108 protein-coding genes and 2 tRNA genes (2 of these 110 cut by a window edge) are annotated in these 113,009 nt (G+C 69.3%); 71 read left to right on the forward strand and 39 right to left on the reverse strand.

Annotated features, from left to right (window positions below; translation table 11 throughout):
- Both FHR84_RS12445 and FHR84_RS12450 read left to right on the forward strand, forming a co-directional pair.
- Window positions 1–917, forward strand: the 3' end of a protein-coding gene (locus FHR84_RS12445) for an IucA/IucC family protein (protein WP_179535650.1). It extends 1,051 nt beyond the left edge of the window; 917 of the gene's 1,968 nt are visible here — the last part of the coding sequence; its start codon lies off the left edge, out of view; it ends in the stop codon at window positions 915–917.
- Window positions 914–2,944 carry an IucA/IucC family protein gene (locus FHR84_RS12450; RefSeq protein WP_218862777.1) on the forward strand — a complete coding sequence of 677 codons (2,031 nt, stop codon included), beginning with the start codon at window positions 914–916 and terminating at the stop codon, window positions 2,942–2,944. Before FHR84_RS12445 ends, FHR84_RS12450 begins: the two co-directional genes overlap by 4 nt.
- Window positions 2,945–3,022: 78 nt before the next feature.
- Here the strand turns inward: FHR84_RS12450 and FHR84_RS12455 are convergent, their stop codons facing one another.
- Entirely contained in the window at window positions 3,023–4,567 is a 1,545-nt protein-coding gene (locus FHR84_RS12455) for a hypothetical protein (protein ID WP_179535651.1), read from the reverse strand.
- A 521-nt stretch (window positions 4,568–5,088) separates the two neighbouring features.
- The gene (locus FHR84_RS12460) at window positions 5,089–5,748 is read right to left on the reverse strand and encodes a TetR/AcrR family transcriptional regulator (RefSeq protein WP_246300505.1); all 660 of its coding nucleotides are present in this window, start codon (window positions 5,746–5,748) and stop codon (window positions 5,089–5,091) included.
- Window positions 5,749–6,006: 258 nt separating this feature from the next.
- Between FHR84_RS12460 and FHR84_RS12465 the strand changes: the two genes are divergently transcribed.
- The 5 genes from FHR84_RS12465 (at window position 6,007) to FHR84_RS12485 (ending at window position 11,190) form a co-directional block, all read left to right on the forward strand.
- Window positions 6,007–7,380, forward strand: a complete 1,374-nt coding sequence (locus FHR84_RS12465; protein WP_343075252.1) for a carboxypeptidase regulatory-like domain-containing protein — start codon at window positions 6,007–6,009, stop codon at window positions 7,378–7,380.
- 124 nt (window positions 7,381–7,504) lie between these two features.
- Complete coding sequence (locus FHR84_RS12470; RefSeq protein WP_343075253.1) at window positions 7,505–8,140, forward strand: TetR/AcrR family transcriptional regulator; 636 nt, start codon at window positions 7,505–7,507, stop codon at window positions 8,138–8,140.
- Between the two features lie 11 nt (window positions 8,141–8,151).
- Window positions 8,152–9,096, forward strand: a complete 945-nt coding sequence (locus FHR84_RS12475; RefSeq protein ID WP_179535653.1) for an ATP-binding cassette domain-containing protein — start codon at window positions 8,152–8,154, stop codon at window positions 9,094–9,096.
- 19 nt (window positions 9,097–9,115) lie between these two features.
- Complete coding sequence (locus FHR84_RS12480; RefSeq protein ID WP_179535654.1) at window positions 9,116–9,958, forward strand: ABC transporter permease; 843 nt, start codon at window positions 9,116–9,118, stop codon at window positions 9,956–9,958.
- Between the two features lie 53 nt (window positions 9,959–10,011).
- A complete protein-coding gene (locus tag FHR84_RS12485) occupies window positions 10,012–11,190 on the forward strand; it encodes a macrolide family glycosyltransferase (RefSeq protein WP_246300546.1) in 1,179 nt (392 codons plus the stop codon).
- Between the two features lie 378 nt (window positions 11,191–11,568).
- On the opposite strand, the gene FHR84_RS12490 is transcribed toward FHR84_RS12485, so the two are convergent.
- Window positions 11,569–11,901, reverse strand: coding sequence for a putative quinol monooxygenase (locus FHR84_RS12490; protein WP_179535656.1), 333 nt, complete (start codon window positions 11,899–11,901; stop codon window positions 11,569–11,571).
- 541 nt (window positions 11,902–12,442) lie between these two features.
- Here FHR84_RS12490 and FHR84_RS12495 point away from each other — a divergent pair.
- Complete coding sequence (locus FHR84_RS12495) at window positions 12,443–13,960, forward strand: SDR family oxidoreductase (protein ID WP_179535657.1); 1,518 nt, start codon at window positions 12,443–12,445, stop codon at window positions 13,958–13,960.
- 423 nt (window positions 13,961–14,383) lie between these two features.
- Here the strand turns inward: FHR84_RS12495 and FHR84_RS12500 are convergent, their stop codons facing one another.
- The 6 genes from FHR84_RS12500 to FHR84_RS12525 form a co-directional block, all read right to left on the reverse strand.
- Window positions 14,384–15,418 (reverse strand): C40 family peptidase, encoded by a 1,035-nt coding sequence (locus tag FHR84_RS12500; RefSeq protein WP_179535658.1) that lies wholly within the window; start codon window positions 15,416–15,418, stop codon window positions 14,384–14,386.
- 157 nt (window positions 15,419–15,575) lie between these two features.
- Window positions 15,576–16,358, reverse strand: a complete 783-nt coding sequence (locus FHR84_RS12505) for a sulfite exporter TauE/SafE family protein (RefSeq protein ID WP_179535659.1) — start codon at window positions 16,356–16,358, stop codon at window positions 15,576–15,578.
- A gap of 187 nt (window positions 16,359–16,545) precedes the next feature.
- Complete coding sequence (locus tag FHR84_RS12510; protein WP_179535660.1) at window positions 16,546–17,121, reverse strand: rhodanese-like domain-containing protein; 576 nt, start codon at window positions 17,119–17,121, stop codon at window positions 16,546–16,548.
- 138 nt (window positions 17,122–17,259) lie between these two features.
- Entirely contained in the window at window positions 17,260–18,684 is a 1,425-nt protein-coding gene (locus tag FHR84_RS12515; RefSeq protein WP_179535661.1) for an MBL fold metallo-hydrolase, read from the reverse strand.
- A gap of 105 nt (window positions 18,685–18,789) precedes the next feature.
- Complete coding sequence (locus FHR84_RS12520) at window positions 18,790–19,059, reverse strand: metal-sensitive transcriptional regulator (protein ID WP_165632941.1); 270 nt, start codon at window positions 19,057–19,059, stop codon at window positions 18,790–18,792.
- A gap of 125 nt (window positions 19,060–19,184) precedes the next feature.
- Window positions 19,185–19,643: a hypothetical protein gene (locus FHR84_RS12525; RefSeq protein ID WP_179535662.1), complete on the reverse strand. Its 459-nt coding sequence runs from the start codon at window positions 19,641–19,643 to the stop codon at window positions 19,185–19,187.
- 54 nt (window positions 19,644–19,697) lie between these two features.
- Between FHR84_RS12525 and FHR84_RS12530 the strand changes: the two genes are divergently transcribed.
- The 5 genes from FHR84_RS12530 (at window position 19,698) to FHR84_RS12545 (ending at window position 25,214) form a co-directional block, all read left to right on the forward strand.
- Window positions 19,698–20,396 carry a response regulator gene (locus FHR84_RS12530; RefSeq protein WP_179535663.1) on the forward strand — a complete coding sequence of 233 codons (699 nt, stop codon included), beginning with the start codon at window positions 19,698–19,700 and terminating at the stop codon, window positions 20,394–20,396.
- Window positions 20,396–21,688 (forward strand): sensor histidine kinase, encoded by a 1,293-nt coding sequence (locus FHR84_RS12535; protein WP_179535664.1) that lies wholly within the window; start codon window positions 20,396–20,398, stop codon window positions 21,686–21,688. The genes FHR84_RS12530 and FHR84_RS12535 overlap by 1 nt, the downstream gene beginning before the upstream one ends.
- 159 nt (window positions 21,689–21,847) lie before the next feature.
- On the forward strand, window positions 21,848–24,277 hold the full coding sequence (locus tag FHR84_RS12540) for a translocation/assembly module TamB domain-containing protein (RefSeq protein ID WP_179535665.1): 2,430 nt from the start codon (window positions 21,848–21,850) through the stop codon (window positions 24,275–24,277).
- Between the two features lie 134 nt (window positions 24,278–24,411).
- Window positions 24,412–24,543 (forward strand): hypothetical protein, encoded by a 132-nt coding sequence (locus FHR84_RS22915; RefSeq protein WP_281361325.1) that lies wholly within the window; start codon window positions 24,412–24,414, stop codon window positions 24,541–24,543.
- Window positions 24,544–24,752: 209 nt separating this feature from the next.
- Window positions 24,753–25,214 carry a PepSY domain-containing protein gene (locus FHR84_RS12545; protein ID WP_179535666.1) on the forward strand — a complete coding sequence of 154 codons (462 nt, stop codon included), beginning with the start codon at window positions 24,753–24,755 and terminating at the stop codon, window positions 25,212–25,214.
- Between the two features lie 340 nt (window positions 25,215–25,554).
- Here FHR84_RS12545 and FHR84_RS12550 read toward each other — a convergent pair whose 3' ends face one another.
- From FHR84_RS12550 to FHR84_RS12560, 3 genes are read right to left on the reverse strand one after another with little or no spacing between them, the layout of a single operon-like run.
- A complete protein-coding gene (locus FHR84_RS12550) occupies window positions 25,555–25,773 on the reverse strand; it encodes a hypothetical protein (protein ID WP_179535667.1) in 219 nt (72 codons plus the stop codon).
- Window positions 25,774–25,798: 25 nt separating this feature from the next.
- Window positions 25,799–25,987, reverse strand: coding sequence for a DUF397 domain-containing protein (locus FHR84_RS12555; RefSeq protein ID WP_179535668.1), 189 nt, complete (start codon window positions 25,985–25,987; stop codon window positions 25,799–25,801).
- Between the two features lie 5 nt (window positions 25,988–25,992).
- Complete coding sequence (locus FHR84_RS12560; RefSeq protein ID WP_179535669.1) at window positions 25,993–26,844, reverse strand: helix-turn-helix domain-containing protein; 852 nt, start codon at window positions 26,842–26,844, stop codon at window positions 25,993–25,995.
- Window positions 26,845–26,990: 146 nt separating this feature from the next.
- Here FHR84_RS12560 and FHR84_RS12565 point away from each other — a divergent pair, with 146 nt between their 5' ends.
- From FHR84_RS12565 to FHR84_RS12585, 5 genes are all read left to right on the forward strand, one after another.
- Window positions 26,991–27,242, forward strand: a complete 252-nt coding sequence (locus FHR84_RS12565) for an HC3 family zinc finger protein (RefSeq protein WP_179535670.1) — start codon at window positions 26,991–26,993, stop codon at window positions 27,240–27,242.
- On the forward strand, window positions 27,239–27,475 hold the full coding sequence (locus tag FHR84_RS12570; RefSeq protein ID WP_179535671.1) for a hypothetical protein: 237 nt from the start codon (window positions 27,239–27,241) through the stop codon (window positions 27,473–27,475). Before FHR84_RS12565 ends, FHR84_RS12570 begins: the two co-directional genes overlap by 4 nt.
- Window positions 27,468–27,782 carry a hypothetical protein gene (locus FHR84_RS12575; RefSeq protein ID WP_179535672.1) on the forward strand — a complete coding sequence of 105 codons (315 nt, stop codon included), beginning with the start codon at window positions 27,468–27,470 and terminating at the stop codon, window positions 27,780–27,782. Before FHR84_RS12570 ends, FHR84_RS12575 begins: the two co-directional genes overlap by 8 nt.
- Before the next feature lie 82 nt (window positions 27,783–27,864).
- Window positions 27,865–28,272: a MerR family transcriptional regulator gene (locus FHR84_RS12580; RefSeq protein ID WP_179535673.1), complete on the forward strand. Its 408-nt coding sequence runs from the start codon at window positions 27,865–27,867 to the stop codon at window positions 28,270–28,272.
- 59 nt (window positions 28,273–28,331) lie between these two features.
- Window positions 28,332–29,624, forward strand: coding sequence for an MFS transporter (locus FHR84_RS12585; RefSeq protein WP_179535674.1), 1,293 nt, complete (start codon window positions 28,332–28,334; stop codon window positions 29,622–29,624).
- 324 nt (window positions 29,625–29,948) lie between these two features.
- Here FHR84_RS12585 and FHR84_RS12590 read toward each other — a convergent pair whose 3' ends face one another.
- The 7 genes from FHR84_RS12590 to FHR84_RS12620 all read right to left on the reverse strand — a co-directional run bounded on the left by FHR84_RS12590 (window position 29,949) and on the right by FHR84_RS12620 (window position 38,215).
- Window positions 29,949–30,230, reverse strand: a complete 282-nt coding sequence (locus FHR84_RS12590; protein ID WP_179535675.1) for a TM2 domain-containing protein — start codon at window positions 30,228–30,230, stop codon at window positions 29,949–29,951.
- Between the two features lie 453 nt (window positions 30,231–30,683).
- Window positions 30,684–31,916, reverse strand: coding sequence for a sensor domain-containing diguanylate cyclase (locus tag FHR84_RS12595; RefSeq protein ID WP_179535676.1), 1,233 nt, complete (start codon window positions 31,914–31,916; stop codon window positions 30,684–30,686).
- 994 nt (window positions 31,917–32,910) lie between these two features.
- Entirely contained in the window at window positions 32,911–34,053 is a 1,143-nt protein-coding gene (locus FHR84_RS12600; protein ID WP_179535677.1) for a hypothetical protein, read from the reverse strand.
- A gap of 219 nt (window positions 34,054–34,272) precedes the next feature.
- Window positions 34,273–35,169: a hypothetical protein gene (locus tag FHR84_RS12605; RefSeq protein ID WP_179535678.1), complete on the reverse strand. Its 897-nt coding sequence runs from the start codon at window positions 35,167–35,169 to the stop codon at window positions 34,273–34,275.
- Window positions 35,170–35,923: 754 nt separating this feature from the next.
- Window positions 35,924–36,853, reverse strand: coding sequence for an SUMF1/EgtB/PvdO family nonheme iron enzyme (locus FHR84_RS12610; RefSeq protein ID WP_246300506.1), 930 nt, complete (start codon window positions 36,851–36,853; stop codon window positions 35,924–35,926).
- A 60-nt stretch (window positions 36,854–36,913) separates the two neighbouring features.
- A complete protein-coding gene (locus FHR84_RS12615) occupies window positions 36,914–37,690 on the reverse strand; it encodes an aminotransferase class IV family protein (RefSeq protein ID WP_179535680.1) in 777 nt (258 codons plus the stop codon).
- 186 nt (window positions 37,691–37,876) lie between these two features.
- Complete coding sequence (locus FHR84_RS12620; protein ID WP_092527902.1) at window positions 37,877–38,215, reverse strand: GntR family transcriptional regulator; 339 nt, start codon at window positions 38,213–38,215, stop codon at window positions 37,877–37,879.
- Between the two features lie 123 nt (window positions 38,216–38,338).
- Between FHR84_RS12620 and FHR84_RS12625 the strand changes: the two genes are divergently transcribed.
- From FHR84_RS12625 to FHR84_RS12690, 14 genes are all read left to right on the forward strand, one after another.
- Window positions 38,339–38,689: a hypothetical protein gene (locus tag FHR84_RS12625; protein ID WP_142074791.1), complete on the forward strand. Its 351-nt coding sequence runs from the start codon at window positions 38,339–38,341 to the stop codon at window positions 38,687–38,689.
- Between the two features lie 301 nt (window positions 38,690–38,990).
- A complete protein-coding gene (locus FHR84_RS12630) occupies window positions 38,991–39,308 on the forward strand; it encodes a hypothetical protein (RefSeq protein ID WP_179535681.1) in 318 nt (105 codons plus the stop codon).
- Between the two features lie 96 nt (window positions 39,309–39,404).
- The gene (locus tag FHR84_RS12635; RefSeq protein WP_179535682.1) at window positions 39,405–39,569 is read left to right on the forward strand and encodes a hypothetical protein; all 165 of its coding nucleotides are present in this window, start codon (window positions 39,405–39,407) and stop codon (window positions 39,567–39,569) included.
- A 29-nt stretch (window positions 39,570–39,598) separates the two neighbouring features.
- On the forward strand, window positions 39,599–39,823 hold the full coding sequence (locus FHR84_RS12640) for a hypothetical protein (protein ID WP_179535683.1): 225 nt from the start codon (window positions 39,599–39,601) through the stop codon (window positions 39,821–39,823).
- 97 nt (window positions 39,824–39,920) lie between these two features.
- Entirely contained in the window at window positions 39,921–40,088 is a 168-nt protein-coding gene (locus tag FHR84_RS12645) for a hypothetical protein (RefSeq protein ID WP_179535684.1), read from the forward strand.
- A 24-nt stretch (window positions 40,089–40,112) separates the two neighbouring features.
- Entirely contained in the window at window positions 40,113–40,376 is a 264-nt protein-coding gene (locus tag FHR84_RS12650; RefSeq protein ID WP_179535685.1) for a hypothetical protein, read from the forward strand.
- Window positions 40,376–40,558, forward strand: coding sequence for a hypothetical protein (locus FHR84_RS12655; protein ID WP_179535686.1), 183 nt, complete (start codon window positions 40,376–40,378; stop codon window positions 40,556–40,558). Before FHR84_RS12650 ends, FHR84_RS12655 begins: the two co-directional genes overlap by 1 nt.
- 83 nt (window positions 40,559–40,641) lie before the next feature.
- Complete coding sequence (locus FHR84_RS23265) at window positions 40,642–42,135, forward strand: FtsK/SpoIIIE domain-containing protein (protein ID WP_179535687.1); 1,494 nt, start codon at window positions 40,642–40,644, stop codon at window positions 42,133–42,135.
- 87 nt (window positions 42,136–42,222) lie between these two features.
- Window positions 42,223–42,783 carry a GGDEF domain-containing protein gene (locus FHR84_RS12665; protein ID WP_179535688.1) on the forward strand — a complete coding sequence of 187 codons (561 nt, stop codon included), beginning with the start codon at window positions 42,223–42,225 and terminating at the stop codon, window positions 42,781–42,783.
- Window positions 42,780–42,962 carry a hypothetical protein gene (locus FHR84_RS12670; RefSeq protein ID WP_218862779.1) on the forward strand — a complete coding sequence of 61 codons (183 nt, stop codon included), beginning with the start codon at window positions 42,780–42,782 and terminating at the stop codon, window positions 42,960–42,962. Before FHR84_RS12665 ends, FHR84_RS12670 begins: the two co-directional genes overlap by 4 nt.
- Window positions 42,963–42,979: 17 nt before the next feature.
- Window positions 42,980–43,942 (forward strand): DUF2637 domain-containing protein, encoded by a 963-nt coding sequence (locus FHR84_RS12675; RefSeq protein ID WP_179535689.1) that lies wholly within the window; start codon window positions 42,980–42,982, stop codon window positions 43,940–43,942.
- A 91-nt stretch (window positions 43,943–44,033) separates the two neighbouring features.
- Window positions 44,034–45,548 carry a replication initiator gene (locus FHR84_RS12680; RefSeq protein ID WP_218862780.1) on the forward strand — a complete coding sequence of 505 codons (1,515 nt, stop codon included), beginning with the start codon at window positions 44,034–44,036 and terminating at the stop codon, window positions 45,546–45,548.
- Between the two features lie 2 nt (window positions 45,549–45,550).
- Window positions 45,551–45,730 carry a helix-turn-helix domain-containing protein gene (locus FHR84_RS12685; RefSeq protein WP_179535691.1) on the forward strand — a complete coding sequence of 60 codons (180 nt, stop codon included), beginning with the start codon at window positions 45,551–45,553 and terminating at the stop codon, window positions 45,728–45,730.
- Window positions 45,730–46,878, forward strand: coding sequence for a tyrosine-type recombinase/integrase (locus tag FHR84_RS12690; RefSeq protein WP_179535692.1), 1,149 nt, complete (start codon window positions 45,730–45,732; stop codon window positions 46,876–46,878). The genes FHR84_RS12685 and FHR84_RS12690 overlap by 1 nt, the downstream gene beginning before the upstream one ends.
- A gap of 71 nt (window positions 46,879–46,949) precedes the next feature.
- Here FHR84_RS12690 and FHR84_RS12695 read toward each other — a convergent pair.
- A tRNA-Arg gene (locus FHR84_RS12695) sits at window positions 46,950–47,022 on the reverse strand.
- A 207-nt stretch (window positions 47,023–47,229) separates the two neighbouring features.
- Between FHR84_RS12695 and FHR84_RS12700 the strand changes: the two genes are divergently transcribed.
- Window positions 47,230–49,338, forward strand: coding sequence for an NB-ARC domain-containing protein (locus FHR84_RS12700; RefSeq protein WP_179535693.1), 2,109 nt, complete (start codon window positions 47,230–47,232; stop codon window positions 49,336–49,338).
- A 139-nt stretch (window positions 49,339–49,477) separates the two neighbouring features.
- Here the strand turns inward: FHR84_RS12700 and FHR84_RS12705 are convergent, their stop codons facing one another.
- The 3 genes from FHR84_RS12705 to bluB form a co-directional block, all read right to left on the reverse strand.
- A complete protein-coding gene (locus tag FHR84_RS12705) occupies window positions 49,478–50,605 on the reverse strand; it encodes a hypothetical protein (protein WP_179535694.1) in 1,128 nt (375 codons plus the stop codon).
- Between the two features lie 229 nt (window positions 50,606–50,834).
- Window positions 50,835–52,328, reverse strand: coding sequence for a diguanylate cyclase (locus FHR84_RS12710; protein WP_179535695.1), 1,494 nt, complete (start codon window positions 52,326–52,328; stop codon window positions 50,835–50,837).
- Between the two features lie 104 nt (window positions 52,329–52,432).
- Window positions 52,433–53,113 carry a 5,6-dimethylbenzimidazole synthase gene (gene bluB / locus FHR84_RS12715; RefSeq protein WP_179535696.1) on the reverse strand — a complete coding sequence of 227 codons (681 nt, stop codon included), beginning with the start codon at window positions 53,111–53,113 and terminating at the stop codon, window positions 52,433–52,435.
- 195 nt (window positions 53,114–53,308) lie between these two features.
- Here bluB and FHR84_RS12720 point away from each other — a divergent pair, with 195 nt between their 5' ends.
- The 7 genes from FHR84_RS12720 to FHR84_RS12750 all read left to right on the forward strand — a co-directional run bounded on the left by FHR84_RS12720 (window position 53,309) and on the right by FHR84_RS12750 (window position 60,723).
- Window positions 53,309–54,001: a response regulator transcription factor gene (locus tag FHR84_RS12720; RefSeq protein ID WP_179535697.1), complete on the forward strand. Its 693-nt coding sequence runs from the start codon at window positions 53,309–53,311 to the stop codon at window positions 53,999–54,001.
- Complete coding sequence (locus tag FHR84_RS12725; RefSeq protein ID WP_179535698.1) at window positions 53,998–55,440, forward strand: ATP-binding protein; 1,443 nt, start codon at window positions 53,998–54,000, stop codon at window positions 55,438–55,440. Before FHR84_RS12720 ends, FHR84_RS12725 begins: the two co-directional genes overlap by 4 nt.
- 248 nt (window positions 55,441–55,688) lie before the next feature.
- The gene (locus FHR84_RS12730; RefSeq protein WP_179535699.1) at window positions 55,689–56,528 is read left to right on the forward strand and encodes a DeoR/GlpR family DNA-binding transcription regulator; all 840 of its coding nucleotides are present in this window, start codon (window positions 55,689–55,691) and stop codon (window positions 56,526–56,528) included.
- Window positions 56,525–57,619 carry a galactose-1-phosphate uridylyltransferase gene (gene galT / locus FHR84_RS12735; RefSeq protein ID WP_179535700.1) on the forward strand — a complete coding sequence of 365 codons (1,095 nt, stop codon included), beginning with the start codon at window positions 56,525–56,527 and terminating at the stop codon, window positions 57,617–57,619. Before FHR84_RS12730 ends, galT begins: the two co-directional genes overlap by 4 nt.
- 205 nt (window positions 57,620–57,824) lie before the next feature.
- Complete coding sequence (locus tag FHR84_RS22455; RefSeq protein WP_246300507.1) at window positions 57,825–59,597, forward strand: trypsin-like peptidase domain-containing protein; 1,773 nt, start codon at window positions 57,825–57,827, stop codon at window positions 59,595–59,597.
- A 305-nt stretch (window positions 59,598–59,902) separates the two neighbouring features.
- On the forward strand, window positions 59,903–60,403 hold the full coding sequence (locus FHR84_RS12745; RefSeq protein ID WP_142078354.1) for a molybdenum cofactor synthesis domain-containing protein: 501 nt from the start codon (window positions 59,903–59,905) through the stop codon (window positions 60,401–60,403).
- Window positions 60,404–60,531: 128 nt separating this feature from the next.
- Window positions 60,532–60,723, forward strand: coding sequence for a hypothetical protein (locus tag FHR84_RS12750; protein ID WP_343075273.1), 192 nt, complete (start codon window positions 60,532–60,534; stop codon window positions 60,721–60,723).
- A 49-nt stretch (window positions 60,724–60,772) separates the two neighbouring features.
- On the opposite strand, the gene FHR84_RS12755 is transcribed toward FHR84_RS12750, so the two are convergent.
- The 3 genes from FHR84_RS12755 to FHR84_RS12765 all read right to left on the reverse strand — a co-directional run bounded on the left by FHR84_RS12755 (window position 60,773) and on the right by FHR84_RS12765 (window position 62,762).
- Window positions 60,773–61,438 carry an SAF domain-containing protein gene (locus tag FHR84_RS12755; protein ID WP_179535701.1) on the reverse strand — a complete coding sequence of 222 codons (666 nt, stop codon included), beginning with the start codon at window positions 61,436–61,438 and terminating at the stop codon, window positions 60,773–60,775.
- A 173-nt stretch (window positions 61,439–61,611) separates the two neighbouring features.
- Window positions 61,612–61,959, reverse strand: coding sequence for an FmdB family zinc ribbon protein (locus tag FHR84_RS12760; protein WP_179535702.1), 348 nt, complete (start codon window positions 61,957–61,959; stop codon window positions 61,612–61,614).
- A gap of 227 nt (window positions 61,960–62,186) precedes the next feature.
- On the reverse strand, window positions 62,187–62,762 hold the full coding sequence (locus tag FHR84_RS12765) for a 5-formyltetrahydrofolate cyclo-ligase (RefSeq protein ID WP_218862783.1): 576 nt from the start codon (window positions 62,760–62,762) through the stop codon (window positions 62,187–62,189).
- A gap of 60 nt (window positions 62,763–62,822) precedes the next feature.
- Between FHR84_RS12765 and FHR84_RS12770 the strand changes: the two genes are divergently transcribed.
- The 8 genes from FHR84_RS12770 (at window position 62,823) to FHR84_RS12800 (ending at window position 69,451) form a co-directional block, all read left to right on the forward strand.
- The gene (locus FHR84_RS12770; RefSeq protein ID WP_179535704.1) at window positions 62,823–63,746 is read left to right on the forward strand and encodes a UTP--glucose-1-phosphate uridylyltransferase; all 924 of its coding nucleotides are present in this window, start codon (window positions 62,823–62,825) and stop codon (window positions 63,744–63,746) included.
- Window positions 63,747–63,813: 67 nt separating this feature from the next.
- Window positions 63,814–65,037, forward strand: coding sequence for a molybdotransferase-like divisome protein Glp (gene glp, locus FHR84_RS12775; RefSeq protein WP_179535705.1), 1,224 nt, complete (start codon window positions 63,814–63,816; stop codon window positions 65,035–65,037).
- A gap of 88 nt (window positions 65,038–65,125) precedes the next feature.
- Window positions 65,126–65,791 (forward strand): GNAT family N-acetyltransferase, encoded by a 666-nt coding sequence (locus FHR84_RS12780; RefSeq protein WP_179535706.1) that lies wholly within the window; start codon window positions 65,126–65,128, stop codon window positions 65,789–65,791.
- A gap of 197 nt (window positions 65,792–65,988) precedes the next feature.
- Window positions 65,989–66,837: a divisome protein SepX/GlpR gene (gene sepX / locus FHR84_RS12785; RefSeq protein WP_179535707.1), complete on the forward strand. Its 849-nt coding sequence runs from the start codon at window positions 65,989–65,991 to the stop codon at window positions 66,835–66,837.
- Window positions 66,838–66,925: 88 nt separating this feature from the next.
- Window positions 66,926–66,998, forward strand: a tRNA-Ala gene (locus FHR84_RS12790).
- Between the two features lie 172 nt (window positions 66,999–67,170).
- A complete protein-coding gene (locus FHR84_RS22460) occupies window positions 67,171–68,088 on the forward strand; it encodes a UvrD-helicase domain-containing protein (RefSeq protein WP_246300508.1) in 918 nt (305 codons plus the stop codon).
- 89 nt (window positions 68,089–68,177) lie between these two features.
- The gene (locus FHR84_RS22465) at window positions 68,178–68,510 is read left to right on the forward strand and encodes an ATP-binding domain-containing protein (protein ID WP_246300509.1); all 333 of its coding nucleotides are present in this window, start codon (window positions 68,178–68,180) and stop codon (window positions 68,508–68,510) included.
- A 137-nt stretch (window positions 68,511–68,647) separates the two neighbouring features.
- On the forward strand, window positions 68,648–69,451 hold the full coding sequence (locus tag FHR84_RS12800; RefSeq protein ID WP_179535708.1) for a maleylpyruvate isomerase family mycothiol-dependent enzyme: 804 nt from the start codon (window positions 68,648–68,650) through the stop codon (window positions 69,449–69,451).
- A gap of 81 nt (window positions 69,452–69,532) precedes the next feature.
- Here FHR84_RS12800 and FHR84_RS12805 read toward each other — a convergent pair whose 3' ends face one another.
- The 4 genes from FHR84_RS12805 to FHR84_RS12820 all read right to left on the reverse strand — a co-directional run bounded on the left by FHR84_RS12805 (window position 69,533) and on the right by FHR84_RS12820 (window position 73,007).
- Entirely contained in the window at window positions 69,533–70,156 is a 624-nt protein-coding gene (locus FHR84_RS12805) for a bifunctional 4-hydroxy-2-oxoglutarate aldolase/2-dehydro-3-deoxy-phosphogluconate aldolase (RefSeq protein ID WP_179535709.1), read from the reverse strand.
- A 164-nt stretch (window positions 70,157–70,320) separates the two neighbouring features.
- The gene (locus tag FHR84_RS12810) at window positions 70,321–71,271 is read right to left on the reverse strand and encodes a PfkB family carbohydrate kinase (protein ID WP_179535710.1); all 951 of its coding nucleotides are present in this window, start codon (window positions 71,269–71,271) and stop codon (window positions 70,321–70,323) included.
- Window positions 71,268–72,161, reverse strand: a complete 894-nt coding sequence (locus tag FHR84_RS12815) for an SMP-30/gluconolactonase/LRE family protein (protein ID WP_179535711.1) — start codon at window positions 72,159–72,161, stop codon at window positions 71,268–71,270. The genes FHR84_RS12810 and FHR84_RS12815 overlap by 4 nt, the downstream gene beginning before the upstream one ends.
- Window positions 72,162–72,284: 123 nt before the next feature.
- Window positions 72,285–73,007: a FadR/GntR family transcriptional regulator gene (locus tag FHR84_RS12820; protein WP_179535712.1), complete on the reverse strand. Its 723-nt coding sequence runs from the start codon at window positions 73,005–73,007 to the stop codon at window positions 72,285–72,287.
- 374 nt (window positions 73,008–73,381) lie between these two features.
- Between FHR84_RS12820 and dgoD the strand changes: the two genes are divergently transcribed.
- The gene (dgoD, locus tag FHR84_RS12825) at window positions 73,382–74,527 is read left to right on the forward strand and encodes a galactonate dehydratase (RefSeq protein WP_179535713.1); all 1,146 of its coding nucleotides are present in this window, start codon (window positions 73,382–73,384) and stop codon (window positions 74,525–74,527) included.
- Between the two features lie 76 nt (window positions 74,528–74,603).
- Here the strand turns inward: dgoD and FHR84_RS12830 are convergent, their stop codons facing one another.
- Both FHR84_RS12830 and FHR84_RS12835 read right to left on the reverse strand, forming a co-directional pair.
- A complete protein-coding gene (locus tag FHR84_RS12830) occupies window positions 74,604–76,337 on the reverse strand; it encodes an SDR family oxidoreductase (protein ID WP_179535714.1) in 1,734 nt (577 codons plus the stop codon).
- A gap of 184 nt (window positions 76,338–76,521) precedes the next feature.
- Window positions 76,522–78,552, reverse strand: coding sequence for a neutral/alkaline ceramidase (locus tag FHR84_RS12835; RefSeq protein ID WP_179535715.1), 2,031 nt, complete (start codon window positions 78,550–78,552; stop codon window positions 76,522–76,524).
- A gap of 228 nt (window positions 78,553–78,780) precedes the next feature.
- Here FHR84_RS12835 and lat point away from each other — a divergent pair, with 228 nt between their 5' ends.
- The gene (lat, locus tag FHR84_RS12840; protein WP_218862784.1) at window positions 78,781–80,130 is read left to right on the forward strand and encodes an L-lysine 6-transaminase; all 1,350 of its coding nucleotides are present in this window, start codon (window positions 78,781–78,783) and stop codon (window positions 80,128–80,130) included.
- 103 nt (window positions 80,131–80,233) lie between these two features.
- Here lat and FHR84_RS12845 read toward each other — a convergent pair whose 3' ends face one another.
- The gene (locus FHR84_RS12845) at window positions 80,234–81,811 is read right to left on the reverse strand and encodes a phospholipid carrier-dependent glycosyltransferase (protein ID WP_179535717.1); all 1,578 of its coding nucleotides are present in this window, start codon (window positions 81,809–81,811) and stop codon (window positions 80,234–80,236) included.
- Window positions 81,812–81,822: 11 nt separating this feature from the next.
- Here FHR84_RS12845 and rsmI point away from each other — a divergent pair, with 11 nt between their 5' ends.
- The 4 genes from rsmI to FHR84_RS12865 all read left to right on the forward strand — a co-directional run bounded on the left by rsmI (window position 81,823) and on the right by FHR84_RS12865 (window position 86,303).
- Complete coding sequence (gene rsmI / locus FHR84_RS12850) at window positions 81,823–82,680, forward strand: 16S rRNA (cytidine(1402)-2'-O)-methyltransferase (protein WP_179535718.1); 858 nt, start codon at window positions 81,823–81,825, stop codon at window positions 82,678–82,680.
- Window positions 82,681–82,703: 23 nt separating this feature from the next.
- Window positions 82,704–83,327, forward strand: a complete 624-nt coding sequence (gene upp, locus FHR84_RS12855) for a uracil phosphoribosyltransferase (protein WP_179535719.1) — start codon at window positions 82,704–82,706, stop codon at window positions 83,325–83,327.
- Between the two features lie 224 nt (window positions 83,328–83,551).
- Window positions 83,552–84,940, forward strand: coding sequence for a glycoside hydrolase family 18 protein (locus FHR84_RS12860; RefSeq protein ID WP_179535720.1), 1,389 nt, complete (start codon window positions 83,552–83,554; stop codon window positions 84,938–84,940).
- A gap of 181 nt (window positions 84,941–85,121) precedes the next feature.
- Window positions 85,122–86,303 carry a glycosyltransferase family 2 protein gene (locus tag FHR84_RS12865; RefSeq protein WP_343075254.1) on the forward strand — a complete coding sequence of 394 codons (1,182 nt, stop codon included), beginning with the start codon at window positions 85,122–85,124 and terminating at the stop codon, window positions 86,301–86,303.
- A gap of 406 nt (window positions 86,304–86,709) precedes the next feature.
- On the opposite strand, the gene FHR84_RS12870 is transcribed toward FHR84_RS12865, so the two are convergent.
- Together FHR84_RS12870 and FHR84_RS12875 are read right to left on the reverse strand one after the other, a co-directional pair.
- Complete coding sequence (locus FHR84_RS12870) at window positions 86,710–87,147, reverse strand: UbiD family decarboxylase domain-containing protein (RefSeq protein ID WP_343075255.1); 438 nt, start codon at window positions 87,145–87,147, stop codon at window positions 86,710–86,712.
- Between the two features lie 263 nt (window positions 87,148–87,410).
- Window positions 87,411–87,863, reverse strand: a complete 453-nt coding sequence (locus FHR84_RS12875) for an NAD(P)H-dependent oxidoreductase (RefSeq protein WP_179535721.1) — start codon at window positions 87,861–87,863, stop codon at window positions 87,411–87,413.
- 187 nt (window positions 87,864–88,050) lie between these two features.
- Here FHR84_RS12875 and FHR84_RS12880 point away from each other — a divergent pair, with 187 nt between their 5' ends.
- Complete coding sequence (locus FHR84_RS12880; protein ID WP_179535722.1) at window positions 88,051–89,016, forward strand: pentapeptide repeat-containing protein; 966 nt, start codon at window positions 88,051–88,053, stop codon at window positions 89,014–89,016.
- Between the two features lie 571 nt (window positions 89,017–89,587).
- On the opposite strand, the gene FHR84_RS12885 is transcribed toward FHR84_RS12880, so the two are convergent.
- The 3 genes from FHR84_RS12885 to FHR84_RS12895 form a co-directional block, all read right to left on the reverse strand.
- The gene (locus FHR84_RS12885; RefSeq protein ID WP_179535723.1) at window positions 89,588–91,282 is read right to left on the reverse strand and encodes a phospho-sugar mutase; all 1,695 of its coding nucleotides are present in this window, start codon (window positions 91,280–91,282) and stop codon (window positions 89,588–89,590) included.
- A 281-nt stretch (window positions 91,283–91,563) separates the two neighbouring features.
- On the reverse strand, window positions 91,564–92,382 hold the full coding sequence (locus tag FHR84_RS12890) for a purine-nucleoside phosphorylase (protein WP_179535724.1): 819 nt from the start codon (window positions 92,380–92,382) through the stop codon (window positions 91,564–91,566).
- A gap of 62 nt (window positions 92,383–92,444) precedes the next feature.
- Window positions 92,445–94,220 carry a serine/threonine-protein kinase gene (locus FHR84_RS12895; protein ID WP_343075256.1) on the reverse strand — a complete coding sequence of 592 codons (1,776 nt, stop codon included), beginning with the start codon at window positions 94,218–94,220 and terminating at the stop codon, window positions 92,445–92,447.
- Between the two features lie 596 nt (window positions 94,221–94,816).
- Between FHR84_RS12895 and mbhE the strand changes: the two genes are divergently transcribed.
- The 12 genes from mbhE to FHR84_RS12955 all read left to right on the forward strand — a co-directional run bounded on the left by mbhE (window position 94,817) and on the right by FHR84_RS12955 (window position 107,725).
- Window positions 94,817–97,183 carry a hydrogen gas-evolving membrane-bound hydrogenase subunit E gene (mbhE, locus tag FHR84_RS12900; protein ID WP_343075257.1) on the forward strand — a complete coding sequence of 789 codons (2,367 nt, stop codon included), beginning with the start codon at window positions 94,817–94,819 and terminating at the stop codon, window positions 97,181–97,183.
- The gene (locus FHR84_RS12905) at window positions 97,183–97,752 is read left to right on the forward strand and encodes an MnhB domain-containing protein (RefSeq protein WP_179535726.1); all 570 of its coding nucleotides are present in this window, start codon (window positions 97,183–97,185) and stop codon (window positions 97,750–97,752) included. The genes mbhE and FHR84_RS12905 overlap by 1 nt, the downstream gene beginning before the upstream one ends.
- Window positions 97,749–98,174 (forward strand): Na(+)/H(+) antiporter subunit C, encoded by a 426-nt coding sequence (locus FHR84_RS12910; RefSeq protein ID WP_179535727.1) that lies wholly within the window; start codon window positions 97,749–97,751, stop codon window positions 98,172–98,174. The genes FHR84_RS12905 and FHR84_RS12910 overlap by 4 nt, the downstream gene beginning before the upstream one ends.
- Window positions 98,171–99,709 carry a Na+/H+ antiporter subunit D gene (locus FHR84_RS12915; protein WP_179535728.1) on the forward strand — a complete coding sequence of 513 codons (1,539 nt, stop codon included), beginning with the start codon at window positions 98,171–98,173 and terminating at the stop codon, window positions 99,707–99,709. Before FHR84_RS12910 ends, FHR84_RS12915 begins: the two co-directional genes overlap by 4 nt.
- The gene (locus FHR84_RS12920; protein ID WP_343075258.1) at window positions 99,702–100,313 is read left to right on the forward strand and encodes a Na+/H+ antiporter subunit E; all 612 of its coding nucleotides are present in this window, start codon (window positions 99,702–99,704) and stop codon (window positions 100,311–100,313) included. The genes FHR84_RS12915 and FHR84_RS12920 overlap by 8 nt, the downstream gene beginning before the upstream one ends.
- Window positions 100,313–100,579 carry an MrpF/PhaF family protein gene (locus FHR84_RS12925; protein WP_179535730.1) on the forward strand — a complete coding sequence of 89 codons (267 nt, stop codon included), beginning with the start codon at window positions 100,313–100,315 and terminating at the stop codon, window positions 100,577–100,579. The genes FHR84_RS12920 and FHR84_RS12925 overlap by 1 nt, the downstream gene beginning before the upstream one ends.
- A complete protein-coding gene (gene mnhG, locus FHR84_RS12930; protein WP_179535731.1) occupies window positions 100,576–100,926 on the forward strand; it encodes a monovalent cation/H(+) antiporter subunit G in 351 nt (116 codons plus the stop codon). The genes FHR84_RS12925 and mnhG overlap by 4 nt, the downstream gene beginning before the upstream one ends.
- Before the next feature lie 209 nt (window positions 100,927–101,135).
- The gene (locus FHR84_RS12935; RefSeq protein ID WP_179535732.1) at window positions 101,136–102,794 is read left to right on the forward strand and encodes a BCCT family transporter; all 1,659 of its coding nucleotides are present in this window, start codon (window positions 101,136–101,138) and stop codon (window positions 102,792–102,794) included.
- A gap of 271 nt (window positions 102,795–103,065) precedes the next feature.
- Window positions 103,066–103,446: a hypothetical protein gene (locus FHR84_RS12940; RefSeq protein WP_179535733.1), complete on the forward strand. Its 381-nt coding sequence runs from the start codon at window positions 103,066–103,068 to the stop codon at window positions 103,444–103,446.
- Between the two features lie 730 nt (window positions 103,447–104,176).
- A complete protein-coding gene (locus FHR84_RS12945) occupies window positions 104,177–105,493 on the forward strand; it encodes a M20 family metallopeptidase (protein WP_246300510.1) in 1,317 nt (438 codons plus the stop codon).
- 200 nt (window positions 105,494–105,693) lie between these two features.
- Complete coding sequence (locus FHR84_RS12950) at window positions 105,694–106,911, forward strand: amidohydrolase (RefSeq protein ID WP_343075274.1); 1,218 nt, start codon at window positions 105,694–105,696, stop codon at window positions 106,909–106,911.
- A 169-nt stretch (window positions 106,912–107,080) separates the two neighbouring features.
- Window positions 107,081–107,725, forward strand: a complete 645-nt coding sequence (locus FHR84_RS12955; protein ID WP_179535735.1) for a hypothetical protein — start codon at window positions 107,081–107,083, stop codon at window positions 107,723–107,725.
- A 258-nt stretch (window positions 107,726–107,983) separates the two neighbouring features.
- On the opposite strand, the gene FHR84_RS12960 is transcribed toward FHR84_RS12955, so the two are convergent.
- A complete protein-coding gene (locus FHR84_RS12960) occupies window positions 107,984–108,436 on the reverse strand; it encodes a gamma-glutamylcyclotransferase (protein ID WP_179535736.1) in 453 nt (150 codons plus the stop codon).
- 376 nt (window positions 108,437–108,812) lie between these two features.
- Here FHR84_RS12960 and FHR84_RS12965 point away from each other — a divergent pair, with 376 nt between their 5' ends.
- The 4 genes from FHR84_RS12965 to FHR84_RS12980 all read left to right on the forward strand — a co-directional run.
- Window positions 108,813–110,216 (forward strand): NAD(P)H-quinone dehydrogenase, encoded by a 1,404-nt coding sequence (locus FHR84_RS12965; protein WP_179535737.1) that lies wholly within the window; start codon window positions 108,813–108,815, stop codon window positions 110,214–110,216.
- A gap of 152 nt (window positions 110,217–110,368) precedes the next feature.
- The gene (locus FHR84_RS12970) at window positions 110,369–110,767 is read left to right on the forward strand and encodes a thiol-disulfide oxidoreductase DCC family protein (RefSeq protein ID WP_179535738.1); all 399 of its coding nucleotides are present in this window, start codon (window positions 110,369–110,371) and stop codon (window positions 110,765–110,767) included.
- Between the two features lie 206 nt (window positions 110,768–110,973).
- A complete protein-coding gene (locus tag FHR84_RS12975; protein WP_343075259.1) occupies window positions 110,974–111,885 on the forward strand; it encodes a neutral zinc metallopeptidase in 912 nt (303 codons plus the stop codon).
- A 319-nt stretch (window positions 111,886–112,204) separates the two neighbouring features.
- Window positions 112,205–113,009, forward strand: the 5' portion of a protein-coding gene (locus FHR84_RS12980) for an MIP/aquaporin family protein (protein WP_179535740.1). It continues 83 nt past the right edge of the window; the window shows 805 of its 888 coding nt (coding positions 1–805); its start codon is at window positions 112,205–112,207; the stop codon falls past the right edge of the window.

The following is a 113,009-nucleotide window of genomic DNA, read 5'->3' on the forward strand; positions in this document are numbered from 1 at the left end:
GACTTTCGGGGCTGCTGGACGAACTGGCCGCCGCGGATCCCGCTCTCGCACCGCCCGACCGGCGGGGCGGTTCGGGTTTCGCCGTCTGCCGGGAGCTGGTCGGGATACGCCACGATCCGACGCTGCTCGGGGAGCGGGCCGCGGAGTCCCCGGAGCTGTCCAGGGCCAGGAACCGTTCCCTGGGGGCGATCCTGCGCGAGGACCCCGCGGAGTCGACGAGCGCGGGGGAGGTCGCCTTGCCGGTGGCCGCCCTGCTGGCCCGTTCCCCGCTGACCGGACACACCCTGATCCACGATGTGCTGACCGAACGGCACTCCGCGGGCGGAGCGGGGAGCGGCAGCGCCCCCTCCCGCGTCGAAGCGGCCCGCCGCTGGCTGGGAGCGCATCTGGATCTGGGGATCTCCCCGCTGCTCACCCTGCTGGTGCGGTACGGGATCGCGCTGGAGCCGCATCCGCAGAACACCGTGCTGGTCCTGCGCGCCGGAGTGCCGAGGTCGCTGCTCGTGCGCGATCTGGGCGGGGCCCGCGTGCTGCGGGAGCGGCTGGGACGTTCGGGCCGCCGTCCGCGGCTGCTGGAGGGGTCGGCGCTGTGGTGCGACGGTCCGGAAGCGCTGCGGAACAAGCTGTTCTTTCCGCTTTTCGTCAACCACCTGGGTGAACTCGTGACCGCGCTGGCCGCGGCGGCGGGGTGCCCGGAGCGGGTGTTGTGGCGGGTGGTCTCCGACCGGGTGCGGAGCTGTTTCGCGGGGCTGATCGAGGAGGCCGGGTCCCCCGCGGAGGCCGCCGACGCTCGCGAGGACGCCGGGGCGCTGCTGAACGAACCGTGGCCGTTGAAGACCATGCTGACGATGCGGTTGTCCGGGCTGGTGACCGAACAGCGCTACGTTCCGGCTCCCAACCCGCTGGCCCTGCCTTGAGCGGCTCCTTCGCGGTGTGCGCGGGCAGCGGCACGCTGAACTCCCGCGAGGCCGCCGTGCTGGCGGAGTTGCGCCGGCGGGACGCGGAGCTGTCGCGGCGCTGGTCGCAGGCCCTGCCGGAGGCCCGCGCGGAGACCGCGCGCGGTTTCCTCGGGGCGCTGCTGCGGGAGGACGCCCCGGGGGTGCGGGGACACGCCACCGCTTTCCGGTGGCCTCCGCGACCGGACGGCGCGCACGGCTTCCCGGCCGCGCTGCTGGAGAGGTTCGCGGATGGCGCCGGAACCCTGGTGGTCGTGCGGGCCCCCGGTTGCCGCGCCGTGGCGGCACTGCGGGAGGAGGAAGCGGGATTCGGGCTCGGCCGGGTGTCCACTCCGGTGCTGGTGGAGCGGGACGGCGGCGTTCTCGCGCTGGAACGCGCCGAACGGTTGATCGACGTGTTGCGGGACAACGATCCGAGCGCGCACTGGGAGCGGATGCGGGAGGAGCTCGTGGATTCCGCGTGCAACCTGGCGCTGTCCGGGGTGCTGGTGGAACGGGCGCGGAAGCGCTTGCTCCCCTCCGGGGCGCGACCGGACGGGATGAACCCGTTGAGCGCGCTGGCCGCGGGGCGCCCGGGCCGCGACGTCGCCCTGGAGCTGGACACGCTGACCGGAGAGGGGCACAGCACCCACCCCTGCGGCAAGGTGCGCCTCGGCTTCTCCGCCGCGGATTCCCTCGCCTACGCACCGGAAAGCGGTGCGTACGTCGAGATCGGACTGGTCGCCGTCAGCCGGAGCCTCGTGCGCTCGACCGAGGACGCGGGGCGACGTTCGGTCGGCGACCTGCTCGGGGCCCACTTCCCCCGGTTGCTCGCGTGCGCGGTGCGGGAACTGCGTGAGCTGGGCAGGGACCCGGACGACTACGCCCTCGTGCCGGTCCATCCGTGGCAGCGGCGCAACGTGCTCGCGCGCGAGTACGCCGGGGAGCTGCGTTCGGGGGAACTGGTCCCGCTCCGAGGTGCTCGGCTGCCCTGCAGGCCCACCCTGTCGATACGCACCCTGGTCACGGCCTTCCCCGGTAGGCGCGGACGACGGCTGACGATCAAGACCTCGCTGGACGTGCTGCTGACCTCCACCCGGCGCACGATCTCGCCCGAGACCACGCGGGACGCTCCGGGCACGAGCGCGCTGCTGCGGGAGCTGCTGGACCGCGATCCGGTGTCGGCGGGCAAGGTGGGGACGGTGTCCGACCTGGCGGGCATCGCGTTCGCCCCTCCGGAGGGAGGTGCGAGTGGTTCGGCCCGTCTGCGCGGGCTCTCCGCCCTGCTGCGGGAGGACCCGGCCGACCAGTTGAACGACGCGGGCGAGCATCTGGTTCCCGCTTCGGCGCTGCGGGCGCCGTCACCGGTTTCCGACGGGACCCTGCTGGCCGATCTGGTGGACGAGCTGGCCGCGCGCACGGCCACGAGCGGGGTCGCGGCCGGTGAGCGCTTCCTGCGGAGCTACAGCGAACTGCTGTTCTCGGCGACCCTGCCGCTGCTCTCGCGTCACGGCATGGCGCTGGAGGCGCACATGCAGAACACCCTCCTGGTCGTCCGCGGCGGCGAACCCGTCCGGTTGCTGCTGCGGGACTTCGCCGGGATGCGGGTGCACCGCGGTCGGATGCGCGCGGCCGGGTGGAACAGCGCGGCACGCCACGCGCGGGCGACGGTGGTGGAGCACGTGGAGCAGCTGCACGCCAAGCTGGCCCACTCCGTGCTGCAGGTCAACCTGGCTGAGGTGGTCCGCTCGCTGGGCGAGTTCCCCGGGGCCGCCCAGCGGGGGGCGTGGGATGTCGTGCGTTCGGTGCTCGTCGAAACGGCCGAGCGGGTCGCCGCAACCGGCGGCGGCGAGGAAGCGCGTTCCGACCTCGCCGCCTTGCTCGCGCCGACGCTCCCGCAGAAGGCCCTGGCCACCATGCGGCTGCGTTCCGCGACGGAGGACGTCCACCGCCCGCAGCCCAACCCGCTGCACCGGTCCGGGGCCGTGTCCGGCCGGACCGGGACGTGACGGTTCGTCGTCGCGTCCCCGGCCGCGGGGAGCACCGCGTTTCGCCGGGGGACCACGGCGCGGAGGGGCTGCGTTCGTTCAGTCCACGGGTTCGATCGTGAGGTGTGCGGGTTCCGTCCACGGGGAGTCGATGTTCCACGCCGGATCGGGCCCGGGGCCCATCACCCTGTGCAGGACGTAGTCCACCTCGCGCGGCTCGGTGGGGGTGAAGTTCCGGTAGTTGGCCCGCAGCACGGAGGAGGTAACCGGGCCTGCTTCGTCGATCCGCTTCCGGATCTCGGGCGCGAGATAGCCCCGGTCGGCCAGTCCGTCCACCACGGCGCACTCGCAGAAGTAGGCGAGGGTGCCGATTTCGCCGGGACTGCGCACCGTGCCTTCCCCGACGATGTCACCGACCATCTCGCCTATCCGCGCGTAGTCGGAGGGCTTGGCCCAGTTCGTCGTGATGGAGGCGTGCTTCCAGGGGGTCCCGGTGTCGAGCACGACGCGCGCCTGGTTGACGACGACACCCGCACCGAGGGCGACCACCATCGTCGTGGCCAGCAGCGGAAGCGCGCTCCGCTTCACAGCGACCGTGGTGGCCACCGCTCCGACGGCCGCGGCCCCGAACACGGACAGTCCGATCATGCTCGGCACGTAGTACCAGTGGTAGGGCGGTACGCCGAGCAGGGTGTAGACGTAGAAGTGCGCGGCTCCGCCGAGCCCCAGCAGTGCCCACGGGTGGATGTCGCGCGCTCCCGCGCGGCGCAGCGAACGGGTGATCAGCCACACGGGAAGCGCCACGGCACCGAGGACGGCCGCGCTGAGGGCTGCCGCCGTCGCCGCCGGGTATGCCGTGTAGTACAGCTGCAGGCCGTTGCCGAAGTCCCAGTCCCCCCAGTGCTCCTGGAGCTGCTTGATCACGAGCGTGTCCGGTACGGCCGATCCGAAGGCCCACCAGCTGAAGGCGAACCACGGCAGCGCGGCAGCGCAGCCGGGAATCAGCCACCGCCACCACTTGCGCCACAGGCTCGGTCGGCCGATGAGCAGCGCGAGGACGAATACCCCCAGGTCCAGTCTCGTGAGAGCCAGCAGCCCCGCGGCCGTCCCGAAGAGCACGCGGTTGTGGCTCGTGGCGCCGAGCAGCAGCAGGCCGAGCAACGCGGAGGCCAGCGTCATCTCCAGGCCCGCCGAGGAGAGCAGGAACGGGTTGAGCAGCACGAGCAGGGTGCCCAATAAGCCCGTGAACCACGGTAATCCGCTGTGCCGGGCGGTCCGGTGCAGGGAGTGGGCCAGGGTCGCGTTCGCCAGCACGAACACGACGCCGAGCGCGAGGACCGGCTGGCGCAGCAGGAAGGTGAAGGCCGCCAGTACCAGCACGTTCAGCGGGGAGGTGGCGGTGTTGGCGAACTCCTGCTCGATCATCCCCCAGTGCCCGTGGAAAGCGAGGTTCCGGGCGTAGTCGATGGTGATGTAGGCGTCGTCGGTCAGTCCTCCACGGATCAGGAGGAACAGCGCGGCGGCCAGTGCGCCCACACCTCCCGTGGTGAACAGTGCTCTTCGATCACGTGCTCTGTTCTCGTACGGGTTTCCCTCCCCGGAGTGTTCTTGCTGCGTTTCGTGCGCTGTTTCGGCGATCGCCACCGCTACTCCTCTCGTCGACGAAACAGAGTGAGGCGCTCGGGATGGATGCCGTCATAGGTTCGCAGCTGTTCACTCGAGTGTGGTCGGCGGTGTGTGTTTTGGAGTCTTTCGTGTCAAGGACCATAGCGTGTGGCGCACGAATCCGCTCGATCGTTCGACAGTTCAGTATGTCGTGTATCACTCTCGGTGATCACCACTGCGGAACGTCCCCACTCGGGCCCAGGGAGCGCGGACAGGGCTGTCATCCGCTCGTCCGGTCCGGTCACCGGTCAAGCGGCGCGGCCGTCTTCCACCACCCGAGCAGGCCGATCCGCGGACTCTTCTGGAACTTCCGGCGAAAGGCTGCTTCCGACGCGAGCGCTTCAGCCCGCGCAGGACGAGAAGCTCCGGTGCGTGAGTCGGATGCATCGCAAGGCGGCAGGGCACCGTGGCGTAGGCCGCTACTCGAGGTGCCCTCCGACGCAGCAAGGCGCCGACTCACGTGACGGCTACCCGACCGGCGCGCGAAGTTCGGTCATGAGCTATTGCTCGTTCGGGCGCAGTCCTCGGTGCAGCCGCTCGAAGGCCTCGTCCATGTACTCGTGCAGGCTCGAGTCCGATTCGGACTCCTGCCACGCCTGCACCGAGACGCGCAGCGCGGTGATCGCGGTGGCGCCGACCAGGCGGACGTAGGGGTCCTCGCAGGAGGTGCCCGTTTTCCTGGCCAGGCCTTCCACCAGGGAGGACTCCATGGCTCGGAACGCGGTGACCACGCGTTCGATCAGTTCGGGGTTCTCGCGCAGGATCACCGCCTGGTCGCGCCAGGTGGAGCCGCTCATGGCCGTGTTCATGGCTTCTCCGAGCACGGCCTGTGCCGTCCGCAGGGGCTCTTCGGCGTCGGGGCGGGCCAGTACGCGTTCCGGTGTGTTCGTGATCGTTTCCTGGTCCCAGGGGACGAGCACTTCCTCCTTCGAGGTGAAGTAGTTGAAGAACGTCCTGGGGGAGACTTCGGCGTGGGCGCAGATGTCCTCGACCGTGACCGCGTTCGGACCGCGTTCGCGGAAGAGGCTGACCGCCGCTCGTTGCAGTGCCTGGTGCGTCGCGCGTTTCTTGCGTTCGCGCAGTCCGCCGGTGCCCACATCCGCGCCGGTGGATGCCGTGCTTCCGGTTGTTCGCGGCGCTGTGTGCGCTGGTCTGGCCATCGTGTGGCTCTCCCTCGCTGCGGCTGTGGCCACTGGGCGGCTGAGCTGGGGGTTCATCGTAGTCGCGGCGTCCGATGACGGACAAACCGGTCACTCGCCGATGTGTGCATTGTTGCATTTTTGCAGTGCCTGCACGAAAAGTGCTACGATCGTTCCCGTCATTCGACGCGCTGTCGCGCAGGCGGTCGCCGGGGGTCCGCGGCCCGCTGTCCGTGGTTGATCGCGAATCGGTTCCCGAACTCGTGGTGAGGAGTGTTGGTGTCCGAAGAGCAGCCGAAGCAGTTGGCTCGAAAGCTCGTCTCGACGCTGTGGTTCCCGATGTTCTTCATCGTCGGGTTCATGGTGTGCTACCTGTTGCCGTTCCACGCTCCTCAGCCGCGCGACATGTCCGTGGCTGTGGTCGGTGAGCAGAGCGCCGAACGGCTCGAGACCGCGCTGAACAGGTCCGTGCCCGACGGCTTCGACGTGACGGCGGTTCCGGACGAGCAGGCCGCGAGGCAGTCGGTCAACGACAGGGAGGCGACCGCCGCGTACGACCCGGCCAACGGCGAGCTGTTCTACGGCTCGGCCAACGGCAAGGCGAGCATGCAGATGCTGCGGCAGGTCTTCACCCCGGTCGCGCAGCAGTCCGGTCAGCAGCTGACCACCACCGATCTCGTGCCCACCGCTCCCGGCGACGTCATGGGCACCGGCCTGTTCTACTGCCTGATGGCGATAAACATCCCGCCCTACATAGCGGTGATGATGTTGCTGCGGGCGGAGCTGACCACCAGGCAGAAGCTGGGCTCGCTGGTCGGTGTCGGCGTCCTGGGGACGTTGATCGTCTACGGGACCGCCCTGTCGCTGGACGTCATCCACAACGATCCGCTCCTCCTGCTGGTCGGTTTCCTGCTCACCCAGGCCATAGCCTGGACCACGTTCGGCCTGGTCCCGTTCGTCAAGCAGTTCATACCCGGTGTGGCCATGGGGCTGTTCGTCCTGCTGAGCCTCCCTTCCAGTGGCGGGGCGATCCCGAAGGAACTGGTCCCCGGCTTCTTCCAGTCGTTGCACCTGGTCATGCCGCTCGGGCAGGCCGTGCACGCGATGCGCGGGATCCTCTACTTCGACGGAACCGGGGCGCTCGGAGCCACGCTCGGGCTGTCCGCCTGGGTGCTGCTGGGCGTGGCGTTGGTGGTGCTCAACCAGGTGCTCGTGCGGCGCCGGTCCCGAACCGGCTCGGCCGGGGAGTCCGCCGCGGACACCGGAGGCGGGTACGAGCACGTGGACGACAGCGACGTCACCGTCGACCCGGCGCTGGAGGCCCCGGAGCCGGTGCACCGCCGGACGCTGGCCGGTTCGGTCACCGACGGGTCCGGGGCCGCCGTGCCGGGGGCGAGCGTGACCGTCACGGACGGGCGTGGAGTGCAGCTGGCGAGGATGCTGACCTCCCCCGACGGCGGTTACAAGGTGCAGGAGTTGCCGGAGGAGCCGGTCACGGTGGTTGCCTCGGCTTCGGGGATGCAGCCCGCCGTCGATCGACTGGCGGCCCGCGTCGGCCGGGTGGAGCGCTGTGACTTCCTGCTCGACCCCGAGGCGGGGAGCCGCAGCGTGCGCCCGAGCCGCGTGGACGCGGCGATGGCCGGTCGGGGCTGAGTCCCGCACCGGGATCCGGGGCGGATCGGCCCGCCGGTCGCCCGTCCCGGATCCGCCGTGGAGGTGTCCGCGCGCACACCCGGATCGCATTGATGAGTGAGTGCTCACTCAGTATGCTGTCCGTGTGAGCACGAACCGGCCTCGGCGCAGGGCGCCCGCGATGAGCTCGGAACAGCGGCGGGACGAGATCGTCCGGGCCACGCTGCCGCTGCTGGTCGAACAGGGGCCCAACATCACGACCCGCTCGATCGCACAGGCGGCCGGAGTGGCGGAAGGAACGATCTTCCGGGTCTTCGCGGACAAGAACGAGCTGCTGCAAGCCTGCGTGTCCGAGGCTTTCCGCACCGACGAGGCGTGTGGGCGGATCAGGGGAATCCCGCCGGAGCAGGACTTGGCCGATCGGCTGAGCCGGGCTTCCTCGATCGTGTTGGACTACTTCCACCGCCTGGGCGGGCTCGTCCACAATCTCTCCGATTCGGAGTACGACGTGCATCGGCACCGGAAAGCCGAACAGCACCACTCCGAGGGCGGGCCGCAGTTCGTCCGGGACCTGATCGACGCCTGCGCGGAACTGGTGGCCCGGGACGAGCACAGGTTCCGCATGCCGCCCGGCGATGTCGCCCGGATGTTGCTCGGGCTGTTGATGAGCACGCGATTCGAAACGACCACCCCGGAAGGCGAGCAGTCCGCGATCGAGTCACGCATCGACGTGCTGCTCAACGGGGTACTGGCCGAACCGGGCCAGCACGAACACCGCTGAAGAAGGACGTTATGACAAGACCACCCATCGAGGTCGAGCACGTCAGCAAGGAGTTCGGCAAGTTCAGGGCACTGGACGACGTGAGTCTGCAGGTGCCGCGGGGATCGGTGCTGGGGCTGCTGGGGCACAACGGCGCGGGCAAGACCACGCTGGTCAACATCCTGAGCACCCTGTCACCGCCGACGAGGGGGACGGCGCGCGTGGCGGGCCACGACGTGGTCCGGGAGAGCAGGAGCGTCTGTTCCCGCATCGGCCTGACCGGACAGTTCGCCGCGGTCGACGAACAACTGTCCGGAATGGACAACCTGGTGCTCGTGGCCAGGCTGCTGGGGGCGGGCAAACGCGCGGCCAAGAACCGCGCCGAGGAACTGCTCGAACTGTTCGAACTGACCGAGGCGGCCAAGCGGCCCGCGCGCAACTACTCCGGCGGTATGCGGCGCAGGCTGGACCTGGCCGCCAGTCTCGTCGGGCACCCGGACGTGATCTTCCTGGACGAGCCGACCACGGGGCTGGACCCGTCCAGCCGCATGGGGTTGTGGCGGATCGTGGAGAACCTGGTCGGCGACGGGACCACGGTGCTGCTGACCACGCAGTACCTCGACGAGGCCGACAGGCTCGCCGATTCCATCACCGTGCTGTCCAGCGGGCAGGTCGTCGCCTCGGGAACGGCCGAGGAGCTCAAGGCCGAGGTGGGGCAGCGGACCGCCACCGCGACGCTGGCCGACCCCGCCGACGCGGAGCGGGCCGTGAACGCGCTGAGCGCGAGCGGGATGAGCCCGGTGCACGACGCGGAACGGCACGTGATCACCACGCCCGTGGCCGCCTCGCACGAGCTCGCCGTGGTCGTACGCGCGCTGGACGAGGCCGGCATCGAGGTGAGCGGGCTCGGACTGGGCGAACCGACTCTGGACGACGTCTACCTGACCCTGGCCAACTCCGCGCACCAGGCGGCGTGACACGACGATCGGAAGGCACATGACCACTACACTGACCGCCCCTCGGGACAGAGCCGGGGGAACGGAGCACGAGCGCCGCCACTGGCACGGCGCGAACGTCTGGACCCAGATCACGGTCCTCACCGGCAGGTCCCTGCGTGCGGTGCTCCGCGATCCGCGGATAGTCGTATTCAGCCTGTTACAGCCGTTGATCATGCTGACGTTGTTCAGCCAGGTCTTCGGCAAGGCGCTGATGGGCAGCATCGCCTCCCAGACGGACAGCTACATCAACTACCTGATGCCCGCGATCCTGGTGACCACGGGGATCGGGGCCTCCCTGCAGTCCGGCGTCGGGCTGATCACCGATATGAAGAACGGTGTGCTGGGCAGGTTCCGGGCGCTGCCCATCCGGCTCGGCACGGTGCTGGTGGCGCGCAGCCTGGCCGACCTGTTCCGCACCGCCGTGCAGCTCGTGGTCCTGCTGCTGGCGGCGACCGTGCTGTTCGGTTTCGCGCCGGAGGGCGGGCTCGCGGGCACGGTCAGCGCGTGGCTGCTCGCGCTGCTCGTCAGCTGGTCGTTGACCTGGGTCTTCCTCGCCATCGCCTCCTGGGTGCGCAAGGAGGAGGTGATGCAGAGCGTGGGCTTCCTGGCGATGTTCCCGCTGATGTTCGCCTCCAGCGCGTTCGTCCCGCTGGACGCGTTGCCCGGCTGGCTGCGGATCGTGGCCCGGGTCAACCCGCTCACCTACGCCGTCGACGCCTCCCGCGACCTCTGCCTGGCACTGCCCGTGGGAAGCGGGGTCTGGTCCGCCCTGGGAACCAGTGTGCTGCTGCTCGTGATCGGCGCCGTGTTCGCGGTCAGAGGATTTCGCCGTCCCCTGTGAACGCAGGGAAATCGATCGGGAAGATGATGCGCAAACATTTCGTTTTCGTGAGCATGCCCGCGTACGGGCACGTCAATCCGTCGCTCGCGCTCGTCGAGGAACTCGTTCGACGGGGCCACCGGGTCAGCTACGCCACCGGCTCGGACATGGTTCCCGCCGTGCGAGCCGCCGGTGCCGAACCCGTTCCGGTGCCGATGGAGCAACCCTCCGCGCCCCCGGGGGACGGGGCGCTGACCCCGGAGGCGATGGCCCCGATGATGGAGAAGTTCCTGGAGGGGACGCGGGAGACGTTGCCGAGGTTGTCGGAGCACTTCGCCGACGAGCACGTCGACGCGGTCTGCGCGGACTCCGCCACCCCGGCGGGACGTGTGTTCGCGAAGAAGCTCGGAGTCCCGAACGTGGCCCTGGTGCCGACCCACGCCGGCAACGAGGAGTTCTCGATGCGGGCGGAGTTCATGAAGCGGGCGCCGCAGGACTTCGACCAGAACCATCCGGTGCTGCGGGACTTCGCCGAACGGATGAGCGAACTCGCCGCGCAGCACGGTGTCGAGCTCGGGGTCGAGTCGATGATGGCCGAGCCAGGGGGCGCGTTGAACCTCGTGTTCATTCCGCGGGAGTTCCAGTTCCACGCGGACAGCTTCGACGACCGGTTCGCCTTCCTCGGGCCGTTGCTGGGCGGCCGGGCCGAACGTGAGCAGTGGAAGCCCCGGCGGACGGACCGGCCGCTGCTGTTCGTCTCGCTGGGGACCATCTTCCACGGTCATCTGGAGTTCTACCGGACCTGCATCGAGGCGTTCGCCGACACCGGTTGGCAGGTGGCGATGTCCATCGGCGACCGGGTGAGCCCGGAAGAGCTGGGGGAGGTCCCCGAGAACTTCGAGGTGCGCCCTCGCTTCCCCCAGACGGCCGTGCTGCGGCACGCCGCCGTGTTCCTCTCGCACGCGGGGATGAACTCCACGATGGAGGCCCTCTCCTACGGGGTTCCGCTCGTCACGGCTCCCCGGATGGTGGAGCAGGAGATGAACGCCGAGCGGGTTCGCGACCTGAACTTCGGCGGGAAACTCGAGGAGGCCGAGCTGACCGACTCGGCGCGACTGCGTGAGCGGGTCGAAGAGGTGGCCGCGAACGAGGAGATCACCAAGGCCGTGGGCGAGATGTGCGAGACCATCCGCGGGTACGGCGGGGCCGTCGCGGGTGCGGACGCGATCGAGGCGTACCTCGAGAACTCGTGACGGAGCTTTGCGTGCGTGGTCGGCTAGCCGTCACGTGAGTCGGCGCCCTGCTGCGTCGGGCCGCTCTTGAGTAGCGGCCTACGCGGCGAGCGGCCCGGCCTGGCAATGCATCCGACTCACGCGCCGGAGCTCCTCGTCCTGCTCGGGCTGAAGCACCCGCGTCGGGCGGAGCCTTCTGCCGGGAGTTCCCGGCGGGAGTTCGACGGCTCGGTTCGCTCGGGTGGTTGCGTAGGCTCGGAGCCCTGGGTTGAACGGAAGCCTTGCGCCGGAAGTTCCTGACCTCGCGGCAGTTCCGACTGCTCGGGTGGGGGAAAGCGGCCGCGCCGCCTGACCGGACGGGAGGGCGCCGGGCCCGGAGCGGCCCGGCGCCGAGCGGTCTCAGCTCTCCGAGTCCACGGCCATCTCACCGAGCCGGGACCAGTCGTCCTGCTGCACCGGAGTGTTGATCACCCGCGGCGTTTCCGCCAGGTGGGGCGGGAGGGTCCGCTGGGCGGTCTTGAAGTGCTCGGACTGCACGTGTGCGGCTCCGGCGTCCTCGTCGCGGAAGGCCTCGAGCAGAACGTACTCGTTCGGGTCCTCGAGGCTGCGCGACCAGTCGAACCACAAGCAGCCCTCTTCCGCACGCGTCGCCTCGGTGAAATCGCGTGCGATCTCGGGCCACCGGTCCGCGTGTTCGGGAAGAACGCGGAACTTGACGGCGATGAAGATCATCGAAACTCCCCTGTGGTTGTTCGGTCCGGACTCTTCGGCCGGATTCCTGTTCGGAGACCGGTGGTGGGCGGTGAACCGGTGCCGGAGCCGTGCTCCGGGGCGCGTCGTGGCGTCGCCGGGGCGGTCTTCCCGCCTGGTGGGTGGTCCCGCCGCGCGGCTGCCCGGGGCGACTCGTCCGGGGCGGGTTCGACGACCGGCCGGGAAACGGTCTCCGCAACAGGCTAGGAGATCGATCCACGGCCACGTTTCGACGGGGAGGCAACATGTGATCCGTGCCGATCCGACTTACCGCCGCCCCGCACCGGTGGCCCGCACCGCCCGCGTCCGCCTCCCGGAGCCGGCGCGACCGCGCACACGCGCGCCGGGGGAGTGAGCACATTCGTCCGCCGGCTCGGATTCGCGTGCGGCCGCCGTTGCCGCGACCATAGGGACAGCGCACGACCTGTGCGACTCGCCGTGCGCCCCGGGAGGCCGGTGGTGGCCGAGCGGCCTCGAACGGGGGGGGGACGGCCGGAAACCGGCGCGATGGGCGGATGGTGACATGCTGTGTCTGGTGGCGGGTGCCAGCGGTTACATCGGGGGCAGGTTGGTGCCACGACTGCTGCGAGCCGGGCACCGGGTGCGCTGCGTCGCACGCGATCCCGGAAAGCTGCGTGACGTCCCCTGGCGCGACGCGGTCGAAGTCGTCGAGGGCGACGTGCTCGACCGGGACTCCATGGCCGCCGCGTGCCGCGATGTGGACGTGCTGTACTACCTGGTGCACTCGATGTCGGAAACCGGCTTCGCGGCCAAGGACCGCCGCGCGGCGCTGTGCACCTCGCAGGCCGCTCGCGAGTCCGGCGTCGGCCGGATCGTCTACCTCGGCGGCATACACCCGGACGACGGTGACCTGTCCGAGCACCTGGGCTCCCGGGCCGAGGTCGCGGAGATCTTCCTGCGCAGCGGGGTGCCGACGGTGACACTGCAGGCCGCGGTGATCATCGGTTCGGGCTCGGCGAGCTTCGAGATGCTGCGGTACCTGACCGAGCGCCTGCCGATCATGATCACTCCCAGGTGGGTGCGCAACCGGGTACAGCCCATCGCCGTGCGCGACGTGCTGCACTACCTCGTCGCCGTGGCGCGGCTCCCGGCCGGGATCAACCGCGCCTTCGACATCGGTGGGCCGGGTGTGCTCACGTACGCGGAGATGATGCGGCGCTACGCCGCCGTCGCGGGGCTGCCCCGCCGCGTCATGTTCCCGGTCGGGGTGTTGTCCCCGAGGCTGAGCTCGTACTGGATCAACATCGTCACCCCGGTGCCGAAGAGCATCGGCGGTCCCCTCATCGAGTCGCTGGTTCACGAGGCGGTCCGCGGCGAGCACGACATCGACGATCACGTCGCGAAACCGGAAGGCGGGCTCATCGGCTACGACCGCGCGGTCGAGCTGGCCCTCCACAGGATTCGACACGCCCAGGTCGAGACCCGCTGGTCGGACGCCTCACCCGCCGAGGCGCCCGCCGAGCCGCTGCCCTCGGACCCGGACTGGGCGGGCGGTAGCGCCTATGCGGACACGCGGGTGTGGCACAGCGATGTTCCGGCCTCCAGCGTGTGGCGCGTGGTCGAGAGCATCGGTGGCGGGAACGGCTGGTACTCGCTCCCGCTCGCGTGGGCCACGCGCGGTTGGGCCGACCGGCTGATCGGTGGGGTCGGACTGCGCCGCGGCCGGCGCGACCCGGTTCGCCTGCGAACCGGTGAGGCCCTGGACTGGTGGCGCGTCGAGGAGATCGACGAGGGGAGGCTGCTGCGCCTGCGCGCGGAGATGAAGCTCCCCGGTCAGGCGTGGCTGGAGCTCGGGGTCACCCCGACGGAGTCCGGCGGGGCGCTCTACCGGCAACGGGCCGTCTTCGTGCCGCGCGGTTTGGCCGGGCACGTCTACTGGTGGTCGATCGCCCCGTTCCACTCCTTGGTCTTCGGCGGGATGGGGCGCAACGTTGTGCGCACCGCCGCCGGAGTGCGCCCTACCGCTGGAGGAGTTCCCGGCGGGAGCTCCACGGCACCGCGGCGTCCGCCGACACGCTGATCGCGCGTGAAGGCGGGGAGAGGGCGCGTCCGGAGGATCAGCGGGGTCCCGCCCGGGCGGGAGTCCTGCTCGACGGCGACGCGCGGGAACGGTGTCGCCGGTGCTGCCGCCCATCGGCCGCGGAAGGCGGCCGCTCCGTCGGGCCGCGCTACCCGGACCCCGTCGTCGATCACGCGCACGAGTGCCAGGAGGACTCGACCCGCTACGGGGAGATCAGAGAATCGTGATCGACGCCGAGAGCGGGCGGTGAGGTTTCCGCCGAGGCGGCAGCTGGTGACCGTGGCCCCCGGGGACGATCACCGCCCGGCAAACCGTCGACGCCGGCGTGGAGCGGAGCTCCCACCACGCGGGCGAGCCGCTCGGCGACCCGGCCGGGTCGCCGAGCGGTCCGGCACGAGACGTTTCGGTGCCTGGCGCGGAGCGTCAGCCGACCATGCGGCGAACCGAGTGGACGTCACCGATGTCCCGGTAGTTCTCCACTTTGACGTCCTGCCCCTCGGTCGGAGCGTGTACGACCTTGCCGTTGCCGATGTACAGCCCGTTGTGGCTGGCCGAGGAGTAGTAGAAGACCACGTCACCCGGACGGAGCTGGGAGGTGGAAACGGACCTCCCCTCGTCGATCTGGGTCCTGGTGGAAGCGGGCAGGGAGATACCGGCCTGTTCGTAGGACCACTGCACCAGACCGGAGCAGTCGAACCGGTTCGGCCCCTTGGCGCCCCACACGTAGGGAGATCCCTGCTTGCCCAGCGCGGCGTTCACGGCCGTGGTGGCCGCGCCCGTGCCCCCGATGGAGCCGACGTCCTCGGAGCCACCGCCCGCGAAGTCCTCCTTCTCCTGCTGGGAGAGGTTCTCGTACTGTCTTTTGACCTCGGCGATCCGCTCGTCCATGGCCGCTTTGCGCTCGGCGATCTCGTTCTCGAGACGGGCGGCCTCGGTTTCGGCCTTCGCGGCGGCGTCACGTGCCTCCCGTGCGCGTCGCTCGGCTTTCTCGGCCTTCTCGGTGGCCCGGGCCACCGTGTCGACCGTCGTGTCGTAATCCCCGGCAAGCTTCCGCAGAACCGAGACCCTGTCGAGGTACTCGTCGGGATTCTCACTGGTCAACAGCGCGGACAACTCGCTCCGGTCCGCTCCGCGGTAGGAGGCCGCCGTCAGCGCGTCGACCTCCTCGCGCAATGCGCCTTCCTCGGAGCGTGCCTCGGAGGCACGTCCGGAGGCCTTCTTCGCCGCGGCTTCCGCTCGGGCGAGCTCGGCCTCGCGGGCCTTGTGCCGGTCCTCGGCCGATTTGTAGTCCTCGGTGAGCACTTCGGCCTCGCGGGTGAGCTCGCGGAGCTGTTGAGCCGCTTCGGAGGAGGTGTCCGGATCGGGGGCCGCGCTCGCGGGAGCTCCACCGGCTCCGAGCAGGACGGCGACCACCGTCGCCGTGACGGCGTGCGAACGCCTGGACCGGAAGGGGGGCATTCGGGGCTCCTGATGCTTCGCTCGTCGTCGGGGGACTCACACGGCACCGTATAAGGAAGCGTATGAGATTCACGTACCACCGGCCGCGGTGCGGTGGTCGCCGACCTTCGCTCACCGTGCGGACCGACGACCGGTGATCGCGTCCGGGAGGCGGTGTTCACCCACCGAGCGCTGTGGGGGCGAACACGGCCGCGAGCGCCACCCCGGCGGCCACGGTCAGCACTACGCGGGCGAACCACTCGCGCACGAGCCGCGCGGGTAGTCGCGCGGTGAGAGTACCCGCCAGCACCGAAACCACCAGTGCCGTTCCGGCGAAGGCGCCGAGCAGTCCGTAGTCGAGCTGCACCGCCCCCGCGTGCGCGATCAGCCCCACCGTCGAGTTGGCGGCGACCACCACGAGCGAGGTCGCCACGGCGGCTTGGGGACCGACCCCGAGCAGTGTCGTCAGCGCGGGGACCACGACGAATCCGCCTCCGACCCCGAAGAGTCCGGTCAGCACCCCGACCAGGGCCCCGGCGCCGATCGACTTCGGCAGGCAGCTGCGCCAGTCGATCCCGCCCTCGACGGTTCGACACGCCCCGCCCCGCTCTTCGCCGCTGCGCAGCATCCGCAGGGCCACGACGGCCATGAGCGCCGCGAACGCGAGCAGCAGCCATCGCTGGGGGATCAGCTGTCCCAGGGCGGTGCCGCCGAAAGCCGCCGGTGCGCCCGCCACGGCGAACACCGCTGCGATCGGCCACCGCACTCGGACGCGTCGGGCGCGGGGCAGCAGGCCACCCAGCGACGAGACCGCCACCACGGCGAGCGAGGTGGGGATCGCGATCCGCAGCGGCAGTCCTGCGCCGTAGACGAGCGCCGGGACGGCCAGCACGGCCCCTCCGGCTCCGAGCGAACCGAGCGCCAAGCCGATGACCACCCCGAAGACGGCTGCCAGGATCATCACTTCTCCTTCGGGGAGCGCACCGGTCGGACACCGCGGGCGCGCTCGGGTGGCGGAATCCTCCGGGCCTTCCCCGCCCGAGGAGGAAGTCCGCTCCCGGGGCACGCGGCGGGTTCCGCTCGAGCGACTTCGCGAACCGTTCCGAACCGGGCGGTGCGGGGACGAGCGACCGTCCGGAGTGCTCCGTTCAGCTGCCGGAACTCCTCGGGGGATGCCGGTCGGTCAGGGTGCCGAGCAGTTCGGGGGCCTCGTTCCGGGGTGTGCGGTTGTGCGGCAGCAGTTCGAGCAGTCGGGCCATGGCGCAGGTGTTGCTGACGGCGGCGAAGGTCAGCCCGGCGCCGACGAAGCCGGCGAGCCACTTCAGCGGGCGGAAGACGGCGCTGCCCACCACGCCGAGCAGCACCAGTGAGCCCGCCACCAGCCGGACCTGCCTTTCCATGGACCAGGTGCCGGAACCGTGCTCGACGGGAGCGCCGTGTCCCTGCCAACCGCCCAGACCGCCGCGCAGCACTCGGGCCTGGGTGAGTCCGGCCGACTCCAGCAGTTCGCGCGCTTGTTCGGCTCGGTTGCCGGAGGCGCACACGAGCACCACCGGGTCCTCGTGGGCGGCGGCCAGTTCGGAGCTGTGCTCGCGCAACAGGTCCAGCGGCACGTTGTGTGATCCGGGGATGTGTTCGGTGGTGAACTCGCCCGGGGTGCGCACGTCGATGAGGCGAGTGCGCGGGTTCGTCCCGGTCAGCTCACGAACCGCTGGTGTGTCCATCGTGGTCTTCTCTTCTCCGGGCACCGGTACCGCCTTTCGTCTCCGTCGCCGGGTGGGGTGTGCCATCCGGTCCTTCTGCCACGTCGTGACGGTTCTGGGCACGACGCCTCGTTCCCAGTCTCCGGCGGAACCGGGGCCTCACGAGGAGGTCAGCGTGATTCCCGCCGCTTCCGCGTTGTCGAACACGTCGTCGATCAGCACCGGGGTGCGCCCGGACCGCTCCAGCAGCGCTGCGGCGGCCGCGGCGCGGTAACCGCTCCCGCAGTGCACCCACACGACCCCCTCCGGTAGCTGTTCGGTGCGCTCACCGAGCTCGTACAGCGGGATGTGGGTGGCTCCCTCGACGTGGGAGGCGTGCCACTCGTTGTTCGTGCGCACGTCGAGCACGGTCTCCGCGCGGGGAAGTCGTTCGTGCTCTCCGGCGCGTGCCACGGCCAAGTCCACGAAGGTGGCCGTCCTGGTGCTGCGCAGCCTGTCCGCGTCCTCGGCCAGCTCCTCGGGTCGACCGGTGGCGGAGGCGGCGAAGCGGTCGATCCCGATGCGGGCCAGTTCCCGCTGGGCTTCGGTGATTCGCTCGGGCTCCTCGGCGAGCAGGGTGATCGGCGCTCCCCAGTCGATCATCCAGCCGAGCCAGGTGGCCATCGGACCGTCCAGTCCCAGGCTGACCGTGCCTGCCAGGTGGGAGTCCACGTAGGCCTTGCGGGTACGCAGGTCGACGACCCACTCGCCCGCGTCCAGGCGCCGGGCGAGCTCCGCGGGAGTGGCGCGCGCGGGGGTGCGCAGGTCGATCGGTTCGGGACCCTGGGCGTTGCGCACTCCCATGTGGGCGTAGTAGGCCGGGTAGGCGCCGAGCCCGGACAGCGTCTTCTCGACGAACTCGTCCCGCGCGAGGGTCAGGGCCGGGTTGGTCTCCTGCTGCTCGCCGATGGTGGCGGAGTCGCCGGAAGCCTGCGTGGCCGAGCAGAAGCTCCCGAAGCCGTGGGTGGGCCAGATGCGCGCTCCGTCCGGCAGCGACTCGGCGAGCCTGCGCGCCGACGCGTGCTGGTGCTCGGCCAGCCGGTGGGTGTGCTCCTCTCCGACCAGGTCGGTGCGCCCGGTGGTGCCGAACAGCAGCGAGCCCCCGGTGAACGCTCCCACGGCGCCGCGTTCGCCCTCCAGCACGTAGGAGAGGTGGTGGTAGGTGTGTCCGGGCGTGAACACCGCGCGCACCCGCATTCCGGGGGAGAGCTCGACGGTTTCGCCGTCGTGCAGCGGACGGCGTTCGAAGGCGACCTCGTCAGCGGCGGCGATGCCGTACTCCGCTCCGGTCAGCCGGGCCAGCTCGAGTCCGCCCGAGACGTAGTCGTTGTGCACGTGCGTTTCCAGTACGAGAGTGATTCGTACGTTCAGTCGCCCTGCCGCGGCCAGGAAGCGGTCCACGTCCCGCTGGGGGTCGACCACCACGGCGACCGTTCCGTCGGTGGCGAGGTAGCTGCGATCTCCCAGCGAGGAAGTGGCGATGACTTGCGTGGTCAGGCCGCCGGGAAGTTCCGTCGTGTCGTTCTCCTGCGTGATCCCGCTCATGCCCGCTCCTGGAGTCGGAGAGTGTTCGTCCCGAAAGGAACGATTATTACCCCGGGGGGTATAAGAGTGCTTTGAGAGTGCGGAGCGCCGCTGTGGGGTCGGCGCTCAGGCCAGTGCGAGGAACAGCCGTTCCAGCTCCTGCTCGGTCATCTCGGGTTCCTCGCCGTCCTCCCGGCTCTGCTGGCAGTGCCGCATCCCGCTGGAAACGATCTTGAACCCGGCGCGGTCCAGGGCGCGGGAAACGGCTGCGAGCTGGGTGAGTACTTCGGAGCAGTCCCCGCCTTCCTCGATCGATTCGACTACTCCCGCCAGCTGTCCCTGGGCGCGACGCAGCCGGGTCAGGGCGTCGCCGACAAGTTCCGGTCTCATCTGCATGACAATCACCTCCACGGTCTCGTGGTCGAGACTACCCCCGGGGGTATTTATGTCAAACAGCGGACGGCGGCTCAGCTGGGGTCGCACTCGTCACCGGGGTGGGCCGCTCGTCGAGCGGAGATCGTTCACCGGTCGATCTCGGTGGACACGAGCGGTTCGCCGTCGCCGCACTCGACGGTGATCTCCACTTCCGTGTCCTCGGACTCGAAGGTGAGCTCGGCCTCCTCGGCGGGACCGTCCTGCACGTCCTGGGCCTGGAACCCCTGCGCCGGGCTCCAGGACAGCAGCGCGGCACGCCCGCCCGAGCAGCTGACGACCACCGTTCCTCCTGGGGTGTGTCGCAGGTCGCGCTGCCCGGAAGCGGGGGGACTGCTCTCCTCGGTGCCCTCGTCGTTCACGTTCGGCGCGGGGCGGGCCAGCTCGCGTCGCACCTCGTCCTGCCCGGTCATCGGAGGTCCCCCGTCGAGGATGCCGCGCCCGAGCGCGGACACGGCCGCGAGCCCCACCGCGACCGCCACCGCGGCGGCGGCCAGCCATCCCAGCACCGCGAGTGCCGTTCGGGTCCTTCCGGTGGGGGCTGCCATGCCCTCCACTATGCCAATCCGCGCGGCTCGCCGGGCGCCGGTTACCGTGCGACTGTGGCGCAGGTGCTGCTTGTCGAGGACGACTCGGCTCTTCGCACGTCGTTGAGCAGGGGTTTGAGTGAGCGCGGACACGCGGTCACCTCCGCGGGGACCGCGATGGACGGGTTGAACCTGATCGTCTCGCGCAAGCCCGATCTCGTGGTGCTGGACATCGGGCTTCCCGACCTGGACGGGCGGGAGATGCTGCGGATGCTGCGCGCGGCGAGCCGGGTCCCCGTGATCGTGGGCACCGCGCGCGGCGGAGAGGACGAGATCGTGACCGTGCTGGACGCGGGCGCGGACGACTACGTGGTCAAACCGTTCAGCGCGGGCCAGCTGGACGCCCGGATCAGGGCGGTGCTGCGCCGGGGCGTTGGGGAGCAGCCGCGTCCGGAGGTTCTCGTGGTGGGAGGCCTGCGCCTCGACCCGGCGGCCCGTTCGGCCGCTTTGGATGGTTCGCGGCTGGACCTCAATCCGAAGGAGTTCGACATGCTGCACTACCTCGCCGTGCGCGCGGGGCAGGTGGTGAGCAAGCGCGAGCTGCTCACCGAGGTGTGGCAGCTGCCCTACGGAGGGGCGGACAAGACCGTCGACGTGCACGTCTCCTGGCTGCGGCGCAAGCTCGGCGAGACGGCGCGCGAGGCGCGCTACCTGCACACGGTGCGCGGCGTGGGGGTGCGCCTGGCCGCACCGGACGAATCCGGTGCGGACTGATGCGGCGGCGTATCGCGCTGCTGGTGGCGGCCACCACGACCCTGGTGCTGGTGGCGTTCCTCATCCCGCTGGCCGTGCTGGTCCGAACAGTGGCCTTCGATCGGGCCGTGAACACCGCGACGACAGAGGCGCAGGCGTTGACCTCGGTGGTCAGCACGGCGGACAGGTCCACTCTGGAGTTGAGCGTCCAGCGGGCCAACGCGGAGGGGAGGTTCCCCGTGACCGTGTTCCTCGCCGACGGCGACCGGCTCGGCGCGCAGGCCGAACGCACGCGGGCCGTGCGACTGGCCGCCAGGGGGCGCAGCCTCACCGTGGACACCGACGGCGGGGTGGCCGTGCTGATCTCGGTGGGTGACTCCTCGGGAGGGCAGGCGGTCATCCGGAGCGTGGTCGGGGAGCAGGAGCTCATGCGCGGGGTGCACCGCGCGTGGCTGTTGCTCGCCGGGCTCGGTCTGGTGCTGCTCGTGTTGAGCGTGCTGGTCGCCGACCGGATGGCCCGTTCGCTGGTGCGGCCGACCAAGGAGCTCTCCGCGGTGTCCCACCGGCTGGCGGGCGGGGAGCTGGACGCCAGGGCGCGGGTGGACGCTCCCGCCGAGATGCGCGACGTGGCGACCGCGCTGAACCACCTGGCCGGCCGGATCCGGGAGCTGCTGGCGGAGGAGCGCGAGTACGTGGCCGACCTCTCGCACCGGCTGCGGACCCCGCTGATGTCGCTGCGGCTGGACGCGGAGTCGTTGCGGGACGAGGCGGAGTCCCAGCGCATCACCGAGCACGTGGACGCGTTGCAGCGTGCTGTGACGCGGATAATCGAGCAGGCGGGCAGGCGCAGTTCGCAGACCCCGGTCTCGGACAGCTGCGACGCGGCGGCCGTGGTCTCCGAGCGGCTCGACTTCTGGTCGGTGCTGGCCGAGGACACCGAGCGCGAGATGCGCTCCGACATGGCGCCGGGGCCGCTGCGCGTGGCCGTGGGGGCTTCGGAGCTCTCCGACTGCGTGGACGCGCTGCTGGGCAACGTCTTCGCGCACACCGAGGAGGGCGTCGGGTTCGAGGTGCTGCTGTTCGCCGGTGACGGTTTCGTGCGGCTGGTGGTCACCGACGACGGGCCCGGGTTCGGCGGGGTGGAGTCCGGGAGCGGTCCCATGAGCCGAGGGGCCAGCGGCAGCGGGTCCAGCGGGCTCGGCCTGGACATCGCACGTCGCGCCGCCGGGGAGTCCGGCGGTTCGGTGACGCTGGACGCGGGCGAGGGCGGCGGTGCGCGCGTGGTCGTGGACTTCGGCGTGCCCGCGGAGTGACCGCTCACGCGGGGGTGGTTTCGGCCCGTCCGGTTTTAACCTCGTCCTATGGGTTGAGGCTTCGCGTCGTCTGTCGTCGTTCTGTGTGGGAAAAGTGTGGCTGTGACTGGTTGAAGCGAATAGACCCCACCGTGCGGGTGGAATTCCTATGCTCTCGGCATGGTCTCCGATGCGGTGCGGTTGCGGGATCGGTTGGTCGAAGCCGCGCGGGTGGGTGAACTGCTCGACGTCAGCGAGGAGTCGGACCGGAAGGTCCCGGCAGCCGCGATCCGGGCGCTGCTGTTCGGGCTGGACGCCGATGAGCTCGACCCGCGCGGTGTGCGACTGCGGGGTGCGCACGTCACTGGTCAGCTGGAGCTGACCGACGTGCGTGCCGCGGTGCCGCTGGTGCTGAGTCGGTGCGAGTTCGACGAGGGCGTCGCGGCCGTGCGGGCCCAGCTGCCGCACCTGGACCTGTCCGGAAGCAGGTTCCCGCACCTGGACGCCGACGATTCCGGCTGCGAGCACGATGTGCGCCTGCACGGGGTCCGCTGCGAATGGGTGAGCCTGGTCGATGCCAATCTCGCCGGCGATCTCACGCTGCACGGAGCGTGGCTGGCCGCCTCCGACACGCCCGCCCTGGACCTGTCGGGAGCCACCATCGGCGGCGATCTGTGCCTCGACGACGAATTCACCGCCAGCTCCGAGAGCCACGGCGGCGCACTACGACTGCTCAGAGCCACCATCGGCGACACGCTCAGCCTGTCCCGAGCCCGGCTGACCGCCACCAACGGACCCGCCCTGCACGCCGACAACCTCACCGTCGGCAACAACCTGTTCCTCGGCGACGGGTTCACCGCCAACTCCGGCAGCAGCGACGGCACGCTGCGGCTGCCGGGCGGCAGCATCGCCGGAGAATTCTCCATGTCCGAAGCGCGATTGACCGCCACCAACGGCTCTGCCCTGTTCGCCGATGGTCTCAGGGTCAGCAACGGCCTGTTTTTGAGGAAAGGTTTCCTCACCAGCTCCGACAGCCAGATCGGCACGCTGCGACTGTCCGGGGCCAGCATCGCCGGGCAGCTCAGCCTGAACGGGGCGCAACTGACCGCCACCAACGGGCCCGCCTTGCACGCCGATGGCCTTGCTCTTGAGGGTGATCTGTTCCTCAGCGATGAGTTCACCGCCAGTTCTGACAGCCGGCTCGGCACGATAAGACTGCCCGGTGCTCACATCGCCGGGCAGCTCAGCCTGTCCGGGGCACAGCTGACCGCCACCAACGGCCCCGCTTTGAACGTTGAGTACTTCAAGGTGGACAACAGCGCGTTTCTCGACGAGGGGTTTACCGCCAGTTCCGACGGTGAAGACACGGTTCGGCTGATCGGGGCCAGCATCACCGGACAGCTTGCTCTGCGTGGGGCGGAATTGACCGCCACCAACGGGGCTGCTTTGAACGCGGATGGCCTTACCGTTGGCAGCAGTCTGTCCCTCAACGAGGGGTTTACCGCCAGCTCCGACAGCCAGATCGGCACGCTGCGACTGAATGGGGCCAGCATCACCTGGCAGCTCAGCCTGTCCGGGGCCCAGTTGACCGCTACCAACGGGGCAGCCCTGCACGCCGAGCGGATCACCGTCGGCAACAACGTATTTCTCAATGAGGGCTTCACCGCCAGCAGTGACAGCAGCGACGGCGTTCTTCGGCTGTTCGGAGGTCAGATCGCGGGGCAGCTCAGCATGCGCGGGACCCAGTTGACCGCTACCAACGGACCCGCCCTGCACGCCGACAACCTCACCGTCGGCAACAACGTATTTCTCAATGAGGGCTTCACCGCCAGCTCCGACAGCAATGGCAGCACGCTGTACCTGGACGGGGCCAACGTCTCGGGGGATCTGTTCGTGGAGCTGGTGAGTGTCAGCAATACCGGGCAGGAGGGGTTGGTGCTGGATCTGCAGAGTGCTCAGATTTCCGGTGATGTGGTCCTGCCGCTCGCGGAAGCTCTGGCGGAGTCCGGACAGGAGTGGGGGGTGGACGTGGACGGGTTGCGCTACCCCTTCATCCCGAGGGCGGGGACCTATCGCCAGTGGCTGCGGCTGTTGAGCACCCACACCACTGCCTACGCGCCCCAGCCGTATCAGCAGTTGGCCGGTGTCTACCGGGCGGCCGGGCACGACCGGGAGGCCCGCGAGATCCTCATCGCCCAGCAGCGCGACCTGCGCCGCCGCGGCGAGCTCGACGGGTGGTTCCGCAGGCTGCTGCACCGGCTCAGCGGGGCCTTCATCGGCCACGGGCACCGCCCCTTCCGCGCCCTGGGCTATCTGGCCGGGCTCTGCGCGACCACCGTCGGGCTGGTGCTGCTGGCCGGAGCGCTCGGACTGGCCGTGCGGGCCCATCCCAACACCGGGCCGTGCTCGATGGCCGAAAGCATCGGACTCGGCATCGACACCGCCGTGCCCCTGTTGAAAACCGGCGGCGGGAAACGCTGCGAGATCGCCACCACCACCGGCTGGGGCCAGACCCTCTACCTCGGCAAGTACCTGCTCACCACCCTCGGCTGGGCCTTCGCCACCCTGTTCGTGGCCGGATACACCGGACTCGTCCGCCGAAACACCTGACCAACTACTGCACAGCAAAACGAGCCCAGCCAGGTGCGGGGCTACGTCGCGGCCACGGTGCTCGGCCCTCCGGTGGCCGCGCGGGCGAGTTCTCCTCGGCGGCCCCGGCAGGGACCACCATTGATGAGGCCGGGTTGTCGGCTCGTGAGATCGCCGACTACCTCGGACACGACCGGGGGCGCATGACTCAAGACGTGTACATGAACCGCAAGACGGTCGGCGACACAGCGGCCCGGGCCTTGGATGACCTGCACGATCAGGGCTGAGCAAAAGTGGGGGTAAAGTGGGGGTCGATCTTGGTTGTGATCAGCTCCCACGTCTGTGCCCTGCCGGAAGGGTTCCCGGCAGGATTCGAAATTTTTAACCTCGTCTTAGCGTTCGAGTAGCGCCGGTTTAGTTCCCGCGCTGCCACCTTGGTTCCCGTCAACGACAGCAAGCCGGGAGGTCCTCCCGCGCGAAGTCAGGAGGCAGCAGGTTGCCGGGAAACAAGAAACTGGTCGGAGCGCTCGCGATCGCCGGTGGGGTGCTCGCCCTGGGCAGCACCGCCGTGGCTTTCGGAAGCGGCGGAGATCCCGCCGCGGAGACTTCCGGGGACGCACCCGCCGCGGTGCGGTCGGCTTCCGAGGGGCACTACACGGGCCCGGACGAGGTCTACACCGGACCGGATCCCGACGAGGTCTACACCGGGCCGGGCGAGGGGTATCGCGGTCCGTGGCCGGAGCACTGCACGAAGGAGGAACCGGCGGTCAACGGTGACCGGGCGCGCGACATCGCGCTGGAGCGGGTGCCGCGGGCGAAGGTGATCGAGGTCGAACTCGACCGCTGCTACGGGCTCGAGTGGGAGCTCGAGCTGCGCAAGGGTCAGACGGAGTACGACGTCACCGTCGACGCGCGCAGCGGCGACGTCGTCGGTTACGAGGAGGACCGGGACGACTGAGCGAGCTGGTAAGGAAGGGGCATCCGCGTGGGGGGCGCGGGTGTCCCGGCCGGTGCGCGGGACCTAGCGGGCGGGTTCCCGCGCTAGGTGGTTCCTCCCTCGCTCGTGAACGCGCAGAGTTGACCGACTACCACCCAGTGGAGTGTTAACGTTCCCTCTCCGGAAGATCGGGTGCGCGGAGTCAGCGTTGTCCTTGCCGACGGAGCTGCCGGACGACCCGGCCTACGAGGAGATGCTGGACGACTTCGCAGGCAAGGCCGCCACACACGCGGGTTGCCCGATGCCGTGAGCAGTGGGCCCCGGCGAGGCCGTCTCCGGCACGGCCCGCCGGGGCGGGACGCTAGTGCTCCTGCCGGTTGGGCCCACGGCGTGCTCCGCGTCTGAGCAGTTCGCCGACGCTGACGAGCAGCAGTGCGGTGGCCAGCACGAGCAGGATCCACCTGACGGGGTCCGGGAGCATCGAGTCGTGCTCCGAGACGATGCCGTTGACGAACGTCAGAACGACGAGGCAGAGCAACGCCGAGTTCGCCACGAGGAGCTTGGACGGTACCCGGGTCATGTCGGCACCTCGGTGGGTGGTCGGTTCACGCGAAGCGGTCGGTCTTGACCGCCTGGATGAACGCCCGCCACTGCGCGCGGCCGGTGGTGAAGTAGCCGCCCGTACGATCCTTGGTGTCCCGAACGGCGGCGCCGTTGCCTAATCGTCCGATCTCGACACAGGCGGTCTCCTGCTGGGTGTAAGTGGACTTGCGCCATGCGCTCGGCTCGGTCATGGGTATCAGCTCTCGCGTTCGATCGATTCCAGTCGACGTGCGATGGTCGCCTTCGACTCGTCGGGCGACATCGCACGCTGCCGCAGAGTATCCGCCGCCGTGCGGTAGTCGGCCACGTCTTTGATCTTCCGCAGGAAAGCCGACGTGCGGTAGTGCTCCAAATGCACGATCGGTTGTTGGTCCGCGAACTCGAAGAGGATGAACGGCCCCGCGTGAGCCGGGTGCCACGTTGTCGCTCCGGCAGCCAGCATCTGGATGGTCACGTTGTCGCGGTCCGCCATCTTCAGCAGGTGGCGCAGCTGCTCGGCCATCACCTCGTCACCGCCGATCCGCTCCTGGAGCGCTGCTTCGGCGATGATCGCGACGAAGTTCGGGCAGTCCTTCCGGTCGAGGACGTCGCGCCTGCTGAGTCGGAAGGCCAACCTGGCCTCGGCGTGTTCGGAGGGGACCGTGGCCATCACCGCGCGGGCGTAGTCGCTGGTCTGCAACAGCCCGGAGATCACCAGGGTGCACATCTCGGTGATGTGGCTGGCAGAACGTTCGAAGTCGATCAGGGTCGCGAGTTCCTCGCGCATCCCAGGAACTCCGGAGGAGAGCCAGTTCGGCTCGCGCACGTTGCGCGCCATGTCGATGATGCGATCGCGTTCCGCTCCGGTGGTGCCGAGCGCTGTGAGCAGACTGGCCGTGTCCTCGGGGGACGGTGACTTCGTTCCCGATTCGTAGCGCCAGACCGTGGTGTGCCCGATTCCCAGCCTCCGTCCCAACTCGCGAACACCGAGATTGGCTTCCTCGCGTAGTTGGCGCAGTTCAGCGCCGAGCGCACGAGCGCGTGGATTCACCTGAGTGGTTCGGGCCATGAACCGGATCGTATCCAGCGCCCGCTGCGCTGGGCATTCCCTCGAAAGTGGAATTGCCTCCGGGTGTGCGTCGAGCCATAGTGGTTCTAGAACCAGTTATTGGTTCATTGAACCAGTCGTATTCGTCGGATCCGAGGGGAAGCGACATGTCTCATCCGTTCACCTGGGTTCCCGCGGCGTGGCAGCGGCACGCGAGCAGGGATCCGGTCCCACCTCCGGCGGCGGAGTTCCCGCGGGGAGTGGTCGTCTCGACGTTGTGCGGGCAGGAGGTGACCTCGGCCAGCGGCGAGTTGGCCTGGCTGTGGGGCACCTGCCCGGACTGCGACGACGTGACGCGGGAGATCGTGGGGGTGCCGTCGCGGGCGGAGACCGCTGCCGAGGGGAGGGGGCGGTCGTGAGCACGCGGCACGGAGAGCTGGCCACGTTCCTGGTGCACGAGCAGTGGCGGTTGGAGCAGTTGGCCTACGACATCGCGGGGCACCGGTGCACGGCGCGGCAGTGCGCCGAGACGGCCGCGGCCGTGGAGCGGGTCTCGGCGGTGCTGCGGGACTACGCGGCGTCGCTGCCGTTCGAGCGGTTCGCGGAGGAGCCCGGTTCGTCCACCGTGGTGGAAGGCGGCTCCGATGGCTGAGCCGTTCGCCGTGGTGTCCACGGCGCTGGTGCTGGCCGTGACGGCGGTCGTGCTGGGGGTTTCCGGTCAGCGGGCCGAGCGCCGTCCCCGGCACGCGGGCGGTTCCGGGCCCGCGGCCCGCCGGGCGGCGGTGCTGCGGACGGAACGGCTCGCCGGGGCGGACCCGCCCACGGTCGAGCTGATCGCCTGGCCCGCCGTGGACCCGGACAGGTACTGGCGCTCCCGCTGCGCGGCTTCCCCGCCGGCCGGGGAGGACCCGACCCTGGCGCTGCTGCGCCGGGTGCGCGACGGGCTCCGCGAGTTGTGACGTCCGCCGAACACCGGCTTTCCCGATCGCGGCCGTGGCTCCACGTTGAGCGGTAGGGTCGCGAGCCGTGGAAGGAGGAGCGATGCGCATAGGCGAGCTGGCCGAACGAACCGGCGCGAGCCGCCGGTCCATCCGCTACTACGAGCAGCAGGGGCTGCTGAGCGCCACCCGCACCAGCAACGGGTGGCGCGAGTACGACGAGAAGGCCGTCAACCGGGTCTCGAACGTGCGGGAGCTGATCAGGGCCGGGCTGACCGTCGAGGACATCCAACACGTGGTGGCCTGCCTGGACAAGAAGACGGAGGACTTCATGTCCTGCGACGACCCGGGCGACGCGCTGTCGATGTACGAGGCCCGGCTGGCCGATGTGGACGAGAAGGCCGCTGAACTGCAACGGCAGCGCAGCGAGCTGAGCGCCAAGATCGCCCGGCTTCGCTCCGGTGCGCGCAGCACGGAGGAGTTCGTCGAGTCGCTGAGCTCGAGCGCGTGAAGGAACGCCGCACGCACGCTTGACCCTCACACGGGTGTCAGTACCTAGCGTGCGCGCACATGAGCCGAAAAACGAGTTCCGGGCGGGCCACGGCGCTGCCCGGCTGGCTGTACGTGCTGTTCCTGGCCCTGCTGGCGACCGGCACCGACGAGTTCATCATCGCCGGGATACTCCCGGAGGTCGCCTCCGACCTCGACGTCGGCACCTCGGCCGCGGGGCAGCTGGTCACCGCTTTCGCCGTGGTGTACGCGCTGAGCGCCCCCGTGCTCGCCGTGGTCTTCGGCCGCTTCGCGAAACGCTCCCTCATGGTGGGCGGCCTCGTGGTCTTCGTGCTGGCCAACGCGGGGGCGGCGCTCGCTCCGGGATATCCCGAACTCATGGCGTGCCGCGTCGTGGCGGCGCTCGCCGCGGCCGTCGTCACCTCAGCCGCCTTCACCACGGCAGCGGAGGGAGCTCCGGACGGGATGAGCGGGCGGTACCTGAGCGTCGCCACGGCGGGAATGACCGCGGCCCTGTTCACGGGAGTTCCGCTGGGGTCCTGGCTGGGCGGAGTCCTCGGCTGGCGGGCCACGTTCTGGCTGATCGCGGTGGTGGCCGCCGTCGCCGCGGCCGGACTGCTCGGCACCGCTCCCCGGATCGGAGGCAGCGCACCGGCACCACTGCGGGAACGGCTGGCCCCGCTGCGCAGCACGGCCGTGCTGCGCCTCGTGGCGGTGACCTTCCTCGCCGGCAGCGGCGGCCTCATGTTCTACACCTACCTGAGCGCCTACGTCGCCAGGACCGCCTCCGAGTCCCACACCCTGCTGTCGCTGATGCTGCTCGTCGTGGGGGTGGCGGGCTTGGCCGGTGCGCTGCTGTCCGGACGGGCCAGTGACGCCCTCGGGCCTCGGCGGGGGCTGCACCTCGTGATCGGTGGGCACGTGATCGCGCTGGCGCTCGCCGCCGGAATCGGGTTCGGCGGCGTCGGCGGTCCGCTGGTCGTCGGGGCGGTAGTCGCGTTCTGGTCCGTCTTCGCGTGGGGACTCAATCCCCCCATCCAGGGCAGCATCATGCGAGCCGCCGGGCCCGAGGCGGGCATGCCCGCCCTCGCGCTCAACATATCGGGTCTCTACCTCGGGACCGGCGTGGCCGGAGCGCTGGGCGGAATCCTGGTCGCGGCCACCGACGTCCGCTTCGTTCCCCTGCTCGCCTCCGGGCTGCTGCTGGTCTCCTTCCTGCTCACGCTTCCGCGGTCGCCCGGCGCGGCGGGAGGCCGAGCTTCGAGGAGGGCGGAGCGGCCGGACGGATCGCCGTCCCGGTCTTCGGCTCCTCCCGACTCCACGGGCCGGGAACCGGCCGCGGTGGAGCAGTGATCGGACCGAACTCGGCGGCCGGTTCCGGCGCTGTGCCGGGGCGGTGGGGTGGTGTCGCGGACGGGTGGGCTTGACCGGTGGGGAGTGCCCGTCCCGGCACTGCCGCACCGCGTCCGCGACGGGCTCCGCGAGTTGTGAGCTGTGGGGTCGCCTCGGCCGCCCTGCCCGTGAGATGGGGGCATCCGTTCGGCTCCGAGCTCCCGGACATCGGAGATCCGGCCGCGTCCACGGAAGGAGAGATTCGAGAAGTCCCGCCGGGAGCGAGCAGCCTGCGGACGCGGGTGTGGTGACCGGCGGCGTCACGAGCACTTCCGCCCGGGAGGTTCAGCTTCGAGCGGCTCCGCGCTCGCGCAGCTCGTCGGCGAGCCGGAGGTTGTGGTCCCGGATCCAACCGGGGATGAGGAAGGCGTCGACGATTATCCAGACGGCGGTGACGACGCTTCCGATGACGGTCACCGTGCACACCAGCTGCGCCACCGCGGTCCCCACGCGCTTTCCGTAGAACCGGTGAGCACCGAACATGCCCAGGAAGATCCACAGCACGTAACTGACCACCAGGGACTTCTGCCTGGCCTGGTACTCCATCAAGTCGTAGTCCGAGTTCATCGGGGAAGGTCCTTTCGGAGCAGCTTGTGTTGAGCCGATTCATCGTAAGTGCTGCTCCGGACGGCGCCTTATCTAGGAGGGACCGCCCGGCTCCCCGGATGTGGTGGGCCGCTGCCGCAGGTGCCATGAGGAGTGATCACGAAGTAGTGTGGTGTTCGTCCGTTGTGGCCGTGATCATCGTTCGGTGCGGTGATCGCCGGTTTTTCCCGAGCGAGACCGGTGGTTCTTTCCGCGTGATCGCCCCGTGAACCGTCTCGGTTTGGCGCTGGTGGAGGACACCGTGCCCGAGGGGCGGCAAGCGGTGGGGCGTGGTTCGGCCGTGTCGGTGAGTCGAGCGCCGCGGACCTCCGTCGCCGCGTCGAGGCTGTTGAGGCGACCGCGCCGGTGACCGTACCGCGTGGTGCCGGTCGGTTGGCCGTTTTCGTCCGCCGGAGTGCCCGGAGGTCCGGGCCGTTACCCGAAGCGGGCGGGTTTGCGCGCGTACATGTCGCGGTCGGCGCTGGCAAGCAGGGCATGAGAGGTTGTCGACGGGTCGCACGTGGTGGTCAGCCCCACGCTGGCGCCCAACTTGACCCGTCGGCAGGAGGCCGGGGCCGCGGCGTTCAGCTGTTGGGCGATCCGGGTGCGCAGCTCCTCGGCTTGGGCGTGGTCGGCCAGGGCGGCGAGCACGACGAACTCGTCACCACCGATGCGGGCCACGGTGTCGCTGGAACGTACGGCGCTCGACACTTCGTGCGCGGCGGCTTGCAGGACACGGTCGCCGGTGTCGTGCCCGTAGCGGTCGTTGATCGGTTTGAACCCGTCGAGGTCGATCATGAGGACGGCGAGTACGCCGCCCTGCTCCGGGAGCTTCGTGAGTTCCTGCTGGAACCGGTCGAGAAGCAGGGAGCGGTTGGCCAGACCGGTCAGCGGGTCGTGCAGCGCCATGCGGGTCAGCTCGGCCAGCCGCCCCTCGTCCACCTGAGCATCGTCCCCGAGCGCCTCGTACTGGCTGACCACGTAGGCGGGCCGGTCGTCCAGTCCCTGGACCACGCCGATGCGGGTCAGGGTCCAGAACGGGTGTCCGTCCCGGTGCCGGAGGCAGAGCTCCAGGCTGGCCGACTCGGTGCGGCCCTCCCTGAACTGGGCGTACAGCGAGTCCATCTGCGCCTTGTCGCCGTTGTAGACCAGATCGCTGCCACGTTGCCCCAGCAGCTCGTCCCGGGGGTACCCGACCAGCTCGCACAACCTGGCGTTGACCTCGGTGCAGCGCCCCTCCAAGTCCATCAGGGCCATGCCGATCGGGGCATCGCCCAGTGTCCGGCGCCAGAGCAGCTCGGCCCCGTACCGGTCGGTGATGTCGTGGAACTGGGAGACGATCAGGTGCGGGGTGTCGTCCGACGTTCTGAGCAGCGAGCTGGTGACGAGTACCAGGACGACGTTGCCGTCCGAGCGCAGGAGCCGCTTCTCCGCCGAGAAGCTGTCGATCCTTCCCGCCTCCAAGTTCTGGATCGTCTCCTTGGCCAGAGCGTAGTCATCCGGATGGGTGACTTCCGCGGGCAGCAGTTCGAGCAGCCGCTCCCGTTCGTAACCGAGCAGGCGGCACATGGCCGGGTTGACGTCCACGTGCCGGCCGTGCAGGTCGATCAGCGCGATGGGACCGGCGAGCTGTTTCCACAGCGTCTCCCACGGCACCGTGTCGCTCATGTTCCGCCCCCGGTTTCCACGACTCCCACGCTAGCTGCCCCGGGAACACATCACGACCGGTGAGCTTCCCGGATCGGGCCCTGCCGAGTTCAAGATCCCAGCCTCCGGTGTGCGGAGCGCGGAGAGGTTCCGCGGGACCACTCGTCCGTGGTCGCTTGCCAGCGGGCGGACTTCGGCGGTCGGTTGCTCGTGCTCGGAGTATTCGCACCGGCGGTCCGAACGGACGCATCTGATGAGGCCGGGCGTTCTACTAGCGGGATCGCGGCCTATAGCCGTGCGCTGGGGTGATGTGCCCTCGGCAGGATTCGAACCTGCGACACCCGCTTTATGGGACGAGGCTTCGCATCGTCTGTCGTCGTCGGTCAGTCCTTGGTGTGCGCTGGGGCGGAGCGCGTAGGTGAGGACTTGTTACATGGCGGTAGCAGTGGACGTTTGCCGTTGTTTTGTGGGGGTAAAGTGGGGACGCTTTGAGGGGATCACATCCTGAACTCGTGGAGTAATGATTCCTCTTCTGGGAGATCAAGAAGAGCTGGCCTCATAGCCTTCTTGGTGACGCTGGCCAGTGAAAACGCCACTTCTTTGGTCAGCGCCATTTTGTCGCTCGGCGGTGTCATACGGCCTGTAGGAGACCTGGCGACCACAGGCGACCACATTGACGGATGCGGGAGTTTGGGGCCAATGGGGGGTCTGAGTAGTAGCGGTACAGGATTTGGCGCTAGGCATGGCTTCGGCTGGTGATCGAGGTGTCGACACACAGCTGTGGAGCGGCTGGGACGGTCCCGGCCCCCTGTTCCCGCTGCTGTAACCAGGAAGGAAGGTCGTTACCGGAGGATCCTGCACTCCTACTACTCAGACCCCGGAAGGATTGAACGATGCTGCTGGTCAGCAGGCTGATTTAGCTTGCTCTGGATGCCGGTCGAGTGCTGATCTCTGACGCTGTGAGCAGCATCGATACTCGCTGGCGTTTAATCTGTCATGACTGTTCCCCAGATCCTTACTCCGGGCGGAGGGCCATGCCATGCAACTGATGCGGCCCTTCGAGAAGATCAGACATACCCGGCAGGCTCGTGTGCATGAGGCTCTCTCCGGTGCTCTGGTCGTAGATCCGTAGCTCCGGTTCGTCCTCGTCCGAGGTCTGTGTAATCAGGGCCAAGCGGTCGTCGTGGATGGTCGCGCTGACCTCGCTGCTGCGCGGCACGATCTCGTCTTCGAGAGGGAACTCTTCGACCGTCTTTCCCGTGTCGATGTCGGTCCGCATGAATGCCTGGCGATCGAGCGAAGCCCACAAAAAGCTCTGGCCGTCGTCCGAGAGAACTGTACTGTCGAGGATGGCGAGGCCGTAAGAACTGTTCGGCCGAACGCTTTTTCCGTTCGCATCAGTGAGTGGCGTCTCGACCACCTCACCAGTGGAGACGTCCCAGGCTCGAAGGGCAACCGGCCGCTCAGGATTCCCGCTGTCATCGGCAACCGCAGCCAAGTGGTACATCGTCCCCTCTCGACAGGGCGCATCATGGTTCTGCTGTGCGGAACCCGAGACCGGCGCCATCCCGACGAGTCGCTCGTTCTGGCCGGCAGCATCCGCTTCGGGCAAGTCTGATGAGTTGGAATCGTCACCGGAGAGACGAGTCAGCATGAACGACGCCGGCCCATGGGTGCCCCGGATTTCGAGTCCTTGTTTGGAGGCCACCTGCTCATAGTCTCCGGAGGGCTGAGCCAGACCGTAGATCTCACCGTCGCAGGAGCTGGCTACTTGGTAGTAGCCCTCGACATTCTTCCGGCTCGATGCGCCGTCAGCATGGGTCACCAGCTGCTCGGTATAGCCGACTCCTGTGGTTCCTTCATTGAACAGGCCGATGAAGCCGCCGTCGCCCGTCGGGAACAGCGCGTGCTGTGATGGGGCCTTGGGGCTGTCGGTGGTACGCAGTCCTTCATCGGTGAGCTGATAGTCCTGCTCAGTGTCGGAGAAGAACAGCCCGTCCTCCGACCACCCGATCGCCGCGGTATCCATGCCGGAGGTTTCGACGACGCTGATCTCTCCCACCTCGTCGACCAGGACGAGGTGCCCCGCGGACGAATCCCCGACGTCCTGCGCCGGAGGACTAACGTAGGCGGCAGCCCGAACGCCGTCCAAGGTCACATCCTGCGGCTCCTCGACATCCGCCGAAGGACCAAAGCATGCCGACGTGGTCAGCAGGACTATGGCGAGCCCAACCGTTGCGCGTGTAGAAGAGAACGAAGATCGAGTCATGTGGCTCCCGAAATATACGAAGCTGCGGTAGAGCATCATCCGCAATTTCGCGGATGATACCCCACCGCATGGAATACCTATTGCCCATTACCGGGCGAGCTGTGTCGATCAGAGTGTCTGATAAGTGACGGTGAAGACGTCATCCCGGATGTTTCCTGGGTATACACCGGGTCCGCCATTGCTGTCGATATCGATGCCGGAAGTCGACTTATAGGCAGCCCAGACAAGCTGAGAACAATTCATATTGGCCGAGTCGGTGTATTTGTTGAACGCGAAGTTTGAGCGATAATCCTTGTGTCTGTAACTATTGTATGCCCGATCGGCCGCGCTATTCCTGTTCGACTGGGTTGTTGCTACTTTCTGCTTCTTGGTTCCTGGATCCGTGCTGTAGTTCCACGCGCTGTTGGCGCGACTTAAATCATCGCCGCCTGGAGCTTCGACAATGGTGGCTGTCGTGTAGTAGATGCCGTTGTGACCGTGATTGAAGCCCCATGTGGTAGCTGGCGCGTAGAATACATCCCCCTTGTTCCGCCCATACCCCAATGTCCTGCTTCCACTCTCGCCGGGGCTGGACATCAATTCTGGAGAGTTTGCGTCCTCCACAGAAGCTTCGGCTTCGTCGAGAGCGTCTTTCGCAGCTTCCTTTGCGCTGATCCCGTTACTCTCGGCGTAGTTGCGCGCTGCAGATCTCATCTCCTCGGCAGATGTTCCCGGGTTGAGCTCAACGAGGCGCTCGATCGTGTCCTTCTCGGCTGACTCTCCATTGGTTGCGGATGAAGCCTCCTCACCCGAGTTCTGGTGATTTGTCGGAGCAGCCCCTGCAACGTTGGCACCACCAAGGAGAAGAGCTCCTGCCGCCAAGACGCTGAGCGTCGATTTGAACGCCATCCGTTCCGTCATACCGATAATCCAATACAGGTTGTCTTCTTTTATATATCGAACAGCAATCCGCAACATTACATACGCAACAAGCTTTTTTGTTACTTTTGTAGGAGTGGAATGCATGTTCAATTTTTCTGTTAACTGCCTGCAATAAAAAATTAGCAAACTCGAGCAAGGAGATCAAATATTCAACGAAAAGTATGATCCTGGTCACATATTTTTAAATTGGTTGCATGTGTGTCATATCTCTAATAAAGGGAAGTGTTTCCACTTGAAGCGGAATAAACAAAAATTTACTTGTGATATTAAATGCATCCAAATCGATTAATTGATGCAAAAGCACTAGTACCTGTTGCTCATCGATGCCGTATCGAAACAAGAAAAATGCAGGATATAAAGGTATATCGGGTTCAATAGTATGAATGGCTTACCTTCGTTTGCTCTAAGGAGCCCAGCTGGGTGAGTGGCTACGCAGCGGGCGCGGTGGGCTGTCCGTAGGAAGTGGCTGAGTGAGGGCGTCCACGGCGGAACCCCACCTGCTTCGTCACTGTTGCCCGACCAACCACGGTGCCCGGACCTCCGATGGACGTGCGGGCGAGTTCTCCTCGGCGGCCCCTGCCGTGGTCTCGGGCCGCCTGCCTTCCGCTCCGCGTCCGGGAAGCCGCCCGCCCACCGCTCCGCGGTCGGCCGCCGGCGCCGGGACCGGGCTTGCCCGCACGCCCGGCCTCGGCCTGGCCGACCGCACCAGACAAGCGGGCGGGCGGCTCTCCCCGGACGCACCGGGCAAGTAGGCAGGCGGCCCCGGCAGGGGCCGCCCTTGATGAAGAAAAGAAACTCTAAACACACGCACGCTGAGACTGCGCGCGGCTCAACTCGTTCACTTGTTCAGTAGACGCTCCATCGCGTCGGCTGACACAGCGCACCGGAATCCTGTGTCGTCGTCGCACATCGTCTCTGCCGCGTCGTTGAACGAAGACGGCGTGGCGCGATCGAACGGACTCGTCCAGGCTCCACCGCGTAGTTCTCGGCGACCTGGTCGGGATGCTGTGGAGAACCACTCCCACACGTTGCCGCACATGTCGTAGGCGCCGTACGGGCTCACACCGCTCTGGTATCGGTCGACGGGTGTGGTGGCGCCTATGCCGCTTTCCCGCACGTTGCACTTGGCCGGGGTCGGTTGATCGCCCCACGGGTAGACCATGCCGCGGGTGCCACGGGCTGCTTTCTCCCACTGCTGCGCTGTCGGAAGTTCCTTGTCCGCCCAATGTGCGTAGGCGATGGCATCCTTCCAAGTCACGAACACCACGGGATGGTTGGCGAGTTCGGCCGGATACTGCTCGTCCGGCCAGTGTTCCGGTGGCTTGTGTCCTGTCGCTGCGGTGAACCGCGCGTATTCGGCATTGCTGACCGGGTGCACGTCGATGTAGTAGGCCGGAACCCAGACCGGCTCGTTGCTCGGTCCGGCGAGGAACACGCTCGCGTCGACCTTGACCATCAGGCTGCCGTCGCTCGGGTGGCGTACCTGGGTGCTGCCGATCAGCTCGGTCGTTTCGGAGGAGCCACCGACCACGCGTCCGTCGGTGAGGTACTTGAACCGGGCTTGCGTGTCGGAGTCGCTGCGCTGCATGCACGTATCCAGCGCTGCTTGATTCACTGGCCGCGGGGTGACGTTGCCCCCGGCTGCTTCCCACTTCGAGATCATGCGCTCGCTGACGCCGAGATGAGCGGCGAACTCCCGAAGGCTCATCCGCATGGCGTTACGTAGCGCGCGGACCTCGATTCCCGTCCACTGCTGAACTGTCGCCAATTGCCGCATCTCCCCTGTGCCGCTGTTCCACAGGGGAGAGTAACGGCTCCATCGCTCGCTTCACACCTGTTCAGGTGGGATATCGGCGTAAAGTTCGCGGAGCTCGTGAATCGCCTTGTGGTCGGTGTTCCACTCGACGCCTTCGATCGACGCTATCGGCCGAACACCGGTGGCCGCGTTGGTCGCGAAGGCGGCTTCCATGCTCTCGAGGTCGGCGAGGGTCACGGGCTCGGTGGTGATGGGTTGGTCGAGGGCCTGGTTGATCAGGCGCATGGTGGTTCCGGGGAGCATCTCGGAGCGTGGCCAGATGGTCTGTCCATCGCGGATGAACCCGATGTTCGACGTCGCGATTTCGGAGATCGTCCCGTTCGGGTTGAGGAACAGCACATCGTCGAAACCTTCGCGCTGCGCGGTCCGCCGGTGCCGCATCGCGCCGTAGAGCCCGACGTGCTTCACCTTCGGCTCCTCGCGGGAGTACGAAGCTGCTTGCAACCGCCAAGGGCTCGGTTCTCCGCGGCTGGCTTCGCGGACGGTCACGAGCACCTGGGGGTCGGCATCGGAGCCGATCGTTCCCAGATTGAGGGCGGGGTCGAAGACGGTCACTCGCGCCACGGTTCGCTCGTCTCCGGTAAGCACGTTTCGGACATAGGCGCGTACCCGGTCGGTGTCGAGTTCGGTGTTGAACAAATGGCGGCAGTCATGTGCCAGGCGTTGCAGGTGGAGCGACAGACCGCGCACCTTGCCGCTTTCGACCAGCATCGATGTGAAGTGCCCGTAGTTCGTCAACGCAAGGGTCTTGATCTGGTCAAGCGTGGCGGGGGTGCCGTTCAGTTCCATACCGGCCACCTTCCCACTCCACATGGGCTGACTGAAGCTGTGCTGCACCGAAGTTCAGGGAAAGTTCAGCAGGTCGGATTCGGCAGAAGTTCAGCGGAGGGGTGGGTGCAGGCCAGTACCCAACGGGCGGTTCATATCGCAATCTTGAACCATGACAGCGCGATGGAACGACCTTCGGGAGCGGGCTTACCGCTGTTGCTCGAGAGCGTCCAGGCGGGCGGACAGGTCCGCGACGGTGGCGCGTAGTTCGGCGACGGCCGAAGCGAGGTCCTCACTCTTCTGTGCGGGTTCGGCAGGGACCGAGTTCACGAACGTTCCCACGGAGGGGGTTGTCGTGATCCAACCATCTTCCTCCAGGGCGCTCAACGCCTTCTGCGCGGTCCCGAGTGCCACCTCGTACTTCTCGGCGACTCCGCGGTTGCTGGGAAGGCGGTCGCCGGGACTCAACGCACCTGAGCGGATCTCGCGCTTGATGGTCTCGGCGACACGCTGATACGCGGCAAGCCCTGGGGTTTCCTGCTCCATGGCAAACAGTCTAACCAAGGCGACCCACACCGACATAGCTCATCGGGGCACACCCCCTTGCAGACCAATATAGTCCGATGTATATTGATTTATATCGGCAACGAACAACGGAGGTATTGAGCCATGCTGCGAAACATCCCGGTGCTTCTGGAGGGCTACAAGTTGCAGGTTTCCGAGGAGCCGACGATGAAGACTCGGTTGGATGAGCACGGCAACGAGGTGGTCGCTACCGATTACCACGGGGCCACGCAGTATGTGGTCAGTCTGTTCGCCAAGCCGCTGGACGAGAACGGCAAGGCTCGCGGCAAGGGCGAAGAGATCAAGGTGACTCTGGAGGCCGAGCCCGAGGAGATCGACGACGGCACGCGGGTGGAGTTGATCAACCCGCGGGTGTCGCACTGGCAGAACGATTTCGGCAACGGCACCACGTCGGGCCTGTCGTGGAAGGCCACCGGGATCAAGCCGGTCCGCTGATACGCCGATCCGGTTCACATTTCCCTGATTAGTCTTTCCGCCCGTTCGGGCATGGTTGTTTGAGAATTCCATAGTGGGGCCGAGCTGTGTCTTTTTCCTGGCGCTTTGGGTGTCGGGGAATGGTGTTGACCCCTGGCCGCGTGGTGTGGCCGGGGGTTTTCAGGGTTTCCCGACGGAAAGGAGCTTCTGTGTCGTTGCGGTATTGCCCGGCGTGTCATTGCGACCGGTGGTTGTATGCGCACTCCGGTGATGGTTTCTGTGAATGGAGCACGGTGTGAGTGGCGCTCGGAAAGGGGCTTTGATGACGTTGCGGCCGGGGCAGACGCAGAGTGTGCGTTTTGATGGCTTGTTGATGTGGGTGTCGGATTCTCCGCGTGAGGGATCCAGCGGGAAATTTCGAGTGAGGTTGATCGTCAAGCCGTTTGACGCGCAGGGGGTGGTTTCCCCGGGTGGGGATGAGGTTCGGGTGACGTTGGACAGTCCTCCGGAGTCGAGCATCGCTGCCGGGGATCGTGTGGAGCTGGTCGAGCCGTATGTGCAGGCTTACGAATTCACCACGCACGGAGGGACAGCGACCGGGTTGATTTTCAAGGCGGCTGCGCTGCATCCGGCCTTGTGAGCCGCGTATCGAGCAACGAACGTCCGTGAGAATTGTGCCCGGCCAGGTCGCCTACCAAGTTCCCTGGCCGGACTCTCCCAACAGTAGGAGGGCTTCATGTTTATCACAGGTGACGACGAGATTGAAGATCTGGCCAAGCAGGTCGGGGTGCTGCGTCGTGCTCGGGGCGGTCTGTCGTTTGCGGCCACGTGGGCGGGTGGTTGTGGCACACCGCTTTCCGACTCGACACAGATCATGTGCACCCGGTGTGCGCGGCAGTGATGGTGGCGGAAAGGACGTGGTGGTTCGTGGTGATCTCGGCGGAGAATCCGGCGGTGCGATACCGGAAGCAGGTCTCGGACGCTCTCAGGCGGGCGCGGGAGTTGCGCACGGAGTTGGACCGGCTGGAGCGTCGGTTGCAGGCGGTGGCGCCAGAGGTGGCGACGTGGTTGCCATTCGCGGTCACCGATCAGGAGGCGGTGGTGCATCGCTTGTGGGGTGTGCTCGACGATATCGATAATCAGGAGTCGTACTAATGCCGATGGGTTGTCACGGTCTGGGCTGTCTGTGCCTGAGTCGTTTCGGGAAGGAAGTGTAGGCATGTCGAGCGCGGAAAGTGCCGAAGAGGAATTCATGGCGAGTGTGACGGCGGCCTGGCACAGCTATGTGCGTCGGGTTCATGCGGAAGACAACGAGCAGCGTGACTGTGTTCGGGCGGATGTGCGGTTGAGTCAGCGTGTGGCGGACGTGGTGGCGAGTTTCGCCGAGTACGACTGGCGCATCAAGTACGGGTGCAACTAAGAAGGACACGAAGGAGGGTGACTGATGGCGACGGTTCCGGTGGGCCGTGGGGTGCCGAAAATCAAGATGAACACTCCGGCGGTGAACAGGCTGCATTTGATCGGCAAGCTCATGGATGATCTGCACGGGCAGCTCAACCAGGTGTATTCACTGGAAGAGGAGTTCTCCGAAAAGCGCCAGTTCAACGAAGCTGTGGACATGGTGAGCAAGGCTCAGGACTCGATCAAACGCGTGCGGGACGCGATCGGAAAAAAGGGCGGACAGTCGGTAGCGAAGGGATACAAGTGATGGGCCGCAACAGCGACGATATCCACAAGATGGCGAAACGGGTGGATGCCTCGATGGCCACACTCAATCAGGCGTTGCGTAAGTTCGGCGTTCCGAAGGGTCTCGGGAATTCGCTGAAGGGTTTGAAAACCCGGACCGGTGATGTGATCTCGCAGTTGGAAATGAGTCGACGGCGGCAGTAACCGCCGATACGGAACGGGGCGCTCGGTCTTCTTAGAAGGCTGGGTGCCCCTTTTTTCATGCGTGAGAAAGGATGTGGGTGACGGTGCGGGAGACGCGCGTCAACGCTGGGGATACGGAGCGGACTCCGGCTCGGGTGGTGCTGCGGTTTCTGGCCCGTCACCCCCGGTCGGTGGGTTCGCTGGCCGCGGTCGGCATCACCGGCTGCTACATCGGGTTTCACACGATGCTGATCGGCGCCGGACTCGCCGCGGTGGCCGGGGCTTCGTGGGCGGTGCTGGACCGGCCCACCTTCGACCGGTTCGCCGGACGGTTGCTGCGGGCCTGGTGGCGCCGATGGCTGACCTATCACCGCAAGTGGCAACGGGTGATCTTCAGTTGTGGGCTGGTGCAGTCCTCCCCGAAAGGCGAGTCCCGAGCGCCTCGACTGCTGGCGGTGCGCTCGAGTTGGTGTTGGGACTCGGTGCGGGTGCGGCTGCTGGATGGGCAAACCCCGGCCGATTTTGAGGGCGTGCTGGACCGGCTGGCCAGTGCCTACCGCGCCCGGCGGGCCACGCTGCGCACGCTGAAACCACACGTGATCAGTCTCGATTTCCAGAAGAAGGAGCCGTTCGAAGTGTTGCTGACACCCCTACCCGAGATGCCGCGCGAGGAGTCCGCGGTGGATCTCTCGCGGCTGCCGATCGGCCAAGACGAATACGGCCGTGAGTTCGCCCTGAACTTCGTCGACGGGTTGCACCACCTGTTGGCCGGTGCTCCGGGCGCCGGAAAAGGCTCGTGGATGTGGGGCCTGTTGCGGGCGTTGGCTCCGTGGATCCGCTCCGGGCGGGTGCGGCTGTGGGTGATCGATCCCAAGGGCGGTATGGAGTTCGGCCAGGGCGAAGGGATGTTCCACCGACTGGCCACCGACGACACCAGCGGGCTGGACCTGGCCCGCGAATACGTCGACACCCTGGACGAGCGCAAAGAAACCATGGGACGCCAGGGGCGGCGCAACTGGACCCCGGGCGACTCCGCCGAATACCCGCTAGACCTGCTGGTCATCGATGAGTTGGCCTCGATGACCGAATACGCCGACCGTGACATCACCCGCGAGTTCGAACGGCTGCTGTCCAAGGCACTGGCCCAGTTCCGCGCGGTCGGCGGCCGGGTGGTCGGTGCCACCCAGGAACCGACCAAAGACGTGATCCCCATGCGGGGACTGTTCCCGACCAAGGTGGCCCTGCGGCTGGAAGAGGCCTCGTACGTGGACATGGCCCTCGGGGAAGGCGTGCGCGACCGGGGCGCCTTCGCCGATCAGATCCCCGACTACATGCCCGGCGTGGCCTACCTGACCCGCGAAGGACACCGCGAACCCCTGCGCGTGCGGGCGGCCTACACCACCGACGACGACATCACCGAATTGGTCCGCTTCGCCACCAGCCACGACGCCACCGTCCTCGACTTCCCCACCGGCACCGACTCCGCGGACTCCGCGGAGGCCGCCGACACGGAACAGACAGAGACCGAGACCGACTCGCTCGATGTCGAATACATCGAGGATGACGGCGACGAGGACGAGGACTTCGACGCCGCGTAACCCGCTCGAACACGGAAACGGCCCCGCTCCTACCTCCGGCAAGAGAACTCAGGAGCGGGGCCTACCTCACTCATGGAGGCAGGTTTCATGTTGGCAGAACTCGCCCTGGGCGCAACCACCCTCTCCAGTTCCGGGCTCGGACTCTGGGCACACCGGCTGTGGCACCGGCTGCACACCGACCCGCTGACCGGGCTGGCCAACCGTGCCCGGATGCACCGGGCCTTCCACCGGGCCCGGCGGCTGCGCCGCTCGAATAGCCCACTCGGGGTGCTGTTGATCGACGTGGACCGGTTCAAACACGTCAACGACACCCACGGACACCGCACCGGCGACCAGGTGCTGACCACCATAGCGACCGAATTACAGGCGGCCACCGGGCCGGGAGAGCTCCCCGTCCGGCTGCACGGCGACGAACTGGCCGTACTCCTCACTCGCCCGGATGCGGGCGACGTGGCCGAGAAGAGAGCGGCCGAGATCCGCCGCACCGTCCGCGGTACTCGGGTGATCGACGGGCACCCGATCGAGCTGTCCCTGTCGGTCGGGGCGGCCACCACCACCCCGGGCGACGGCGCCTTATCCGACCTGCTCGCGCTGGCCGATCAGCGCATGTACCACACCAAACCGTCCCGAAAGGCGGTCACACGATGATCCTGTTTCACCTCTCCGGCCGTGGCTTCGCCGGGCTGCTGCTGTCCACTCTGGCCGTGCTCGGCGTGCTGGCGCTGCTGTGGGCCCTGGCCGGGCCCGCCTGGTCCATCGGGATCGGGCTGGTCCTGGTCCTGCTTATCCGGGGCGTGCTCGCCCTGCTCACCCCGAACAGCGAATAGGGAAGGGAGTCGCTGGCATGTCGGCACAGACCGAATCGGACGGGCCGTCGACCTCGGGCGCGCACCGCTGGTTGGCTCCGGTCTCGCTGGTGATCGTGGCCCTGGCGGCGGTGATGGGCTGGGCGGCCTCCTTCGTGGGGCTACACGACTACGGGCATACCGACATGGTCGGGTTCACCGTGCTGACCGCGTGGTTGCTGCCCTCCACCTTCGACGGGGCCGCCTTCGCGTGCAGCCTGATGACCTACCGGGCCTCGATCCACGGGCGCTCGGCCCTGCGCGGCCGGATCCTGATGTGGGCCTTCACCGGCGTGAGCGCCTGGATCAACTGGATCCACCAACCCACCGTGGAAACACGCCTGGTCGCGGCCGGGCTGCCCGTAGCGGCGGTGGCCGTGTTCGACGTGGTGCTTAGCGAGCTGCGGGCCGACTACGAAACCCGCCACGGGCGCACCAACTTCCGCCTCCGCCCCGGACTGCTGCTGTTGCGGTGGCTGGTCGACCGGGCCGGCACCTCGGCAGCGTTCCGCGACCGCATCACCAGCATCCCCGTGCACCAACTCGCCGGACTCGCCCAAACCCCCACACAGCCCGAACCACCGGCGGACACGGCCGCGCCCTCGCCGGTGCCGGACTCGGACACTCCCGAACCCTCCGAGGCTGCTTCGGAAGACTCCGAGGCTGCTTCGGAAGACTCCGCGGAACCGGAAACAGACGAACCGGCCGGTGAGGCTCCGGGGCCCGCGCTGCAGGAAACGGCCTCGGAACCGGCCCCGTTGGGTCCGGTGCGGCCTTCGTCGGTGCGGCTGCCCGAGTCCGTGTTGAACACGCTCACCACAGCACGCGATGAGGCCTACTCCTCGGGACGTTCGCTGAGTGCGACCGATATTCAGCGGCTGACCAAACTGCCCGAGAGAACCTCCGCTCAGCTGGCCGAGGAACTCGCGATGCCCGACACCAACGGGCACGCGATGTCCTGATCCCGTACTCGTCTCTGATCACTGCTCGGCGGAAACCCCGTGGTCTTCGTGCCCTGGGGTTTCCGCCTTTTTCATGCTGGGAGGTGGCTGCATGGTTCTTCCCGTCTCCCCGGAAGTGGACCGGCTGACCCGCCGGATGCGCTCGCCGGACTTCGAGGACTGGAAACGCAAAGTCAAGTCGGTGGCCGGCTGCACTCGCCCGGTGCACCTGTCCGGCCGGTGGGCCATCCAGGACACCCACAGCGGGGCGGAGCTGGCCGCGCGCTCGGGCCAGATCATGACCCCCTGCGGCAACCGCCGTGAATCGGTCTGCCCGGCCTGCTCGGACCGCTACGCCGCCGACGCGTTCCACCTGCTGCGCGCGGGCCTGTCGGGGGGCTCCAAAGGTGTTCCCGACACCGTGGCCGAGGCTCCGCGGGTGTTCGTCACCCTGACCGCGCCCTCCTTCGGTGCCGTGCACAACCGACGGGTGAGCCCGACAACGGGCAAGACCATGCCGTGTGCCTGCGGCTCGTTTCACCACGAGCACGACCCGGCCCGCGGGCAACCGATCGAGCCCGACTCCTACGACTACCTCGGGCACGTGCTCTGGCAAGCCCACGTCGGCCCGCTCTGGAACCGGTTCACCACCTATCTCAAGCGGCATCTGGCCCGGGCCGCCGGGATCGGCTCCCGCGAGTTCGGCCACCACGCTCGCGTGTCGTATGCCAAAGTCGCCGAGTACCAGCGCCGCGGCGTGATCCACCTGCACGCGGTGCTCCGCCTCGACGGGCCAGCCGGTCCCACCGACACGCCCCCGGCCTGGGCCACCACCGAACTCCTCACCGAGACGATACAGACTGCGGCGCGGGCAGTGTCGGTCACCGCCCCCGAAGTCGAGGGGCAGCGGCGCGTACTCACCTGGGGCGAGCAACTCGACGTGCGCCCCATCCGCGCGGCCAACGCCTCCCAGCTCGAAAACGAGCGGGGTGAGATCACCGAGGATCGGCTGTCGTCCTACGTGGCCAAATACGCCACCAAAGGCACCTCAACGAGCGAGGCAATCGACAAGCCGATCCGCTCACAAGGACACCTCGACCTGCTCGCCATCAACCCGCACCACCGGCGCATCATCCAAACCGCCTGGAACCTCGGCGCCCCAGTGGCCTGCCCGGACTGCCACCCGAACCACCCGCACGCCGGGGACGGCTGCCCCTGCCACTCCAGGACCGGTAGCTGCCCGACCTGCCACGGCGGCGGCCAGGTGGCCCGCACCACCCGCGAGCACTACCTACGTCCCGACACGGCCCTCGAGGTGGACCCGCTCGACGCGCTCAAAACCCGCCGGTGGGCCCACATGCTCGGCTTCCGCGGGCACTTCCTGTCCAAGTCCAAGCACTACAGCACGACCTTCACCCAGATCCGGGCCGACCGGCGCCAATACCGGCACGACTCGGTGCTCGACGAACTCGGCGTGACCGACGACCAGATCACCGTGATCAACCACTGGGACATGGTCTCCGTCGGCCACGACTCACCGGAGGAAACCGAACTCGCCGAAGCCATCGCCCACCGGATCCGGCTGGACCGCCAGCAACGCTACGAACACGAGAAACGGAGGAACTAACCATGCGCAACCTCTGGGGCCCCTCCGACGTGGCCGACTACCTCGGCATCCCCGTGCAAACCCTCTACCAATGGCGCAGCCGCGGGGCCGGGCCACCCGGCCGCCGCGTCGGCAAACACCTGCGCTTCAAACCCGACGACGTCGAAACCTGGTTCGACCAACAACCCGCGGAGGTGAGCTGATGCCACGCCCACCGCTGCCGTTGGGTACGCATGGTGAGATTCGGTGCTACAAGGTCGCCGAGAAGAAGTTCCGAGCGCGGACCAAGTATCGCGACTATGACGGTACCGTGCGACACGTCGAGCGCATGGGGACGAGTAAGACCGGTGCCAAGGAGAACCTGAAGCAAGCGTTGCGGGACCGTGCGCGGGCTGTGGCCGGTGATGAGGTCACCGCGCGAAGCAAGCTCGTCGACTTGGCGCAGATGTGGCTTCGGGAGTTGGACGAGTCAGACAAGGCGATGCGGACCAAGCGCACCTACCGCGATGCGTGGGAGCGGGATCTGGCTCAACCGGTGGGAGCGCTTCGGGTGTCCGAGGTGACGGTCTCGGTAGCCACTCGGGTGCTCCGGGCGATTCACGACAATGCCGGATCGGGCAGCGCCAAGCACGCCAAGGTGGTGCTGTCGGGAGTGCTGGCGATCGCGGTCCGTCACGACGCGCTCCCGAGCAATCCGGTCAACGAAGTGACCTTGCCGAAGGCGAGCGGCTCGCGGTCGAGTAATCAGAAGACCGTGATCACGCGGGCGGAATACCTCGGCCTGCGCAAGCATCTCGCTGCCTCGACGAAGGCGAACCGACGTGACCTGCCGGACGTGGTGGACGCGTTGGCCGCGCTCGGCTGTCGCATCGGCGAATTGCTCGCGCTGGACTGGTCCAAGATCGACCTACAAGCGGGCACGATCAGGATCGAAGGGACCGTGATCCGGGAGAAGGGCGTGGGCCTGTTCGTGCAGGAGCACACGAAGTCCTCGGCGGGCATGCGCACGGTCACCGTTCCCGCGTGGTTCGTGGATCTGCTGCGGCGGCGTCGTGATGCCGCGGAAACCGAGTGGGTGTTTCCGACCGCCTCGGGCACGCTGCGCGATCCCGACAACACCCGGGCGGATCTCCGCGCAGTGCTGACGGATACCGAGTGGCTTGGGCTGCACCCGCACGCCTTTCGGCACCTGGTCGCCACTCGTCTCGATGAGGCCGGGCTGTCGGCTCGCGAGATCGCGGATTACCTCGGGCATGATCGTGTCAGCATGACTCAAGACGTGTACATGAACCGCAAGACGGTCGGGGACTCGGCGGCCCGAGCCCTGGACGACCTGCACGATCAGGGCTGAGCAAAAGTGGGGATAAAGTGGGGATCGATCTTGCTCGAGATCCCTGCTCGCCCACGTGCGCTGGGGTGATGTGCCCTCGGCAGGATTCGAACCTGCGACACCCGCTTTAGGAGAGCGGTGCTCTATCCCCTGAGCTACGAGGGCTTCGGTTGTTCGTCCCGGCTCGTCGAAGCCGATCCGTCAACGAGGATACCGCTCCGGTGCGTGCCGCCGAACACCGGGCCGGTGCTGGGAGCGGGGAGCGGCACTCGGCGCGCTGGCCGGGCCTTCTCGCCGGGCCGAGCGGAAAGCCCCTTCCCCGCACGGTCAACTGATCGTTACCGTGTGCTCCGAGACGGCACTGGGGTGGCGATGACGAACGAGTTCCACGGCGACGCGCACAACGCGGTGCAGGCGGCGCACATCGAACAAGTGACACTGCACTACCACCAGGCGCGGGAGGAGTCTCCCGCACGTCGCCGGAACAGCCTTCCACCCGGCCCGAGACTGCTGGTCGACCGCCGGAGCGACAACCGCAGGCTGCACGAGGCGCTCGACCGGGCGGCCGACGACGGCGAGACCACCGGCACGGTCCTCATCGCGCTCTGCGGCATCAGCGGAGTCGGCAAGAGCACGCTGGCCAGGAGCTTCTCCTGGGAAGTCCAGGACCGCTTCGAGGACGGCTTCCACTACGTCGACTGCCACGGGCTGGCCCCGTCCGGCCCCGGCGAGCTGGCCCTGCTGTGCCTGCGCCGGCTGGGCACGGCCGAGCGCGACCTGCCCGCCTCCGGTGGGGAAGCGCTGGTCCTGCTGCACGAGCTGACCCGCGACCGCCGGATGGGCTTCGTCTTCGACGGGCTGGTGCACCCGCGCCACCTGCTGCAGCTCCGGATCGCCGCCCCGGAGAGCCTGATCCTGTTCACCAGCCAGTACAGCGCGGACGAATTCTCCTCCGACGGGGTGAGCTCGATCGACCTCGAACCGCTCTCCGACGAACACGCGATCGAGCTGCTCGCCCGGATCACCGAAACGCGGCTCGACGCGGAGGACCCCGACGCGAAGCGGCTCGTCGAGCTGTGCGGGAACATGCCGCTGGCGCTGGAGTCCGTGGGCAAGAAGATCAAGCGGCTCAAGCACTGGACACCGCGCCGCGCCGCCGACTGGCTCGCCGACCCGTCCCACAAGCCCGAGTTCCTGCGCGACAACCCCCGCGTGCGCGACACCCTGGAGCTCGTGGTCACCGACCTGCCCGCCGACCAGACCGAGCTCTACCGCCTGCTCGGTACCGTCCCCTGCCGCACCTTCGACGTCGCGACCACGGCCGCGCTGCTGGACACCGCACCGACCGAGGCCGAGGACCTGCTCTACGAGCTGCACGCCGCGAACCTGCTGCGCGAGTCCGAACCGGGACGCTTCCACCTCCACGACCTGGTGCGCGCCCACGCAGGCGAACACGCCAAGGCGCTGGACCGGGAGCACTCCGAACGGGCCCACCGGCGCCTGGTCACCCGCTACCGCAGGCTGGGCGCCCACGCCGACCGCGCCGTGATGGAGGCGAACAGGCTGCGCGTGGCCGGTGACGAGGACCTGGTGGCGCCCGAGCGGAACCCGTTCACCAAGCGGACCGCGCTGCGCTGGCTGGAAACCGAACTCCCCAACATCCTCGCGCTGCTGCACGACGCGGAGCTGCGCGGCGACGACGAAACGGTCCTCGCGCTCTGCGACGGTGCACTGTGGACGCTGCACAACTACCACAAGCACTACGACGAGACGCTGCGCGCCTTCGGAACCGCGGTCGAGGCGGCCGAGCGCCGGGCCGACACGCTCGCCCTGGCCAGGATGCGCATCCTGCGCACCCGCGTGCTGATGGAACTCCACCACTTCACCGCGGCCCACGAGCAGGCGCGCGAAGCCGTCGAAACCGCCGTGAACTCCGGACACCGCCAGGTGCTGGCCTCGGCCCACGAGTTCCACGGGCGGGTCTACCTGGAGGAGGAGAGCTACGAGTCGGCGATCGAGCCGCTCGTCCGCTCCTGGGAGATCAACAGCGCCCTGGGCAAACAGCGCGGCATGGCCCTGGTGGAGCACTTCGCCGCCCAGGCCCACAGTGGACTCGGCGACCAGGGAACGGCACTGGAACGCCTGGAAACCGCGACCGCGCGCCTGAAGGACTTCCCGAACGACTGGCGCACCCCGGCCCGGATCAGGCTCACCAGGGGGATCGTGTACCAGCGGCTGGGCCGTCACGAGGAAGCCGTCGAGCAGCTGGGCGCGGCGGTGCGCGAGATGAGCGCGCACCAGTCCGATTCGGACGACGAGCGGCTGCTCTTCGACCTGGCCCAGCCCTTCGAACGGCTCGCGCCGTCACTGCGCGAGCTGGGTGAGGACGACCGAGCCGCGCAGTGCCTGCGGGAGGCCGCCGCGATCTACGAGCATGCGGGCAGCCCCCGAGCCGCGAGGTTGCGCGCCGAACTCGGGTAATCGACTGCTCCGTGCTTCCTCGTCGTAGGTGGTTGCTTGGCGGAACCTCTCGCGGGCTCTCGCTGCGGTGCCCCGACCTCCGGCGCCGAAGGAAACCCTGAATCGCCTACGCAAAAAGAGCCGCGGAAACTCCGAGCGCTCACTCGGGGACGAAGGGGTCCACGGGCCGCGCCACCGCCCGCCACGAGGGCTCGGTGATTCCGAGCTGCTCGTAGATAACCCGGCGCAGGGCATCGGCGGCTCCTCCGGGCCGCGCGAAGGCCGCGCTCACGAGCTCGGCGTACCCCTCCACCGGAGCGGCCCGCTCGAGCTGCTCGCGCAGCGGGAGACCACGATCCAGGTAGGCGGCGCGCCTGCCCAGCTCCTCCCGCGGGGTGCCCGCCACCACCTCCCGGCGGCCGAACTCCGCCAGCAGCAGTCGTTTTCCCAGCGCAGCCGCGTACATCCCCAGTGATCCGTGGTCGGAGACCACGGTGTCGGCGGCGACGAGGGCGGCCTTCCACCCGTGCTCGGGCGGAACCAGCACCAGCCCGGAGTCCCGGGCCCGGTCGGTCCACTGCCGGATCTGCCAGGGACCGTGCCGGTCCCAGACGTTGGGGTGCAGCACCAGGGCGACCTGGTGATTCCGCCCCGGCAGCGCGTCCACCAGCTCCCCGGCCAGTTCCGGCGCGCGGCCGAACAGCGCACGCGGCCCCCAGGTGGACGCCAGCAGCACGAGCTCGCGGTCCCCGGTCCCGAGGGAGTCCCGGTAGCTCTCCCGGGACGGCGTGCTGATCCGCAACCGGTCGAAGCACGGGTCCCCGACCACCTCGGCCCGGTCCTTGGCGAGCGGGCACTCGCGGGCCAGCAGCTCGAACTGGTCCCGATGGGACAGGCACACGACCGAGGGCACGACCCTTCCGTTCCGCACGAGCTGCTCGTGCGCCAGACCGGCCACCTCCGAGCCGAACCCCTGCCCGGAGGGGAGGTGCTTGTGGTGGCCCGCGCCGTGGGAGAGGGTCAGCACCGGCACGTCCAGCTCGTGCAGCGCGCCGTTGCCGCTGGGGGAGATGGCCAGGTCGAAGTTCCGCCCGCTCGCCTCCGCCCACGGGACCACGTGCATCCCCGCGCGGCGGAAGTGCCCGGACAGGTCGGCGTCGAACTCCGAACCGGCGGCGTGGGTGAACCGGGTCTCCACCCGGAAGTCATCGGCGAGCACCGTGAGCACGTCGGCGAGCCGGTCCAGGGCGGTCAGGTTGCGAACGACCCCGAGAACCCGCCTGCGCACGGGCGCGGTCCCCCAGGGATCACCCCGGCTCCCGGCTCCCGGCTCCCGGCTCCCGGCTCCCGGCTCCCGGCTCCCGGCTCCCGGCTCCCGGCTCCCGGCTCCCGGCTCCCGGCTCCCGGCTCCATCCACATTGTACCCATCGACGTTTCCTCGGCCGGACGGTCCGCCGCGGGACTGCTGAGCCGTCGACACGGGCCCGATCCTATCGCCACGAACCGGTTGGCGGGACTCACTCGACGGTCTGGGGCTCGCGCCGCTCGGAATCGTTGATCTCCACCCGGTTCCGCCCGCCGTGCTTGGCCCGGTACAGCGCGACGTCGGCCGCGGTGAACAGGTCCTCCAACCGCGCCGGTCCCGCGGCGGCCCCGATGCTGACGGTGGGGAGGCGCTCCAACTCGCCCAGAACCTGGGACCAGTCGTGGCCGTCGACGGCTGCTCGGATGCGCTCGGCGACCACGGGGCCCGCGGACCGGCCGTCACCGGTCGAGTCGACGAGCAGTATCACGAACTCGTCCCCGGCCCACCGGCAGAGCAGGTCGTCACCGCGGCACTCGTTGCGCAGCAGCCCGGCCACCTCGCGCAGCGCCGTGTCGCCCATCGAGTGCCCGGCCCTGTCGTTGACGTCCTTGAACCAGTCGACGTCCAGCAGCAGCAGCCAGGGAATGCACCCCCTGGAGGCGCTCCGCTCGATCAGCCCCGGCCCGTAGCGCTCCAGGCCGAGCCTGTTGGCCAGCCCGGTCAGCGGGTCCCGCAGCGCCGCGGCCTCGGCCGCGTTGGCCTTGCGCTGGGCGTGCACCGCGATGCGCCGCTGCTCCAGCGCCTGGGCGAGCCCTTCCCGCAGCACGCTCACGGTGCTTCCGGAGGCACGCAGCGCCCTGCGCAACGCGGTGGCCTCACCCACGTGGTCGCCGAGCTGCTGGCAGATGGACCCCAGATCGGTGGAGATCCGCGTGATCAGCAGCGTGTCCTTGCTGAGCTCGGCCCCGTGCAGCGCTCGACTGGCCGCGGTCCTGGACTTGTCCAGCTCGCCCCGCCTGCGGTGCACCTCGGCGAGGGTCCAGTAGGAGAGCGACTCGCCGAACAGGTCGTCGGTGCGCCGGGAGTCCTCGAGAGCCTCGAGGACCCGTGCATGGGCGGTTCGGAGGCTTCCCAGCTCCACCAGCGTGCGTGCGCTGCTGGCCATCGCCCGCCTCCGCAGCGCCCCGTACGAGCTCAGGCTGATCGTCTCGTTGAACTTCTCCAGCCCGTCGGAGAGGTAGCGTTCGGAGGCCATTTCGTGCACCAGCACACGCGCCACCAGCGTGGTCCCCTCGCGCAGCAGGCAGTGCGCGAGCGTCTCCGGGTCGTCGGACTCCCGTGCGATCCGCACGGCGCGGCTGAGCAGCTCGAGCGCCGGTGTGCTGTGCCCCTCGAGCAGATAGCCGAGCATGCTCAGGGCGTGCGCGGTGGAGGCGTCGTTGCGCCACTCCGCGTCCAGCTCGCTCCACGCGTCGGCCGCGAGTTCCAGCGCGAGCGACACCCGCCCCAGCCTCCAGGCGAGCAGTGCCCGGTGCACGATCACGACCGGGCGGCTCCACTCGTTGCCGACGAGGTTGGGAGCGCTGGCTATGGAGTCGTCGAAGGCGGCCTCGCACTCCTCGATCCGCCCGGAGTCGAGTAACAGACGCACATGACGGTCCTGCTCGGGTATCCGGCCCACCAGCATCGGATCGTCTTGTTCCACGGCGTCCTCGCACTCCGAGATCGCGAAGTCACCGGGTCGGGCCGAACCGGCGTGGTTCGGTCCCCGGGGAGTCCGCGTCGATTACGCGACCTTCGCGCATCAGGCTACCGGGTGAAATCGTGCCGGTACTTGCCGTCATGCACAACATCGTCCAGTTGCAGCCTGCTGCGCCAGCCGTGCCGTTCCAGGTCGGGCTCCTGCGCGAGCTCCTTCACCGTGCCGAGGCACAGCCAGGCGACCGGCCGCACTCCCGACGGGATGTCCAGCAGCCTGCGCAGGAAGTCCTCCCGGTAGAAGCTGACCCAGCCCACGCCGAGCCCTTCGGCGGTGGCGGACAGCCACAGGTTCTGGATGGCCAGGCAGACGGAGTACAGGCCCGCGTCGGCGATGGCGTGGCGCCCGAGCACGTCGGGGGAACCGCGTTCGGGGTCGTAGGTGACCGTGATCCCGATGGAGGACTCCACGATTCCCTCGACCTTGATCTTGGAGAACGTCTCGGCGCGCTCCCCGCTCAGCTCGGCGGCGAAGACGCTGCGCTCCGCGAGCACGTGCTCGCGGAAGGACCTGCGAGTGGCCTCGTCGCGGACGAGGACGAAGTCCCACGGCTGGGACAGCCCCACGCTGGGCGCACTGTGCGCCGCGCCGAGTACCCGCCGGAGCACCTCGGGGGGGATCTCCTCCCCGGTGAACTCGGAACGCACGTCGCGACGTCGGTTGATCACGTCGTAGAGATCGGATGTCGGTTGCGAGGAGTGAGCCCCTCGTGGTTGTCCGGCCGTTGTCATCCTCGCCATCCTGCCGTGCGTGCGGCGGGTCTTCCCAGAGGGCCGAGATGTGAATGATCCCGCGCACTTTTCCGATAGCTCGTGCGGTGGGGAACCTCCGGGCGGGTGTGACCCCGGTCATAGATTTTTCGACACGCCGGTGATCCCGGCCCGCTTCTCAGTCTGTTCTCAGGGCTTCGGGTAAGACTGGGGGACATGCGCATTCTCGTCGTCGACGACGACCGTGCCGTGCGGGAGTCCCTGCGGAGGTCCTTGGAGTTCAACGGTTATCAGGTCGAGCTGGCCTCGGACGGTCAGCAGGCCCTGGAGTCGCTCACCGCGGCACGTCCGGATGCGATGGTTCTCGACGTCATGATGCCCAAGGTCGACGGGCTGGAGGTCGCCCGCAGGCTCCGCGGCACCGGGGACGACCTGCCGATCCTGGTGCTCACCGCGCGGGAGGCCGTTTCCGACCGGGTCGCCGGGCTGGACGCGGGAGCCGATGACTACCTGCCCAAGCCCTTCGCGCTCGAGGAGCTGCTCGCCCGGATGCGGGCCCTGCTGCGCAGGGCCTCGGCTCCCGAGCCGGGAGCCGAGGAGCCGGAGCCGCTGCGCTTCTCCGACCTGGAGCTGGACCCGGGAACCAGGGAGGTGCGCCGGGGGGAGCGCGGGATCAGCCTGACGCGGACCGAGTTCGCGCTGCTCGAGCTGCTGATGGCGCACCCGAAGCAGGTCCTGACGCGCAGCAGGCTGCTCGAGGACGTGTGGGGCTACGATTTCCCGACCACGGGCAACGCGCTCGAGGTCTACGTCGGCTATCTGCGACGCAAGACCGAGGCCTCGGGGGAACCGCGTTTGATTCACACCGTCCGTGGAGTCGGATACGTGCTTCGGGAGACTCCGCCGTGACAGCACCGGCACCACCACCGCCCGATCTGATCGAGGCGCAGCCCACCGACGAGAGGACCGGCAGATGGCAGCGCGTCTCGCTGCGCAGCAGGGTGACGTTGTTGGCGGCCATCTGCGTGGCGGGAACGGTCGCGCTGGTCTCCATCGGGGCCTTCGTGACCGTCCGGGAGAGCCTCTACGAGCAGGTGGACCAGAACCTGCAGGAACGCGCGAGTCAGGCCGTGTCGGGGCCGCAGGTGCTGGAGCCGAACCTGCGGTCGGTCCCGGCCGCTTTCTACGCCGCTGCCAACCTGCGGATCTGCCTGGTCTCGGCCGACGGGAAGTCGGTGACCGGCCCGGGGGAGGCACCGCCGTGGGGCGGGGACGAACTCTCCGTCGCCAGAGGCGAGTCCCCCTCGTCGCTGCGCACCGACGAGTCCACCAACAACAGGGTGATCGCGTTGCCCGCGGGCGACGACATGGCACTGGTGATGTCGCAGTCCTTGGCCCCGACGAAGGCGACCCTGGCGCAGCTGAGCGTGGTCCTGGTCGTGATAGGCGGCGCGGGGATCCTGCTGGCCGCCGCGGCGGGGACCGCCGTGGCGCGTCCGGCGCTGCGTCCGGTGCAGCGGCTGACCGCGGCGACCGAACGTGTCGCGCGGACGGGTGACCTGCGTCCGATCCCGGTCAGCGGTGACGACGAGCTGGCCCGCTTGACCACCAGTTTCAACAAGATGCTCGGCGCGCTGGCCGAGTCGCAGGAACAGCAGCGCAGGCTGGTGGCCGACGCGGGGCACGAGCTGCGCACCCCGCTCACCTCGCTGCGGACGAACCTGGAGTTGTTGATCGCCTCCGACAAGCCCGACACCCCCCGGTTGTCCGATGAGGACCGCGCCGAGATGCTGGACGACGTGCAGGCCCAGCTCACGGAGCTCTCCGCCCTGGTGGGGGACCTGGTGGAGCTCGCGAGGGAGGACGCCCCGAACGCCGTGCACGAGTCCGTGGAGCTCGTCGACATCGTCGAGCGGGCCTCGAGCAGGGCCAGGAGGCGCACTTCCGAGGTCGAGTTCGACGTGCGGCTGCGGCCGTGGACGCTGCTCGGCGATGCCACGGCGCTCGAACGGGCCGTGCTGAACCTGTTGGACAACGCGGCCAAGTGGAGCCCGGCCGGGGGAACCGTCCGGGTGGAGTCGCGCCAGCACGACGCCGGGTTCGCCGTGCTGGAGGTGGCCGACAGCGGGCCGGGGATCCCGGAGGAGGACCGGCCGCACGTGTTCGAGCGGTTCTACCGCTCCACCGAGGCCCGCCCGCTGCGTGGTTCGGGGCTCGGACTGGCGATCGTCAAGCAGGTCGCCGAGCGGCACGGGGGCAGCGTGCGCGTGGGGGACGCCCCCGAGGGGGGGACGTTGCTCTCGATGTACCTGCCCGGCCGCCCGAGCGCCTCCACCGAGAACGGCTGACCGCGCGGCGGCGAACGCGGATGTCGTGTTGGAGCCGACACGCTTGGCTTCGACGCGTAGTCTTGTAGGATGTTGTTGCTTTGTGTTGTTTTTGTGTGGACTTGCGGGTAACCGGGCCGACTCGGCGGTGCTGAACGGCCTCGCGAGGACGCGTGAAGGCCGGTGCTTTCGCGGGGCGGAGACCCGCCCCGTGCGGTGCGCACCGCACGGCCCGCGGAACCCGGCGCACCCGGTGGGTTGGAGAGACGATGCTGGCACGTCAGCGCCAGGACATGATATTGGACGAAGTGCGCCGGACAGGTGCCGTGCAGGTGAGTGACCTGGTTCAGCGGTTGGGTGTCTCGGACATGACCATCCGCAGGGACCTCGACGCACTGGCGTCCCGCGGGGAGGTCGAGAAGGTCTACGGCGGAGCCACCTCGGTGCTCGACCGCAGCACGGACGAACCGGGGTTCGAGGCCAAATCGGTCTACCAGCCCGAGGAGAAGAAGGCCATAGCCCTGCGCGCGGCCGAGATGATCCGCCCCGGAACGGCCATGGGGCTGTCCGCCGGTACGACCACCTGGACCCTGGCTCGTCACCTCGACGACGTCGCCGACCTGACCGTGGTGACGAACTCGGTGCGGATCGCCGACGTGCTGCAACAGCGCGGACGCACCGACCGCACGGTGATCCTCACCGGAGGAGTCCGGACCCCCTCCGACGCGCTCGTCGGGCCGGTGGCCGTCCGCGCGCTGCAGTCGCTGCACCTGGACGTCGTTTTCCTCGGGGTGCACGGGATGAGCACCAGGGCGGGATTCACCACCCCGAACCTGGACGAGAGCGAGACGAACCGCGCACTGGCCCGCACCGGCAACCGCCTCGTCGTGCTGGCCGACCACGCCAAGTGGTCCACCGTCGGGATCTCCACCATCGTCGGGCTCGACGAAGCGGACGTGCTGGTGACCGACGACGGGCTGCCGGACGAAGCCCGCGCCACGCTGAACGACCACGTCTCCGAGCTCGCGATCGCACCCGTCGCCGCGGCGGGTGGCGCAGCGGCCGGCTCCTCGGAGGAAACGAATCCGAAGGAGGATGACGGGAAGTGAGGCGGACCGCGCGGCGACTGGCCGACGGCAGGGAGATCATCTACTTCGACGCGGACTCCTCGGCGCCGCCGAGGCGGGCCGAGGACGACCGTGAGCTGCCTCCGCAGCCGGGCCCCTCGGAGATGCGCAGGGATCCGCTGAGCGGTGAGTGGATCGCGATGGCGGCGCATCGCCAGACACGTACGTACAAGCCACCTGCCGACCTGTGCCCGCTGTGCCCCAGCTCCCCCGGCAGGCTCAGCGAGATCCCGGAAACCGACTACGAGGTGGCGGTCTTCGAGAACCGCTTCCCCTCGTTCACCCGCTTCCCAGGGGAGGACTACCCGGAGGACTCCGCGGGCCTGCCGACGGACGCGCTGGTGGAGCGGGCCCCCGCGCGCGGGCGCTGCGAGGTGGTCTGCTTCACCTCCGAGCACAGCGGTTCCTTCGCGGAACTGAGCAGGCGGCAGGCGCGCACCGTGGTGGACGCCTGGGCGGACCGGACCGCGGAGCTCGCCGCGCAGGGGGGTGTGGAGCAGGTCTTCTGCTTCGAGAACAGGGGTGAGGAGATCGGCGTGACCCTGCACCACCCGCACGGGCAGATCTACGCCTACCCCTTCGTCACCCCGAGAACGGCCCAGCACCTGCGCGTCGCCGAGGAGTACGAGAAGCGGCACGGCGGGAACGTCTTCGGCGACGTGCTCGCCGCGGAACGTGCCGGGGGGCAGCGGGTGATCGTCGATTCCGAGCACTGGACGGCGTTCGTGCCCCCGGCCGCGCGCTGGCCGGTGGAGGTCATGCTGGCTCCGCGCCGGAAAGTGCCCGACCTGGTCGAGCTCACCGATGAGGAGCGCGACGACTTCGCAGCCGTGTACCTGGACGTGCTGGGCAGGTTCGACCGGCTCCACGACGGCCCGCTGCCGTACATAGCCGCCTGGAACCAGGCGCCGGTCAACACGGGCAGGAGCCTCTCCTGGCTGCACCTGAACGTGTTCTCGGTGCGCCGTTCGGCCGACAAGCTCAAGTACCTGGCGGGATCCGAGTCGGGCATGGGAGTCTGGGTCAGCGACGTGACCCCCGAGCAGGTGGCCGAACGCCTGCGGGAGGTGTGACGTCCCTCCCGGACACCGACTGGGCGGGGCGGCGCCGAAACGTCCACCCGAGCAGCCGGTGCCGCCGTGGGATCCCGATCCGGCCCCCGTGGCTTCGCCGCGGGAACCACCCGCGCGAACCGGGGTGGTGAGTCTTTCGGCAATCATCGTCCGACTCCCAGTCTGATCTCAGGCGGTTCTCAGTCGCATGACGCAGGGTGGAGACATGACCGAACAGAACAACGGTTTCTCCGAGGGAAGACAGGAGGAGCCGCAAGCACCGGGGGACGACGGCTCGCAGCGGGAAGCCGCGGGCGAGAGCGGTACCACCGGCGCCGTTCCCCCCGAGCAGAGCTCTTCCGGTTCCGCCGGGGAACAGCAGTCCCCGGAACAGGCACGGCAGGACACCCCGTGGGGAAGCGCCCCGAGCTCCGAGCCGCAGGGCCCCGCGGAGGAAACGCGGGACGCGGGCGGAGCGCCTCCGCAGCACCCGCGGGACGAGCAACGGGCCCCGGAACAGCAGCCGGGGGGCGCACCGGAGTCCGGAGGGGAGCCGGAAGCCACGACGGGGGGCGCGTGGCCCCGGTCGCCCTATGCTCCGCAGCAGCCCCAACCGCCCCAGCAACCTCAACAGCCCCAGCAGCCGTACGGCGTGGGACAGCCGCCGCCCTCGTGGCAGCAGCATCCCGCTGAGCAGCCCGGAGCGCAGCAACCCGGTTACGCCACGGGCCCGCAGCAGGGGTACCCCACCCAGCGGATGCCGCAGGGCGCCGCGCAGTACGGCACCTATCCGCAGGGACAGCAGCCCCAGGACCCGCACCAGCAGGGGCAGTACGCGGCGTACCAGTACCAGGGGATGGCCGCGGCGCAGAACGAGTCCGCACCGCCGAACCAGCGGGGCGGGCGCGGCGGTCGCGGCAGGTTCGTGGTGGGGGTGACCGCCCTGGCGGCCGTGGTCAGCCTGATCGGGGGCGGTGTCGGCAGCTACGCCGTGAACCAGTTCACCGACGACTCCTCCGCGGTCACCTCGTTCGACCAGCCGAAACCCGCTTCCAACACCGGCACGGCCGAGCCGGGATCGGCGCAGGCCGTCGCGAACAGCGTGCTGCCGAGCGTGGTGCAGATTCAGTCCGGTGGCGCGGGCGGCTCCTCCTCATCCGGTTCGGGCTCGGGGATCGTGATCAGCGAGGACGGCTACATCCTCACCAACAACCACGTGGCCACGGCCGGGGGGACGGGCGGAGAGCTCGTCGCCCGGTTCAACGACGGCAGCTCGAAGCAGCTGCGGGTGGTCGGCACCGCGCCGTGGGCCGATCTGGCCGTGGTGAAGGCCGACGCCGAAGGGCTCACCCCGGCGACCCTGGGACGTTCGGACGACGTCGAGGTCGGTTCGGGAGCGGTGGCCATCGGTTCGCCCTACGGACTCTCCGGGACCGTCACCAGCGGCATCATCAGTGCCACGGACCGCCCGGTTCGGGCCGGTGGCGAGAGCGGGAGCCAGGCCACGGTGCTCAACGCCCTGCAGACCGACGCGGCCATCAACCCGGGCAACTCCGGGGGGCCGTTGGTCAACATGGACGGCCAGGTGATCGGTATCAACTCGGCTATCTACAGTCCCGGTTCGGGAACCGGACAGGCCGGTTCGGTCGGTCTCGGGTTCGCCATACCGGTCGATCAGGCCAAGCGGATCGGCAAGCAGCTCATCGAGGACGGAACGGCCGCCAAGACCACCCTCGGCGTGACGGTCGACATCACCGGGCGTTCCTCCGCCGGGGCGCTGATAGTCGACGTGCCCTCCGACGGGCCTGCCGCCAAGGCGGGCGTCGAGAAGGGCGACGTCATCACCAAGGTCAACGATCGGACCATCACCAGCGGTGACGAACTGGTGGCGGCCGTCCGTTCCTACTCCCCGGGGACGACCGTCACTCTCACGATGACCGACAGGCAGGGCAACAACGAGCACACTGTAGAGGCGACTCTCGCCGGCCAGGAGCAGTGACCGCTCCCGGTCCTTCCGCTCGCAGAACGAGGCGAGCCGGGCAGTGCGTGTGCGGGCCGGGCCGCATCCACGCCCCGTCACCGACGTGCGAGGCGGGACCTCCCCGCGAGGCGCGCGTGGACAGGGGTGCACAGGACGGGACGCACGTAGTCGGGGGACGCGGAAAGCCCGTGGAACGCACGACAAGCAGGAGACAACACATGGACGGTCGAGGTAACCGTGTCGTCGATCACCCACTGCGCGATGTCAGCTTCTCCGAGCCACTGGATCCGGACTTCGACTCGCTGAACGCTACGGTGACCGGCATGGAACGCAACGCGCAGCGGTTGGGGCGGGCTCTGGTGGTCGTGGTCGACGACCGGGTCGCGCAGAGCGAGCACGAGGACACCACCGGTCCGCTGGTGACCGAATTGTTGGAGGAGGCCGGCTTCATCGTCGACGGCAACGTCGCCGTCGCGGGGGAGGCGGTCGAGATCAGGAACGCGTTGAACACGGCCGTGATCGGCGGTGTCGACGTGGTGATCACGGTCGGAGGGACCGGCGTCTCGCCACGCGACGTCACACCGGACGCGACCTCCGGTGTGCTGGACCGTCCGGTTCCGGGGATAGCGGAGGCGTTGCGGGCGTCCGGCTTGGCCGCGGGTGCCGTCGACGCCGGGGTCTCCCGGGGGCTCGTCGGTGTTTCCGGCAGCACGCTGGTCGTCAATCTGGCCGGGTCCCGCGCCGCTATCAGGGACGGCATGGCCACCCTCACGCCGCTGGTGACGCATGTGATCGAGCAGCTCTCCGGGATGGACGAGATCTAGTGCGCGGGTCGGCGGTGCTGACCGCGTAGGCTCGGAGCGCTTGCGTCGATGCGGAGGATTTCCGGGGACTCGGCTGGCCCCGGGGGCGCTGAGCTGAACCTCTCGCGGACTCGGGAGCGGTGAACGACGTGGAGGTTGATTTCGTGTCCGAGGGGCGACATCCGGCTTCCGGGGAACCGGAGCGACCGCGCCGGTCCCGGAAGCTCGCGGAGGTCTTCGGCGACGTGCTGCCGGACACCACCGGCGACGAACGTGATCGGCAGGAGGGCGAGGCCGGGGACTCGTGGTACCGGGAGAACCGCCCTCCGCACCACGGCTGATCGAGGTTTTCCGCTCGTTTCGCCGTAGCGGGGTTCCACCTTCGGAGCCCTACCGCAGTGTCAGTGTCAGCGGGCCGCTCAGCTTCGCCGAAGCCACTTTCGCGGCCCGCGCACGATCGAGGCCCACCACGACGAGGGCGGTGTGCTCCCCGCTCGCTTCCGGTGGGTGCGTGGCGACTACGGCGGCGCGTTCGGCCAGCACGGCTGCCCGGCCGTCCCGCTCGGTGACGATGTCGACGCGTGCCCCGGGACGGAGGAGTTCCGCGATCGCGCTCTCCGCGGGACGCAGCACGACGGCGGCCCGGTCGTCGTCTCCCGCCGTGACGCGGGCCAGCGTGTCGTCGAGCAGACTCAGATCGGTCAGGGGCACGCCGTCCCGGACGGCGTGCGCGAGGACCTCGCCGACGACTCGTTCCCGGTCGCGCAGGGCGCCCTCCGGCACGAGCTCACGCGGCATCCTCCGGACGGCGAGATCGCTCGCCGCGAGTTCCGTACCGGGGTCCAGCTCGTGAGCCGCGGTCAGCACGGGCTCGCCTCGCGGCCCGGACGCCGGGGCGAGGGGCAGGGCGAGCGCCACCGCCGTGAGCAGCAGCGCCCCCGCCGTGAAACGGCGCAGCAGCGCGACCCTGCGTCCGCCGAGCGGCAGAGCGCCGCGGATCCGGTCCCGCAGCCGTGCACCGAGCCGTGGTTCGGCCCCTCCCGTTCGGCTCGCCATGACGCTCCCCTTCGTTCACCGCTGTGAAGAACACACCGCGGAGCGTAGGGCGGTGTGGGAAGCGTCGAAGCCCCCGATCTTCCGGCCCGTGGACTGATCGGAGTCCTGTGGACGGATGGTGGCTCCGTGCGTGTGCGCGCCCCTCGGGGCTCGGAGCCCCCCGGGAGCGGTCCTCAGCTCGACGCGGCGGAGGCCTGCGTCTGAGCACCGGAAGTGCCGGAGTCCCCGGAGGAAGAGGAACCGGAGGATTCGGAGGAACCCGAGCCCCCGTCGGAGGAGCCCGAACCGCCGGAGGAGTCCCCGGAGGAGCTCGTGGAGGAAGCGGACTCGCTGGACGAGTTGGAGTTCCGGCTGTCGGTGCGGTAGAACCCGCTGCCCTTGAAAACGACCCCCACCGCGTTGAACAGCTTGCGCAGCCTGCCGGAGCACTCCGGGCACTCGGTCAGCGAGTTCTCACTGAGCGATTGGAAGGTCTCGAAATCGTGCCCGCACTCGGTGCAGGCATACTGATAGGTGGGCACGGGTCTCATACCTCCGGAATCGGACGGCGACGTGCGGACGTCGCGCGTGGCGGCACACTGTGCCGGTCCCCGGACACTGACATCGACGTACTTTGGCACTCTCGAAATCCGAGTGCCAATACGATAATGCGTGACACCGGGCTACCGGCGCAAACGGGTCTGCGTCACAGTGCGCCGCACGAGCATGTCACGCCCCGTGTCCGCGCCCTCGGGTGGCCGGGCGGGTCTCACCGGGGAAGCCGGATCAGTCCTCCGCTCGGGGTGAACACGCCGTGCACCCGCACGTCGTGCTCCTCGGCGGGGAGGTCCTCGACGAGCTCCTCGTCCCGGACCACGGCCAGCAACTCGGCCGTCCCGGACGCCAGTGGCAGCGACCTGTCGTAGTAGCCCGCGCCCTTGCCCAGGCGGACTCCGCGCCGGTCGACGGCGAGAGCCGGGACCAGCACCAGCTCGGCCGTCGAGATCGCATCGATTCCGAGCGGGGGGTTGTTCGGCTCCAGCAGGCCGAATCCGGCGCGGTTCAGGGAGTCGGGCCCGGTGTACTCGGCCCACTCCAGCGGCTGCCTGCCCGCCACGACGGGCAGCAGTACGCGACAGCCGCGCTCACGGATGCCGTCGACCAGTTCCAGCGACCCCGGTTCGGAGCCGACGGGGACATAGGCGCACACGGTGGTTTCCCCCGAGTGCGCCAGATGGCTCAGCACGGCCGTGCGCAGGGCGTCGTTCGTGTTCGCGCGAGCGGTTTCCGAGGTGGCGGACCGCCCCGCGGTCAGCTCGCGGCGCCACTGCTCTTTTCGGTCCATTTCGTCAGCGGAGAGCGTCACAGCGACGAAGGGTAGCTAATATCGCTAGGCTCGCGTGTTATGAGTAGCCAGACAAACTCGCGGACGGCTGCGGCCTTCCGCACCGTGATCGTGCCCGCGGCCGGGCTGGGGACTCGTTTCCTGCCGACGACGAAGTCGGTGCCCAAGGAACTGCTCCCGGTGATCGACACCCCCGGAATCGAACTGGTCGCCGCGGAAGCAGCCGGAGCGGGAGCGGGCAGGATGGTGGTGGTCACGGCGCCGGACAAGCGATCGGTCATCGATCACTTCCAGCGCTCCCCGGAGCTCGAGGCGACACTGGAGGAACGGGGCAAGGACGAGCTGCTGCGCAAGGTGCGCAGGGCCCCCGAACTGATCGACGCCGAGGTGGCTTTCCAGGAGAAGGCGCTGGGCCTGGGGCACGCCGTCGGGTGCGCGGAGGACAACCTCGACGACTCCGACGAGGCCGTCGCCGTGCTGCTCCCGGACGACCTGGTCTACCCGGAGCAGGAGGACGAGCAGGACGTGCTCACGAGGATGTCCGAGGTACGCGCCCGGTACGGCGGCAGCGTCCTGTGCGCTTTCGACGTGCCACCGGAACGCACCACCTCCTACGGGATCTTCGAGGTCTCCGAGACGGACGACCCCGGCGTCAAACGGGTGCACGGGATGGTCGAGAAGCCCGATCCCGCGGATGCCCCCTCCAAGCTGGCCGCGGCGGGGCGCTACCTGCTGGACCGGGAGGTCTTCGACGCGCTGCGGCGCATCGAGCCGGGTGCCGGCGGTGAACTGCAGCTGACCGATGCCGTAGCGTTGCTGATCGCCGAGGGGCACCCGGTACACGTTGTGGTCCATCGAGGTGCGCGACACGACCTGGGAAATCCTGGCGGATTCCTGAAGGCTGCGGTGGACTTCGCCCTGCGGGATTCCGAGTACGCGTCGGAACTGCGGGAGTGGTTGGGGCAGCGGTTGGATCGGAGCTGATTTCCGCCGCACCGTGCCGGTTCCGGCTCGCGCGGCAACAGCGTCTTCGCGGAAGAGGTCGACAGCCATGAGATCAGTGGATGAGCAGCTTGCACGGATACTCGCGGCCGCCGTGCGGCCTTCACCTGTTCGGGTGGCGATAGCGGAGGCGCAGGGATTGTCGTGCGCGGAGGAGGTGCTGGCCGAGCGGGCGCTGCCGATGGCGGACCAGGCCGCCGTGGACGGTTACGCCGTCCGGAGCGTCGACGTCAAGCACGCGGACACCGAGCCCGCCGTGCTCCCCGTGGCGGGAGACACCGCGGCGGGCTCGCGGCAGTCCCGCAGGCTCCAGCCCGGACAGGCCGTCCACGTCGGAACCGGTGCGCCGCTGCCGACACTGGCGGATGCCGTCGTCCCGGTCGAGGACACGGAGTGGGGCTCGGACCGGATCACCGTGCTGCGTTCGGTTCCCTCCGCCGCCTTCGTCCGGCGCGAGGGCGACGATGTGCGGGAGGGTGACGTCGCCGTGCGGCGGGGGACCGCGATCGGCCCCGCGCAGGTGGCCATGCTGGCCGCCGTCGGCCGGGACAAGGTGCTCGTGCAGCCGAAGCCGCGCGTCTCGGTGATCTCGCTGGGTGACGAGCTGGTGGACCTGGGCGGCACTCCCGGTTCGGAGCAGGTCTACGACGTGAACTCCTACGCGCTGGCCGCCGCGGCCAGGGACGCGGGAGCGGAGGTCACGCGAGTGGGGATCGTCGGCTTCGACCCGAAGCGCCTCAGGGAGGTGATCGAGGGCAGGCTGCTGCTCTCCGAGATCGTCGTCATAGCGGGCGGCGCGGGGGGATCAGTGGGAAGCCGGGTTCGTTCCTGCCTGGCCGAGCTCGGGGAGCTGGACACCGAGCGGGTGGCGATGCATCCCGGGTCCGCGCAGGGATTCGGCCTGCTGGGCCCCGACCGGGTTCCGACCTTCCTGCTTCCGGCCAACCCCGTGGGCGCGTTCGTGGGGTTCGAAGTGCTCGTGCGTCCTATCATCCGTTCGGCGCTGGGCAAGACCAATCCGCATCGCCGGGTCATCACGGCCGAGCTCGTCTCGCCGGTCTCCTCCACGAAGGGACGACGTGGTTTCGTGCGCGGCAGGTTGCTGCGGGACTCCGAGGGCGGGGATTATCTGGTGCAACCGGTCGGCGGTTCGGAGGAGCACCTGCTGGCTCCGTTGGCCGAGGCCAACTGTCTCATGACGCTCGACGAGGAGGTCAGCGAAGCCACGCCCGGCGAACGTCTCCGGGTCAGTTTCCTGTCCCAGCGTTCCTGAACGAGTCGCCGCGGGGGAGCCGGTGTCGCCGGCTTCGCGGCGTTGATCCGAGTAGCAGTGCTTCGTCCGATGGGAGCGCAGGCAAGCCATGGCGGGACCCGTCCCGAGACCCGAGCCGACCGAAGGCAGGCACCCGGGGTGGCCCGCCCGCCTCGGACCGCTGGTCGTAGAAGGGGGCGGGGTGGCCCTGCGTCCGCCGCGGCTGCGGGACGCCACCGACTGGAGCGGTATACGACTGCGGGACAGGGAGTACCTGCGCCGCTGGGAGCCCTCGGGTGGTGACTGGCAACAGCGCAACGCGGCCTCGGCGTGGTTCGGCCAGTGGGCCTCGTTGCGCGGGATGGCCCGGCGGGGGCACGTGCTGCCCTTCGTGATCACCCTGGACGGTGTGCTGGTCGGACAGTTGACAGTGGGCAACATCATCCGGGGGGCGCTTCGCTCCGGATGGGTCGGTTACTGGGTTTCCAGTGCCGCGGCGGGGAACGGCGTGGCCACGGCGGCGCTGGCGCTGGCCGCCGATCACTGCTTCGGCCCCGTCGGGCTGCACCGGCTGGAGGCGACGGTGCGTCCGGAGAACGCGTCGAGCGTTCGCGTGCTGGAGAAGGCGGCTTTCCGTCGCGAGGGGCTGTTCGAGCGGTATCTCGACGTGGCCGGGGCGTGGCGGGACCACCTGGTTTACGCGTTGACGGCGGAGGAGGTCCCCGAAGGGGTGGAGAGTGCGCTGATCCGTTCCGGGCGGGTGCGGCGGCCCTGACTTCGTGCTCCTCCGTTCGGGTGGGGACAAATCCGGTTCATTGCGCGATCGGAGTCCTGTGTTGCCTCCTTCGTGGGATTGTCGTTGTTCGGGGGAACCGATCGTCGGCGGCGTGTCTCCAAGACAGGGATGAACGTTCTGGATAACGTGGACAGTGCAGGTGTGTGCCGCCGTTTGCCAGGGGGAGGTGGCGAGGTGTGCTCAGCTCGCTGATTTTCGTGGCGCTGGCGGCGGCATGGCTCATCGTTCTGGTGCCCATGTTCGCGCGTCGTAGGCAGGAGGTTTCCCGTACGACGGACACCGCCCTGTCCGCACGGGTGATTCGTCGCGGTGGGGAACGGCACTCCGCGTCGACCGGCGGTTCGAGCGGGAACAAGGGCAAGGAGGCGCTCGCGATGCCCGACAGTGAAGGCAAGGTCGATCCGAACACGGCGCACGACGACGCGGACGGCGCCGAGCTCGACGAGGAGCTCGACGAGGAGTTCGACGCGCCCGACGAGGAGCAGTGGCGCGGTGTGCGTGGCGAGGAGGTTCGTTCCGGTCGTCGTTACCGCCCCGGACGCGGTGGGTTCGACCCGGACGCCGCCGCGCTGGCCGCGCGGACCAAGTACGCGCGCAGACAGCGGATCGTGCTCGTGATGCTCGTCGTGGCCGTGCTGACCGCTTTGCTGGCCGGGTTCTCCTGGTCGGTGCTGTGGTGGTTCCACGGGATCGCCGATCTGTCGTTGGTCGGCTACCTGGGATATCTGCGGCGGCAGGTGCGGATCGAGGAGGACGTGCGCAACCGCAGGCTGGCCCGGATGAACGGGGAGACGGGGCGCTCCGAGGACGAGAACCCCCGCTCCGAGCCCTCCCGTGCGGAGACCTCCGCCGCCGACGGGGGAGAGGAGGGCTCCGAGGACGTCGGCCCCAGGTGGGCCGCCGGGGGCTCCCGAGTCCGGAACGGTTCCGGGGTGGAGGTTCTGGACATCGACGACGAGGACCCGGAGTTCGACGAGCTGGACGACCGACTTTGGCAGCCGTACCGCCGTGCGGTGGGAGAATGATGCGCCCTGTTGTTGTGGAGGGGGGTGTCCACGCCCCGCTGAGACGGTTGTTACGCTGTACAAGCACTCGGTGAGACAGCCGGGGTGCGGGGCTGTAGCGCAGTTGGTAGCGCGTCTCGTTCGCATCGAGAAGGTCCGGGGTTCGATTCCCCGCAGCTCCACCGACTGGGTTTTGGTGAGTACCAATCCTTCCGGGGCCGTCTCCGCTCGCCAGCGGAGACGGCCCCGTTTTTGTCACGAGGCGGGAGTCCCGCCGGGATCCGGTCCGCTTCGGTGATCCCCGCCGGGGCGGTCCTCCGACGGGAGCCCCGCGCCGGGTCACCCCAAGGCCCGATGACCCGGCCGCGTCTCGCGAGGTGCCTGCCCGAGGAGAGCCGCCATGGTGAGCAGGAGCGCGGCGCCCAGTGCGATCGCCGCCCACGGCGGGAGGACGAGGAGCCGTGTGCCGCCGTCCGGGAACCAACCGGTGAGCACGGTCATACCGACCAGGGCCGGTGCCACGCAGGCGCCTGCGGCGCCCAGAACGACTCGACTGGCGCTCGCGGTGGCCACGCGGACAGGCAGCAGGCGCTCGCGGTGATCACCGCGAGCAGGGCGAGCAGCGACGCGACGTGCGCGATGGTGAACGCCACGGCCCGCTCGTGCGCCATCAGCCCGTCGATCAGCAGGCGGGCGCCGATCAGTGCGCAGGCGCCGACTGAGAGCCCGGCGCCCACGGCGGCCGACACCTCCGGTGTCCGCAGGCAGGTCCGCGCCATGTTCGCCCACAAGGACGCGCTGGCCATGTACAAGGCGTTCTACCGGGACTCCTCACGCCGCGACATGTTCAAGCCGCTCGGCCGGAAGAAGATCGAGTACGCCGATGTGTTCCCGCTGATCTACACCATGATCAGGACGGCGCGGCAGGAGAGCTACAGCCACATCCGTCATCTGCTGGTCGACGAGATGCAGGACTACACCCCCGTCCAGTACGCCGTGCTGCGCGAGCTCTTCTCCTGCGACATGACGATCCTCGGCGACTCCAACCAGTCGGTCAACCCGTTCAGCTCCTCGTCGCTGCCGACGATCCGCAGCATCTTCCCGGAGGCCGACTCGCTGGAGCTGTGCAAGAGCTACCGCTCCACGATCGAGATCACGGATTTCGCCCAGCACATCTCCAGGAACGACAAGCTCGTCCCGATCGAGCGCCACGGACCGCCGCCCCGGATCACCGCCTGCGCGGACCATCGGGGGAGGAGGAGCGGATCCTGACCGTCATCGAGCAGCACGCAAGCAGCGAAAACCGCTCCCTCGGCATCATCTGCAAGACCGTCCCCCAGGCGGAGAAGCTCCATCGTGCCTTGTCCGAGGCCGGTGTCGAGCTGACCCTGCTCGACTACGACAGCACGGCGTTCGCAGGAGGCATCGTCGTCACCTCGGCGCACATCTCCAAGGGACTGGAGTTCGACGCCGTGGTCGTACCGTACGCGGACGAGGAGAACTACTCCGACGAGATGGACAGGTGCATGCTCTACATCGCGTGCACCAGGGCCATGCACGAACTCCACCTGACCCACGAAGGGCCCGTCTCGCGCTTCTTGGAGTTCACCCGGGATCACGGGAACCGCCCCGATGTCGTCCACACCGAGTTGGCGGAGCCCCGGGATCACGCCGCGGACGCACGAGTGGGGTGATCCCGCGAGGGATGCCCGGTGGACGCCCCGAACCGCTCGGGGGCCGGTTCCGGTCGCGCGGGCGGGTCTTCCCGTGCGGCCGGCGGGTTCTCGCGGAGAACCCGCCGTGGAGGTCCGTGCTGGTCTACTGTGGGCACATGAGTGCACTGGATCACGAGCGCTACTGCGCGGAGATCGTCCGGCAGGCCGGGCTGCTGGGGGAGGCGGTCGACGGCGCCGCTCCGAGCGCGCGCGTGCCGACCTGCCCGGACTGGAGTCTGGAGCAGCTGATGCTGCACCTCGGCGGGGAGCACCGCTGGGTCGAACGGATCGTGCGGACTCGGGACGAGGTGGAGGTCTGCGCGGCGCAGGCGAGCGGGAACCTCGAATCCGCCGGGCAGGACCCCGCGGTGCTCGGTACCTGGCTCGTCGAGGGTGCCGAGGGACTGGCCGACGTGCTGCGCAGCGCCGGTCCGGAAGCCGCGGTGTGGAACCCGGTGGAAGGGGTGCGGCCGGTGGCGCTGTCGTGGGCGCGCCGGATGACCCACGAGACGCTGGTGCACCGGGCCGACGCCGGGTTCGCGCTCGGGAAGGAGTTCACCCCCGAACCGGAGCTCGCGGTGGACGCGCTGGACGAGTGGATGCAACTGTGCTCGTTGCCGCAGCTGCTCGAAGCCGATCCGGAAGCGATCCGGTTGCCGGGCAGCGGCGGCACGGTTCACCTGCACGCCACCGACGCGGGGGTGGAACTCGCCGCGGAATGGGCGGTCGATCTCACCGGGGACCCGATCACGTGGCGTCGCGCGCACGAGAAGGCGGCGGTGGCGCTGCGGGGGCCGCTGAACGAGCTGCTGCTCGTCGCCTACCGGCGGAAGGAACTGTCCGAAGCGGACGTCGAGGTCCGCGGCGACGCCGAGCTGCTGGAAACCTGGTTGGACCGCGTCACGGGCTGGTTCAGGTAGTTCCCGCCGGCGCGGCCCGGGAGCTCGACGACGGACACCGTGCTCTCCCGGCGCGCGATCCCGGGACCGGATCGGGTGCGTTCACCCGCGCGCGGTCCTGATCCGTGTGCGCAGGTCGGATATCCTGGCGGTGGCCTCGTCGGTGCTGCCCCTGGACAGGGCCGATCCCATCCCCACCGCGACGGCCCCGGCGGCTATCCAGTCGGGAGCGTTCTCCAGCGACACGCCACCGGTCGGCACCAGCGGCGCCTGGGGCAGCGCGGCCAGCACGTCGCGCATGCTCTCGGGAGTCCACCTGCTCGCCGGGAACAGCTTGATCGCGTCCGCGCCCGCCGACAGCGCGCGGACGATCTCGCCGGGGGTGTCGGTCCCCGGGATCACCGCCGCTCCGTAGCGGTGCCCCGTGCTGACCACGTCCTCGTGCAGCGACGGCGACACGAGGAATCCGGCACCGGCTGCTATGGCCGTCCACGCGGAAGCGGCGTCGAGCACGGTCCCGGCCCCGAGCAGCGCCGACGGGTACTCCCGGCGGAGCTCCTTGATCAGCTCGGGGGCGTCGGGGGTGGTCAGCGAGATCTCCAGCACGGACAGTCCGGAGTCCAGGCAGGTCCTGGCCCGCAGACCGGCCTGCTGAGCCGTTTCCGCGCGAATGATGCCCACCACGCCGTGCTCGGCGATGACGTTCATCGCTTGCCAGCGATACATCCCGTACCTCCCGGTAATCTCCGCTTCCGCGCCGATGCTTTCCGTCCGACTCGTCGGTCGGCTCGGGTGCTCGATCGTGGCCACCCGGTGTCGGGGCACCCGCGGCGAGAGCCCGCGGGAGGCTCCGCCAAGCGAGCACCCGTGCGAACCGAGCTGCCGACCCTCTAACGGGTGGTGACCTGTTCGGAGTCGCGGGTCAGCTCCAGCATCCTCGAGTTCGGCAACCCGTCCATGTCCCCGGCCACCTGGACCACGTTGCCCGCGACGACCACCCCCTCGGCCAGTGCCTCCGGCACGGGCAGCCCGCGCAGTCGTGCGGACAGGAAACCAGCGTTGAAGGCGTCCCCTGCCCCGACAGGGTCCACGATCGGCACCTCGGCAGCGCGCTGGAACCACTCCTCGGTTCCGTCGGTGGCCCAGGCTCCCTCGGAGCCCAGTTTGAGCACCACCAGCCCGGCTCCCCGTTCGAGGAACCACGCGGCCGTGTCCCGCACGTCGGTGTGGCCGTTGATCTCCCTGGCCTCGTCCAGCCCGGTCAGCACCAGGTCGGCGTATCCGGTCAGCGGCCGCAGCAGTTCCCGCCACCGCGGTCCGTCGGCCAGCTTCCGGCGGATGTTCGGGTCCACGCTCACCGGGACTCCCGCCTCGCGGGCCACGTGCGCGGCTTTTTCGGAGGCGGCGCGGGCGTCCTCGGAAAGCGCGGCCGTGATGCCGGTGAAGTGCAGCGAGCGGGCCGAGGCGATCCACTGCTCGTCCACGTCCGCGGGACGCAGCGAGCTGCCCGCGGACCCGGAGCGGTAGTAGCAGACCTCGATCGGGCGCTGCGCGTGCGCGTCCCGGACCAGGAGTCCGGTGGGGCGGGTGTCGTCGACCACGGCCCTGGACACGTCCACCCCTTCGCCGCGCATCATGCGCAGCGCCGCGTGCCCGAAGGGGTCGTCGCCGACCCGGCCGAACCAGCCGACGGAATGGCCGAGCCGGGCCATGCCGACGGCGGTGTTCGACTCGGCTCCGGCGACGGAACGCCGGAAGCCGTCCGCGTGCTCCAGCGGCAGGCCGGGCTGTGCCAGCAGCAGCCCCATCGTCTCGCCGAAGGTGATCAGATCCGGGCTCACTCGCCGACCTCCGGACGGAACGGGTGCACGGGCGTCCCGCGAACACCGGGTGTCACTCGGAAGAGAGCCCCGGACGAGCCGTCGTCACGATCGTCCCGTCCCTGGCGGGACGTGGTGATGTAGAGGGTCTCCATCCGGGGGCCGCCGAACGCGCAGGCGGTCACCTGCGGGGTGGGCACGCGTACCCGCGTGAGCAGTTGTCCGTCGGGCGAGTAGCGGTGCACGGCACCGCCCTGCCACAGCGCGACCCACAGACACCCCTCGGCGTCCAGCGCCAAGCCGTCGGGACTGCCGAGCTCGTTCGGGATGCGCACGGCGGGACGCCTGTTGTGCGGTTCGCCGGTGCGCTCGTCGACGTCGAACCGGTCGACACGTCCGGTCGGGGTGTCCACGTAGAACGCGCTCCCGCCCTCTTCGGTCCACACCAGACCGTTGGAGATGGTCACTCCGTCGAGGACTCTCGTGGCGCGCAGCGCCCCGTCCAGTCGCCAGAGAGCGCCCTTGCCCGGGCTCTCGTCGTAGGCCATGGAACCCGCGTAGAACCGCCCGAGCGCGTCACAGCCGCCGTCGTTCATCCGGATCGACGGGTCGCTCCACAGCTGGGGCAGCGACTCCGGGGTCTGCTTGCCGGGGCGCAGCAGCGCGAACCCCCGCTCCAGCGCCAGCACGAGACCACCGCCGACCACGGGGCGGGCCACCGCGGCGACGGTGCCGAGCTTGGTGCGGCCGATGACGCCACCGGGGACCATCGTGAGCAGCTCACCCGCGAGCATGTCCACCCAGTGCAGTTGCCCCGTGTCCGGATCCCAGACGGGGCCTTCGCCGTGCTCGGCGCAGACTTCGGTCGCCCGCTCCGCGTCCAGTTGCAGCACTGCGGATTCACCGGTCATTCGTCCTGCTCCTTAGTTGGCGAGTCCAGTGGGTTGGTTCGCGTAGGTGGTCACAAGCGGATGCGCCGTTTACGGTCCGCGCTTGCCTCCCGCACCGCCGTGCGAACCGAGCTGCCGACGCTCTCATGAGTCCTCAGCGGGTGGGGTGGCGAACGTGGCGCGCAGGTCGCGCTCGGTCGTGCGCAGGTGCTTGCGCATGGCTGCCGCTGCCGCTGCCGGGTCGTTCTCCCGGACGCGTTCGAGTACCTCGCGGTGTTGTCGCGCGGCGTCCTCGGGGGAGCCGCCGAGACTGCGATGACCCCGGTAACTCGCGATCATGCTGTTGCGCAGGCTGCCGGCCAGCGCCTCTATCAGCAGGGCCAGTATCCGGTTGCCGGAAGCGCGTGCGAGCAGCTCGTGAAAGCGCAGATCGGCTTCGTGGTACTCCTCCGAGGTGGTGGCCCGGGTCATCGCCTGTATGGAGTGCTCCAGGTCCGAGATGTCGCCCGCTCCCGCGTTGCTCGCGGCGAGGGTGCTGGTCTGCACTTCGAGACCGTGACGTACTTCGAGCAGCTCGAAAACCGAGCTCGGCCGGAAGCGCAGCAGCGTGCTGAAGAAGTCCCCCACCTGGTCACCGCTCGGCGCGGTCACTCGTGGACGGCGTCCCTTGCGGATCTCCACGATGCCTCGTGCCTGCAACGAGCGGATCGCCTCGCGAACGGTGAGCCTGCTGACCTCCAGGCGTGTCGCGAGCGCGGACTCGGACGGGAGCAGGGAGCCGATCTCGAACTCCTCGAAGATCAGCTCTTCGAGTTCGGTCGCGGCGTCCCCGGGTTCGGCGCCCTCCGCGTCTCCGGTGTGGGTCATCCGGCGCCCTCGTCTGCTCGTCGTCACTCGGTCCCGGGTGAGCGTCCCCGGCTGTTGGGGGGAAAACCTATCAGATAGGTTCCGGTTTGGGTAGCCGGTGCCAACGGATGCCCGGAAAAAGGAAACTCCCAGTTCAAAGTGCGTCTACTGGTCCGTCTGCCGCCGGTTTGGTGCGCCGGGTGGCGTGTTGTCCGAGGTGCACCTGTCATACAAAAATTTCCCGCTCGTGCGCGTGCCGGACGGGTGTCCCGGACAACGGGCGAGGACGACCGGTGCGCGGGCGGCCCCGCGCTGAACCGGGGCCCCGCACGGTCGGGAGCCGCGTTGACCACCGGGTGGTCGGCCGCGGGCTCCGACGAATGGAAGGAACGACGATGCGAATCACGGCGCTCGAGACCTTTCCGGTCCCTCCGCGTTGGCTGTTTCTCAAGATCACCACCGACGAAGGCGTCGTCGGGTGGGGCGAACCCGTGGTCGAGGGGCGCGCGCACACCGTGGCCACGGCGGTGGAGGAACTGTCCGAACTGCTGGTCGGGCGTGATCCGCTCGCCATCGAGGACCACTGGCAGGTGATGACCAAGGGCGGTTTCTACCGCGGGGGGCCGGTGCTGTCCAGCGCGGTGGCCGGGATCGACCAGGCGCTGTGGGACATCGCGGGCAAGACCTACGGGGTTCCCGTCCACCGGTTGCTCGGCGGTCCGCTGCGCGACCGCGTGCGGGTGTACCAGTGGATCGGCGGTGACGAGCCGTCGGAAGTGGCGGAAGCGGCAGCCGAACAGGTCGAGGCCGGCTTCACGGCCGTGAAGATGAACGCCAGCGGCAGGATGCGCCACATAGACACACCGGCCGAAGTGGAGGGTGTGGTGCGCCGCGTCGAGGCCGTGCGCGAAGTGCTCGGGGACCGACGCGACGTGGCCGTGGACTTCCACGGCCGCTTCTCCACGGCCATGGCCCGCAGGGTGGTGCCGCGGCTGGAACCGCTGCTGCCCCTGTTCGTCGAGGAGCCGGTCCTTCCGGAGAACACCTCGAAGGTGCGTGAGGTGACCGCGGCGACCTCCGTTCCCGTGGCGCTGGGCGAGCGCCTGTTCTCCCGGTGGGACTTCCGTGACGTGCTCGGTGCGGGGATCGCGGTGGCCCAGCCGGACCTCTCCCACGCGGGAGGGATCTCCGAGGTGCGGCGCATCGCGGCGATGGCGGAGGCCCACGACGTGACGATGGCTCCGCACTGTCCGCTCGGGCCCATCGCGCTGGCCGCGAGCCTGCAGATCGCGTTCTCCACCCCCAACTTCCTCATCCAGGAGCAGAGCAGGGGGATCCACTACAACGTGGGGTCAGATCTGCTGGACTACCTCGTGGATCCGAGCCCGTTCCGCTTCGAGGAGGGCCGGGTTCGTGCCCCCGAGGCCCCCGGGCTGGGGATCGAGATCGACGAGGCGGCCGTGCGCAGGGCGGCCGAGCTCGGTCACCGGTGGCGTTCGCCGATCTGGCGCGACGACGACGGTTCCTTCGCCGAGTGGTGACGGGCTTTCGGTGAGCTGCGCGGTTCTTCGTCCGCCCGGTCCCGGCCCGTGAACCGGGCGGGGCGGAGAACCGCCGTCAGCGGACCTTGGGGCCAGTCCTGGCGGCGGCCCGCAGCATTCCGGGTGCGAACCGGGACAGCAGCAGACCGATCCGCGCCTCGGTGGTGACGGGGACGACCGGGGCGGGGTGACCGGCCGCGCGCAGCACGGCAGCGGCGGCCTTCTCCGGGCCGAAACCGCGCAGCCGGTACAGCCTGGTCGCGGTCTCCCTGCGTTGTCGCTGCCGCGCGGCGTCCACTCCCACGAAGCGGGCGGTTCCGGTGATGCCGGTGTGCACCGCACCGGGGCAGACGGCGGTGACCGAGATGCCGTGCTCGGCCAGCTCGGCGTCGAGGCGTTCCGAGAGGGTCAGCACGGCGGACTTGCTCGTCGAGTAGACGGACAACCCCTTGACGGGGAGGTAAGCGGCGGCCGAGGAGATGTTGATGATCCGGCCTCCCTGCCCGTGTTCGATCTGCTGCTCGGTGAAGGCCAGGCAACCGTGGACGACTCCCAACAGGTTCACGCCGAGCACCTCGCGCCAGTCGGCCCCCGTCGTGTCGGAGAACTTCCCCGCCAAGCCGACACCGGCGTTGTTCACGACGATGTCGGCCACGCCGTGTTCCTCGCGGACTCGGTCGGCCAGTCGGTACGTCGCCGCCTCGTCGGAGACGTCCAGGGCGTGGGCCGTGGCCGTTCCGCCCGCGGCGCGGGCCTGGTGCGCAGTGCGCCGCGCCGCCTGCTCGTCCACATCGGTCACCACGACCTCGGCGCCGTTCGCGGCGAAGGCGAGCGCGGTCGCCCTTCCGATCCCGTTGCCCGCTCCGGTAACCACGACGAGCCGGTGCTCGAATCCGGAGTCGTCGTCCGAGACCCGTGCCCGGAGCAGCTCGCGTTTCCGCGTCCCGTTCTCGAGATGCTCGACGAGTTCGGCAGCGCAGCGGGCGACCTGCTCGGGCCGTTGCCGCGGAATCCAGTGTCCGCCCGCGAGCCCGCGCACGAAGAGCTCGGAGACGTGGGCCCGGACCTCGGTCTGCAGCGCCGCGGTGACGAAGGCGTCCCTGTTCGGCGCCAGCACCTGGACCGGCACTTCGGTCCGCGGGAGCCGGGTGCCGCGCGGCCGGGACGACATGTTCTCCCGGTACAGCTCGAGCCCGGCCACGGCGTCGGAGGTCCGCGGGGAGCAGTACCGGGCGCTGTCGTCCAACCCGCGAAGGACCTTCCGGAGCATCCCGCTGCGCCACGCCAGCTCCGGCAGGACGGGGAGTTGGAAGAATCCGATGTAGCCGGAACGTGCCAGCTGGCGGAAGAGCTTGCCCAGCCGCTTCGGGGTGGGTTTGCGCAACTGTTCGCGCACCCAGGACGCGGCGTGGTCCAGGCTCGGGCCGGAGATGCTGGTGAGGGACCGGATCCTGGTCCGCAGGCGCTGGTCGGTGAGCGCGTGCCAGGACTGGATCGATCCCCAGTCGTGCGCCAGCAGGTGCACCGCCTTCTCCGGGGCGACCGCGTTCACCACCTCGGCGAGGTCGTCCACGAGCCGGTCCAGCCGGTAGCCGTCCCGCTCCGCGGGGCGCTCGGACTCACCGGCACCGCGGACGTCGTAGGTGACCACGTGGTAGCTCTCGGCCAGCCGGGTGACGACCTCGTCCCACACCGAGCGGTTGTCGGGGTAGCCGTGTACGCAGACCACGCACGGGTTGGACGGATCGCCGTGTTGCTCGACCGCGAGTCGGAGGCCGTCTTCGGTGGTCACCGTTTTGGTGGTGCTCATGTTCGCCGTCCCTCGGGTGCGCTTGCGCGGCGCTGTGCGCCCTGTCGTGGGTCCGCCCGGAGTCCGGTCCGGGGCACGCTTTGAGTGTTACCAGCGGTAACGGGATCTTGGCACCGGGGTGCGACGCGGCGCAACAGTGGAACCGGGAGCCGAAGGCGGTGCGGGCGGGAGCGGACCGTCCGGCTCACTCGACCCGGAAACTGTCCGAAGTGCCCGAGAAGCTCCTGACCCGTCCCCCCGGTTCCTTGGCGTCGCCCCGGTGCACGATCCGGTACTCGCCGCTCTCGGCCCCGGAGGGGACGGTCCAGGCGACCGTCGCGGTCGAAGCGGCCAGCCCCTTCCTGGCCCAGTGGTACTCGGTCGACCAGTCCCCGTCGTCGGCCACGGTGCTCCAGCCTCCGGGGACGCGGCGTTGAACCAGCAGGAAGCTGTCACCCCCGCGCCGGTCGTTGTTGGGGTGCGCCGAGGCGAAGACCACCCGCGCCCGCTCGCCGCGGGCGTAGCCCCTTCCGGGCGGTTCCAGGACGTCCCCGAAGTCCCCGCCCGGGGGTGGTGCGTCGACGACCACTCCGGGTTGCAGCCGCACCCGGCCGCCTCCGGGGTTCAGTTCGGCGGAGGGGCCGTCCGCGCTCTCCGCGCCCGCGGCCAGATCGGAGGCGATGCGGGCGAATTCCTGCTGGTAAGCGGGTAGTGACCAGCGGCCGAACATCGTGTGCCCGCCCTCGTAGGCCTGCCGGTCGTACTCCTCCGGGGTGGTCAGGTAGCCCGCGTAGTCGTTGGCGTAACCGGCCACGACCACGTTCTCCGGCGCAGTGCCGAGCCGTTCGGCCACGGTTCGGCGCAGCCGCAGCCCGCCCACGACGCTGACTTCCTGCGGGAGGGCCACCAGGTGCAGCTCGCCGATGCGCACCAGCTGGATCGGCAGCACCCGCGGCACCCAGCCCAGCGGCCCGACCGGCAGCAGGATCTCTTTCGGTGCCTGCCGTTCGCGCAGTTCCGGCGAAGCCCGGTACAGCGCTTCGCTGATCGTGCCGAAGAAGGGGTTGTTGCCCGCCCCCTCGTCTAAGAAGGAGGGACCGGGGCCGTCCTCCGCGCCTGCCGCGAAGGAGGCTCCCAGCGCCGCCGCGCAGGTCGTGTGTTTCCGGCCGTCGCCGGTGAACTCGGGGGCCACCGCCACCCCGGACATGTCCACACGGCTCATCCGGTGGTCGATCCCCCCGGTCACGGGCCGCGCACTGCTCACGAGCCGGGCGGCCGCCGCGTACTGCCGCGTGCCGATGATCCTGGTGTTGGCGAACTCGTCGTCGGTGGGGCCCGTGCCGGGGCGGAGTTCCAGGTTCGGGGACATGTCCGCCGCGTTGGACTGCGCGAAGGCGGCCACGAAGCCGGGGTCGGGCTCGCGGTAGTCCACGCCGGACACCTCGCGTTCCCAGTGGTACGCGGCGTAGCCCTTGTTGTCCCCGCTGACGAGGGTGTTGTCCGGGCTGAGGCTGGTGGCGTGGGTGGGGAACCAGTTGATCGCCCCCACCGGGTGGCCGCCGCGCTCGAAGGTCAGCAGCACCGTGCTCGGGTCGACGGCGCCGGGGAAGTGCCGCTTCTCCTCCGCGGGGTTGCGTTCGAACGCCTCGCGGGAGCGGTTGACACTGGCCCCGGTCAGCTCACCGCGGGCCAGTCCCAGTCGCCCCGGGGCCAGGTCCGCGTCGGCGCGCTCGACCGCTTCGGCCGTCCCGGTGACCAGTGCTTCGAAGGTGCCGGGCTGGAAGCCGATCGTGGTGACGTTGTAGAGGGTGTGGCAGGAGAAACCACCCGGGGCCGCGTGGGTGTGCGTGGCGGCCAGCAGCAGGTTCCGCTCGGTGTAGCGGTCTCCGAGGCGCTCGGCCAGCCTCGCGAGGACGGCCTCGCGCACGCAGCCGAAGATCATTCCCGCGTCGACGACGACCACGGCGACCCGGCGGTCCGGCCTGTCGTGCTCGGCGACGACGAAGGCGCGTGCCCGTTGCCGTTGGTGGATCCCTGTGGTGCGTTGTCCGATGCGGGCATAGCCCATCATGCCGTTCTCCGCGGGCTGTCCGGTGACGTCGCCGATGCCGCGCCCCAGCAGGTACCGCTCGTGCCGTCGCTCCGCGCGGGCGGGGGCTGCCGACGCGGTGGTCAGCAGCGTGGCCAGCCCCGCTTTCAGCAGCGGGCGCCTTCCGAGTGCCCCTTGGCCGTCCATTCCGCCCCTCCGCTCCGCGGGTGTCGTTGATCACTTTACCGTGACCACACAGGAAAATGAAACTTTCTCACTTAATCGGGTGACGGCGGGGCCCGCTGGGAACAAGCGGAGCTTAAGAGAAAAATTTTCGTCTGTGTACTGATATCGCAACAAAATATTGCCTGTTTGTGGACTTTGGGGGTATTAATTCCTTTAGGTGAGGAAGTTGTGGCCCACAGGAGGCTGAACATGACCGCACAGCGACAGGCATCTGTCGAAGGGTTCCGCACCCCGGACGCGGACGTGGTCGAAGAACTGCGTTCCCGCGTGACGGGAGACCTGCTCGACGTGGTGGTCGATCTCGACTCCGGGAGGGGGTGCCGAGTACGGGATCTGCGGGACGGAACGGAATACCTCGACATGACGATGTACTTCAGCTCCGCGCCCCTCGGGCACGGTCATCCCGGGCTGCACACCTCCGAGTTCGAGGCGGAACTGGTGCGTGCCGCGCGGACCAAGCCCGCGAACCCGGACTTCGCCACCGTGCAGCAGGCACGTTTCGTCGAGACGCTGCGCCGCGTGTTCGGCGACCCGCAGCTACCCCGGCTGTTCCTCATCGAAGGGGGCGGGCCTGCCGTCGAGAACGCGCTCAAGGTGGCGTTCGACTGGAAGACCAAGCACAACGCCCGGCGCGGTGTCGCGGTGCGCGGGTCGAGGGCCCTGCACCTGGAGTGGGCGTTCCACGGGCGTACCGGCTACACCATGTCCCTGACCAACACGGACCCGCGAAAGATCCGCGACTACCCGAAGTTCGACTGGCCGCGCGTGCCCAGCCCCGCCGTGCCTCCGGGGGAGGACTGGGAGGCCGCCGAGTTGCTGCCCGCCGAACGCGCGGCGGTGCGCGCCGCCGAGGCCGCGCTGGACCGCTACGGGGACGAGATCGCCTGCTTCGTCTACGAACCCGTCCAGGGTGAGGGCGGGGACAGGCATCTGCGTCCGGCCTTCCTGCGCGAGATGCAACGCATCTGCCGCGAGCACGACGTGCTGACCGTCGCCGACGAGGTGCAGAGCGGCGGAGGGATCACCGGCCGTCCCTGGGCGCATCAGGCGCTGGGGCTGGAACCGGACCTGCTCGCCTTCGGGAAGCGGCTCCAGGTGTGCGGGGTCATGGGAGGGCGGAAAGTCGAGGAGATCGAGGACAACGCCTTCCTGGAACCGAGCAGGATCAGTTCCACCTGGGGCGGTTCGCTGGTGGACATGGTGCGCGCGACGCGGATCCTCGAGGTCGTCGAGTCGGAGGAGCTGCTGGACAACGCCGCGCGGATGGGCGAGTTGCTGCTTTCCGAGCTGCACGGGCTGGAAGCGGAGTACCCCGGGGTGATCAGCGCTGCTCGGGGACGCGGGCTGATGGCCGCCGTGGACTTCCCGGACGGGGCGCTGCGCGACCGGGCCGTCGAGCTGGCCCGCGAGCACCACCGGACGATCTTCCTGCCCTCGGGGCCTCGCTCCCTGCGTTGGCGCCCGGCGCTCTCGGTGCGGTCCGATGAGCTCACCGACGCCGTGGTGGCACTGCGCAAGACGTTGGCCGAACTGAGCTGATCCGCCGCACCACGCCGGCCCCGCCGGACGTTTCGCGCGAAACCGTCACTCCGGAATGGCTCCGGGAGGAACGTTTCGCGCGAAACGTTCCTCCCGGCGGGGATCAACGCCAGGAGGGCAACCAGAGCTCGGCCTGCCAGTGCGCCTCGGTGATCGAAAAGCCGTTGAGTATCGGCCACAGCCACACGAAGTTCGCCACCACCAGCCCCACGTACAGCGCGATGGCCAGCATGCCCGTCTTCCGGCGCTCGGGGGAGGCGTTCGCCCGCCCGAGAACCTCACCGAGCACGAGCACGATCCCCAGCACGAGGAACGGCGCGAGCGGGGTCGCGTAGAAGTAGTACATCTGCCTGGCGAGGTTGCCGAACCACGGGAGGAAACCGGCGCAGTACCCGACCAGCACCGCCGCGTAGCGCCAGTCCATGCGGGCGGTCGCCCGCCACACGGCCCATCCGGCCACCGGAAGCGCCAACCACCACAGCGCCGGGGTGCCCAGCAGCATCGTGGCCTGGACGCAGTCACCCTGCCCGCACCCGGGCATGCCGGACTCGTAGTAGTACAGCATCGGACGCATGCCCATCGGCCACGCCCAGGGCTTGGACTCCCACGGGTGCGGGTCGTCGCCGGTGACCAGGTGGGTGTGGAACTCCAGCACGTTGAAGTGGTAGTACAGCAGCGAGCGGAGCACGTCCGGCAGGAAGCCGAAGCCCACGTCGTCGGCGATCTCCGCCGCGTGGCGGTCGGTGGCGGTCTCACTGGCGTACCAGCCCGCCCAGGTGGCGAAGTAGACGCCGAGCGCGAGCACCAGCAGCGACCCCAGGCCGGGGACGGTGTCGCGTACCAGGGCTCCGAGCCAGGGGCGGCGCACCCCGGCGCCGCGCCGGGCCAGCGCGTCCCAGACGATGCTCAGCAGGAGGAACGCCGCGACGTAGTAGATGCCGCTCCACTTCACCCCGCAGGAGATGCCGAGCAGCACGCCCGCGCCGAAGCGCCACCAGCGGAAGCCGAGCCGGGGCCCGAACACCGAGTCCTCGGCGCGGTTCTCGGTGACCACCAGCGCCATCCTGGCGCGCACCCGGTCGCGATCGACCAGCAGGCAGGAGAACGCCGCGAGCACGAACAGCGCGTGGAAAACGTCGAGCATCCCCACGCGCGCCTGCACGTGGCTGACCCCGTCGCAGATCAGCAGCACCCCGGCCAGCGCGCCGAGCAGGGTGGAACGGGTCATGCGGCGCGCGATCCGGATGATCAGCAGCACCATCAGGGTGCCCGCCAGCGCGGCACTCACCCTCCAACCCCAGGGGGTGTACCCGAACAGCCACTCCCCGGCGGCGATGAGCTGTTTGCCCACCGGCGGGTGAGCGACCAGCTCGTAGCCGGGGTTGTCCTCGAACCCGCCGTTGCGCAGCATTTGCCACGCCTGGGGGACGTAGTGCTTCTCGTCGAAGACGGGGGTTCCCTCGTCGGTGGCGTGTCCCAGCCGCCAGAAGCGGACGACGCCCGCGACGAGGGTCACCACGAGGGTGACGATCCACCCGCGGAGCCGGTCCGCGGGTTCCCGCGGGGTGAGCAGTGCGGCCCGGTCGTGCTCACCCGGATACCGAACCGGCGGAACCTGACCGTCGCGAACCGTTCCGTCGCGGACGGCGTTGCCACCTGAGCTCGGCACGAGGACGTTCACACCCAAATCGTATGGTGGTCGTTGTGACTGACGAATCCGGACCGGGCACGTTGTTGCTCGCGGCCACTCCGCTAGGTGACGCGCGGGACGCGTCCCCCCGACTGACCGAGGCTCTCGCCACCGCGGACGTGGTGGCCGCCGAGGACACCAGGAGGGTTCGTGCCCTGGCCACCGCCCTCGACGTCGATCCGGGAGGCAGGGTACTCAGTTACTACGACGCCGTGGAAGCGGCACGCGAGCCCGCGCTGCTGGAGGCGTTGCGCGGCGGTTCCACCGTCCTGTTGGTCACCGACGCGGGAATGCCCAGCGTCTCGGACCCCGGGTACCGGTTGGTCTCCGCCTGCGCGGCCGAAGGCCTGCACGTGACCTGCCTGCCGGGGCCGAGCGCGGTGACCACGGCGCTGGCCCTGTCCGGTCTGCCCTCCGACAGGTTCTGCTTCGAAGGGTTTCCCCCGCGCAAACAGGGGCCCCGCAAGCGCTGGCTGGCCGGCTTGGCCTCCGAGCGGCGGACGTGCGTGTTCTTCGAGGCCCCGCACCGGGTGGCGGCGACGCTCGCCGACGCGGCCGAGGTGCTCGGCACGGATCGGCGCGCGGCGGTTTGCCGCGAGCTGACCAAGACCTACGAGCAGGTTCGGCGCGGCGAGCTCGGCGAGCTGGCCGGGTGGGCAGCCGAGGGCGTGCGGGGCGAGATCACCGTGGTGCTGGCCGGAGCCGAGGTCGTCCAGGCCGATCCGTCCGAGTTCGTCGAGCAGGTGGAGCGCCGTGCGGCTTCCGGGGTGCGGCTCAAGGACGCCGTGGCCGAGATAGCCGAGCTCGGCGGCGTCCGGAAGAAGGAGCTCTACGACGCGGTGCTGGCCGCCCGCGGATGAGCTTGCCGATACCGTGGACGACCATGGATGTCCGGGTCATCGAACACCCCCTCACGCAGGCTCGACTGTCGACCATGCGCGACGCGCGCACCGACAACGCGACGTTCCGCGCCGCACTGCAGGAACTGACTCTGATGCTGCTCTACGAGGCCATCCGGGACGCCGAGGTGGCCGAGGAGTTCATCCACACGCCGGTGGCGCGCACCAAGGGGTACCGACTGGCGAACCCGCCGTTGCTGGTCCCGGTGCTGCGTGCCGGGCTGGGGATGGCCGACCAGGCACACCGCCTGATCCCGGAGGCCCAGATGGGCTTCATCGGGCTGGCCAGGGACGAGGAGACGCTGCGGCCCACTCCGTATCTGGAGTCGTTGCCCGACGACCTGTCCGGACGTCCCGTGATCGTGCTCGACCCGATGCTGGCCACCGGTGGTTCGATGCTCCACACGATCAGGCTGCTGCACGAGAGGGGAGCCGCCGACATCACGGCGATCTGCACGCTGGCCGCTCCGGAGGGGATCGACCGGCTGTCGGAGTCGGGGCGGCCGGTGCGGCTGGTCACGGCCAGTGTGGACGAGAGGCTCAACGAGTCCGGGTTCATCGTCCCCGGGCTCGGTGACGCGGGGGACCGGGAGTACGGGCCGCGCTGAGCGGGGGTTTCCGTCCGGGGAGTCCGAGGTTCGTCCCGCCGGGGCCGGCCGGAGCGGAACCTCGGCTCCCGGGGGGCGGGTGTTCCGGTCTCGGGCCCGCGGTCGCCCGGAGAGCTTCGGTGCGGGCTGCGTCCGAACGAGTGAGAGATTGGTCCATACCTTGACCGAGGTTGGTCTAGACCACATCGTGTGGGCATCCCGCAACGACGAACCGGGAGTGATCGATGTCTCTGAATCCACGTTCGACCCGGCGATTACCGGCACTGGCCGCGGGAACGGCGGTGTTCGCCGGAATGCTCGCCGTCCCCGCCTCGGCCACGGTCGACGAGAAATCCGAACAGCGTGCCACCGGAGGTGACACCGCGGTCATCCAGCCCGCCGCCCAGAGCGGTTCCCGCAAGGTCGGCTACTTCACCCAGTGGTCGATCTACGATCGGCAGTTCTACGTCAAGGACCTGGACACTTCGGGAACCGCGGAGAAGCTGACGCACATCAACTACGCCTTCGGGAACCTGGACCCGTCCGGGCAGTGCTTCACCGGCAATCAGGCCGGCGAAGCCGATGCCTGGGCCGACTACCAGAAGCGCTTCTCCGCGGCCAACTCCGTGGACGGCGAGGCCGACACCTGGGACCAGCCCCTGGCGGGCAACCTCAACCAGCTCAAGGAGCTCAAGGAGAAGCACCCGCACCTCGAGGTTTACCTCTCGCTCGGAGGGTGGTCCTGGTCGGAGAACTTCCACGAGGCGGCCGCCACCCCGCAGTCCCGCACCCAGCACGTGAAGTCCTGCATCGACATGTGGCTGCGCGGCAACCTGCCCCAACTCGGTGGTTCGCCGCAGGGAGGCGAGGGAGTCGCCGAGGGAGTGTTCGACGGAATCGACATCGACTGGGAGTGGCCCGCTTCCGAGGGCGGACCCGGCAACGTCGTCGATCCCGCGGACAAGGAGAACTACACCAAGCTGCTGCGGGAGTGGCGCGATCAACTCGACGCCCTGGAGAACGAGACGGGGCGGGCCTACGACCTGACGGCCTTCCTGCCCGCGTCCCCGGACAAGATCGAGGCGGGCTTCGAGGTCGACAAGATCTTCGACTCGCTGGACTTCGCCACCGTCCAGGGCTATGACCTGCACGGGGCCTACGAGGAGACGACCAACCACCAGTCGGCGCTGCGTAGTCCGGCCGGAGATCCCTCGCCCGAGCGGTTCAGCATCGACCAGACCACGGACGAGTACCTGGCCAGAGGCGCACCCGCCGATGAGCTGGTTCTCGGAGTGCCGTTCTACGGACGGGGCTGGACCGGGGTTCCGGACCGCAACAACGGCCTGTTCCAGACCTCCACCGGCCCGGCCCCCGCGACGTACGAGGACGGCTACGAGGACTACAAGACGCTCAAGCAGAAAGCCGGGCAGTACACCCTGCACCGGGACGAGGAGGCCGGGTTCGCCTGGTTGTTCGACGGCGACACCTTCTGGACGTTCGACGACCCGACCGAGATCGCCAGGAAGATGGGCTACGTCAACGACAACGGACTCGGCGGAGCCATGATCTGGTCGCTGGACGGGGACACCGCGGACGGTGAGCTCATGACCGCCGTGGACCAAAACCTGGAGTGACCTGGTAAGACGGTGCGGGTCCGACGTGGCGGGATCCGTGTCGACCCCCGGTGCGGTTCCCACCCGCACCGGGGGTTTCCCGCGTCCGCGCCCGGAACTCACCCGGCGTACGCGAGCTGTTGACGGGCGATTCGCGTTGCCGGTGACGCCCGTTTCGCCCGTGCCATGTCAAGCTGTGCGTGTGCTATCACGACATAAGGTTGTCCGAGGAGCCGCCCTCGCCGCGATCGCCACGGGAACCGTGTATCGCAGCGTGCGCACGCTCCGGAAAGCGCGCTCCATACTGCCGCTCGGTCAGGAACCGTCGAGCACCGTTCTTCCGCCCACCGTCACCGTGGTGGTCCCCGCCCGCAACGAAGAAGCGGTGCTGGACAACTGTCTGCGTGGAATACGCGAGCAGACCTACGGTTCGGAACGCGGAACGGGAAGCGACTCACCTACTCTGCGGGTCGTGGTGGTCGACGACGGTTCCACCGACCGAACCGGTGAGATCGCCGACGAACACGCCGCGCAGGACCCCAGGGTGCGCGTCGTGCACAGCGAGGGGCCTCCGCCCGGTTGGAGCGGCAAGGTGCACGCGATGCACACCGGGGTGGAGGCCGCGGGTCAGCCCGAGGCGGGCGAGTGGCTGCTCTTCGTCGACGCCGACACGGTGCTCGCCCCGGAACTGCTCTCCAAACTGCTCGGCACGGCCGAACGGGCCGATGCGGACCTGGTCTCGACCCCGGGCGGTCCTCCCGAGGACAGCTCGGCCAGCTGGCCGGTGCTGATGCCCGCGGGCCTGCAGATGATCGGGGAGAACGCCGATCCCAGGGGTGAGGGCGGCAAGGCCTTCGCCATCGGGCACTGCATCCTGCTGCGACGTTCGCACTACGAGAAGATCGGCGGTTGGGCATCGTTGTCCGGTCGTCGCAACGAGGACATCGCCATCGCCACGGCCGTGCGGGACCACGGCGGGGTGACGAGGCTCGTCGAGGGGCTCTCGTACGTGACCACGAGCGGTATGGATCCGTTCAAGCAGGGCTGGGACTCGTTCCGCAAGAGCTTCGTCGCGGGCACGAACGGTTCGCTGCCCGTGCTGCTGGGGGTCGGTTTCGGCCAGATCGCGTTGTCGCTGGCCTCGCCCGCGATGGTCGCCGCGGGGGTGCGCACCCGGAAACCGGGTCTGGTCGCGCTCGGCGCGGCCGGTTGGGCCGCGCAGAGCGTCTCGCACCACCGGACGGCTCGGGTGATGCACGCCAATCCGGGGCTGGCCCCGGTCGCGCCGTTCACCAACGCCGTGTTCGGGGGGATCACGCTGCACGGGGCCGTCGAAGTGGTGCGCGGGGCGACCAGCTGGAAGGGTCGCGCGTCGACCTTCTGATCGGGGCTTTCCGTTCGGGGCGCCGTGGGGCCGCCGGAGCGGAACCTCCCGCCGGTTCGTGAGCGGGCGCCCGACACCGGGTGACTGTCCGCACGACGTCGAGCCGTCCTCGTGATCCGGGGTTCGCACGAAACTCCCCGGAGCTCTCATGATCAATGTTTCGTGCGAGAAACGTGTGGAGCGCACTCCACATCGACTACTCGGAGTGCTTTTTTGGCTCCATTTCGCATCAACCGTTGTGGTGGGAAACAGCGCCGAACCGGGTGGTGCGGTATCGCCCGCAGCTGCCGAAACGCGCGTGAGCCGCCTCGGAGTCCCCGGCGCGCGGCCCGGAACTCGGCACGAGGCGTCAGCGGTCTGATTCGAACGGACCAACATTCCTACGACGGAATTCCCTGCTGTCGGATCAGAACGAATCCCGTTCCCCTCGGCTGGTCGTTCTGTTCCGGGAGGTCGGGTATGCGGTGGAGAGGTGGGGCGCCGAGGCTGGTGGTGCCGGTGGTGGTTGTAGCAGTGCGGAAAGTCCGGGACGTCCCCGCTCGCGCCACATGGCGTGGATCATGCCGAGGTGCTGTTGCGGCATCGCCGGTCCGACGAGCGTGTTGCGGCCGTGCAGCACGGTCCGGCTGACCGACCAACTCGTCCACGTGCCGTCCGGGCTGGCCACGCCGTGGAAGCCGTAGGTTCCGAAGTAGCGGCCGCCGTCTTCCTGGTGCGGCAAGGGGACCGGGAAGCGCTCGAGGTCAACGTCCTCGCCGAGCTGGACGTGCTCCTCGCAAGGCGCGTCGGTGCCGTTGACCGGGGCGACCGGAGCGGCGTGCATGGCCTCGATCAGCCTTTCCACGATGTCACGTGGTGTGCTCTCCCGCGGCAGGCCGAAGTGAGCCGCAAGACGCCCGTAGCGGCCCGGTGTGGAGCAGCACCGCGGGGCCGCCGGTCTGGTGGCCGGGTCCGCCGGCCGAGCTCACCGCACCGGCGACGGTGGTCCTGGGCTCGGCTGTGCTGGTCGGGGTATTCGCCCTGCTCAGCGCTCCGGCGCCGCACGCGCTGAGCCCGCTCGGCGCGGAGCGAAGAGGCCGGAGCCGTCCTCCGGGACGTCGCCGGCGACTACGGCATCAGCCCGGCCGCCACGGTCGCGCCGAGTTCCCAGCAGGCGTCCAGCCCTTCCGAGTCGGGCTGTCCGGTGAGGTCGAGCGGTTCGGCGACCTGCTTCCAGCCGAGCCCGGTGGTGATCGACCGGGCGGCCCGGATCGCGCCCTCGGTACCCTCGTTGCCGTGCACGTACAGCCCGAAGGGCCTGCCGCTCGTGGAGTCCAGGCACGGGTAGTAGATCTGATCGAAGAAGTGCTTGAGCGCCCCGGACATGTACCCGAGGTTGGCCGGTGTCCCCAGCAGGTAGCCGTCGGCTTCGAGCACGTCGCAGGCCGTCGCGGCCAGCGCCGGCCGGCACACGACCTCCACGTCCTCGATCTCGTCGGTGGTGGCCCCTTCGACGACCTTCTCGAACATGGCCTGCATACCCGGCGATGGCGTGTGGTGGACGATCAGCAAACGCGGCACGCTTCCGAGGATGCCCTCTCGGATCTTCCGGTCGCAACGTCACCGGCGACGCCCCGCCCGCGACACGTGCCGGGGTGCTCCTGCTGCCCGGTCGAGCAGCTGCGAACTGGGGAAGCACGCTCCCGGGGCCACCGAAATCGCCCGTTCGAGGACAACGTGGACCGATCGACTGCCATGATCGACGCTCATGGGTGACTCAGCGCGTTCCCCGGAGGTTCCCCGAGTTCTCAGCAACAGGGCGATCACCATCGGTGCGCTCGTCGTTCTCGGGCTCACGCTGACCACGATGACCGTGCTGATCGTGGTCTTCCGGGAAGCGCCGCCCAAGACCGTCCTCGAGGTGATCCGGACCTCGGCGAGTCTGGGCGTCGGCACGGGAGGCGGGGCGGCACTGTGGTTGGCCGCGCGTCGCCAGCGCAGCACCGAGATCAGCATCCGCAGGCGCGATCACGACGCCGCGGAGACGCGGGTCACCGAGCTCTACGGGAGGGCGGCCGAGCAGCTCAGCGCCGACAAGGCCCCGGTCCGGCTGGCCGGGCTCTTCGCGCTGGAACGGCTCGGGCAGACCTATCCGGCCCACCGGCAGACCATCGTCGACCTGGTCTGCGCGTACCTGCGCATGCCCCCGGAGGTCCCGGAGGAGTCCGAGACCGAGGAGTACGGCGGTCCCCAGGAGTTCGAGGTCCGCCAGGCCGCCCAACGGATCCTGGCCACTCACCTGCGCGTGACGGAGGACGACGAGACCGACCGGTGGTTCTGGTCGGACATCACGCTGAACCTCTCGGGGGCGAGCCTGCACACGTTCACGTTCTCCCGGTGCCGGGTGCGTTCGGCGAGCTTCGCCAACGCGGTGTTCCACGGCCCCGCCGTGTTCCGCGGAACGACTTTCGATTCCGGGGCCGACTTCCGCGGGGTGCGATTCACCGGCCTGGGCGATTTTCGCCGGGTCACCTTCCTCGGCGAGGGAGTCACTTTCCGCGGAGCCTCCTTCGAGGGGGAGGTGGACTTCGGGACGCAGACCACAGCCACCCTCACCGGAGCTTTCACCCGGACCGAGGAGTGTTTCCGACGCAAGTGGCCCGCGGAGTGGGCGGAGCGGACGACTGAGGCCTCCCCGGAGTGGGCGGAGCTCGTCCCCGGAAAATCTCCGTGATCCCGCGGAACTGGTCCGCGCCCGTGCGCGTCGTAGCAGTGGTGATCCCGGAAACGGGCTCGCCGTTGAAACCGTGAACACCGTCCCCGACCCCGCGTGAAAGGGGAAAGGCATTGCCCCGTTCTGCTCTGCCGAACAGCGGCTACGACAGTCGCGAGTTTCTTTCGGAGCGGGCACCCGGCGGACACGTGATGTTCCGAAGAGCGGTTTCGGCGGTCGAACCGTGTGGCTTGGAGGCCACGCGACGCGGCTTGGTGGTCGCGTGGTGGAGCCGCCGAACCGGTTCGAGGGCACACGTGGACATCGGTCCCGGTCCGGCCCCACCCGGTCGTGCGAGTTGCGATCCCTCCGGAGCGTTCCGGTGGACACGGCCACGTGGCTTGGAGGTCACGTAACCGGCCGTGGACATCGCCCCGGTGCCGTCGCCGAGACACGGCGAAGGGTGGTGCCGGGCAATGTCCGCGGAAACCGGAAGCGGCCGCTCGCAGCGGGTTTTCCGCTCCGGTAGCCGCGGGTGCCTGCTCCGGGAGAAACCCCCGGCCCGGCCGTCGGCTCGACCGGAGGACTCCGGTCAGGACTCGACCAGCGCCCGCACTTCCGAGGTGAGCGCGGACATCATCTCCCGTGCCCTGCCGCGAGCCGCGGTCAGCTCCGGGCTCGAAGCGGGATCCCGCACCGGTTCCACGGCCTGCAGGTAGCACTTGAGCTTCGGTTCCGTGCCCGAGGGACGGATCACCACGCGCAGCCCTCCGGGGCCTTCGGACCCCTCCGAACCGGTGCCGCCCCGCAGGACGAGCACGTCGGCGTCGGGCAGCAGGTCCTTCGTGGACACCGACAGCCCGGCCAGTTCGCCCGGTGGGTGCTCGCGCAGCCTCCGCATCGTCTCGTCGATGGTGGACAGATCCCGCACCCGCACGGAGAGCTGTCCGGTCTCGTGCACACCGTGCCGGGCCTCCAGCTCGTCCAGCCGGTCCAGCAACGAGCCGGAACGCGCCTTCAGGGTCGCGGCCAGATCACAGGCGACCACGGCGGTGGACAGGCCGTCCTTGTCCCGCACGTACTCCGGATCCACGCAGTGCCCCAGCGCCTCCTCGTAGGCGTAGACGAGTCCCGTGGCCGTGCCGTCGCCCGCGCGCATCAGCCATTTGAAGCCCGTGAGCGTCTCGTCGTAGCGAACGCCGTGGTCCGCGGCGATCGAGCGGAGCATCGCCGAGGACACGATCGTGGTGGCCACCAGCGGATCCCGCCCGGAACGGTCCGCCGTGCCGAGCACGTGATCGCCGAGCAGCACCCCGGTCTCGTCGCCGCGCAGCATCCGCCAACCGCCCTCCCGCGCCGGGACCCCGACGGCGCAGCGGTCCGCGTCGGGATCGAGCGCTATGGCCAGCTCGGCCCCGACCTCACCGGCCAGCTCCAGAACGGCGTCGGTGGCCCCCGGCTCCTCGGGGTTGGGGAACTCGACGGTGGGGAAGTCCGGGTCGGGCTCCTCCTGATCGGCGACGAGGTACACATCGGTGAACCCGGCCAGGTGCAGCGCGTACCGCAGTGGCCGGGCTCCCACGCCGTGCAGCGCGGTCGCGGCCACCCGCAGGTCACGCGTCCGTCCGCGCGGAAGCGTCTCCACGCGGGCCAGGTAGTCGTCGAGCACCCGCTCGTAGTGCTCCCAGCCCTGCTCGGCACGTTCGACCTCGCGCGCGGGCCCGACACGCGCGATCTCGTGCTCGATCTCCTCGTCGAACGGGGCCACCAGGGGGGTCCCGCCGGAGAGGTAGACCTTGTAGCCGTTGTCGGCCGGAGGGTTGTGCGAGGCCGTGATCTGCACGCCCGCGACCGCTCCGAGAGAGCGGGTGGCGTACACGAGCAGCGGCGTGGGCAGCGCCTCGGGGAGGACGTACACCCGGAAACCCGCCGCGTGCAGTACCCCGGCGGTGTCCTCGGCGAACCGTCTCGAGCCGTGCCGCGCGTCGTGCCCGACCACGACGGTGCCGACCCCTTCCCGGCCGTGCAGCCAACGGGCCAGCCCGGCGGTGGTGCGCACCACCACGGCCCGGTTCATCCCGTTGGGGCCGGCACGCACCGGCCCCCGCATCCCCGCCGTGCCGAAACCGAGCGGCTGCGCCACCCGTTGACGGAGCTCGGCGACAGCTCCCTCGTCGCCGCCCTCGGCCGAGGTCAGCAGCTCCCGCAGTTCCGCGCGGCCGTCCTCGTCGACGTCCTCGTCCAGCCAGCGCCGAGTGGCCTCGCGCAGTTCGTTCTCCAGGGGCATGTCGGCCTCGCGTGCTTCGTCGGTTCCACGGTGGACAAATGGGCTCGCGGGCGGGGGAAGCAGCGTTCGTCCCCGGACCGGCGCTGGTCGTCGCCCGGTGCCGGGGTGCCCGCTCACGAGCCCGCCAGGGATCCGCCAGGCGAGTACCCACGACCGGGGAGAGCGGAAAACATCGGCTGAGTTCCCGCGCGAATCGGGTGAGCACTCGTTCGGTCGGGGCGATCGTCGGGAAAGCGGCTTCGCGGCTTTCCACCACCTGCGAAAACCAACCCGCGCGACCTCTAAGCCCGCTCGACGAGCGAGCGCAGCAGCTTGCCCATGCGGGAGGCCGAGGCCCTGCCCGCCTCGAGCACCTCCTGGTGGTTCAACGGTTCCCCCGCCATCCCGGCCGCCGGATTGGTGACCAGCGAGAGCCCGAACACCTCGGCTCCGGCCGCCCGCGCGGCTATGGCCTCCTGCACGGTGGACATGCCGACGAGATCGGCCCCCAGCGTGCGCAGCATCCCGATCTCGGCGGGAGTCTCGAAGTGCGGGCCCGGCATGCACGCGTAGACCCCCTCGGTGAGGGAGGGGTCGATCTCCCCGGCGATCTCGCGCAGCCGCCGCGCGTACAGATCGGTCAGATCAACGAACCGCGCGCCGACGAGCGGCGAACGCGCCGTCATGTTCAGGTGGTCCGCGATGAGCACGGGCTGTCCCACGCTCATGTCCGAGCGCAGTCCGCCCGCCGCGTTGGTGAGCACCACGGTCCGGCACCCCGCGGCCGCCGCCACGCGCACGCCGTGCACCACCTTGTCGACACCGAGCCCCTCGTAGAGGTGCGTGCGCCCGAGCATCACCAGCACGCGTTTGTCCCCGACGGCCAGGGACCACATCCTGCCGGAGTGCCCCACGGCCCCGGGGGAGTCGAACCCGGGGAGCTCGGACATGCTCAGTTCCGTTTCGGGGGCGCCGAACTCCTCGGCCGCCGGTTGCCACCCGGAACCGAGCACCACGGCCACGTCGTGCCGTGCGGCTCCGGTGAACTCGGCCAGTGCTCCGGCCGCCCCGCTCGCCGCCGCTTCCGGGTCGGCGGGCTCCGATGTTGTGGAAGACGTCACGACGAGCAGCCTAACGAATGATCGCGCTCGTGGCCCGCCGCTCCGCGCGGTGGCGGGACCTTTCAGCCCGCGCGGAACCGCGAAGCGGTGCGCTCGTGGAGGTCTCGGGCCTCGGACCTGTCCGGAGCGGTCACCCGCACGACCCAGAGGTCCCCGTCGCGGGCCATCACACGGGCCGTGGTGAACCGTCGCGTCGTCCCCGACCCGGTCCCGCCGATCCCCGGTGAGGTGGTCCGGTAGGTCAGCGTCCTGTCGCGGTGCCCCCCTGAGCGGGGCGGTCCGTCCGTTCGTTGCGAAAGCATCTCCAGCCGGCCCGGGGCCCGGTGCTTGTTCCTCAGGGCGATCAGGTATCCGCGTGTCGTGTAGCCCCGCTCGTAGTAGTCGCCGAAACGCTGGACGGCCAGCTCCGTCCTCCCGTTCGGGGACAAGAAGTGGACGGTCATGCTCCTGGTGGGCGGTCCCTGGCTGTACCCCTGGAAGCGGGACCACCCCGTGGGGGCGGAGATGCTGTAGTCGCTCGCCCCGCCGTCGCCGCGGTGCGCGATCCTGCCGTGGTACTCGCGCAGCTGCACCGGCTCGGGCAGCACGGTGCCCCGTGTTCCGTCCTGGACGGGCAACAACGGCTGGTCGGCGAGGAACCTCGTTCCGAGAAAGGTCCCGGCGGAGGAGAGGACGAAAACCGCGACCGCGGCCAGCGCGAGCGCGACGACCCCGATCCGGGAGCGCTTGCGCGGTGGCGGAGAGCTCGGCGTGAACGGGAGCGGTCCCGGGTCGGCCGCGAGCGGGGCCGGCTGTTCCGCCGCGTCGGCACTCGCCTTCGAGGTGTCTCGCCCGGTCCGCCCGGAGGGCGACGGTTCGGCGGATTCGTGCGAACCGGTTCCGGGGTGTCGCTCCTCCTCGCTCGTGTAGGACGGAGCGGGGGTGCCGGAGAGCGGGGTGCGTTCGGTGGAAGCCTCGGCGGGGAGCAAGTGGGCGAACGGTTCCGCCCCGGGTTCGGGCAGCAGGGGCTGCACGAGTCTGCGCACCTCGCGCAGCGAGAGCCGGAGCTGCGGGTCCTTGACCATCAGCCCGGCGATGACCTCGCCTAGCGGTCCCTGCTTGTCCGGTTCGGGAACGGGGTCGTTGACCACCGAGGTGATGGTCTCCACCGGGTTGTCGTCGCTGTCGTACGGCGGTCTCCCCGCGGCGGCCGCGAACAGGGTGGCTCCGAGCCCCCACAGGTCGGCGGCGGAGGTGATCGGCTCTCCCGCGGCGACCTCCGGGGCGATGAACGCCGGGGTGCCCAGCATGATGCCGGTGCGGGTGAGGGTCGGCTCGGCCACGTTCCTGGATATGCCGAAGTCGCTCAGCTTGATCTGGCCGTCCGAGGAGAGCAGCACGTTGCCCGGTTTGACGTCGCGGTGCACCACGCCGGAGCGGTGCGCGGTGTCCAGCGCTGCGGCGACCGCGTTGGTGAGCGTGGCCAGCTGCCGGTCGCCGAGCGGGCCGTGCTCCCGGATGATGGTGGCCAGGCTCTGCGAGGGAACCAGCTCCATGACGACGAACGGGTCCTCGCCCTCCCGGGCCACGTCGTAGAGAGTGACCACGTTCGGGTGCGAGACCACGGCTATTGCCCTGGCTTCCCGGAGGGTGCGTTCCCGTATCTCGGCGGCTTCCTCGGTCGGGATCCCCTTGGGAAGCTGCACCACCTTGATGGCGACCGGCCTGCGCAGCAGCTCGTCCGTACCGGACCACACGGAGCCCATGGCACCGCCACCGATCTTGGAGTGCATCCGGTACCGGTCGGCTATCAGCCGACCTTCCACGGGCTCGTCGGATTCGGGTTCCGCGTCTGGCACGCCTCCATTGTCCACCAAGGTGTTCTTCCTTACGGGGCAGTGGTGAGTCCGGGAGGGCCGCCCCGACGCCGAGGCATCCACTCCGGGGTGCGGTGGGACCTTCCGCCGAGCTACCACCCACGTGAATCACTCCGGGAGAGCTCCCGCGAGGGGAGCGGTAGCGCCTCTTTCTCGATTCCCCGGCGTTAACAGCGGTGAACTTTCTTACCCGGCGGTGGCCCCTTCGAAGCGGGATTTTCCGGGCGAAAAGTCCTGACCTGCGCAGAAGATCCGGACCGGTGGCGCTGCGCGGTGTCCACCCCGCGGAACCGGCGAGTGGAAGCGCTCCTGATCGGCTACGTTTGACGGTGATCGGGTCACAGTGGCCGCGCCGCACGGTGGAGCGGGCCCACCGCCACGTGGGGGAACCGCTCGATCGGGGGCCGGATGAGCGGACCGGGTGCTCCCCCGACCGTGAAACCCGTGCCGTCACGAGGAGCGGAGCAGCACGACACGCCGGAACGGAGTCGTGGTGGTAACCGTGCCGCGGGTGACGAACAATCCCGGATGCCCACATCGCCGGGAACGGGAGGGCCCGCCGCGACCGGGAGGTGTTCGTGCTCGCACTGGTGGTTGCACACCTGCTCGTGTCACTCGTGCTGCCCGGACTGACCGGTCGGCACACCCGGATCGCGTTCGGCGTGGCGGCGCTCCCGCCCGCGGCTGCCCTGTGCTGGGTGCTCGCCCACTCCCGCGCCGTGCTCTCCGGTGCGGGACCGGTGGAGGCGGTGAACTGGGCGGGACCGCTCGGCCTGGGATTCGCGTTCCGCCTGGACGCCCTGGCGTTGGTCATGACCCTGCTGGTCTCGGGAATCGGCGTGCTCGTGCTGCTCTACGCGGGGTGGTACTTCGAGCGGGGAAGCGGCGACGCGAGGCGCTCGGCCCCGCTGCTGCTGGCCTTCGCCGGGGTGATGCTCGGACTGGTGCTGGCCGACGACCTGCTCACCCTCTACGTGTTCTGGGAACTGACCACGATCTGTTCGTTCCTGCTCGTCGGGCAGTCCGGTGTGACCAGGGAGTCCCGCAGGTCCTCCCTGCAGGCCCTGCTGGTGACCGCCCTGGGTGGGCTCGTGATGCTGCTCGGCTTCATCGTGCTGGGGGAGGCGGGCGGCAGCTACCGCATCTCCGAACTGGCCGAGAACCCGCCCACGGGAGCGCCGCTGTCCGTCGCCGCCGGACTGATACTGGCCGGGGCCTTCACGAAGTCGGCCCAGCTCCCCTTCCACAACTGGCTGCCCGCCGCGATGGTCGCGCCGACGCCGATCAGTACCTACCTGCACGCGGCTTCCATGGTCAAGGCCGGTGTCTTCCTGATCGCCAGACTGGCACCGGTACTGGCCGGGGTGGCCTTCCTGCCCGCGGTGACGGCCGTGTTCGGGATCGCCACCATGCTCGTGGCCGGGTGGCGCGCCCTGCGGGAGAACGACCTGAAGCTGCTGCTGGCCTACGGCACGGTCAGCCAGCTCGGATTCATGACCGTGCTGGCGGGCTCCGGGAGCTACACCGGTTCGCTGGCCGTTGCCGCGATGCTGCTCGCGCACGGCACCTTCAAGGCGACGCTCTTCCTGGCCACCGGCGTAGTGGACCACCAGGCCGGAACCAGGGACATCCGTGAACTGTCCGGAGTGGCCGGACGGCTGCCGTGGGTGACGACCGTGTCCGTGGTGGCCGCGATGTCCATGGCCGGGCTGCCACCGATGGTCGGATTCGTGGCCAAGGAGGCGGCTTTCGAGGCCTTCCTCGGCGGCGGCTGGGACGTGGCGGTCGAGGTGGGGCTGATCCTCGGCTCGATGCTGACCGTGGCCTACAGCGCGCGGATGCTGTGGGGAGCGTTCGCGGTCAAGCCGGGGGTGCGGCGCAACGAGGCCGATCCCGCCCCGGCGGCGCTGTGGATACCGCCCGCCGTGACGGCGCTCGGCTGCCTGGCCCTCGGCGTCGGCTACCCGCTGACCGACGCGCTCACCTCCGCCTACGCCGGACGGATCGCGGGCCACGAGGGGGAGTACCACCTCGGCCTGTGGCACGGATTCAACCCGCCGCTGGCCTTCTCCGCGCTCACGCTGCTCGGTGGGCTCGCGCTGTTCGCCCTCAACACGAGACTGAACAGGAGGCGTGAGCTGCTGCCGGCAGGCATGAGCGCGCAGCACGGTTACGAGCGGGTGATGGGCTCGCTGGAACGGGTGGCCGTCGGTGTGACGGGGCGTATTCAGGTCGGCTCGCTGCCCACCTATCTCGCGATCATCCTGCTCACCGTGCTGGTCGTTCCCGGTTCGGTGCTGCTGTTCAGGGAGACCCCGGTGGAGAACCTCCGCTGGTGGGACAGGATGCTGCAGCTGCCGCTGGCGCTCGTGATCCTGATAGCGGCGGCCGGGGTGGCCAGGGCGCGGAGGAGGATGACGGCGGTGCTGCTGGTCGGCGTGGTCGGTTACGGCATCGGAGGCATGTTCGTCCTCGGGGGAGGACCGGACCTCGCGCTGACCCAGTTCCTGGTGGAGACGCTGACCCTGGTGGCGTTCGTGCTGGTGCTGCGCAGGCTGCCCGCCCGCTTCACCGAGACCGAGTCCTCCCGGGGGGTCCGGGTGCCGAAGGTGCTGCTCGCCCTGGGGGGCGGGGTGTTCGTCGGCTTCGCCTCGTTGATCTTCAGTTCGGCGCGGGACACCGCCTCCGAGGTCAGCGTGCAGTACCTGGAACACGCCGAGGAGGGCACCTCGGCCACCAACGTGGTGAACGCGATCATCGTCGACTTCCGGGCCTTCGACACCGTCGGCGAGATCTCCGTCCTCGCGGTCACGGCGACGGGGGTGGCCAGCCTGGTGCTCACCGCACGTTCCTCCCGCAGGAGGAGGCACGCCAGGTCCAGACGCGACATCGCCGTGACCTCCCCCGGCACGAGCTCCGGCGAGCGGGGATCGGAGGTGTCCTGATGACCGAGCACGAGCACCGGGAGAAGTCCGGTGGGCCGTCCTCCACGGAATCGTGGTTCCGTTCGGACGCTCCCGCCGAGCGGTGGCTGCTCTCCGGGTACAGCCGCGACTCCAGGGAACGGACCATACTGCTCGAGCTGGTGGTGCGGGTGCTCTTCCCCACCGTGATCGTTTTCTCGCTGTACCTGCTGTTCGCGGGGCACTCCCGCTCGGGGGGCGGGTTCAGCGGCGGCCTGGTCGCTGGGCAGGCCTTCGTGCTCCGCTACCTGGCCGGGGGACGGCTGGACGACAGCTCCACCTTCTCGATGCGTCCTCCCGTGCTGATCGGAGTGGGACTGACCATAGCGGTGCTGATGGGGTTCTTGCCCGTGCTGTTCGGCGGTCTGGTGCTGGAGAGCGGCACCTTCGCCTTCACCGCGCCGCTGCTGGGGAAGATCAAGATCGCCAGCAACCTCTTCCTGGACGTCGGTGTCTACCTGCTGATCATCGGTGTGGTGCTGGATCTGCTGCGGACCCTCGGCTCCGGGGTGGAGGCAGACATAGCCGCGAGTGGGGAGGAACGACGATGAGCAGCGTGAACCTGACGATGGCCATCGTTCTCGGGGGGCTGTACGCGACCGGGTTCTACCTGCTGCTGCAACGTTCCCTGATGCGCGTCCTGCTCGGGATCGTGATCCTCGGGCACGGGGCGAACCTGCTGCTCCAACAGGCGGGAGGCGCCCCCGCGGGACGCCCCCCGATGCTGGGTGAGGCCCCCGTCCGGTTGATGTCCGATCCGCTTCCGCAGGCCATGGCCCTGACGGCGATCGTCATCACCTTCGCCCTGACCACCTTTCTGCTCGCCCTGGCTTACCGGGCCTGGCAGCTGCTCGGCCACGACGAGGTGCAGGACGACGTGGAGGACCGCCGTATCAGGAGGCTGGAGAGCGAGCTGGCCGAGGGAGAGAGCGCGGAGAACGAGCAGGAGCTGGATTCGGAGGCAACCCGTTGAGTGTGCTGGTCGCGATCCCGGTGCTGCTTCCGCTGGGAGCGGCCGGACTCTCGATGGCGTTCGGACGTTTCGCGGACGTGCAACGCTGGCTCGGTCTGCTGGTGCTCGGCGTGATCGTGGTGGACGCGACGGTGCTGCTCTACATCGCCGATGCGCACGCCCCGCTCGTGCTGTACCTCGGCGGCTGGGCGGCCCCCGTGGGAATCGCGCTCGTGGCCGACAGGCTGGCGGCGTTGCTGCTGCTGATCAGCGTGGTCGTGATGTTCGCCGTGCTGCTCTACTCGATCGGCCAGCGCATCACCGACTACGGGCGCGGGACCTCCAGCACCACCTTCCACCCGATCTACCTGGTGCTGTGCGCCGGAGTTTCGCTGGCCTACCTCACAGGAGACCTGTTCAACCTGTTCGTGGCCTTCGAGATCATGCTCTCCGCCTCCTACGTGCTGATCACGAGGCGCACCACGGCAAACCGGGTGCGGGCCGGGATGACCTACACGATCGTGAGCCTCTCGTCCTCGGTGCTGTTCCTGACACTGATCGGGCTGGTCTACTCGGCCACCGGAACGGTCAACCTGGCGGATCTGGCCGGGGAGACGGAGAAGCTGCCCCAGGCCCCGGCGACCGCCCTGGCGCTGCTCATGGTCATCGTGTTCGGGGTCAAGTCGGCCATGGTCCCGCTGCACTTCTGGCTGCCGGACAGCTACCCCAACGCGCCGGCCCCGATCACGGCGATCTTCGCCGCGCTGCTGACCAAGGTCGGCATCTACGCGATGATCCGCACCCAGATCCTGGTCTTCGATCGCGGACCGAGCTGGCGGCTGATGCTCGTGCTCGCCCTGGCCACGATGCTCGTCGGGGCGCTGGGAGCGCTCGCCCAGAACGACCTGAACCGGTTGCTTTCGTTCCTGCTGGTCAGCCACATCGGCTTCATGCTGTTCGGGCTCGGTGTGTACGACGTCGCCGGTCTGACCGGAGTGATCCTGTACATAGTGCACCACATCACCGTCCAGGCGGCGCTCTTCCTGGTCAGCGGTCTGGTTACGCGGTACACGGGCACCGTGGCGCTGAGCAGGATGGGCGGGCTGGTGCGGATCTCGCCGCTGGTGGCGGTCCTGTTCGCCCTGCCCGCCCTCAGCCTGGCCGGTGTTCCCCCGTTCTCCGGTTTCGTCGCGAAGCTGGCGCTGTTGCAGTCCGGTATCGGGGTCGGCACCGGCTGGGCTTACGCGGCCGCCGCGGGAGCGGTGCTGACCAGCCTGCTCACGCTCTACGCGGTGGCCCGCGTGTGGACCAGGGTCTTCTGGGGCCGGACCCGTCCCCCGGAAGGCGATCCGGATCCGACCGACGAGCTCGTCGTCGGCACGGGGGACACCTCGCGGGCGATGGTCCACGCCACGGGGGTGCTGGTGTGCGCGACGGTGCTGGTCGCCGTGCTGGCGGGACCGCTCGCGGCGGTGAGCGAGCGGGCAGCGGAGGACCTGATCAGCGGCGAGGCCTACAGGACCGCGGTTCTGGAAGGTGGTGGGGTCGGTGGCTGACCAGGCTCGGGAGCGTCGCTCCACGCGGCGGCGCGGTGAGCACGTCGTCAGCAGGAAGCACCCGTTCGGGCGGCTGGTGCGCAGGATTCCGCTGCTGGTGTGGCTGGTGCTGGTCTGGCTGCTGCTGTGGGGCACCTACGATCCCGGCACCGTTTTCTTCGGGGTGCTGGTGGGGGTGTTGGTCATAGCCTCCTTCCCCGCGCCCCCGATCGCCACCGACATCCGGCTGCGGCCGCTGCGCCTCGTACAGCTGATGATCTCCCTCGCGTGGGACCTGGTCGTCTCGACCGCCCGCGTTTCCTGGCACGCGGTGGTCCAGGGGCCGAGGGCGCGTGCGGCCATCGTGTCGGTGACCCTGGTCACCGACTCCGACCACCTGATGGCGATGGTGGCCAACGCGGTGTCGCTGGCTCCGGGGAACTTCGTGCTGCAGCTCGACCGCGGGAACAGGATCTGCTACGTCTACGCGCTCGGCTGCCACGCGGACCCTTCCGCGCGCGTTCGCGGCGAGGTGCTCGCGTGGGAGCGCAGGGTGGTTCGCGCGGTGGGCACCGCCGAGCAGGTGCGCATGGTCGAGCGCGGTTACCGGGGGGAGGTCGACTGATGGGCGTGGTGTTCTCGGTCACTTTCGGGATGTTGTGCGTGGCCGGGCTGCTGTCCCTGGTGCGGCTGCTGCGCGGGCGCGGGACCCTGGACCGCATCGTGGCCCTGGACGTGTTCATAACCCTGATCGTCGCGGCCACCTGCGTCGGCATGGGGTTGAACCGGGACGGCTCGAACATCGCCCTGGCGGCGGCGTTCGCGCTGCTCGCGTTCATCGGCTCCGTGAGTGCGGCCCGTCTCGTGGAGAGAGGGGAGTCGCACCGATGAACTGGTTGAATCTGTTCTCCGCGGTGTGTTTGTTGGGTGGAGCGGCATCCTGTTTGTTCGGTGCGATAGGATTGCTCACTTTTCCCGATGTGGCCGCGCGACTACAGGCAGCCACGAAACCGCAAACACTCGGGCTGATCCTCGTGTTGATCGGCAGCGCGGTCCGGTTGGACTTCCGGGACGCTTCGGGGCTCATTCTCGTCGGATTGTTCCAGGCGCTGACGGCTCCGGTTCTGGCCCAGCTCGTGGGGCGCGCGGCTTATCGGACCGGCAGCGTTCGGGAGGAAACGCTGGACACCGACGACCTGGCGAAGCGGATCGAGCGCGAACGCGATCGAACTTTGTGAGCGACGACATTTTCGTGTCTCAACTGAGTATCATTTGCCGCTGTCGTTTCACATACGCAGGGTTGGTGTTTACCGTGGTTCGCTGTGACATGCGGTTCGCGCTGGGGTAGCCACGCCTGTGGCCGAACGCGTCCGTTGCGATCTTTGGTTGCTTACGGCGCGGTCGGCAATTGTGCCGACACTGTGCGCTGGAAAGGTGACATACGGTAATGAAACAGTACTTGAAAGAACACACGAATCCGCCGGTCTTCCTGACTTCGGCGATCGTCGTGGTGGCTTTCGTGCTTTGGGGCGTGTTCGCTCCGGCGAATCTCAACGAGATAGCCAGCAACGTCAACAGCTTCATAACCACGAACTTCGAGTGGCTCTACATCCTCTCGGCGACCTTCTTCGTGGTCTTCGTGCTGGCTGTCATGTTCAGCCGTTTCGGCACGATACGACTCGGTCCACCGGAATCCCGTCCCGAATACAGCAACCTCGCCTGGTTCGCGATGCTGTTCACAGCCGGTATGGGTATCGGCCTGGTGTTCTACGCGGTGAGCGAGCCCATCACGCACTTCACCGGCCCCCCGGTCGGTGAGGCGGGAACGCAGGAGGCCGCCCAGCGTGCGATGAACTTCACGTTCTTCCACTGGGGCGTGCACCCGTGGGCGATCTACATCGTGCTCGGGCTCGCACTGGGGTACTTCGCCTTCCGCAAGGGGCTGCCGCTGCGCCCCTCGGCCGCCTTCTACCCGCTGATCGGCGAGTGGGTCCACCGCTGGCCCGGCTACATCGTCGACGTGCTCGCGGTGTTCGGCACGCTGTTCGGGCTGGCGACCTCGCTCGGTCTCGGCGGCAGCCAGGTCGGCGCCGGGTTGAACGCGGTGTTCGGCATCGAGAACACCCCGATGCTGCAGATCATCGTGATCCTGGCGATCACGGCCGTGGCCGTCGTCTCGGTGATGCTCGGCATCGACAAGGGCATCCGGAACCTGTCGCTGATCAACCTGTGGTTGGCGTTCATCCTGATGCTGTTCGTGTTCTTCTTCGGGAACTCCCTGAACCTGCTGAACATGCTCGCCAGCAACGTCGGCTACTACCTGCAGCACCTGCCGGAACTGAGCTTCCAGACCTTCCCGAACAACGGCAACGGCACCGCGCAGGACTGGCAGGCGGGCTGGACGCTGTTCTACTGGGGCTGGTGGATCGCCTGGTCGCCGTTCGTGGGCATGTTCATCGCCCGCATCTCCTACGGCCGCACCATCCGCAACTTCATCGGCGGTGCGCTGTTCGCCCCCGTGGGCGCTTCCTTCGTGTGGTTGAGCATCTTCGGCAACACCGCGCTGAGCCGGCTGCTGGCCAGGGAGGACACCACCAGCGGTCCGCTCGCGGAGGCGGGGTCGAACAAGGCCATGTTCGTGATGCTGGACGGGCTTCCGGTACACACGATCGTCTCCACGCTGGCCTCGGTGCTGGCCATCGTCGTCATCGTGCTGTTCTTCGCGACCTCCTCGGACTCCGGCTCCCTGGTGGTCGACATCCTCACCAACGGCGGTGACCCCAATCCGAAGTGGCAGCAGCGACTGTTCTGGGCGATCTCGGAAGGCGTGATCGCCTGCGTGCTGCTCGGTGCCGGTGCCGTCACGGGGGCCGACGCGCTGAGCGCGCTGCAGACGGCCTCCATCGTCACGGGGCTGCCGTTCGCAGTGGTCCTGATACTGCTGTGCGTCAGCCTCGTCAAGGCGCTCAACCAGGAGCGCCCCAACCTGGTGGCCCCGCGGGAGCCGAGCCCGATGCCGGGGATCCGCACGAGTTCCGCGCGGGTCGTCGCGAGCACCGGTGCGCGCGAGGTCGAGAGCGCCGAGGACACGGACAAGCAGTCCTGAGCGGACCGAACCGTGCGCTCGTGATCGAGTGAGTGGGGCCTCCGGCACTCGCCGGAGGCCCCACTTTTCGGTTACCGTCCTCCTCCGGAGGGGTGACACGTAGTAGTCGTTCTGGTCCGATTCGGGTGTTTTGTTTTTAGCTGATCACTCGTGGTGCTCGCTGTGGTCCAATGGCCACACTTGAGAGTGAGTCCACTTGGAGGCTCGATTGCCGGCTGTGCGAGATGTGCGAAGGCCCGACGATGTCGGTGCGCTCCACCGCGGGAAAACGGTGCGGACGGGACGCCGCCCCCCTTCGTCCGGAGTCCTGCTCGGACTGCTGGCGGCGTGCTGCGGTCTGCTCCTGGTGCTCGCCCCCGGTGTGGCCGCGGCGCACTCCGCCGGCGGCGAGCCTCGCCCGCCCGCGTCCGCCGGGGCGCGGACTCCACTGCCCTCCGCCACCGAATACGCGCCCCCGGCGGCCGGGCACGGGGCCCGGTCCGCTCCGGCGGGTCGCGGCCCTTCGGAGGGGCCCACGGAGGAGTCCTCCTCCGAGCAGGACCGCCGGTACGTCATAGGGGCCGTCGGCGTGGGGCTGGTGCTGCTCGTGCTGCTGGTCCGGCGCAAGAGGGGCAAGGCGTCCATCGTGCTGCGCTGGCGCAAGCGCAGCTGACATGCTTTTGGAACGTGCACGGCTCGGTTTGCTCGGGTGGCCGGGTGGCCGTCACGTGAGTCGGCGCCTTGCTGCGTCGGAGGGCACCTCGAGCAGCGGCCTACACAACGTGCCCTGCCGCCTTGCGACGCATCCGACTCACGCACCGGAGCTTCTCGTCCTGCGCGGGCTGAAGCGCTCGCGTCGGAAGCAGCCTTTCGCCGGAAGTTCTTGAAGGGTCGGCGGCTCGGTTCGCGCGGCGGTACCGACTGCTCGAGTGGTTTTCGGCGGTGCGAGTGGCTCGGGTGGTGGCAAGTGACTGGCGCCGCTTGGCCGGCAACCGTCCCGGCCGGGAGCGAGCGCTGGTCCGCTCCGCGCGGGCACTTAACAGAACTCACGGTCTGTTTTGCGTGAATTTTCCGTCACTTGGACTAGACCTGAGAAAAAACCTGTGGGAACTTCACAGTCGACGGATTGCGTGGTGGCCCGCGGACGGCAAGGAGTCCGCTGGTCACTGTTCGCCTCCGGGCAGCTGCCCGGAGCTGTGGGTCGGCACCGGGAAGCCCCCCGACCGGTGCCGATCCACCCGGTCCCTCCCGGAGTTTCCGCTCGGCGGAACCGCCCGGCTCCGTCGCGGGGTTCGGTCGCCCTGAAATTCTCCGCCCGTTCGGCGCGCGAATCGTACCGGTGAGCTACCCGGGTGTCTCGCGCGGCGGCTGCGCACGCTCTCGTGTTGCAGGATGGTCGGCAAATGAGTACCGATTCCTCGCGATCCCGTGAATCCGGTGGCGGCCACCGCCGCAGCGCCGCCGGCCCCGCAGAACCCGCCGGGCCGGACTCCCGCCCGGTCCGCGCGGAGGACTGGCGTGCCGCCGTGGAGCACCGCCGGGAAGAGCTGATCGAGCTCTCCCACGACCTCCACGCGAATCCGGAAACCAGTCTCGGGGAGCACCGCAGCGCGGCCCGGGTCGCCGAACGGCTCGCCGAGCACGGTTTCGCGGTCGACCGGCCGGTGGCCGGGCTGGAGACGGCCTTCACGGCCGAGTACGGCTCGGGGGAGTTCGTCGTGGGGCTGTGCGCCGAGTACGACGCGCTGCCCGAGGTCGGACACGCCTGCGGGCACAACATCATCGCCGCGGCCGCGGTGGGAGCGGCGCTGGCGCTGGCCGAGCACGCGGCGGGACTGGGCATCACGGTGCGTGTGCTGGGGACTCCGGCGGAGGAGACGGGCGGTGGCAAGATCACCATGCTCGACGCGGGGCTGTTCGACCCCGTGGCCGTCGCCCTGATGGTCCATCCCGGGCCGACGGAGGCCTGTGCTCCGCGTTCGCTGGCGATCACGGATCTGCGGGTGTGCTACACCGGCCGGGCGGCCCATGCGGCGGCCGCCCCGGAACTCGGCGTCAACGCGGCCGACGCCGTCACGGTGGCCCAGGTGGCCGTCGGGCTGCGGCGGCAACACCTCGAGCCCGAACAGATGGTGCACGGAATCGTGACCTCGGGAGGCGCGGCTCCGAACATCGTCCCCGAACGGGCCTCGGCCGAGTACAACCTGCGGGCGGCGGATCCGGCCTCCCTCGAGCGGCTGGAGCAGCGGATCAGGGCCTGCTTCGAGGCGGGGGCCACCGCCACGGGCTGTTCCGTGGAGGTCGTCCGGCTCTCTCCGGTCTACACCGAGCTGGATCCCGACGAGTGGCTGGCGGAGACCTACCGTTCGGCGATAACGGAGCTCGGTCGGGCTCCGCTGGCGCGGTCCGAGGAGCGCCGCGACGTCATCGGAAGCACGGACATGGGAAACGTCAGCCGCCGGATTCCCTCCGCGCACCCGATGATCGCACTGGAGTGCGGGGGAGCGGTCAATCATCAGGCGGAGTTCGCGGCGGCCTGCGTCACGGATTCGGCGGACCGGGCCGTGCTCGACGGAGCGGCCGCGCTGGCGTGCACCGCGGCCACGGCCGCGCTCACCCCCGAGCAGCGCGAACGCCTGCTCACCGCCGTCGAAGAACGAAACCCCTCCGAGGTTCGGCAGGCGTCGAACCGACTCTCCGATTCGGGAGGCGTGGTGTGACCGCGTTGGATTCTCGTGGACCGAACCCCCACGGTGGCAACTCCGTGATCCACACGGCCGATCCGGCGGCCGACCCGCTCGACGAACGAGCCGAGGACCGGGAGCAGTACGCGGACGTGGCAGGGGAGGACGAAGGCGGTGACTCCCCGCCGCCGGGTCGAACGCTGTCCACCGGGCCGGAACGGGCTCGGGAGGAGACCATGGGCGATGTGCGCTCCGGGGTGACTGATCTCGGTGAGGGACGCGGGCCCGGTTGGCTGGACGAGTGGCTGGCGGCCAACTCCGAGCGCGTCGTGGCCTGGCGCAGGCAGCTGCACTCCGAGCCCGAGCTCTCGCGCGACGAGCACCGCACGACCGGCTGGCTGGTCGAGCGGCTCACCGCGCTCGGGCTGCGACCGCGGATCCTGCCAGTGGGGACGGGACTGGTCTGCGACCTGGGGAGCGAGGGCTCCAACGGCCGAACGATCGCGCTGCGGGCCGACATCGACGCGCTGCCGCTGACCGAGGCGACCGGGGTGCCGTTCGCCTCGAACACGCAGGGAGTCGCGCACTGCTGCGGGCACGACGCCCACACCGCCGTTCTGCTGGGCGCGGCCACGGCCCTGGCGGCGGCACCCCGGCTGCCCGGCCGGGTGCGGTTGATCTTCCAGCCGGCCGAGGAGGTCATGCCCGGCGGGGCTCTCGACGTGTTGGCGGCCGGAGGACTGGACGGTGTCGACCGGATCTTCGGCCTGCACTGCGACCCGCGGTTGCCCGTCGGCACGGTCGGCACCAGGATCGGTGCGCTGACCTCGGCCAGCGATCTGCTCGAGGTCCGGTTGAACTCCCCGGGCGGGCACACCTCCCGGCCGCACCTGACCGGGGACCTCGTGTACGCGCTCGGGAGCCTGATAACCGGACTGCCCGCGCTGCTGTCCCGGCGCGTGGACCCGCGTACCGGGACGGTGCTGGCCTGGGGCGCCGTCCGCTCGGGGGAGGCGGCCAACGCCATTCCCCAGGAGGGGGTGCTGCGGGGAACGCTGCGCACCGGGGACCGGGACACCTGGGCCGAGCTGGGGCCGCTGGTCCGTGAACTGGTCCAGGGGCTGCTGGGACCGCTGGGTGTCGGATTCGACCTGCAACATCGCCGCGGGGTGCCGCCCGTGGTCAACGACGCCGAGAGCACGCGCCTGATGCGGGCCGCCGTGGGCGAGGCCCTCGGGGAGCAGGCCCAGAGCGGGACTCCGCAGTCCTCGGGGGGCGAGGACTTCGGCTGGTACCTGGAACACGCGCCGGGATCCTTCGCGCGGCTCGGGGTGGCCGGTCCGGACACCACCAGCACGGACCTGCACCAGCCGAACTTCGAACTGGACGAACGAGCGCTGCTCGTCGGGGTGCGCACCATGGTGCACACGGCGCTGTGCGCGCTGCGGGAGTAGAACTCGCAGCGGAACTTTGCGTGGGTGGCCGGGTAGCCGTCACGTGAGTCGGCGCCTTGCTGCGTTGGAGGGCACCTCGGGTAGCGACGAGTTCGCGGCTCGGTCCGCTCGAGCGGTTTCTCACCCGTTCGGGGTGTATCAACGGGGGCGTCGCGCGCCTCTTACGGGTATGAGCGAACGAATCGAACGGGTCCGCCGGTCGTCCCGCGCCCACGGCGAGCCGCGCGAAGCGGTCCCCACCGCCTCGACGACCCGGCAGGCCCGCGAGCGGCTGGGTGGGCACGACCGGCTGCTGGCCGCGTTGGAGGCGGGGTCCCTGGTCCGCCTGTGGCCGGGTGTGGTCGTTCCGGCCGACTCGGTGCACGATCCGGCCACCAGGGCGGAGGCGGCACTGCTGCGGGCCGGTGCCGGGGCGGTGCTCTCGGGGCCGACCGCGCTGGCCATGCACGGCTGCCGGGCCGCGGGCTCGCGGATCGTCCACGTGACCGTGCCTTACCACAGGCAGCTGCGCCGCGAGCCCGGACTGGTGGTCCGGCAGGGCCGCGTGCGCGAGCGGGAAGTGGTGGAGCTCGACGGGCTGCGCGCGCAGGTGCTCGACGTGGCGTTGACCGAGGTGCTGTGCACGGCGGAGGAGCAGTTGGCGGTGGCCTGTCTGCGGCAGGCCACCGCCCTGCCCGACGTCGAGCTGGGGCGCGGGCTGCGGGCCATGGTCGAACAGCGGCTCGCCCGCAGGAGCGATCGCCGCGGAACGCGTCGGGCGCGTTCCCTGCTGGAGGCGGTGAGCGCCCCCGGTCCAACGTCCCTGCCCGCTTGACCGGACTTCGTGGTCCCGGTTCGCGTGGTGGTTCGGGTGCCGGGAGGGGCGAAGGGAGGTGCGCACCGTGTTCTGCCGCGCAGGCATCAGACGCATGCGCGCTGAGCTTCGCTTGGACGACGACGCCCTGGCCGCGCTCCGGGAGCGGGCCGTCGGGAGAAGCGTTCGCCCGGGCGAGCGCTGCCGGAACTCGTCCGTCAGCCCCCACGCGGTCGGTCGGCCGCCCGGGGGCGACGCCGGACCGACCGGCCGGAACCGTTACGGGCCCACGTTGGTGCAGGGTTTGTTGCGCAGCTCCGCCACGTAGTCCTCGGGAGCTCCGGCGGTTTCGGCGGCGTCGGCGATCAGCCCGAGGTACCGGGCCGAGGGGAGCCCGCCCTCGTAGGCGTCCAGGACGTACAACCAGGCGATGGTGGGGCCGTCGAGGGTGTGGATCCGCAGCCGCAGCTTCTTGTGCATGCCGAGCTCCGAGCCCTCCCAGCGGTCCAGCGTCTGCTCGTCGTCCGGGCTGACGTCGTAGAGCACGGTGAACACGTGGGAGCCGGGGGCCTCGACGACCGTGGCGAGCGAGCCCTCCCAGCCCAGGTCCTCACCACCGAAGGTGAGCCGCCAGTCCATCAACCATCCCGTCCCCGCGACGGGCGAGTGCGGGGCGCGTTCGAACATTTGAGCCGGGTCCATGTTGGAGCCGTAGGCGGCGTATAGCGGCACGAATCACAGGGTAACGACCTCGGGGGTCGTTGTCCCTCCCCGCGACGTGTGGGGATCGGCGGTCGGCCGTGCGGTGCGGACCCGGCTTCCGGAACCGGTGAGGCGGTTCCTCCGCTCGGCGGCGTACCGTTGAGCCGGTGGGCGTGAGCCCGAAGGCGAAGGGGTGTGTTAATGGTCTACACCTTTCTTCGGGGCGGTGTACCCCGCGACCGGGCGGAGAGGACGCCGAGGGCCGGGGCCGATCGGTCCCGCCGCGGCACGCTTCGGGCGTGAACGGCGCGGAACCGGAGCGCGTGATCAGCTGCCGTGCCGCTGTCAGCGGTTGTTCAGCCACCACCTGACCGAACTCCCGGACGGATCCTAGGAGGAGAGCGAAGTGACCCGCATCGTAATCATGGGAGGCGGGCCGGCTGGATACGAGGCCGCCCTCGTGGCAGCGCAGAACGGGGCGGACGTCACGCTGGTCGAGGCCGAGGGGCTGGGCGGGGCCTGCGTGCTCTACGACTGCGTCCCGTCGAAGACCTTCATAGCCTCCGGTGGTGCGCGCTCCTCCATTCGCGACGTCCAGGAGCTGGGGATCCGGGTCAAGGAGGGCGCGGCCGACGTGGACACGGCCGTGGTGCACGGCCGGGTCAAGGGACTGGCCCTGGCGCAGTCGGCCGACATACGCTCCCGGGTTCACCGCGAGGGAGTTCGGATCCTGGGCGGGCGCGCCCGCTTCGTGGACGAGACCCCGGGGCTGGCCCAGCACCGCATCCGGGTGGACCTCAGCGACGGCGGTCAGGAGGAGCTGGTCGCCGATTCCGTGCTGATCTCCACCGGGGCCACTCCGCGCATCATCCCGGGGGCCCAGCCGGACGGCGAACGCATCCTGACCTGGCGCCAGCTCTACGACCTGCCGGAGCTGCCCGAACACCTCGCCGTGGTGGGGTCGGGAGTGACCGGTGTCGAGTTCGCCTCGGCCTACGCCGAGATGGGGGTCAAGGTCACCCTGGTCTCCAGCCGCGACCGGGTGCTGCCGCACGAGGACGCCGACGCCGCCGCCGTGCTGGAGGAGGTCTTCTCCGAACGCGGTGCCAGCGTGGTCAAACACGCCAGGGCCGACAGGATCGACCGGACCGACTCGGGCGTGCTGATCCACCTGAACGACGGACGGCAGATCGAGGCCAGCCACGCGCTGATGACCGTGGGGTCCGTGCCGAACACCTCGGACATCGGGCTGGACCGCATCGGCGTGGAGCTCGACCGCGGCGGCTACATCCCGGTGGACCGGGTCTCGCGGACCAACGCGACCGGGGTCTACGCGGCGGGGGACTGCACCGGTGTGCTGCTGCTGGCCTCGGTGGCCGCGATGCAGGGCCGGATCGCCATGTGGCACGCCCTGGGCGAGGGGGTCACCCCGATCAAGCTCAAGACGGTGGCGGCCAACGTGTTCACCCATCCGGAGATCGCCACGGTCGGTATCAGCCAGCAGTCCATCGAGTCCGGTGAGGTTCCGGCCCGGAGTGTCGTGCTGCCCCTCTCCGGGAACCCGCGCGCGAAGATGGAGGGGGTCCGGCGGGGCTTCCTCAAGGTCTTCTGCCGTCCCGCTACCGGTGTCGTGGTCGGGGGCGTCGTGGTCGCGCCGAACGCGAGTGAGCTGATCCTGCCGCTGGCGCTCTCCGTGCAGAACCAGGTGACGGTGGAGGACCTGGCGAACACCTTCTCGGTGTACCCGGCCCTCTCCGGTTCGCTGACCGAGGCCGGGCGGCAGCTGATGAGGCACGACGACCTCGACTGACCGGTCCCGGTCGTCGCGCGGGGCGGCGGTCGGTAACGGCCGGGGAAGCGGCTCTTCCGCCGCCCGCGCCGCACCGCTGTGCGCCACCGGGGCCCCGGGGCGCTTCCCGGGCCGACCTGTGCACGCGGACCTCCCGCGTGCACAGTGGACCCATGAGCGAATCCTGCGTGCTCGTCTACGACGGTGACTGCGGGTTCTGCACCCGCAGTGTCCGCGTGGCCGAACGTCTCCCCGTGCGTGCTCGCGTGGTGCCCTGGCAGGAGGCCGACCTGGCCGGTCTCGGTGTTTCCGAGGAGAGGGCTCGGCGCGAGGTGCTGTTCGTGGAGCGCCCGGGAGGCCCGGTGCACGGCGGAGCCGGTGCCGTGGCCGCGCTGCTGCGGAACTGCTCGGGGCCGTGGCGGTTCGCGGGCGGGTTCCTCGCGGCTCCCGGAGTGCGTGCCTGCGCCGGTGCGGTCTATCGCGTGGTGGCCCGGAACAGGCACCGGCTGCCCGGCGAGACCCCGGCCTGCCGACTCCCTCCCGAACAGCGCCCCGGAGGACGTGCTCCGTGAACCGGACGCTTCGCGATCACGGTTCGGTATCCGGCTCGGTCCCGCTCCGCCGCGGAACATCGATTCCGCGGGTGAACGATCCCGTGCGCTGCGCGGGAGGCGTTCGGAGCTTGCGGAGCGCTCGGCCGATGTCCGACCGATCGTGAATAATCGCCTCGGGAGTTGCTTCCGGTGGTCCCGGTGCGGGGCGGGCAGGAGAGTTGAAGGTGTTTCGTGGGAGAGGCGCCGCGGGACGGCGGGATTCCCGGCCCGAGGCGACCTCCGAACGAGGGAACTCACCACTGGCACTGCTCGGAGTGCTCGGGCTCGTGTTCGGGATCGTGCTGCTCGTGGTGCTGGTCGAACCGGACAGCCTGTTCGCCGGAGGCGATGGTTCCGAGCGGGGAACCGCGCCGGAGGTCCGGAACGGTTTTCCCGAGCCGGGCTTCGATCCGGCGAGCCTGCTGGAGAACAACCCGGTGACCACGCGCTCCCTGCGGTTGTCGGGAACGAACTGCGAACTCCCCGAGCTCACCGACTCCGCGGAACGGATGGCGAGCTACTACGAGCGGGGAGTGCGCTGCCTGGACCAGGCCTGGTCCGGGGTGCTCGACGGCGCGGGCATGGAGCGCCGGACTCCCGAGGTCACTTCGGACCCCGAGGCGAGCGGGTGCCGGGAAGCGCACGGGGACACCCGCCCGACGGCCTTCTACTGCGACGGCACCATCCACCTGCCGCGGAAGTGGGTGCTGTCCGACATCGGCCTGGAGGAGGGCTCCCACCTGATGCTGCTGGCGCACGAGTACGGGCACCACGTGCAGCGTCTCTCCGGGATCATGCGGGCTTCCGCGGTGCGCGCGGACGAGCTGGAGCGGTCCTCGCCGGATTCCCTGCGGGTGACACGCCGCCTGGAGCTGCAGGCCGACTGCTTCTCCGGGATGTTCGTGGCCCGCGCCGTCGATGACGGGGTGCTGGACCGCGGGACGGCCGAGCGTCTCGTCGGGTCCCCGGGGAGCGCGAAGCTCGCGGACAGCCACGGTTCCCCCGCGAATCAGCGACGTTGGAAGGAGGCCGGGTTCCGGGAGCGGAGCACGGCTGCCTGCGCCACGTGGACGGCCCCGGAGGACGCGGTTCGGTGAGCGCTCCGCGCGCCCGCCTGCCCGGCAAGACCTCGTCGCCCCGGTCCGCGTGGCGGTGTCGGCTGGTCGGGTGGTGTTTCCCGGCGCTGACAGCGCCGGAGAGCATCGGCGAATCATCGCGGTCGAAGTGCCGCACCGAGGTTCAACAGGGCCCCACCGGCGTTCGGCGCCCTCCCCGGGCGTGTCGTGCCCACGGCGACCACCGGCGTAGTCGGTTACGCTTTGTCCGGACAAAGTCACCTTTCGTGATCACCGCGTGGAGCGGAGCGGACGAGGGCGTCGGAGCGAGTCGCGCGCGACGTCCGGTCGAGGAGGGGCGATGCCCGAAGGAACGGCACCCGAGCGCTCCCACTGGCGCTACCGCAGGGGACTCGGGGGCGAAGCCCTCGCGGAGGTGCTCGGGACCTTCGTGCTGGTCCTGCTCGGGTGCGGCTCCGTGGCCGTCGCCCTCGCCGCACTGCCCGAGTCCGGGCGGCAGACGGCGGAGTTCGGTCCGGCGAACTGGCTGATCATCATCTGGGGCTGGGGCTTCGGTGTCGTGTTCGGCGTCTACACGGCCGGAGGTGTCAGCGGTGCCCACATCAACCCCGCCGTAACTCTGGCCTTCGCGGTGCGCAGGACCTTCCCCTGGTACAAGGTGGTGCCGTACTGGTTCGCCCAGGTCGTCGGGGGGTTCCTCGCGGCCGCGCTCGTCCACGCGGTCTACGCTCCCGCCATCGACGCCTTCAACGCCTCGGCGGGGACTCCGCGCGCGGAGTCGTTGGACACGTTCTCGATCTTCGCGACCTTCCCCGCCGAGTACTTCGGAGGAGGCTGGTGGGGCCCGCTGCTGGACCAGATCGTCGGAACGGCGATCCTGGTTGGGCTGATCTGCGCCCTGCTCGACAAGCGCAACATGGCTCCCGGCGCGAACGTCGCCCCTTTCCTGATCGGAATGGTCGTCACCGTGATCGGGCTGACCTTCGGGCCGAACGCCGGTTACGCGATCAACCCGGCGCGTGACTTCGGCCCCAGGCTGTGGACCTACCTCGCCGGTTGGGAGGACATCGCGCTGCCCGGAAGTTACGAGTGGTTCTCGTGGTACTTCTGGATCCCGATAGCGGGGCCGCTGATCGGGGGTGTGA

This window comes from Actinopolyspora biskrensis, from assembly GCF_013408175.1.
GTDB lineage: Bacteria > Actinomycetota > Actinomycetes > Mycobacteriales > Pseudonocardiaceae > Actinopolyspora > Actinopolyspora biskrensis.

Bases quoted from the DNA above. Each gene is read 5' to 3' on its own strand.
- FHR84_RS12595 (WP_179535676.1), bottom strand. From the start codon at position 31,916: ATGAGCGACACGGTGCCGTGGGAGACGCTGTGGAAACAGCTCGCCGGT.
- FHR84_RS12860 (WP_179535720.1), top strand. From the start codon at position 83,552: ATGTCTCTGAATCCACGTTCGACCCGGCGATTACCGGCACTGGCCGCG.
- FHR84_RS22455 (WP_246300507.1), top strand. From the start codon at position 57,825: ATGACCGAACAGAACAACGGTTTCTCCGAGGGAAGACAGGAGGAGCCG.
- FHR84_RS12625 (WP_142074791.1), top strand. From the start codon at position 38,339: ATGCTGCGAAACATCCCGGTGCTTCTGGAGGGCTACAAGTTGCAGGTT.
- FHR84_RS12955 (WP_179535735.1), top strand. From the start codon at position 107,081: ATGAGCGAACGAATCGAACGGGTCCGCCGGTCGTCCCGCGCCCACGGC.
- FHR84_RS12550 (WP_179535667.1), bottom strand. From the start codon at position 25,773: ATGACCCGGGTACCGTCCAAGCTCCTCGTGGCGAACTCGGCGTTGCTC.
- rsmI (WP_179535718.1), top strand. From the start codon at position 81,823: ATGGTGGTCGTTGTGACTGACGAATCCGGACCGGGCACGTTGTTGCTC.
- FHR84_RS12720 (WP_179535697.1), top strand. From the start codon at position 53,309: ATGCGCATTCTCGTCGTCGACGACGACCGTGCCGTGCGGGAGTCCCTG.
- FHR84_RS12815 (WP_179535711.1), bottom strand. From the start codon at position 72,161: ATGACCGGTGAATCCGCAGTGCTGCAACTGGACGCGGAGCGGGCGACC.
- FHR84_RS12885 (WP_179535723.1), bottom strand. From the start codon at position 91,282: ATGCCCCTGGAGAACGAACTGCGCGAGGCCACTCGGCGCTGGCTGGAC.
- FHR84_RS12525 (WP_179535662.1), bottom strand. From the start codon at position 19,643: ATGGCAGCCCCCACCGGAAGGACCCGAACGGCACTCGCGGTGCTGGGA.
- FHR84_RS12490 (WP_179535656.1), bottom strand. From the start codon at position 11,901: ATGATCTTCATCGCCGTCAAGTTCCGCGTTCTTCCCGAACACGCGGAC.
- FHR84_RS12535 (WP_179535664.1), top strand. From the start codon at position 20,396: ATGCGGCGGCGTATCGCGCTGCTGGTGGCGGCCACCACGACCCTGGTG.
- FHR84_RS12680 (WP_218862780.1), top strand. From the start codon at position 44,034: ATGGTTCTTCCCGTCTCCCCGGAAGTGGACCGGCTGACCCGCCGGATG.
- FHR84_RS12935 (WP_179535732.1), top strand. From the start codon at position 101,136: ATGAAACAGTACTTGAAAGAACACACGAATCCGCCGGTCTTCCTGACT.
- FHR84_RS12475 (WP_179535653.1), top strand. From the start codon at position 8,152: ATGACAAGACCACCCATCGAGGTCGAGCACGTCAGCAAGGAGTTCGGC.
- FHR84_RS12925 (WP_179535730.1), top strand. From the start codon at position 100,313: ATGGGCGTGGTGTTCTCGGTCACTTTCGGGATGTTGTGCGTGGCCGGG.
- FHR84_RS12730 (WP_179535699.1), top strand. From the start codon at position 55,689: ATGCTGGCACGTCAGCGCCAGGACATGATATTGGACGAAGTGCGCCGG.
- FHR84_RS12805 (WP_179535709.1), bottom strand. From the start codon at position 70,156: ATGTATCGCTGGCAAGCGATGAACGTCATCGCCGAGCACGGCGTGGTG.
- FHR84_RS12585 (WP_179535674.1), top strand. From the start codon at position 28,332: ATGAGCCGAAAAACGAGTTCCGGGCGGGCCACGGCGCTGCCCGGCTGG.
- FHR84_RS12780 (WP_179535706.1), top strand. From the start codon at position 65,126: ATGGCGGGACCCGTCCCGAGACCCGAGCCGACCGAAGGCAGGCACCCG.
- FHR84_RS12880 (WP_179535722.1), top strand. From the start codon at position 88,051: ATGGGTGACTCAGCGCGTTCCCCGGAGGTTCCCCGAGTTCTCAGCAAC.
- FHR84_RS12575 (WP_179535672.1), top strand. From the start codon at position 27,468: ATGGCTGAGCCGTTCGCCGTGGTGTCCACGGCGCTGGTGCTGGCCGTG.
- bluB (WP_179535696.1), bottom strand. From the start codon at position 53,113: ATGACAACGGCCGGACAACCACGAGGGGCTCACTCCTCGCAACCGACA.
- FHR84_RS12700 (WP_179535693.1), top strand. From the start codon at position 47,230: ATGACGAACGAGTTCCACGGCGACGCGCACAACGCGGTGCAGGCGGCG.
- FHR84_RS12745 (WP_142078354.1), top strand. From the start codon at position 59,903: ATGGAACGCAACGCGCAGCGGTTGGGGCGGGCTCTGGTGGTCGTGGTC.
- mnhG (WP_179535731.1), top strand. From the start codon at position 100,576: ATGAACTGGTTGAATCTGTTCTCCGCGGTGTGTTTGTTGGGTGGAGCG.
- glp (WP_179535705.1), top strand. From the start codon at position 63,814: ATGAGATCAGTGGATGAGCAGCTTGCACGGATACTCGCGGCCGCCGTG.
- FHR84_RS12650 (WP_179535685.1), top strand. From the start codon at position 40,113: ATGGCGACGGTTCCGGTGGGCCGTGGGGTGCCGAAAATCAAGATGAAC.
- FHR84_RS12480 (WP_179535654.1), top strand. From the start codon at position 9,116: ATGACCACTACACTGACCGCCCCTCGGGACAGAGCCGGGGGAACGGAG.
- FHR84_RS12565 (WP_179535670.1), top strand. From the start codon at position 26,991: ATGTCTCATCCGTTCACCTGGGTTCCCGCGGCGTGGCAGCGGCACGCG.
- FHR84_RS12635 (WP_179535682.1), top strand. From the start codon at position 39,405: ATGTTTATCACAGGTGACGACGAGATTGAAGATCTGGCCAAGCAGGTC.
- FHR84_RS12615 (WP_179535680.1), bottom strand. From the start codon at position 37,690: ATGGAACTGAACGGCACCCCCGCCACGCTTGACCAGATCAAGACCCTT.
- FHR84_RS12970 (WP_179535738.1), top strand. From the start codon at position 110,369: ATGAGCGAATCCTGCGTGCTCGTCTACGACGGTGACTGCGGGTTCTGC.
- FHR84_RS12910 (WP_179535727.1), top strand. From the start codon at position 97,749: ATGAGCAGCGTGAACCTGACGATGGCCATCGTTCTCGGGGGGCTGTAC.
- FHR84_RS12590 (WP_179535675.1), bottom strand. From the start codon at position 30,230: ATGAACTCGGACTACGACTTGATGGAGTACCAGGCCAGGCAGAAGTCC.
- lat (WP_218862784.1), top strand. From the start codon at position 78,781: ATGACCGCACAGCGACAGGCATCTGTCGAAGGGTTCCGCACCCCGGAC.
- FHR84_RS12460 (WP_246300505.1), bottom strand. From the start codon at position 5,748: ATGGCCAGACCAGCGCACACAGCGCCGCGAACAACCGGAAGCACGGCA.
- FHR84_RS12765 (WP_218862783.1), bottom strand. From the start codon at position 62,762: ATGGACCGAAAAGAGCAGTGGCGCCGCGAGCTGACCGCGGGGCGGTCC.
- FHR84_RS22460 (WP_246300508.1), top strand. From the start codon at position 67,171: ATGACCCGGCCGCGTCTCGCGAGGTGCCTGCCCGAGGAGAGCCGCCAT.
- FHR84_RS12665 (WP_179535688.1), top strand. From the start codon at position 42,223: ATGTTGGCAGAACTCGCCCTGGGCGCAACCACCCTCTCCAGTTCCGGG.
- FHR84_RS12580 (WP_179535673.1), top strand. From the start codon at position 27,865: ATGCGCATAGGCGAGCTGGCCGAACGAACCGGCGCGAGCCGCCGGTCC.
- FHR84_RS12560 (WP_179535669.1), bottom strand. From the start codon at position 26,844: ATGGCCCGAACCACTCAGGTGAATCCACGCGCTCGTGCGCTCGGCGCT.
- FHR84_RS12835 (WP_179535715.1), bottom strand. From the start codon at position 78,552: ATGGACGGCCAAGGGGCACTCGGAAGGCGCCCGCTGCTGAAAGCGGGG.
- FHR84_RS12770 (WP_179535704.1), top strand. From the start codon at position 62,823: ATGAGTAGCCAGACAAACTCGCGGACGGCTGCGGCCTTCCGCACCGTG.
- FHR84_RS12485 (WP_246300546.1), top strand. From the start codon at position 10,012: ATGCCCGCGTACGGGCACGTCAATCCGTCGCTCGCGCTCGTCGAGGAA.
- upp (WP_179535719.1), top strand. From the start codon at position 82,704: ATGGATGTCCGGGTCATCGAACACCCCCTCACGCAGGCTCGACTGTCG.
- FHR84_RS12630 (WP_179535681.1), top strand. From the start codon at position 38,991: ATGACGTTGCGGCCGGGGCAGACGCAGAGTGTGCGTTTTGATGGCTTG.
- FHR84_RS12515 (WP_179535661.1), bottom strand. From the start codon at position 18,684: ATGAGCGGGATCACGCAGGAGAACGACACGACGGAACTTCCCGGCGGC.
- FHR84_RS12820 (WP_179535712.1), bottom strand. From the start codon at position 73,007: ATGACCCACACCGGAGACGCGGAGGGCGCCGAACCCGGGGACGCCGCG.
- FHR84_RS12645 (WP_179535684.1), top strand. From the start codon at position 39,921: ATGGCGAGTGTGACGGCGGCCTGGCACAGCTATGTGCGTCGGGTTCAT.
- FHR84_RS12605 (WP_179535678.1), bottom strand. From the start codon at position 35,169: ATGCATTCCACTCCTACAAAAGTAACAAAAAAGCTTGTTGCGTATGTA.
- FHR84_RS12510 (WP_179535660.1), bottom strand. From the start codon at position 17,121: ATGGACACACCAGCGGTTCGTGAGCTGACCGGGACGAACCCGCGCACT.
- FHR84_RS12800 (WP_179535708.1), top strand. From the start codon at position 68,648: ATGAGTGCACTGGATCACGAGCGCTACTGCGCGGAGATCGTCCGGCAG.
- FHR84_RS12495 (WP_179535657.1), top strand. From the start codon at position 12,443: ATGCTGTGTCTGGTGGCGGGTGCCAGCGGTTACATCGGGGGCAGGTTG.
- FHR84_RS12555 (WP_179535668.1), bottom strand. From the start codon at position 25,987: ATGACCGAGCCGAGCGCATGGCGCAAGTCCACTTACACCCAGCAGGAG.
- FHR84_RS12755 (WP_179535701.1), bottom strand. From the start codon at position 61,438: ATGGCGAGCCGAACGGGAGGGGCCGAACCACGGCTCGGTGCACGGCTG.
- FHR84_RS12520 (WP_165632941.1), bottom strand. From the start codon at position 19,059: ATGCAGATGAGACCGGAACTTGTCGGCGACGCCCTGACCCGGCTGCGT.
- FHR84_RS12945 (WP_246300510.1), top strand. From the start codon at position 104,177: ATGAGTACCGATTCCTCGCGATCCCGTGAATCCGGTGGCGGCCACCGC.
- FHR84_RS12830 (WP_179535714.1), bottom strand. From the start codon at position 76,337: ATGAGCACCACCAAAACGGTGACCACCGAAGACGGCCTCCGACTCGCG.
- dgoD (WP_179535713.1), top strand. From the start codon at position 73,382: ATGCGAATCACGGCGCTCGAGACCTTTCCGGTCCCTCCGCGTTGGCTG.
- FHR84_RS12950 (WP_343075274.1), top strand. From the start codon at position 105,694: ATGGGCGATGTGCGCTCCGGGGTGACTGATCTCGGTGAGGGACGCGGG.
- FHR84_RS12500 (WP_179535658.1), bottom strand. From the start codon at position 15,418: ATGCCCCCCTTCCGGTCCAGGCGTTCGCACGCCGTCACGGCGACGGTG.
- FHR84_RS12655 (WP_179535686.1), top strand. From the start codon at position 40,376: ATGGGCCGCAACAGCGACGATATCCACAAGATGGCGAAACGGGTGGAT.
- FHR84_RS12905 (WP_179535726.1), top strand. From the start codon at position 97,183: ATGACCGAGCACGAGCACCGGGAGAAGTCCGGTGGGCCGTCCTCCACG.
- FHR84_RS12505 (WP_179535659.1), bottom strand. From the start codon at position 16,358: ATGATCCTGGCAGCCGTCTTCGGGGTGGTCATCGGCTTGGCGCTCGGT.
- FHR84_RS12670 (WP_218862779.1), top strand. From the start codon at position 42,780: ATGATCCTGTTTCACCTCTCCGGCCGTGGCTTCGCCGGGCTGCTGCTG.
- FHR84_RS12620 (WP_092527902.1), bottom strand. From the start codon at position 38,215: ATGGAGCAGGAAACCCCAGGGCTTGCCGCGTATCAGCGTGTCGCCGAG.
- FHR84_RS12675 (WP_179535689.1), top strand. From the start codon at position 42,980: ATGTCGGCACAGACCGAATCGGACGGGCCGTCGACCTCGGGCGCGCAC.
- FHR84_RS12685 (WP_179535691.1), top strand. From the start codon at position 45,551: ATGCGCAACCTCTGGGGCCCCTCCGACGTGGCCGACTACCTCGGCATC.
- FHR84_RS12540 (WP_179535665.1), top strand. From the start codon at position 21,848: ATGGTCTCCGATGCGGTGCGGTTGCGGGATCGGTTGGTCGAAGCCGCG.
- FHR84_RS12690 (WP_179535692.1), top strand. From the start codon at position 45,730: ATGCCACGCCCACCGCTGCCGTTGGGTACGCATGGTGAGATTCGGTGC.